This window comes from uncultured Aquimarina sp. (assembly GCF_947495315.1).
Taxonomy (GTDB): domain Bacteria; phylum Bacteroidota; class Bacteroidia; order Flavobacteriales; family Flavobacteriaceae; genus Aquimarina.
On the sequence record NZ_CANLYD010000018.1, the window covers coordinates 1 to 115,343 of the forward strand.

At 32.5% G+C, this 115,343-nt stretch carries 106 protein-coding genes (1 of these 106 running past the window's edge); 74 read left to right on the forward strand and 32 right to left on the reverse strand.

Annotation, left to right across the window (positions count from 1 at the left end; genetic code table 11):
- Nucleotides 1-210: 210 nt before the first annotated feature.
- The 17 genes from Q0910_RS23905 (at nt 211) to Q0910_RS23985 (ending at nt 24,802) form a co-directional block, all read left to right on the forward strand.
- A complete protein-coding gene (locus Q0910_RS23905) occupies nt 211-891 on the forward strand; it encodes a metal-dependent hydrolase (protein WP_299222367.1) in 681 nt (226 codons plus the stop codon).
- A complete protein-coding gene (locus Q0910_RS23910) occupies nt 891-1,931 on the forward strand; it encodes an o-succinylbenzoate synthase (protein WP_299222369.1) in 1,041 nt (346 codons plus the stop codon). Before Q0910_RS23905 ends, Q0910_RS23910 begins: the two co-directional genes overlap by 1 nt.
- A 14-nt stretch (nt 1,932-1,945) precedes the next feature.
- Nucleotides 1,946-2,857, forward strand: a complete 912-nt coding sequence (locus Q0910_RS23915) for a CPBP family intramembrane glutamic endopeptidase (protein WP_299222371.1) — start codon at nt 1,946-1,948, stop codon at nt 2,855-2,857.
- Between the two features lie 69 nt (nt 2,858-2,926).
- Nucleotides 2,927-4,036 (forward strand): AMP-binding protein, encoded by a 1,110-nt coding sequence (locus Q0910_RS23920; RefSeq protein ID WP_299222373.1) that lies wholly within the window; start codon nt 2,927-2,929, stop codon nt 4,034-4,036.
- A 677-nt stretch (nt 4,037-4,713) separates the two neighbouring features.
- Entirely contained in the window at nt 4,714-5,055 is a 342-nt protein-coding gene (locus Q0910_RS23925; RefSeq protein WP_299222374.1) for a hypothetical protein, read from the forward strand.
- Nucleotides 5,056-5,073: 18 nt separating this feature from the next.
- On the forward strand, nt 5,074-5,739 hold the full coding sequence (locus Q0910_RS23930; protein ID WP_299222376.1) for a hypothetical protein: 666 nt from the start codon (nt 5,074-5,076) through the stop codon (nt 5,737-5,739).
- 14 nt (nt 5,740-5,753) lie between these two features.
- A complete protein-coding gene (locus Q0910_RS23935) occupies nt 5,754-6,773 on the forward strand; it encodes a hypothetical protein (protein WP_299222378.1) in 1,020 nt (339 codons plus the stop codon).
- 65 nt (nt 6,774-6,838) lie between these two features.
- Nucleotides 6,839-7,144, forward strand: coding sequence for a hypothetical protein (locus Q0910_RS23940; RefSeq protein ID WP_299222380.1), 306 nt, complete (start codon nt 6,839-6,841; stop codon nt 7,142-7,144).
- 72 nt (nt 7,145-7,216) lie between these two features.
- On the forward strand, nt 7,217-8,056 hold the full coding sequence (locus Q0910_RS23945; RefSeq protein WP_299222382.1) for a phytanoyl-CoA dioxygenase family protein: 840 nt from the start codon (nt 7,217-7,219) through the stop codon (nt 8,054-8,056).
- 47 nt (nt 8,057-8,103) lie between these two features.
- Entirely contained in the window at nt 8,104-9,006 is a 903-nt protein-coding gene (locus tag Q0910_RS23950) for a phytanoyl-CoA dioxygenase family protein (RefSeq protein ID WP_299222384.1), read from the forward strand.
- Nucleotides 8,999-10,135, forward strand: coding sequence for a prenyltransferase/squalene oxidase repeat-containing protein (locus Q0910_RS23955; RefSeq protein WP_299222386.1), 1,137 nt, complete (start codon nt 8,999-9,001; stop codon nt 10,133-10,135). The genes Q0910_RS23950 and Q0910_RS23955 overlap by 8 nt, the downstream gene beginning before the upstream one ends.
- Nucleotides 10,136-10,158: 23 nt before the next feature.
- Nucleotides 10,159-18,414 (forward strand): RHS repeat-associated core domain-containing protein, encoded by an 8,256-nt coding sequence (locus Q0910_RS23960; RefSeq protein ID WP_299222388.1) that lies wholly within the window; start codon nt 10,159-10,161, stop codon nt 18,412-18,414.
- A gap of 68 nt (nt 18,415-18,482) precedes the next feature.
- The gene (locus Q0910_RS23965; RefSeq protein WP_299222389.1) at nt 18,483-19,070 is read left to right on the forward strand and encodes a 2OG-Fe(II) oxygenase; all 588 of its coding nucleotides are present in this window, start codon (nt 18,483-18,485) and stop codon (nt 19,068-19,070) included.
- Nucleotides 19,071-19,093: 23 nt separating this feature from the next.
- Nucleotides 19,094-20,818 (forward strand): cholesterol oxidase substrate-binding domain-containing protein, encoded by a 1,725-nt coding sequence (locus Q0910_RS23970; protein ID WP_299222391.1) that lies wholly within the window; start codon nt 19,094-19,096, stop codon nt 20,816-20,818.
- A 64-nt stretch (nt 20,819-20,882) separates the two neighbouring features.
- Nucleotides 20,883-21,983: a glycosyltransferase gene (locus Q0910_RS23975; protein ID WP_299222393.1), complete on the forward strand. Its 1,101-nt coding sequence runs from the start codon at nt 20,883-20,885 to the stop codon at nt 21,981-21,983.
- A gap of 169 nt (nt 21,984-22,152) precedes the next feature.
- Nucleotides 22,153-22,431, forward strand: a complete 279-nt coding sequence (locus Q0910_RS23980) for a hypothetical protein (RefSeq protein WP_299222394.1) — start codon at nt 22,153-22,155, stop codon at nt 22,429-22,431.
- 217 nt (nt 22,432-22,648) lie between these two features.
- Nucleotides 22,649-24,802, forward strand: a complete 2,154-nt coding sequence (locus Q0910_RS23985) for a von Willebrand factor type A domain-containing protein (protein WP_299222395.1) — start codon at nt 22,649-22,651, stop codon at nt 24,800-24,802.
- Between the two features lie 293 nt (nt 24,803-25,095).
- Here Q0910_RS23985 and Q0910_RS23990 read toward each other — a convergent pair whose 3' ends face one another.
- The 4 genes from Q0910_RS23990 to Q0910_RS24005 are packed head-to-tail and all read right to left on the reverse strand — an operon-like array spanning nt 25,096 to nt 28,185.
- Nucleotides 25,096-26,484, reverse strand: a complete 1,389-nt coding sequence (locus Q0910_RS23990; protein WP_299222396.1) for a hypothetical protein — start codon at nt 26,482-26,484, stop codon at nt 25,096-25,098.
- Nucleotides 26,485-26,500: 16 nt separating this feature from the next.
- Complete coding sequence (locus Q0910_RS23995) at nt 26,501-27,058, reverse strand: DUF6515 family protein (protein WP_299222398.1); 558 nt, start codon at nt 27,056-27,058, stop codon at nt 26,501-26,503.
- A gap of 17 nt (nt 27,059-27,075) precedes the next feature.
- Nucleotides 27,076-27,462, reverse strand: a complete 387-nt coding sequence (locus Q0910_RS24000) for a hypothetical protein (protein ID WP_299222400.1) — start codon at nt 27,460-27,462, stop codon at nt 27,076-27,078.
- 3 nt (nt 27,463-27,465) lie between these two features.
- On the reverse strand, nt 27,466-28,185 hold the full coding sequence (locus Q0910_RS24005; protein WP_299222402.1) for a hypothetical protein: 720 nt from the start codon (nt 28,183-28,185) through the stop codon (nt 27,466-27,468).
- 251 nt (nt 28,186-28,436) lie between these two features.
- On the opposite strand from Q0910_RS24005, the gene Q0910_RS24010 reads away from it, so the two are divergent.
- The 3 genes from Q0910_RS24010 (at nt 28,437) to Q0910_RS24020 (ending at nt 31,584) form a co-directional block, all read left to right on the forward strand.
- Nucleotides 28,437-29,447 (forward strand): sensor histidine kinase, encoded by a 1,011-nt coding sequence (locus Q0910_RS24010; RefSeq protein WP_299222404.1) that lies wholly within the window; start codon nt 28,437-28,439, stop codon nt 29,445-29,447.
- Nucleotides 29,448-30,176: a response regulator transcription factor gene (locus Q0910_RS24015; RefSeq protein ID WP_299222406.1), complete on the forward strand. Its 729-nt coding sequence runs from the start codon at nt 29,448-29,450 to the stop codon at nt 30,174-30,176.
- Between the two features lie 85 nt (nt 30,177-30,261).
- Entirely contained in the window at nt 30,262-31,584 is a 1,323-nt protein-coding gene (locus Q0910_RS24020; protein WP_299222408.1) for a M24 family metallopeptidase, read from the forward strand.
- A gap of 83 nt (nt 31,585-31,667) precedes the next feature.
- Here the strand turns inward: Q0910_RS24020 and Q0910_RS24025 are convergent, their stop codons facing one another.
- The 10 genes from Q0910_RS24025 to Q0910_RS24070 form a co-directional block, all read right to left on the reverse strand.
- Nucleotides 31,668-31,856, reverse strand: coding sequence for a hypothetical protein (locus Q0910_RS24025; RefSeq protein ID WP_299222410.1), 189 nt, complete (start codon nt 31,854-31,856; stop codon nt 31,668-31,670).
- A gap of 298 nt (nt 31,857-32,154) precedes the next feature.
- Complete coding sequence (locus Q0910_RS24030) at nt 32,155-32,955, reverse strand: hypothetical protein (RefSeq protein ID WP_299222412.1); 801 nt, start codon at nt 32,953-32,955, stop codon at nt 32,155-32,157.
- A 201-nt stretch (nt 32,956-33,156) separates the two neighbouring features.
- Nucleotides 33,157-34,623, reverse strand: a complete 1,467-nt coding sequence (locus Q0910_RS24035) for a zinc-dependent metalloprotease (RefSeq protein WP_299222414.1) — start codon at nt 34,621-34,623, stop codon at nt 33,157-33,159.
- 30 nt (nt 34,624-34,653) lie between these two features.
- A complete protein-coding gene (locus Q0910_RS24040; RefSeq protein ID WP_299222416.1) occupies nt 34,654-35,655 on the reverse strand; it encodes a hypothetical protein in 1,002 nt (333 codons plus the stop codon).
- Nucleotides 35,656-35,902: 247 nt separating this feature from the next.
- Nucleotides 35,903-36,700, reverse strand: coding sequence for a hypothetical protein (locus tag Q0910_RS24045; RefSeq protein ID WP_299222418.1), 798 nt, complete (start codon nt 36,698-36,700; stop codon nt 35,903-35,905).
- A gap of 391 nt (nt 36,701-37,091) precedes the next feature.
- Nucleotides 37,092-37,253 carry a hypothetical protein gene (locus tag Q0910_RS24050; protein WP_299222420.1) on the reverse strand — a complete coding sequence of 54 codons (162 nt, stop codon included), beginning with the start codon at nt 37,251-37,253 and terminating at the stop codon, nt 37,092-37,094.
- A gap of 87 nt (nt 37,254-37,340) precedes the next feature.
- Nucleotides 37,341-37,970, reverse strand: a complete 630-nt coding sequence (locus Q0910_RS24055) for a hypothetical protein (protein ID WP_299222422.1) — start codon at nt 37,968-37,970, stop codon at nt 37,341-37,343.
- Between the two features lie 220 nt (nt 37,971-38,190).
- Nucleotides 38,191-39,324, reverse strand: a complete 1,134-nt coding sequence (locus tag Q0910_RS24060) for a hypothetical protein (protein ID WP_299222424.1) — start codon at nt 39,322-39,324, stop codon at nt 38,191-38,193.
- 113 nt (nt 39,325-39,437) lie between these two features.
- Nucleotides 39,438-41,180 (reverse strand): AraC family transcriptional regulator, encoded by a 1,743-nt coding sequence (locus tag Q0910_RS24065; RefSeq protein ID WP_299222426.1) that lies wholly within the window; start codon nt 41,178-41,180, stop codon nt 39,438-39,440.
- 139 nt (nt 41,181-41,319) lie between these two features.
- The gene (locus Q0910_RS24070; protein WP_299222428.1) at nt 41,320-42,948 is read right to left on the reverse strand and encodes a carboxyl transferase domain-containing protein; all 1,629 of its coding nucleotides are present in this window, start codon (nt 42,946-42,948) and stop codon (nt 41,320-41,322) included.
- Nucleotides 42,949-43,192: 244 nt separating this feature from the next.
- On the opposite strand from Q0910_RS24070, the gene Q0910_RS24075 reads away from it, so the two are divergent.
- The 6 genes from Q0910_RS24075 (at nt 43,193) to Q0910_RS24100 (ending at nt 49,221) form a co-directional block, all read left to right on the forward strand.
- Entirely contained in the window at nt 43,193-44,611 is a 1,419-nt protein-coding gene (locus Q0910_RS24075) for a DNA/RNA non-specific endonuclease (protein ID WP_299222431.1), read from the forward strand.
- A gap of 208 nt (nt 44,612-44,819) precedes the next feature.
- Nucleotides 44,820-45,002 (forward strand): CAL67264 family membrane protein, encoded by a 183-nt coding sequence (locus Q0910_RS24080; RefSeq protein ID WP_211073417.1) that lies wholly within the window; start codon nt 44,820-44,822, stop codon nt 45,000-45,002.
- Between the two features lie 56 nt (nt 45,003-45,058).
- Nucleotides 45,059-46,750: an energy-dependent translational throttle protein EttA gene (ettA, locus tag Q0910_RS24085; RefSeq protein WP_299222433.1), complete on the forward strand. Its 1,692-nt coding sequence runs from the start codon at nt 45,059-45,061 to the stop codon at nt 46,748-46,750.
- Between the two features lie 92 nt (nt 46,751-46,842).
- Nucleotides 46,843-47,535, forward strand: a complete 693-nt coding sequence (locus tag Q0910_RS24090) for an HAD family hydrolase (protein ID WP_299222435.1) — start codon at nt 46,843-46,845, stop codon at nt 47,533-47,535.
- A complete protein-coding gene (locus Q0910_RS24095; RefSeq protein ID WP_299222437.1) occupies nt 47,535-48,173 on the forward strand; it encodes a chloramphenicol acetyltransferase in 639 nt (212 codons plus the stop codon). The genes Q0910_RS24090 and Q0910_RS24095 overlap by 1 nt, the downstream gene beginning before the upstream one ends.
- Before the next feature lie 142 nt (nt 48,174-48,315).
- A complete protein-coding gene (locus Q0910_RS24100) occupies nt 48,316-49,221 on the forward strand; it encodes a DUF6268 family outer membrane beta-barrel protein (protein WP_299222439.1) in 906 nt (301 codons plus the stop codon).
- A gap of 118 nt (nt 49,222-49,339) precedes the next feature.
- Here Q0910_RS24100 and Q0910_RS24105 read toward each other — a convergent pair whose 3' ends face one another.
- On the reverse strand, nt 49,340-49,930 hold the full coding sequence (locus Q0910_RS24105; protein ID WP_299222441.1) for a hypothetical protein: 591 nt from the start codon (nt 49,928-49,930) through the stop codon (nt 49,340-49,342).
- A 171-nt stretch (nt 49,931-50,101) separates the two neighbouring features.
- The gene (locus tag Q0910_RS24110) at nt 50,102-50,695 is read right to left on the reverse strand and encodes a pseudouridine synthase (protein ID WP_299222443.1); all 594 of its coding nucleotides are present in this window, start codon (nt 50,693-50,695) and stop codon (nt 50,102-50,104) included.
- 190 nt (nt 50,696-50,885) lie between these two features.
- Here Q0910_RS24110 and Q0910_RS24115 point away from each other — a divergent pair, with 190 nt between their 5' ends.
- Nucleotides 50,886-51,677 (forward strand): hypothetical protein, encoded by a 792-nt coding sequence (locus tag Q0910_RS24115; RefSeq protein ID WP_299222445.1) that lies wholly within the window; start codon nt 50,886-50,888, stop codon nt 51,675-51,677.
- 260 nt (nt 51,678-51,937) lie between these two features.
- Nucleotides 51,938-52,387 (forward strand): cold-shock protein, encoded by a 450-nt coding sequence (locus tag Q0910_RS24120; RefSeq protein WP_299222447.1) that lies wholly within the window; start codon nt 51,938-51,940, stop codon nt 52,385-52,387.
- A 64-nt stretch (nt 52,388-52,451) separates the two neighbouring features.
- Here Q0910_RS24120 and Q0910_RS24125 read toward each other — a convergent pair whose 3' ends face one another.
- Nucleotides 52,452-53,258: an MBL fold metallo-hydrolase gene (locus tag Q0910_RS24125; RefSeq protein ID WP_299222449.1), complete on the reverse strand. Its 807-nt coding sequence runs from the start codon at nt 53,256-53,258 to the stop codon at nt 52,452-52,454.
- Between the two features lie 69 nt (nt 53,259-53,327).
- The gene (locus Q0910_RS24130) at nt 53,328-54,083 is read right to left on the reverse strand and encodes a sulfite exporter TauE/SafE family protein (RefSeq protein ID WP_299222451.1); all 756 of its coding nucleotides are present in this window, start codon (nt 54,081-54,083) and stop codon (nt 53,328-53,330) included.
- A gap of 148 nt (nt 54,084-54,231) precedes the next feature.
- On the opposite strand from Q0910_RS24130, the gene sulP reads away from it, so the two are divergent.
- Nucleotides 54,232-55,947: a sulfate permease gene (gene sulP / locus Q0910_RS24135; RefSeq protein WP_299222595.1), complete on the forward strand. Its 1,716-nt coding sequence runs from the start codon at nt 54,232-54,234 to the stop codon at nt 55,945-55,947.
- A 412-nt stretch (nt 55,948-56,359) separates the two neighbouring features.
- On the opposite strand, the gene Q0910_RS24140 is transcribed toward sulP, so the two are convergent.
- Nucleotides 56,360-57,325: a hypothetical protein gene (locus tag Q0910_RS24140; protein WP_299222452.1), complete on the reverse strand. Its 966-nt coding sequence runs from the start codon at nt 57,323-57,325 to the stop codon at nt 56,360-56,362.
- 269 nt (nt 57,326-57,594) lie between these two features.
- Between Q0910_RS24140 and Q0910_RS24145 the strand changes: the two genes are divergently transcribed.
- Nucleotides 57,595-58,428 (forward strand): DMT family transporter, encoded by an 834-nt coding sequence (locus tag Q0910_RS24145; protein WP_299222454.1) that lies wholly within the window; start codon nt 57,595-57,597, stop codon nt 58,426-58,428.
- A gap of 39 nt (nt 58,429-58,467) precedes the next feature.
- Here Q0910_RS24145 and Q0910_RS24150 read toward each other — a convergent pair whose 3' ends face one another.
- Both Q0910_RS24150 and Q0910_RS24155 read right to left on the reverse strand, forming a co-directional pair.
- A complete protein-coding gene (locus Q0910_RS24150; protein ID WP_299222456.1) occupies nt 58,468-60,081 on the reverse strand; it encodes a hypothetical protein in 1,614 nt (537 codons plus the stop codon).
- Nucleotides 60,082-60,109: 28 nt separating this feature from the next.
- A complete protein-coding gene (locus Q0910_RS24155) occupies nt 60,110-60,364 on the reverse strand; it encodes a hypothetical protein (protein WP_299222458.1) in 255 nt (84 codons plus the stop codon).
- Nucleotides 60,365-60,758: 394 nt separating this feature from the next.
- Here Q0910_RS24155 and Q0910_RS24160 point away from each other — a divergent pair, with 394 nt between their 5' ends.
- Both Q0910_RS24160 and Q0910_RS24165 read left to right on the forward strand, forming a co-directional pair.
- Nucleotides 60,759-61,088 carry a helix-turn-helix transcriptional regulator gene (locus Q0910_RS24160; RefSeq protein WP_299222460.1) on the forward strand — a complete coding sequence of 110 codons (330 nt, stop codon included), beginning with the start codon at nt 60,759-60,761 and terminating at the stop codon, nt 61,086-61,088.
- Nucleotides 61,082-62,368, forward strand: a complete 1,287-nt coding sequence (locus Q0910_RS24165) for a type II toxin-antitoxin system HipA family toxin (protein ID WP_299222462.1) — start codon at nt 61,082-61,084, stop codon at nt 62,366-62,368. The genes Q0910_RS24160 and Q0910_RS24165 overlap by 7 nt, the downstream gene beginning before the upstream one ends.
- 339 nt (nt 62,369-62,707) lie before the next feature.
- Here Q0910_RS24165 and Q0910_RS24170 read toward each other — a convergent pair whose 3' ends face one another.
- A complete protein-coding gene (locus tag Q0910_RS24170; RefSeq protein ID WP_299222464.1) occupies nt 62,708-62,959 on the reverse strand; it encodes a hypothetical protein in 252 nt (83 codons plus the stop codon).
- 194 nt (nt 62,960-63,153) lie between these two features.
- Here Q0910_RS24170 and Q0910_RS24175 point away from each other — a divergent pair, with 194 nt between their 5' ends.
- The 3 genes from Q0910_RS24175 to Q0910_RS24185 are packed head-to-tail and all read left to right on the forward strand — an operon-like array spanning nt 63,154 to nt 64,432.
- A complete protein-coding gene (locus Q0910_RS24175) occupies nt 63,154-63,822 on the forward strand; it encodes a DUF2293 domain-containing protein (protein ID WP_299222465.1) in 669 nt (222 codons plus the stop codon).
- Nucleotides 63,823-63,867: 45 nt separating this feature from the next.
- The gene (locus Q0910_RS24180; RefSeq protein ID WP_299222598.1) at nt 63,868-64,053 is read left to right on the forward strand and encodes a hypothetical protein; all 186 of its coding nucleotides are present in this window, start codon (nt 63,868-63,870) and stop codon (nt 64,051-64,053) included.
- Nucleotides 64,046-64,432, forward strand: a complete 387-nt coding sequence (locus Q0910_RS24185; protein ID WP_299222467.1) for a YchJ family metal-binding protein — start codon at nt 64,046-64,048, stop codon at nt 64,430-64,432. The genes Q0910_RS24180 and Q0910_RS24185 overlap by 8 nt, the downstream gene beginning before the upstream one ends.
- 151 nt (nt 64,433-64,583) lie before the next feature.
- On the opposite strand, the gene Q0910_RS24190 is transcribed toward Q0910_RS24185, so the two are convergent.
- Nucleotides 64,584-65,147, reverse strand: a complete 564-nt coding sequence (locus tag Q0910_RS24190) for a hypothetical protein (protein ID WP_299222469.1) — start codon at nt 65,145-65,147, stop codon at nt 64,584-64,586.
- Between the two features lie 429 nt (nt 65,148-65,576).
- On the opposite strand from Q0910_RS24190, the gene Q0910_RS24195 reads away from it, so the two are divergent.
- From Q0910_RS24195 to Q0910_RS24205, 3 genes are all read left to right on the forward strand, one after another.
- Complete coding sequence (locus tag Q0910_RS24195) at nt 65,577-65,786, forward strand: hypothetical protein (protein WP_299222471.1); 210 nt, start codon at nt 65,577-65,579, stop codon at nt 65,784-65,786.
- A 191-nt stretch (nt 65,787-65,977) separates the two neighbouring features.
- Nucleotides 65,978-67,201 (forward strand): radical SAM protein, encoded by a 1,224-nt coding sequence (locus Q0910_RS24200; protein WP_299222473.1) that lies wholly within the window; start codon nt 65,978-65,980, stop codon nt 67,199-67,201.
- A gap of 147 nt (nt 67,202-67,348) precedes the next feature.
- Nucleotides 67,349-67,924, forward strand: a complete 576-nt coding sequence (locus Q0910_RS24205) for a hypothetical protein (protein ID WP_299222475.1) — start codon at nt 67,349-67,351, stop codon at nt 67,922-67,924.
- A gap of 499 nt (nt 67,925-68,423) precedes the next feature.
- Here the strand turns inward: Q0910_RS24205 and Q0910_RS24210 are convergent, their stop codons facing one another.
- Entirely contained in the window at nt 68,424-69,296 is an 873-nt protein-coding gene (locus tag Q0910_RS24210) for a pirin family protein (protein ID WP_299222476.1), read from the reverse strand.
- A gap of 161 nt (nt 69,297-69,457) precedes the next feature.
- On the opposite strand from Q0910_RS24210, the gene Q0910_RS24215 reads away from it, so the two are divergent.
- The 26 genes from Q0910_RS24215 to Q0910_RS24340 all read left to right on the forward strand — a co-directional run bounded on the left by Q0910_RS24215 (nt 69,458) and on the right by Q0910_RS24340 (nt 95,990).
- Nucleotides 69,458-70,774, forward strand: a complete 1,317-nt coding sequence (locus tag Q0910_RS24215) for a cation:proton antiporter (protein ID WP_299222478.1) — start codon at nt 69,458-69,460, stop codon at nt 70,772-70,774.
- Nucleotides 70,775-70,783: 9 nt separating this feature from the next.
- Entirely contained in the window at nt 70,784-71,467 is a 684-nt protein-coding gene (locus Q0910_RS24220) for a YafY family protein (protein ID WP_299222480.1), read from the forward strand.
- 134 nt (nt 71,468-71,601) lie between these two features.
- Complete coding sequence (locus tag Q0910_RS24225) at nt 71,602-71,916, forward strand: hypothetical protein (RefSeq protein WP_299222482.1); 315 nt, start codon at nt 71,602-71,604, stop codon at nt 71,914-71,916.
- Nucleotides 71,917-71,940: 24 nt separating this feature from the next.
- The gene (locus Q0910_RS24230; protein ID WP_299222484.1) at nt 71,941-72,783 is read left to right on the forward strand and encodes a DNA alkylation repair protein; all 843 of its coding nucleotides are present in this window, start codon (nt 71,941-71,943) and stop codon (nt 72,781-72,783) included.
- Nucleotides 72,784-72,993: 210 nt separating this feature from the next.
- Entirely contained in the window at nt 72,994-74,409 is a 1,416-nt protein-coding gene (locus tag Q0910_RS24235) for a glycogen synthase (RefSeq protein WP_299222486.1), read from the forward strand.
- A complete protein-coding gene (locus tag Q0910_RS24240) occupies nt 74,406-75,677 on the forward strand; it encodes a glucose-1-phosphate adenylyltransferase (protein WP_299222488.1) in 1,272 nt (423 codons plus the stop codon). Before Q0910_RS24235 ends, Q0910_RS24240 begins: the two co-directional genes overlap by 4 nt.
- 232 nt (nt 75,678-75,909) lie before the next feature.
- Complete coding sequence (locus Q0910_RS24245) at nt 75,910-77,850, forward strand: alpha-1,4-glucan--maltose-1-phosphate maltosyltransferase (protein ID WP_299222490.1); 1,941 nt, start codon at nt 75,910-75,912, stop codon at nt 77,848-77,850.
- Between the two features lie 9 nt (nt 77,851-77,859).
- Nucleotides 77,860-79,488 carry a phosphotransferase gene (locus Q0910_RS24250; RefSeq protein ID WP_299222492.1) on the forward strand — a complete coding sequence of 543 codons (1,629 nt, stop codon included), beginning with the start codon at nt 77,860-77,862 and terminating at the stop codon, nt 79,486-79,488.
- A gap of 8 nt (nt 79,489-79,496) precedes the next feature.
- Nucleotides 79,497-81,407: a 1,4-alpha-glucan branching protein GlgB gene (glgB, locus tag Q0910_RS24255; RefSeq protein ID WP_299222493.1), complete on the forward strand. Its 1,911-nt coding sequence runs from the start codon at nt 79,497-79,499 to the stop codon at nt 81,405-81,407.
- Nucleotides 81,408-81,606: 199 nt separating this feature from the next.
- Nucleotides 81,607-84,012, forward strand: coding sequence for a glycoside hydrolase family 31 protein (locus Q0910_RS24260; RefSeq protein ID WP_299222495.1), 2,406 nt, complete (start codon nt 81,607-81,609; stop codon nt 84,010-84,012).
- A 126-nt stretch (nt 84,013-84,138) separates the two neighbouring features.
- Nucleotides 84,139-84,960 carry a M48 family metallopeptidase gene (locus tag Q0910_RS24265; RefSeq protein ID WP_299222496.1) on the forward strand — a complete coding sequence of 274 codons (822 nt, stop codon included), beginning with the start codon at nt 84,139-84,141 and terminating at the stop codon, nt 84,958-84,960.
- Nucleotides 84,961-85,047: 87 nt separating this feature from the next.
- Nucleotides 85,048-86,370 (forward strand): MFS transporter, encoded by a 1,323-nt coding sequence (locus Q0910_RS24270; protein WP_299222498.1) that lies wholly within the window; start codon nt 85,048-85,050, stop codon nt 86,368-86,370.
- A 305-nt stretch (nt 86,371-86,675) separates the two neighbouring features.
- Nucleotides 86,676-87,152 (forward strand): lipocalin family protein, encoded by a 477-nt coding sequence (locus tag Q0910_RS24275; RefSeq protein ID WP_299222500.1) that lies wholly within the window; start codon nt 86,676-86,678, stop codon nt 87,150-87,152.
- 19 nt (nt 87,153-87,171) lie between these two features.
- Complete coding sequence (locus Q0910_RS24280; RefSeq protein ID WP_299222502.1) at nt 87,172-87,867, forward strand: OmpA family protein; 696 nt, start codon at nt 87,172-87,174, stop codon at nt 87,865-87,867.
- A gap of 188 nt (nt 87,868-88,055) precedes the next feature.
- Complete coding sequence (locus Q0910_RS24285; RefSeq protein WP_299222504.1) at nt 88,056-88,538, forward strand: lipocalin; 483 nt, start codon at nt 88,056-88,058, stop codon at nt 88,536-88,538.
- A 39-nt stretch (nt 88,539-88,577) separates the two neighbouring features.
- The gene (locus tag Q0910_RS24290; protein ID WP_299222506.1) at nt 88,578-89,270 is read left to right on the forward strand and encodes an OmpA family protein; all 693 of its coding nucleotides are present in this window, start codon (nt 88,578-88,580) and stop codon (nt 89,268-89,270) included.
- A 79-nt stretch (nt 89,271-89,349) separates the two neighbouring features.
- Nucleotides 89,350-90,477 carry an NAD(P)/FAD-dependent oxidoreductase gene (locus Q0910_RS24295; protein WP_299222508.1) on the forward strand — a complete coding sequence of 376 codons (1,128 nt, stop codon included), beginning with the start codon at nt 89,350-89,352 and terminating at the stop codon, nt 90,475-90,477.
- Nucleotides 90,471-91,181, forward strand: coding sequence for a methyltransferase domain-containing protein (locus Q0910_RS24300; protein ID WP_299222509.1), 711 nt, complete (start codon nt 90,471-90,473; stop codon nt 91,179-91,181). Before Q0910_RS24295 ends, Q0910_RS24300 begins: the two co-directional genes overlap by 7 nt.
- Nucleotides 91,182-91,199: 18 nt before the next feature.
- Nucleotides 91,200-92,252: a type III polyketide synthase gene (locus Q0910_RS24305; RefSeq protein ID WP_299222511.1), complete on the forward strand. Its 1,053-nt coding sequence runs from the start codon at nt 91,200-91,202 to the stop codon at nt 92,250-92,252.
- A 44-nt stretch (nt 92,253-92,296) separates the two neighbouring features.
- Nucleotides 92,297-92,779 (forward strand): hypothetical protein, encoded by a 483-nt coding sequence (locus tag Q0910_RS24310; RefSeq protein ID WP_299222513.1) that lies wholly within the window; start codon nt 92,297-92,299, stop codon nt 92,777-92,779.
- 14 nt (nt 92,780-92,793) lie between these two features.
- Nucleotides 92,794-93,225 (forward strand): 3-hydroxyacyl-ACP dehydratase FabZ family protein, encoded by a 432-nt coding sequence (locus Q0910_RS24315; protein ID WP_299222515.1) that lies wholly within the window; start codon nt 92,794-92,796, stop codon nt 93,223-93,225.
- 12 nt (nt 93,226-93,237) lie between these two features.
- Nucleotides 93,238-93,447 carry a hypothetical protein gene (locus Q0910_RS24320; RefSeq protein WP_299222517.1) on the forward strand — a complete coding sequence of 70 codons (210 nt, stop codon included), beginning with the start codon at nt 93,238-93,240 and terminating at the stop codon, nt 93,445-93,447.
- Complete coding sequence (locus Q0910_RS24325; protein ID WP_299222518.1) at nt 93,440-94,717, forward strand: beta-ketoacyl-[acyl-carrier-protein] synthase family protein; 1,278 nt, start codon at nt 93,440-93,442, stop codon at nt 94,715-94,717. Before Q0910_RS24320 ends, Q0910_RS24325 begins: the two co-directional genes overlap by 8 nt.
- A gap of 10 nt (nt 94,718-94,727) precedes the next feature.
- Nucleotides 94,728-94,982 (forward strand): phosphopantetheine-binding protein, encoded by a 255-nt coding sequence (locus tag Q0910_RS24330; protein ID WP_299222596.1) that lies wholly within the window; start codon nt 94,728-94,730, stop codon nt 94,980-94,982.
- Complete coding sequence (locus tag Q0910_RS24335) at nt 94,979-95,521, forward strand: 4'-phosphopantetheinyl transferase superfamily protein (RefSeq protein WP_299222520.1); 543 nt, start codon at nt 94,979-94,981, stop codon at nt 95,519-95,521. The genes Q0910_RS24330 and Q0910_RS24335 overlap by 4 nt, the downstream gene beginning before the upstream one ends.
- 325 nt (nt 95,522-95,846) lie before the next feature.
- Nucleotides 95,847-95,990, forward strand: a complete 144-nt coding sequence (locus Q0910_RS24340) for a hypothetical protein (RefSeq protein ID WP_299222522.1) — start codon at nt 95,847-95,849, stop codon at nt 95,988-95,990.
- A gap of 5 nt (nt 95,991-95,995) precedes the next feature.
- Here the strand turns inward: Q0910_RS24340 and Q0910_RS24345 are convergent, their stop codons facing one another.
- Entirely contained in the window at nt 95,996-96,601 is a 606-nt protein-coding gene (locus Q0910_RS24345) for a YceI family protein (RefSeq protein ID WP_299222524.1), read from the reverse strand.
- A 198-nt stretch (nt 96,602-96,799) separates the two neighbouring features.
- Between Q0910_RS24345 and Q0910_RS24350 the strand changes: the two genes are divergently transcribed.
- Nucleotides 96,800-96,982 carry a hypothetical protein gene (locus tag Q0910_RS24350; protein WP_299222526.1) on the forward strand — a complete coding sequence of 61 codons (183 nt, stop codon included), beginning with the start codon at nt 96,800-96,802 and terminating at the stop codon, nt 96,980-96,982.
- Between the two features lie 3 nt (nt 96,983-96,985).
- Here Q0910_RS24350 and Q0910_RS24355 read toward each other — a convergent pair whose 3' ends face one another.
- Nucleotides 96,986-98,209 carry a multidrug effflux MFS transporter gene (locus Q0910_RS24355; RefSeq protein ID WP_299222528.1) on the reverse strand — a complete coding sequence of 408 codons (1,224 nt, stop codon included), beginning with the start codon at nt 98,207-98,209 and terminating at the stop codon, nt 96,986-96,988.
- Nucleotides 98,210-98,446: 237 nt separating this feature from the next.
- On the opposite strand from Q0910_RS24355, the gene Q0910_RS24360 reads away from it, so the two are divergent.
- Entirely contained in the window at nt 98,447-99,016 is a 570-nt protein-coding gene (locus tag Q0910_RS24360; RefSeq protein ID WP_299222529.1) for a DUF4251 domain-containing protein, read from the forward strand.
- Between the two features lie 288 nt (nt 99,017-99,304).
- On the opposite strand, the gene Q0910_RS24365 is transcribed toward Q0910_RS24360, so the two are convergent.
- Genes Q0910_RS24365 through Q0910_RS24375 form a run of 3 tightly spaced genes read right to left on the reverse strand, consistent with a single transcriptional unit; the run spans nt 99,305 to nt 102,187 of the window.
- Nucleotides 99,305-100,150 (reverse strand): hypothetical protein, encoded by an 846-nt coding sequence (locus Q0910_RS24365; protein ID WP_299222531.1) that lies wholly within the window; start codon nt 100,148-100,150, stop codon nt 99,305-99,307.
- Nucleotides 100,122-101,249: a hypothetical protein gene (locus Q0910_RS24370; RefSeq protein WP_299222532.1), complete on the reverse strand. Its 1,128-nt coding sequence runs from the start codon at nt 101,247-101,249 to the stop codon at nt 100,122-100,124. Before Q0910_RS24370 ends, Q0910_RS24365 begins: the two co-directional genes overlap by 29 nt.
- 38 nt (nt 101,250-101,287) lie before the next feature.
- Entirely contained in the window at nt 101,288-102,187 is a 900-nt protein-coding gene (locus Q0910_RS24375) for an EamA family transporter (RefSeq protein ID WP_299222533.1), read from the reverse strand.
- A 169-nt stretch (nt 102,188-102,356) separates the two neighbouring features.
- Between Q0910_RS24375 and Q0910_RS24380 the strand changes: the two genes are divergently transcribed.
- From Q0910_RS24380 to Q0910_RS24390, 3 genes are all read left to right on the forward strand, one after another.
- On the forward strand, nt 102,357-103,412 hold the full coding sequence (locus Q0910_RS24380) for a helix-turn-helix domain-containing protein (protein ID WP_299222534.1): 1,056 nt from the start codon (nt 102,357-102,359) through the stop codon (nt 103,410-103,412).
- A gap of 97 nt (nt 103,413-103,509) precedes the next feature.
- Entirely contained in the window at nt 103,510-103,941 is a 432-nt protein-coding gene (locus tag Q0910_RS24385) for a nuclear transport factor 2 family protein (protein WP_299222535.1), read from the forward strand.
- Between the two features lies 1 nt (nt 103,942).
- Complete coding sequence (locus Q0910_RS24390) at nt 103,943-106,102, forward strand: DUF5916 domain-containing protein (protein WP_299222537.1); 2,160 nt, start codon at nt 103,943-103,945, stop codon at nt 106,100-106,102.
- A 63-nt stretch (nt 106,103-106,165) separates the two neighbouring features.
- Here Q0910_RS24390 and thiE read toward each other — a convergent pair whose 3' ends face one another.
- Entirely contained in the window at nt 106,166-106,810 is a 645-nt protein-coding gene (gene thiE, locus Q0910_RS24395; RefSeq protein ID WP_299222538.1) for a thiamine phosphate synthase, read from the reverse strand.
- Nucleotides 106,811-106,847: 37 nt separating this feature from the next.
- Nucleotides 106,848-107,423, reverse strand: coding sequence for a DEAD/DEAH box helicase (locus Q0910_RS24400; protein WP_299222540.1), 576 nt, complete (start codon nt 107,421-107,423; stop codon nt 106,848-106,850).
- Nucleotides 107,424-107,876: 453 nt separating this feature from the next.
- Between Q0910_RS24400 and Q0910_RS24405 the strand changes: the two genes are divergently transcribed.
- The 4 genes from Q0910_RS24405 (at nt 107,877) to Q0910_RS24420 (ending at nt 113,522) form a co-directional block, all read left to right on the forward strand.
- Nucleotides 107,877-110,069, forward strand: coding sequence for a T9SS type A sorting domain-containing protein (locus Q0910_RS24405; protein ID WP_299222542.1), 2,193 nt, complete (start codon nt 107,877-107,879; stop codon nt 110,067-110,069).
- Between the two features lie 151 nt (nt 110,070-110,220).
- Entirely contained in the window at nt 110,221-111,279 is a 1,059-nt protein-coding gene (locus Q0910_RS24410) for a helix-turn-helix transcriptional regulator (RefSeq protein WP_299222544.1), read from the forward strand.
- A 117-nt stretch (nt 111,280-111,396) separates the two neighbouring features.
- The gene (locus Q0910_RS24415; protein ID WP_299222546.1) at nt 111,397-111,810 is read left to right on the forward strand and encodes a nuclear transport factor 2 family protein; all 414 of its coding nucleotides are present in this window, start codon (nt 111,397-111,399) and stop codon (nt 111,808-111,810) included.
- A 218-nt stretch (nt 111,811-112,028) separates the two neighbouring features.
- Nucleotides 112,029-113,522, forward strand: a complete 1,494-nt coding sequence (locus Q0910_RS24420) for a serine hydrolase (RefSeq protein WP_299222548.1) — start codon at nt 112,029-112,031, stop codon at nt 113,520-113,522.
- Nucleotides 113,523-113,541: 19 nt separating this feature from the next.
- On the opposite strand, the gene Q0910_RS24425 is transcribed toward Q0910_RS24420, so the two are convergent.
- Nucleotides 113,542-114,300, reverse strand: a complete 759-nt coding sequence (locus tag Q0910_RS24425; RefSeq protein ID WP_299222551.1) for a helix-turn-helix transcriptional regulator — start codon at nt 114,298-114,300, stop codon at nt 113,542-113,544.
- A gap of 162 nt (nt 114,301-114,462) precedes the next feature.
- On the opposite strand from Q0910_RS24425, the gene Q0910_RS24430 reads away from it, so the two are divergent.
- Nucleotides 114,463-115,343, forward strand: partial view of a S41 family peptidase gene (locus Q0910_RS24430; RefSeq protein WP_299222553.1) — the 5' portion only. Its footprint extends 769 nt past the window's final position; 881 of the gene's 1,650 nt are visible here — the first part of the coding sequence; its start codon is at nt 114,463-114,465; its stop codon lies beyond the right edge, outside the window.

Sequence of the window (115,343 nt, forward strand, 5' to 3'; positions counted from 1 at the left end):
GCTGCAGAGCGGGATCTAATACAATTATAATTTATTGAAAGAGCTTACAAAGCGAACTTAAAACTATTAGTGGAACTCATCCCGCTGCAGAGCGGGATCTAATACAATTATAATTTATTGAAAGAGCTTGCAAAGCGAATTTAAAACTATTAGTGGAACTTATCCCGCTGCAGAGCGGGATCTATATATAACAAGTAAAAACCTCACATAATGAAAATTACATTTTTCGGGCATCATACATTATTGTTAGAAATTAAGGGAACCAAAGTTTTAATAGATCCTTTTATTTCTGGTAATCCATTAGTTAAAGGTAGTTTAAATATCAATGATTTTAAAGTAGACTATATATTATTGACTCATGCACATCAGGATCATACATTAGATGCTGAAGCTATTGCAAAAAAGAACAATGCAACTATCGTTTCTAATTATGAAATTGCAATGCATTATCAAGCAAAAGGGATAGAAGTACATCCTATGAATCACGGTGGTAATTGGGAGTTTGATTTTGGCAAAGTTAAATATGTAAATGCAATTCATACCAGTAGTTTTCCTGATGGAAGTTATGGAGGTCAACCAGGAGGTTTTGTAATCGAAGGCGAACATAAAAATATTTACATAGCTGGAGATACTGCTTTAACTATGGATATGAAATTAATTCCTTTGTCTACTAAATTAGATTTAGCAATACTTCCTATCGGTGATAATTTTACAATGGGAATTGATGATGCTATTATCGCAAGTGATTTTGTAGCATGTGATAAAGTATTGGGAGTCCATTATGATACTTTTGGATATATAGAGATTGATCATGATGAAGCTAAAAGAAAGTTTTTTGCTAAGGACAAGGATCTTATGTTGTTAGATATTGGTCAGAGCATAGAACTATAATGAACGCTATCTATTATAAGTATATTTTAGAATTCAAAAGACCAAGTGGTACTTCTCGTGGAGTACTGAAGACTAAAGAAACCTGGTTTATTGTTATTACTTCTGAAGAAAAAAAAGGTATTGGAGAATGCGGAATTCTAAGAACCTTAAGTGTTGATGACAGACCAGATTATGAAGAAAAATTACAATGGACTTGTAATAATATTCACTTAGGAGTTGATCAACTTTGGCAAGAATTAAAAGAATTTCCAAGTATTCAGTTTGGTGTAGAGATGGCTTTTAAGTCTTTAGAAAGTAAATCACCGTTTTTATTATTTCCTTCAAAATTTACAGATGGAGAAGAAGCTATTCCTATCAATGGACTGATATGGATGGGAGAGAAGGAGTTTATGAAAAATCAGATCATGGAGAAGCTAGATCAGGGATTTGATTGTATAAAAATGAAGATTGGAGCCATCGATTTTGAAGCAGAATTAGAACTTCTTTCCTATATACGTTCTCAGTTTTCTAAAGATGTCATCGAACTTAGAGTAGATGCTAACGGAGCTTTTTCTCCTGATGATGCTCTAGGTAAATTATTGAAGTTAAGTAGTTATCATCTTCATAGTATCGAACAACCTATTAAACAGGGCAAGTCTGAAGAGATGAAGACTTTATGTAAGGCAACTCCATTACCAATTGCATTAGATGAAGAATTAATTGGTGTTTTTGATGTAACGGATAAGAAAAAACTACTACTAACAATAAAACCTCAGTATATAATTTTGAAACCAAGTTTAATAGGAGGTTTTAAAGGTACTCGAGAATGGATTGATCTGGCAGAAGAACTTAGAATAGGATGGTGGGTTACCAGCGCGTTAGAAAGTAATATTGGATTAAATGCAATTGCCCAATATACCTACACCTTGGGTAATAAAATGCCACAAGGTTTAGGGACCGGAGGTTTGTATACCAACAATATAGAAGCCCCTTTGGTTGTGAATAACGGAACATTGAGATATCAAATAGAAAAGAACTGGAAAGTATCGTATTTAGATTAATGTAAAAATTATATATGTATATAGAACAAGGAAGAAAGGGAAAACTAGGAATGTGGAAATATTTATTTCCGATAATAGGTTTTTTAGGCTTTATGCTAATTAATGTATTATTCAGCATCTTTATGGTTGAGGATATAGATGTAGTAATACAAGATCAGATTGAAACAATGGGGAAACCATTTTTCTTTTTTGTTAATCTTATATTTTTTGTTCCATTTCTGGGAGGTTTATTCTTTTGGGTAAAGGTTGTACATCAACAAAGTATAAAATCACTAACTACATCAAGAAATAAAATTGATTGGAAAAGAGTGTTCTTTATGTTTAGTTTAGTGGCATTGTATATTTTAGTAACTACTGGTATATTATATTATTTTTACCCTGAGGAGTTTCAGCTTAATTTTGAACCAAAAGCATTTATAATATTAGCTATTATGGCTATTTTGTTGGTGCCAATACAAACAAGTTTTGAGGAATATATGTTTAGAGGATATATGCTTCAGGGCTTAGGTTTAGCTACAAAGCTTAGGTGGGTTGCATTAATTGTAACCTCAGTTATCTTCGGATTAATGCATTTTGGAAACCCTGAAGTGGCAAAAATCGGCCCTCATATTATGGTGTATTATATAGGTACAGGTTTGTTTCTAGGGATAATAACGTTAATGGATGAAGGTTTAGAATTAGCCTTAGGTTTCCATGCTGCAAATAATCTGGTTACTGCTTTATTAGTTACATCATCTTGGACGGCGTTTCAAACTGATTCGATATTATTATATACGGGAGAACCCGGAACCGGAATAGAAATATTGACTCCTGTTTTTGTGGTGTTCCCAATTTATTTATTAATTCTCTCGAAAAAATACAAGTGGTCTGGATGGAAGGATAAATTATTCGGAAAAATAGAACCAGAACCTCAGATAGAAGAATGATAACAAATTCATAATATACAATTTACCTAAGCATAACCTATGAATATGCTAGAAAATTGAAATTTGGATATGCAAACAGATGATACATTTTCTACTCCACAAGTACACCAAGATTTTAGCATTAATAGACAGTCTTTGGATAATGAAGACCTGCAACGAATTGCCTATAATTTCATTAAAGAAGGAGAGTTTTATGAGCAGGAAGTGGGCAACTTTCTGTTGGACTGGTTGAATGATAAAGATCACATTGTTGTAAAGACATCAGGTTCTACTGGAAAACCTAAAAAGATAAAAATCTACAAACAGCATATGGTTAATAGTGCCAAGGCTACAGGTTCATTTTTCAAAGTGAATGAAGGTACAACGGCCTTATTGTGTTTGCCAGCTACTTATATTGCTGGAAAAATGATGTTAGTACGTGCAATGGTATTAGGATGGAAAATAGATTTAGTTCCGCCTAAAACAAATCCATTAGATACTGTCTATAAGCAATATGATTTTTGTGCAATGGTACCGTTGCAACTTGACAACTCAATCAATCGACTTCACCTACTTAAGAAATTGATAGTAGGAGGAGGAACCGTATCAGAGAATCTAAAAGAACTCATACAAGGAATCAAAACTAAAATTTTTGAAACCTATGGAATGACCGAAACAGTGACTCATATTGCTGCAAGAAGAATTAACCCAAAGAAGAAGGATAAAAAGGATGGTAAATACTTCAGAGCATTACCAAATATTACATTAAGTACAGATGATAGGAATTGTTTGATAATTAAAGCTCCTCAGCTTAATGAAGAAACTATTATTACTAATGATGTAGTGGAGCTCAAAACATATAAAAAGTTTATCTGGAAAGGGCGTTACGACAATGTAATTAATAGTGGTGGTATCAAATTATTTCCTGAAGAGATTGAAACAAAACTACAACTACTTATTGGACATCGTTTTTTTATAACAAGTATTCCTGATGATACCTTAGGTGATAAGGTAATTTTAATCATTGAAAATGATTATAATGAATTAATGTATAAAACCTTGAAAGAAGCTATACATAGTATTAAAACACTTTCTAAATACGAAATACCAAAGAAAATTTATTTTATTCCTCAATTTATAGAAACAGATAATGGAAAAATTCAGCGTACTAAGACGTTAGAATTTGTAATAGGATCGTAAACTGTAAGAAGAGCATAGCTAAATAATTATTCTTTACTTATCAAAAATGAAATTATTTTATACTTCAGAGCGATAATAATCGTAGTTGCAAACTAATCCAGCTGCAAACTTATTTTTCACTTTTTATTTATCGCCATACTTTTGAAAATTTTCCTTTCAAATAACTTGTTGAATCCATTTAGTCAAATTAATTATCCGAAATACTGTTGAGTAGTATTTGCTAATTTCCCTCATGATTTCTTTGCGTATAATCGTATTATTCCCTGGTTTTAAAAGGGTTAGATATAATTGCTATAAACAATAGTTGAGCAACATTACTTTTAAATCTAATGAAATACATAGTCGAGTAGGTTTAGGGGTAAATTACCTGTAGAACAAGTATTTATACTGGTTAGTTTCATGTTGGTTACGTTGTAGCTTTGTAATATAGTACTATAGAAGCAAGTTTGGATACCTGATTCCAAACACAAAAACAGGGGCAATTCTTAAAGTTTTTTATGAACGAAAAACGACATCAATGATATCGTCATTTTTATAAGTTATGGTACAGTAAATTTTCCAATATAAGATAAGGATTCATAAAAAAAATATGCAAAAATTTAAATATAACTGATCACTATATTTTTCTATTAAGGGTGGCTTTATTTAGTATAAATTAATAATTAATAAACAAAATTATGAGCACAAATGGTATTTCAACAGCCGGTGGGAAATTGTTTTTTTCAAACCCTCCTCATCCAGATTCAAGTCATACGCCTGAATTTAAAAATCTTAATGATATAAAAGATTTCAAAATAGAAACTACAGCTAAAAGCAAAAGCCTAGCTAAATCAAGTTTACCAAAAGTGGCAGTTTATGCTGTAGCACCAGATGTTGTAGTAACTCCTGCTAATCCTTTAGTAATTTCCGGCAGTGGACCTGTTTCTGTAAGTTTTGGAAAGGTAACAATCGAACGAGGAGGACAAATAAAGGTATTAACTACTGCCGATATTAAAATCGAAAAATTGATAAAAAAATAATTTTAAAAAATATTCAAAATGAGCAATTTAACAGGTGATATAATCATATCGGGAGCCGATGGTTCGGCAGGTACAGATGGTCAAAGTCAATCAAAGCAAGCACCAAGTGGTAATAATGGTACAAATGCAAACTGTGATTGGGATTCAGTTTGTCGTCCGAAATCTAGCAAAGGTACTTCAGGAAGTAATGGAGCAGCGGGAGGAAGTGGATCCTCTGGTGGTGATGGAGCAGCTTGCCCTTCGGCAACGATAACAATAGGTGATCTAACAGGAACAATTACTGTTTCTGCTGCCGCAGGTGATGGTGGCGAAGGTGGAAATGGTGGAGCTGGACAAGCTGGTGGAAATGGCGGAGATGGTGGAAAACCTTCTGGATGCCCTGCTGGTTCTGACTGTTCTGGTAGTAATGGCGGAGATGCAGGAAACGGTGGAAATGGTGGAAACGGTGGAAACGGTGGAAATGGTGGAAACGGAAGTCAAATCATTGTACAGTATCATGGTGGAAATGTTTTAACATCGACTCCAACTCCAAAAGGAGGATCTGGAGGTGTTGATGGTTTAGGAGGTTCTGCAGGAAAAGCAGGTTCTCCTGGAGGAAAAGCTGCTAGCGGTGGTACTGCTGGAAATAGTGGTACAGCAGGAAGCAATGGTACTCCTAGTAACATTATTACTCAACCAGTATAGTAAAAAGCGTATTTATGAATGATACTAAAGAAAATATCATTAATAATGTAACGCAACTTTCATCTTATGCTACAACACTTAGCTTGGCTCCGGCTAAGCAGGTGTTGCAGCTTAGAGATGAATTACTTGCCTTACCAAATGAGACTAAGTGGACGCTTGGCGGTAGATCAGGATTAAATTCTGACGGAAGCCCACTTCAATATTGTATTAGTTCTTCTAATAGTGGGTTGCACGGACGGTTTATAAGTGATCCTTCTTGTATAATAGGTCCGCCCAAAGAACGATATCAATATAGTTATCTGGCTTTACAAAAGCTCTATAAAAGAACAGGATCCAGTGACATTAAGAAGGTATGCGAAGAGATGTTAGCATATCATTTACCTAAAGAACAAGAGGTGTTGAAGGAGTATCCAGATGGAGTGTTTTGGTTAGGAGCTTCACCTGATAGATCAGGAATGGCTGTTTACATAGATGGAAGAAGAGGAGGACATGATGCCTCGTGGAAGCGCTTAAGAGACTGGCTAACTGATTTAATGCCAAATAATACTGAAGTGGATTCTTTTATAAACTCTGTAAAGCCTTTTGCAGATATTATGAGCATAGGTTTGGAGGGAAGTAATTTAGAAAACCTTAGAGCAAAAATCTATTTCCGTTTATCAAAGCCTACTTCATTTAAGGATTTAGATATTCCTCTACTAAAAGAAGACAAGTTTACTACTTTTTTAAACGATGTTGTTGGTGATAAAGCGATAAGGCTTTCTGGACTTGTTTTTAACATAGGTTTTCATATTGCTTCCTCTAAAATGTTTGATGCAAAAATAGACGTATGTGGTTGTAATTCTTGTGTAAAACTGAACTCTAAAGAATGGATTGCTTTACTGAATAAAACAACATTAAAGAATGATGTAAAACCATTTCCGGTAGATGATAGTGTTCTTGATAATCAGTGTGCTGTTTCTTACTACGGAATGGGGGTTGATAGAAAAGGTAATGTTAGAATAAATTTATACTTAAAAAATAAATTATTGAACTGAAATAATTACTGATATCTCCTAAGACTTTCTAATCAAAACTTATAGAATACAATAAAAATTTATAGATGAAACAAGATGTAATTATTCCTAGAAATAGAATTTTAATTTACTATCAGGGGTATTGTGGGAAATGTAAAATTTTATCAAAGTTAGTAGTGTTGCTTTCTTTCAACTTTGTGAAAAGAATTCCTTTGGAAGTAGATGATAGTATTAAACTATTTTTTGAGGACTATCCAAAAGCTAAAGGGTATCCCATTCTTTTTTTAGGAGCCAGACCTATATATAATTATTGGGTGTTCCCTGCTGTTCCTTTTGCAATCATGTTATCCTGGGTGTATCGTATACAAATGATTTTTGGTAAAAAGCAATAATTCTTTGCGATCCAAACAATAACGATTGCTAATTAAAATAATGCCTTTAATACAATTTAATTTAAACATTATATGAGAACTATTTTTAAAGATCCAAATCTTCAATTAGAATTTGAAGATAAAGGTTATGTGGTTATAGATTTTTTAAACATAGAAGAAGTAACCCAGTTAAAAGAGATATATAAAGAGCTGAATGGTCAACCTATTCAAATGGGTTTTTCTACGTCTAATATGAGTATGGATGCCGATTATAGAAAAAAGGTGTCTAATACGATTACTTCGGTATTTGGTAATGCCGCTAACAAACATTTTGATCGCTTTAAAATGTTTTTTGGAATATTTACTTCGAAACAACCCAATCAGGAGAAAGGTCTTTGTTCGATGCATCAAGATCCAACATATGTAGATGAAAGTAAATACCAGGGAATTACCATATGGGTACCACTCATAGATACCAATGAAACTAATGGAGCATTAGAAGTAATAGACAGAAGTCATTTACTTAATGAATACCCTAGAAGTACATTGCCTAGATTTCCATACAGTGATTTAGTGCCTTTACTATTAGAAAAATACTTCAAAAGATTAGACATCAAAGCAGGACAAGCTTATATCGGTAACTCTAAAGTCTTTCATTGGTCTCCATCAAACATGAGTAATGAAGAAAGAGTTGCAGCCTTAGCCTGGATGGCAGAAGAAGAAAGTCAAATGAGATGCTATTATCAAGATTTTAAAAACCCAGGAAAGACCATGGAAGTTTTTGAATTGGAAGCGGATCATTATATAGAAAATCCACTTTTTAGTAGACCAGATGAAAGCAAATCAAAAAAAATCGGAGAGGTAGATAGTCAATTCGAACCGCTAAATGAGGCAAAAATAGATGCTATTATCAATGGTGTAACAACTGCCTAGTGTAGTACTTGTTTTGATTGTCTAAAGAGAATTTAAAAATAAAAATCATGAGCATTAAAGAAGAATTATTAACTAACATTTCTTTCGAAAAAAAGAAAAATACTAGAGTACTTTTTAAAGATGAGATTTTAAATGAATCTTTTCTTAAAGATGGTTTTGTAGTTGTTGATTTTTTAAATGCTTTAGAAATCCAAGAATTAATTAATTCCTATCGAACACTTCAGGGAGATTTGGGAGAAGCAGCATTTGCTTCTACAATAATGAGTAAGAATCCCAAATATCGATTTGCTGTGTCTTCAATTGTGAATACAATTTTTCAGAGAGCAATAGAGGAATTATTTATAGATGTTAAGTTCTTTTGGGGGAATTTTAATATAAAGTATCCAAATAAAAAAAATGGAGTAGTACCTCTTCATCAAGACCCTTCATTTTTAGATGAAAGAAATTTCAACCCTTTAGGAATATGGGTTCCACTTGTAGATACAAATCAAGAAAATGGTGCTTTGCAAGTCATTCCAGGTAGTCATACAATTTTAGACAACCCCAGATGTGGGGGACAATTGTTTCCGTATTCATCAATACAAGATTCTTTATTAGAAAACTTTGGGAAATCATTGTTTATGAAAGCTGGTCAAGCATATATAGGAAATCCTGCTTTATTTCATGCCTCACCATCTAATGAAAGTTTACATCCCAGAATTGTTGCTGCTTGTTTGGCAGGGCCTATAGAAAGTGAATTGAGATATCATCATTATAAAGTTACAGAAGAAAAAGAAGTAGCAGAAATGTTCGAAGTAGATAATTCGTACTATTTATCTGCTCCATTGTTTAGTAAACCTAATGTGACCGAATATGAATTATTAGAATCGATTAATATTCAAAAACCACCGAGCAGAGAAGTGTTGTTTCAACTACTAAATCAGTTCAATAAAAGAGAAGAAAATGTTTAAAATAGATAAGGAAGAAAATAAGGTCGAAAATCTAATCATTCAACAGATAAATTCTTCTATTGAGCAGAATACTTGGAAGAATATGTTCTTAAATGGAGTTAATCATTTGATTAAAGAGTATTATGAAGGATATGTAAACACAAAACACGTGATGCCTTTTTCTCCAGAAGTTTTTCAGGTAACAGAGGAGTTTCAGGAAGGCGATATTTTTCAGAGAGCTTTAATTTTAGATACTTTCATTGATGCAAATGCCATATTAGATAATCAATTAGAAAATATTATTACTTCTGAAGCTACGTATCTTATTGAGTCCAGGCGAAAAGAAGGAGTAGGAGGTTGGGCCTATTTTCCGAAATTGAGAGAATTACCGCCCGATGTAGATGATTTAGCACAGGTTATGCAGGTACTGTGTAGAAGCGGATATAAAAAGGAAACAGTACCCTTATTTGATGAACCATTAAAAGTACTATTCAGAGACCAAGCTAATATAGATAATGGATGGGAATCCTGGATTATTCCTAAAGAAAATCAATCATTAGAGGAGCAGTTACAGACCATTTGGGTAAATAAAGCATGGGGTAAAGGATCGGATATTGATGTTGTTGCAAATGTGTTATATGCATTAAATATTTATGATGAGAATAGATTTTCTAAAGAAATAAAACAAGGGCTTTCCTTCCTATACAATAGTCACGAGCAATATTCATGGAAAAGTACCTGGTATTACGGAAAAAATTATGGTACATATATGAGTATAAGAGCTATTTGTGCTAATAATGGGGACAAAAAAATTATCAGAAACGCAGTAGACTTTTTAATTAATTCTAGAAAAGCAGATGGAGGTTGGGCATTAGAAAATGAAATGTCAAGCTCTTTACAAACGGCTCTAGCTTTACTAGGAATACAAATAGCTAATAAATATCTGGGAATTAATATTGATCCGAATTGGTTAGAAAAGAGTCGTGTTTTTTTACAAGAAAAATATAATGACACATCTGGGTGGGAGTCAAGCCCATTTATTCGAATGCCAATGGGAAGGCCTAGTGGTTATATTCATACAATTCTTACTTATGAGAGCGCAACAATTACAAATAATTTTGTTACCAAAGCCTGTCAAAAATTCATATAAGAACTAATAAAAAATAAGCAAACATGAGTTTTAATTCACACAAAAATAGTAATGAACAAGGTTTGCCGCAGGTAACCACTTTTCAGTTTAATAATGACGCAGTAGGGCAGATAAAAGATAGTGTTAATCTTTTTACTGGAACAGCGAATATTCCTATTAACATAGCTTCTTTTCCTGGTCGAAAAGATTTAGATGTAAACATTGGTATCATGTACAATAGTAATGTGCAGAATAATGTTAAAAACTGGAATTTACTTAATCCTACCGGAATTTTAGGATTAGGATGGGATATGTCTTTTGATAAAATCTCAGTAAATAAAAATGGAAGTGGATCTACATCTTCTAATGAATATTATTTGTTAGATAATGGTTCTGGTAATCAGTTGATTCAGGATGGAATTCTTCCTAATAGACCATCAGATATATTGCTATTTCAGTTAAGGAATTTTGAATTTTGGGATATTACTTATGATGAAACTAATGAAAAATGGACTATAATAAAAGAAGACGGTACTGTTCATATTTATGGAGATAAAAATAGCGGACGTAATACACTACAATATGGCGTAGAATGGGGGAATTGGCAGGGAGCAACATCAGTATTAAGCGGTCAGGAACAATATGTAAGTTCTTGGAATTTATCGGAAATCAGGAACTCTTGGGGAGAAACCATTTTATACTCGTATGATAATGTCGAAGTTAGTGTTGGAGATAAAAACGGATTGAAATATACACAAGCATCTTATATTAAAACGATTCACGATAGTTTTAATAGAACTATTTCTTTTTACTATGGAGAAAAATTTGGAGCCAATAATGTAGGGAGCCAAAATATTATTGAATATAAAGCTTCGCATACGCAAAAAAATACACCAAATGCTTATCAAGATCAATTCGAAACAAGATTTCTAGATTACATAGAGGTTTATAATAATATAGATATCCTTCAGTTTTCAATTTTATTTGAATATGATTTTATAAACTTAGGAAATAACAGTCAAAACACAATATATCCACTGATGTGGAAACGAGTTCTAAAAAGTTTTTGGCAAGTACAACCTACAGGAAGTTCACTTCCTGGGATTGAATTTGATTATTATGATAAAGTTCAGGACACGTATCCTGGAGCATTAAAAAGTATACTGTATCCACAAGGATCTAAAGCCGTTTATACGTATAAAGATCAAGCATTAAATACAGCTCGCAATGTTAAATTAGACAGTCCTATCGCAGGAGCAACGCCAAGAGTATGGTTCGGATCGGATTACACGGTAGTAACTTGGCATCATAAGGCAACAAAAAAGTTAATTGCAAAAGTGCATACTTGGTCAGGCAACTGGATAGATTTCGAATTAAATAGCGATGATCCTTCCAACCATTATTTTGATAATATTGACTTTGATATTGATACGTTAGGCGTTATTACTAAAAAAGATTTTATTGGTATATATTTTACTGAGAAAACAAAAAAACAACTTCAACTATTTTTATATCGACGAAATCCAGAAAATTTTGGCGTATTTAATTTAACAAATGGGCCGGAATATTTTCCACTTAAAACAGATACATCAAAAGTTAGTGTTGAATCCGGAAAAGATTTTATAATAGTATCTAGTAAAGACATTACGACCAACCCAATAACGGCTTTTCAGTGGGATTGGAAACAAAGAATTTGGAGTGTTTCTCCGTCTAGTCAACAAGGAGGGATTTCGATTCTTTTGCCATCACCAGCAGATGTTGCAAAAGCGACTAATATTAAAATTAATGCAAGAGATAATTATTATATAGCTACATTTTATAATAGTAACACTAAGCTATTACAGTTTCAATTATTTCATCATAATGGAAATAATGTATGGAGTAAAAGCGCTTTATACAATACTCCAAACGTTACTATTTATCAAAATCCATCAGAAGGCTTGGATTTTGCATTTAATATAACTTTAAATAGCTCTTTTGGAGTTGCTACATATATTACCAATCAAACAAGTACAGAAGTAGATTACACACTTAGAATTTTGCAATGGGATAAGAACTTTAATTTGTTAAGTCCAGGTAACCCATTACTTAATAATTATAAGTCGCCAATTGTTAATGGAAAATCACAGTTTCAATTATTTAATACATTATTAACTGATGCTCTTGTAGCGAATAATCCTTATTTAAATAGATATACGGGTGGTTTAGGAAATAGTAATAATCCAGTAAATTGGAAACAGACTTCGTTTCTTACCAAGAATGATGATGTCGTAAGTTTTGCAGTTGGACAAGATATTTCTACAATGTCTAAAGAACAAGGGACAATAAATACAAATCAGTATTTCCAATTCAATCCTAATAATGGCACTTGGGGTGTTGCACAAAGCTTACCATCAACAGGAAAAGATGTTACAATAAGTGGTAATTACATGACCGCTGGTAAAGATGTTTTTTATCAAAATACAGATGGACAATGGATTAAACAAGGACAACAGCTTACTAATTTGGGAGCCACAGAAACAGTACAGAATCGAGGATCAATGTATATTGCTTATCAGGATAGTACAGATAATAATACTCAAACATATTTTACGACTCCTTTAAATAGTGTACCTGGTACTCCTATAAAATTACCAATAACCGCGGGAGGTAGTGGTCAAAAAATAATGGTAGATCAAGAAACGGTAAGACCTGGAACTTTATTAGCCGGAATTGATTCTTTTGTTACATTTCCTGCTGATCAAGATTTCGATACAGCCACTTCCATTGCGCTATATAAAGTAGTAGATAGAAAAGCAATAGATATTGTCCAGGTACAACCAGTATCTCATATTGAAATCTCTAATGGTTCAGATTTAGAGGAAAAATACTATCAATCATATGATTATGCTCGATCAGCACAGTCCATAATTACATATGATAGTCGTTCTGGTTTAGCACAATTCCCAAAAGTTACTGTTTTTACAGGAACTAAAATTCCTGATGCATCATTAACTACAAATGGAATTACAATCAGCTATTTCTCTAATGGAGTAGCAACGCAAAACGAAATACCATACAGTAATTGGATTTATAATTATAACCAATTATTAAATGGTGCTCTACTTCAAAAAGTACAATATGATAAAGATGGTAATCTGGTAACCAAAGAAACTAACTATTGGAAAATATTCAGCAGTGATGTAGTTCAAAAAAGGTATTTATATAGTGCTTTTTTCAGATTAAGTAAATCGGTTACGTTTAGAGATGGTGTTAGTCAAACTTCTAGTATAACATATTATCAGGATCTAGGATTACCTATGAACAGCGTAACTACTTATTTTGATTCTAGTGGTGTAGAAAAAACCATTACAAGTGAGAAAAAATATGCTATTCAGGTTTCTGAATATGAAACAGTCATGAGGCAAAAACACTTTCTTAATGCTATAGTACAGGAATCAGTTGCTGTAATAGGAAAAGATAGCGTTAAAAAATATATAAACTCTAAGGTAGTTACTTGGAAAAATTGGTCAACTAATAATGAATGGAAATGGTCAGCTTATCAAAATTATGATTGGTTGAATAATGCACAAAACAATCCTGTTTTTGATTTTTCTATTAAACAAAACAATCCCGATTGGTTAAAGAAACAAGAAATTATTACAAGAGGCAAATTTGATACTGTGGATGAAATGATAAATGTAGACGGTGTTAGTTCATCATATATTTATGATAAAAGCGGGCAATTTCAAGTTGCAGAATTTATAACAGCCAGTAAAAAAGGAGAAGAAACCTCTTTTTATAGTTTCGAAACATATGAAGAATCAGACGGATGGAAAATTAATTCAAATGCATCTATAATTCCAAATACTACTGACAAAACTATTGATGCCAGAATGGGTGTCTCATCATTAAAAATAACTAAAGGGACAGGAATTCAGCGACAATTTAATCCTACTAACCAAGAGCAGGATTATGTGTTTTCTAGTTACATAAAATTACCAGATACTTTTGATAAAAATAAAGGAGAAGCTAATTGGATCATAACCTTTAGTAATAATGGTACTCCTGTAGGGAAAAATATAATCTTACCCTTTGGAGAAACAGTAGGATCCTGGCAATATGTTTATTGCGTATTAAATTTAAAGGACTATAATCCGGCTAGAGCTTCTAAATTAACAACAATAACGCTAAAAGCACAAAATGATAATTCAGATGCTTCAGTACTAATAGATTGTTTACGATTTTCGCCATTACAAAGTCTTTTTTCTGCTATTTCGGTAGACACAAAAGTTAACCTTATAAATGAAAGTCTAGGTTCTAACGGAGAGGTAAGGAGTAAGTTTTTTGATAACTATCAGAGAGTCATGGCTACAACAAGTTTTTCTGATGAAACAACTTCGATGGCGACAAATTATTTTTCTAGAACAGGTAATGATAATAAATATGTAACTGCAGACCCAAATAATAAGCTTAAAGTGTTATCCGCTGGAAGAGGTCCAGCACTTTCATTTACAAAAGGAAACCAATGGAAAGAATTTTGGACACCAAATAACGAATCTAATTGGCAAGTAGAAAATGGAATACTGAAATTTACGCATTCATCATCAGAAGGGACATTAACATATAAAGATGAAATGACCAACAATTATGGAGTAATGTTAAACCTTTCTCCACTAGAGGCTATTAATGAATCTCTGGGGATAAAAATTGGGAATCAGTATACGATACAGTGGGATCCATCGGTTGGTCAGTGGCAATTATTAGATGGAAATAGTCAAGTTTTACAACAAAAAAGTAGTAATACAATTGAGGTAGATGCTGCTGCTGCTTCAAAAAAAACAGATAATACTTCTATCTTAAATTCGAAGCTATTAAGATCAGGTTTACATATAAACCCTGAAATGAATGCGACTAAAGGAAAAAGTAATGGTGTATATGATGAAAAATATAATAGATATTATACTATAGATACATCATCTGCAGGTATGAGTATTAATAATTTAGAAAGTCAATGGTTTTTGTTGGTTAATAAAAATAGCATTTTGTTTTTTGCTGATGGTGCTCTTATATTTAATTACGTAAGCGATTCTGTAATTTCAGGTAAAGCATCATTATTTGCAAATAATAGAATTGGAATACATTGTTTATTAACCTCATTTGATAATTTATCTACACTAACTTTTGTTAATGCAACTGGAAACGATATTCAATCTCAGTTATTAGATAATACTACAATGACAATTGTAGAGAATATCTATAATAGTCAGGGATTGATAATAGCTAATACAAAACCTGCATTCGTAAAAGCCAATCAAAAGAATCCAATATTCGAATATTCCAATGACTTCGTAACGTACAATTCGCAAACTGGAATTATGGGTGGATTGGTTTCTGATTTTTATCCTGATGATAATGGATATCCATATTTTGGATACAGTTATGAACGTTCTCCATTAAATAGAGTTATAGAAAAATCGATGCCAGGAATAGCATATAAGTTGGGTACAAATACTCAAAAATTCCTGTATGGAGCTAATACAGGAGAATTAGGATTACCTGTTGGAGAGTATTTCAAAACTACTATTATTGATCAAAATGGAAATAAATCTTATTCGATAGCAGATAAACGACAGCAAGAAGTTCGTAAGATGAGTCAAAAAAATGCAAATGAAGAGATTATTTCTGCTGTGTTTTATGATGATTCAGGTAATCCAATAGCCTTGCATACACCAAATGCGATAACCGAACAAAAGAATAGCGAAAACTGGATAAATTATAGTGTTTATAATTTTGTAGGTCAATTAATTACTACAAAATCTAATACAAGTGGCACAACCGAATTGGTCTATGATCAAGCGAATAGGTTACGATTTAGACAAGATGCAGAAGCTAAAACAGAAGGGAATTATCAATATTATAAATATGATAACTCTGGTAGAATTATAGAAACAGGTTACATAACAGGGACATGGAATCGCGATGATTTACAAGAGAAAGCTAATAATAACCCAGACTACCCTACTAATTTGAATACCTGGAGATTGAAGACTTCGTACGATTATAATGGTACCGATAGTCTTTTTCAAATTGGTCAGGTAGTTCAAACATTAAACAATCATTCAGACAATGGAGTGGCGGATGTTGAAGAGAATTTTTTATATGATGTATATGGAAATGTGATCTCCAGAAGTCAAAAAGTACTGGGATTTGAAGACGAGTATTTTACTACAAATTTTAAATACAACAACCTAGGAGGAATACTTCGAATTGATTATCCAGTACAGAAAAATAAAACGGCGTATAGTGTTTACTATACCTATAATAGCATAGGACAAATAGAAGGGATAAGTAATTCTCCAACATCTAAAAATACGATTGCTTCATATACATATAATCCTGCTGGGAAACCGGAACAAGAGATTTTGTACCCTAATGGTAGTAATCCTGTGACAAGAAATTATGGATATAATTCTCCGGTTTGGTTAGATGAAATGCAGGATATCGGAAATAACACAGATCAAATTTTTAAAGAAACCTTAAAAACTGATGCTAGTAGTAATAATGGACCAAAATATTTCAATGGACAACCTGCAGAAATAGCTTTCCAGTACCCAAAAAATATAAAGGCAGGATCTACATATACTAATTGGTACAATAGCCTTAATGCTTTAGAAAAAGTAGATGAAATAGGCAATCATATATCCCCTAAAACAAGAATGTATGATTTTGATAACAATGGTAATTTTGATACAATATCTATAGATGCGAACACGTATAAATTCATATCGGAGCCTGATAAGGGAGATCGTCTTCAGAAAGTAGATAACAGTATTACAAATGAATCTTTATTCAATCTCTCCTATAATCAGAATGGATCTGTACATCTTTACACGGCATCGGGAGCCGACGGATATGCACCACAAAATCTTTCCTTTAAGTATGATGCTGGCAACAGGATGACTTCTAAGATTGAAAATTTAGCTAGTTCAGTAGATTACAATTTTTATTATAATAGTTCTAATGATAGAATATTGAAACAAGAAATATCCGGGACAACCATTGAAAAAACCACATTATATGTTAAAAGTCTGTCAGGTAATCCTTTAGTGCAAATAAGAAGACAGCAAAATATAGAGGATAGCATGTACATTGTGTACGGTCCAATTGGGATTATATCTTTTGTTAAAAATGATAATCAATTTACTACTTTAAAGGATCATTTAGGTTCTGTAAGAGTTATTCTAGATGATAAAGCAACTGTAGTTGCTGCTTATGATTATGATATATATGGAAACGTAGAAGTATTAACAGAACCGGAGCAAGGTTTTTTCCCTTATTTGTATACAAGTCAGGAATATGATTTAGAATTAGGGATATACAATTATAAAGCACGTTTCTATTTTAGTAGAATAGGTCGTTTTGGGGTTGTAGATAATTATAATCAATTTTTTAGCCCATATATCTATGCTGGTAATAGTCCTGTAGTCTATATAGATCCATCAGGAAATTTTTCTATCGGTAATTTCTTTTCTGCCATTGGAGGCGCTATCATAGGAGCTTTCGAAATTTTGATAGGTGTAGCCATTGATGCTGTTGCAGGTATACTCGAAGTAGTTACTGGCGGTTTATCAACTCCAGTAAGTATTGGTCTTGCCGCATTAGCTGGTGGTTTTATTGGATCAGGAGTTAGCGCAGTATCTTATTCTGCGGTTAGTTTGATAACCAATGAGTTTAGTTGGAAAGAATATGGTATAAACACAGCGATTGGATTTGTAGCGGGAGCAATAACTGGAGGTTTTGGGGCAGCAGGAGCCATTGCTGCAGAAGCTGCCACAGGTGTTAAAGCCGCTGCAGAAGCAGGACAAGCCGTGAGTACATTAGCTAAAGTTGCCAATGCAGGAATAAAAGCTGGATTTGCAATTACCGGAGCCGAAATTGCAGGTGTTTCCTCTACTTTAATTAACAATGGAGCCCACGGTAATAGCCTAACCACTGGCCTTGATGAAGTATTAGTTAAAGGCGTATTAAGTTCTACTTTATCCTGGGCTATTCCAGGAATAGATTATAAAGCAGGGTGGGGAAATCTTTTTAAAAGAATTTCAGCAAACGTTGCTAAATCTGAAGGAATTGGAGTCTCTATTCAATTAGGATCTAATGCGGTACATGGTGATAGTTTAGATACTGGATTAATGAATACCGTGATCAAAGGATTTGTAAGTGGAAGTATAGGAGCCTTAGGAACGAAGTCATATGCTAAAGAGAAAACAAAAAGCGAAATTGATTTATTGGGTCAAGAACTTAGTAATATCAAGTTCTAGAAGACGGTATTATCAGACTATATCATTTCGTTTCATTACATACAGTAATGTAAACAAAAAAGACAACAATGAGCATCATACTAGAAGATTTTAGAGAAAGTGAACTGGACAATTGGTATTGGTTTCAAGAGGCTTTAACTAATGATGAATTAGTAGAAATTGAGACGATTCAAGAAAGCATACCTTTTACCAAGGCAAAAGTTTCTCAGAAACTAGTTGATTTAGAATGTTATAGAAAAAGCGAAGTCAAATGGTTTCCTAAGGAAACAATAGAACACAGATGGCTTTATGAAAAATTTATAAACATGATTACCGAATCGAATCGTGCTTTATGGAATTTCGAACTAACTAGTATTTTCGATGATTTACAATATACCGTCTATAATGGAGAAGGAGGCCATTTTGACTGGCATATGGATATAGGAAAAGGAAAGTATTCTAGAAGAAAGGTAAGTATTACATTACAATTATCAGATCCAGATGAATATGAAGGTGGTGATTTTGAATTTTTAATAGGAAACGAAATTACAAAACTACCTCGGAAAAAGGGTTGTGCTATTGTATTTCCATCTTATTTTTTACATAGAGTGACACCAGTCACAAAGGGAGTTCGTAAATCTTTGGTTTTATGGGTTTCTGGTCAACCATTTAGATAAATATAACTCTTAAAAACACACAAATGAAAATAGAAAATAAACCTGGAGAAAGTTTGATAGGCTTCCCTGTTAATATTCCTGTTAAACAAGAAACCTTTTCCAATTGGGCAAAAGCAATTGTGGTACCTAATATTTGGACGTGTGTACCCACAAATGAAAATGACGTAGTCGATGTTTGTAACTGGGCAGCCCAAAATGGATGGACAGTACGTGCTAGAGGAATCATGCATAATTGGTCACCATTAGCCGTAACACCGGATTTACCAAATTATGATAAGTTATTGTTAGTTGATACAACAACACATATAAATAAAATGACTTTTATACTACCATCTATAGATACAATAGGACCTGCTGTACATGTTGATACTGGAGCAACTATGGGAGATTTGCTGAAATTTTTAGAAGAAATTCCTGATGGAAAAGGGTCGGCATCGGGGTATAGTTTTGCTAATGTTCCAGCACCAGGTAATTTAACCGTAGGAGGCGTAATCGCAATTAATGGACATGGGACATCGGTTTCGACACCTCCTAATGATGATTTTAAGACCACTTATGGATCGATGAGCAATAGAATTCTATCGTTGACCGCGGTGGTTACAGATCCTAAAAGTAATGATCCCACTACGTATCAATTAAAAACGTTTCAAAGGGGTGATAAGGATTTAACGGTCTTAATGACTCAATTAGGCCGTGCAATGATTACTAGTGTTACGCTTCAGGTTATAGAGAACTATAATTTACGTTGTGTTTCTATAACCGATATTAATAAAGAAACACTTTTTAAAGCACAAACAGGCGATGTTCCTCCAGCGAATAGTTGTGGTGATTTTTTAAACAAAAGCGGTAGAATAGAGGTTATTTGGTTTCCATTCACATCATATCCATGGCTAAAAGTTTGGACAGTTGAAGCTACAAAACCAACAACATCCAGAAAAGTAGATGGACCCAATAATTATCCGTTTTCTGATAATTTACCCGATTTTGTAGTTAAAATGATTGATATTATTATGTCTACCGCTCCAGGATTGACGGAAGATTTTGGGCAGTTAATGTTAAAAATGACCAATGAAGGTTTAGATGGAAAAATTTTAGGTTTTCCAATTTATGATCAATCAAGGGATATTTGGGGACCTTCAAAAAACACAATGCTGTATGTTAAGGATACGACCTTAAGAGTAACAGCAAATGGATATGCCATATTAATGAATAAAAACAATGTACAACAAGCTATTTCTGATTTTGCCAGTCAATTTGAAACAATGTTATTGAAATATAAAAATGAGAACAAATTTCCAATTAATTCCCCATTAGAAATAAGGGTTACAGGATTGGATAGTGGTGATGACATGCCTTCTTTTACCAATGAACCGGCAGGAAGACCTGTAATTTCTAGTTTAGCAACAGATACCGAAACTATTGAAAATAATTGGGATGTAGCACTTTGGTTGGATGTATTGACAATTCCAGGAACAAAATATTCAGATGAGTTTTATGAGGAACTAGAAGAATGGTTTTTGAATCATTTTACTACTCCAAAAGCAAAAGTAATACCAGAATGGTCAAAAGGATGGGCATATACTTCATCAGGAGCTTGGACAAGTGATACTTTTATTGACACAATTAAAAAAGGTTTTACTGACCATAGAGATGCTAATGATAATTGGGCTTGGGAATCTTCAATACTAACTAAATATGATTCTCATAATATTTATCAAAGTAAATTAACAAAGAAACTATTTAAGTAATCTTGTTTTGGCAGAAAACTATACAAATGTTTTTTATGAATTAGAGTATTAAATTGAAAGGAAAATGATAAGTACAACGATAGATACACGAGATCATATAGAATTTACATTTAAAGAACCTATTTATACTAAAGATGTAAACCATAGAACAAAGGATTTTCATTTAAAAATCACTACTACTAGAGAAGTACAGAAGTTAGAAATACGTACATTTACAAAAAATCCTGAGCATGGTTTTTGTCTGGCAGGATGTTATATTCAAGATATTCCTGATCATAATCCAGATATACATTATGTACAGACCGATGAACCTTTAGTTTCGTGTATTATTCTATTGACTTTCAATGATAAATTTGTATATAATTTTTTAATCCCATCTATCCTCGTTAACACGACTATTCCTTATGAAATCATTATCGTGTATAATGGTAGTAATGTCAATTTAGAATTATTTAAAGACTTTACTATTATCCAGTCAGAAACGGGATGTGTATCAAAAGCATACAATATCGGCGTTGCAAAGGCGAAAGGGAAATATATAGCCTTATTTCATGATGATTGTTTAGTGACTCATTATCAGTGGCATGATATGATGTTAGGGAAACTCCAAAAAGATACTTATGCTGTAAGCACAGAAGTTGTCTATAATGAGATGTTTGATTTTGATTTTTTAAAAGGAACTCCATTAGTAATGACTGCAGAGGATTATAAAACTATAGGAGGGCATGATGAATTTTACTTTGCTGGTATTGAAGATGTTGATTTTTCGTATCAAATGATAAAAAAAGGATGGAAAATTGAGAAGATTACAATGCCGTATAAGCATTTTAATGGTATGAGTACGGTCATATTATTGAACGATCAACCTGAATTAATAAAAAGATTGTTTGGATATTGCTTAATTCCAGAAAATATTATTGAACGATGGAAAACGAAGGTAATGAGTTTTTCAGAAATAATACTTTTAATTCAAGAAGTTAACGGAGAGAACTTAAAGTACTTTAATAAAAAAAATAGATTTGTTTCAGATGAGGAAAAAAAACAATATACGGCTTCATTGACAGCTACAGATTTCCCTGCTTTATTCTCAATACGTACAGTGTATAAAGAATGGCTTGAAAAACAATTCAGATCTACTCAATACAAGGTAAGTAACCAATATTGAAATTCAGTATTTATAGTATAGAAACAAGGGTTTATACGCATTCATAAGATGAATATTCGACTTAAATTGTAGTGTAAACTATTGCTAATTTCGGTTCTTGTTTTTAAGAATAGGTAAAGGTAATAGCAGCAATTTTTATCAATAAATAATTAACTAAAACATATCAATTATGTCTGATTCAAAAACTTTTAATGGAGTAAGTACTTCAACCTGGGAATGTGTAAAAGAAACTAGTTTAAAAGAACATGGAACAATTTATGCTCCTCCAGGAGCTAATAAAGGAACAGCAAAAACGAGTACAATTGTAGGTGATGTTGTTCTTGACTTTGATTTCGACCCAACCAAGGAGAGTGTTGCTTATACGATTGTAAAAAAACCTGTACTAGCACCAAAAAGCCAGATATGGAGTGGAATTCAAGATACTATAAACGGATGTTCCGGGAATTAGATCCAGGGCTATAAAACCTTAACAAAATAAACAACAAATCAAATTATCAACTCGATGGTTTGATTTGTTGATGATATTAAGGAGTAATAAACCCGAACTTCAAAATAATATCTTAACACCTACTTTCCCTAAATCAAATACCCACTTCCCTCAATAGTGATTGTAATTAGACATTCCTAGAAGTAGTTTTATTTCATAATTAAAAAAACTATCAATTATGAAATCTATACACTACTTTATAATGGTATTTCTGATCACAGGAATATCGTATGCACAAGAACTTACAATTACCGGTACCGTAACAGATAGCAATACTAACGATCCTATTCCTGGAGTAAATATATTAGTCAAAGGTAAAAATATTGGTACGCAAACCGATTTGGATGGAAACTATAAGATTAAGGTTAGTATAGGAGATGTTTTATCTTTTTCTTTTATAGGATATGAATTAGAAGAAATAGAGGTTAAAAAAGATAGTTCTATAATAAACGTAACAATGGCAATAGAAGCCGCTGCATTAGAGGAAGTCGTAGTGGTTGCTCAAGGTATTAGGAGAGAACGCAAATTATTAGGATATTCAGTCTCAACAGTTAGCAGTGAATCCATAAACACGTCCAGAGCAGAAAGAAGGAAAGCTAGAAGAGCAAGAAAAAAATCAAATACTTCATTAACCAATGCTCCAAGTGGTCGAGTAGCTGGATTAACTATTACTAATAGTAATGGCCATACCAATTCAAATAGTTCTGTAATAATTAGAGGTGCCAATAGTGTTTCTGCTTCACAACAACCATTATATATTATAGATGGTGTGCCCGTTGATAATAAAGATGTGAAAAGGATTCAACATATAAATCCATCAAAAATTGCAGATGTACAGGTTTTAAAAGATACAAAAGCTACTTCTATATATGGATCTAGAGCAGTTCACGGATGTATAATAATAACTACGCATAAGGGGAATTATAAAATAGAAAATAATGAATCCTATGAGGAGATTGTAGAAAACAACTATGAAAAAGTGCAGACCTCTCCATTATCTACATTTTCTATAGATGTGGATAAAGCATCTTATAGTAATGTGCGTAGAATGATTAACAATGGACAACAAATACCTGCAGATGCTGTAAAGATAGAAGAAATGATAAACTATTTTGAGTATGATTATAAACAACCAGAAGGAGATCATCCTTTTGCGATCCATACCGAATATGGTAAAACTCCTTGGAATAAAGAAACTCAATTAGTCAAAATAGGTTTAAAAGGAAAGGAAATTCCACAAGATGCAATTCCCGCATCCAATCTTGTATTTCTATTGGATGTATCTGGTTCTATGAATCAAGCCAATAAATTACCATTATTAAAGAGAGCTTTCAAATTATTGGTAAATCAATTAAGAGAAAAAGATAAGGTTTCTATTGTAGTGTATGCAGGAGCTGCCGGAATGGTTTTAAAACCTACATCTGGAGCCTATAAAAATGAAATTAATCAAGCTTTGGATAACATTAGCGCTGGAGGATCTACCGCAGGAGGAGCAGGAATCCAACTTGCTTATAAGATTGCTCAGGAAAATTTCATGAAAAACGGAAATAATCGTGTAATTCTCGCTACCGATGGTGACTTTAACGTTGGAATGAGTAGTGATACCGATATGAAAACCTTAATAGAAGAAAAGCGTAAATCTGGAGTGTTTCTTACTTGTTTAGGTTTCGGTATGAATAATTATAAAGATAGTAAATTGGAAATCTTGGCAGATAAAGGTAATGGTAATCATGCGTATATCGATACGATGCAGGAAGCACAAAGAGTATTAGGTAAAGAGTTTGGAGGAACGCTATATACGATAGCAAAAGATGTCAAGATTCAGGTAGAATTTAATCCGGCAAAAGTACAGGCATATCGTCTTATAGGATATGAAAACAGAATGTTGGCTGATGAGGATTTTGTGGATGATACTAAAGACGCTGGAGAATTAGGTAGTGGACATACAGTTACTGCTTTATATGAAGTAATTCCCGTAGGTGTTAGAAGTGAGTATCTTAACGATATTCCAGATCTAAAATATACGGACTCTCAAATCAATAAAACTTTTGGAGATGAATTGCTAACGGTAAAATTTAGATATAAAAGACCACAAGAAAGTAAAAGTATTGAAATGATACACGTACTAAAAACTGGTAAAAACAAAGTTTCTAAAGATTTTAGTTTTGCAGCTTCCGTGGCTTGGTTTGGAATGAAAATTAGAAAATCAAAATACATAAATAATGATCAAATAAAAGATATCGTCATTTTGGCAGAAGAAAATAGAGCAAAAGATAATCAGGGATATAGAGCTGAATTTATCAGATTAATGAATAGTTATCAGACATTATAATATAGTTTGTTGAGTTTGATTAGTAAAGAGACATTAGCAAAGCATTGCAGGTGTCTCTTTTTTGTGATACTTTTATTCGAATCTATAGATCGTACGGATTTAGATATGTGGATATTGATTTCCTGAGAATACACTGAAGATCATGTTCTTAGAATACCTTCATAAAAAAGATAAAGAAAAGTAATTTATCTAAGTTTTCTTAAGTAAAAACATCAATAAGCTTGGCAGAATCGAATAAAAAATGATGGGATATGATAAATTATTATGTGATATCGTTAAAAAAAATATTCTATTCATCTTGGTCTAAGTCTAACTAATCCTTTCTTAGAATTGAATATAATACTTCTATCTGGACCAATAATGTTAGCGTTACCTGGGTCATCATATTTCTTATTATCACCCAAATTAAATTTTTTAACCGTTTTACCTGTTTCCCAGTCTAAGGCATAATAGTAATAATTACAATCCGCTTCTCTACCTGAGCCATATATCATATTGGATGCTATACTATATGTTATAACATTGTTCAGGTTAATATCATAACGATGCCAAACTATTTTCATAGTATTATTTTTTTCATACCATTTAAGTTTATAAACACCCTTTTTGTTTTTACAGGATTGGCCTAAAAATCCATTATATTGTGCACAAACGATTTCATATCCATATGCGGTTGGAGAATTTTCAACAGCTGTATTAATTTTATTAGGAACCATTGCTCCTGGAAGATCTGTAATTGCAGCTACACGCTTATTTTCTCCTTTGATTCCTTTCCAGTCAATCGGTATGTTGTCACGCCAAAAAGTAAGCATTCTTGCAGGTTTTTTACTATCCACTACACAAACTAATTTATCATGTGTTCCACTACCTAATAATGTAGGTGTTGTACCGATACCTTGAAAACGATTTCCTCCGAAATCCATTGAAACCTCCCATTTTGGAGTAATCGTTGTACCATTCCATTGCACACAAAGCATCTTTTTTGTAGTAGAAATAAAAATATTTCCGTTTTCATCAGCTGCATAATCATTATGATAGGCCTTTTCTTTTCTCTCCAAAGGTATTTGATATGTAGTTTTTATACTAAAATCATTACTGTCCAAGATTCCTATTAAACCTTTAGATGACGCAAATGCAATAGTGCCATCATACAATCTACACAGCTTTGATACACTAGAAATATTTTTCGGCAGTTCAATTGTTTTTATTAAAATGATTTCGGACCTAGGATCTGTATTATCTTTCTCTCCAAAGACATAAAGTTTGTTGTCATCATATGTTAATACTTGATGATTTTCTAGTAACAGCAAAGACCAACTTAAATCATTGATCATTGGATTATAATCAATACGATACTTACTAATTACTCTAAATTCGGTTTCCGTAGAAATAGCCTTGAATATATGAGTACTTGTACTTCCCCAGATAGTATGACTCCCATCTGGATAGCTTTCGGAGTATAACAACCAAGGAGAAACTTTATTTCTTGGCGTTGAAGCAAAGGAAACAGTTATCTCATCATTACTATTGAGTCCGGGTAAAGAACTGTTTCCTTGTCTATAACTACCATTATGAACAGCCGAAAAAGGTGAATCTATAAGAAAAGGGTTTTTTGGAGGTAATTGTGCGTAAGTAACACTAATACTTAAAAGCATAAATAAAGTTAACTGAATACTTTTCATTTTCTAATATTATAAATTAGTCTAATTGAGCTACTACTTGGAATTCTTTACCAACAGTTTTGTAAATTGTATTATTAAATGTATAATAATTTATTCCTTCAATCTGTACTTCTATAGATTCCTCTGGTAGTTTTTTTATGACTGCACCTGCAGGAGGAACAACAATCTCAAATTCATTATTTATTGATTTATAAAAAAAACCATTAGCATATGTATAGGATATATCAGCAACTACTATTCTGGTAACTGCTCCTGGGATACTTCTTGTTCTAAATCCAACAGGAGGGAAGACGCGATGATATGTACCGCTTTTTCGTACGTAATAAAATCCATTTATAGGATAATAATGAACCTTTTTAAATATGATTGTTTTAGTTCCTGCAGGCAAGTTGCGTAATGTTCGTCTACTTAGTCTGCGATGTCTTCTGACTCTTTTCCTGGTTATATTATTTGTTTTTACCACCACCACTTTTTTTCCTCTGTAACTCCTAACTACTTGCGCTTGGCTCATATCAGGAAACAGAAAAAAAGAGAATAATAAAATGATTAAATATATATACTTTTTTGATTTCATTATTATGTCATTAAAAATTACAATAATTTTAGAAGATATTCCAGTAATGGTTTTAGTCTGGCTTTCTTTTCTTCCATTAATTCTATTTGACGTTTACTAAGAATACTTTTACTTTCTTCAATCCGGATAATGTTGATTTTTTGAGCTTTCCGCCATTTATCCAATATCAAATCTTCAGAAAACAAAATGGGTTGCATTATTTTAGCATACTTAAGATTAATAATTTTCATTGTTTCCACCTGATCTTCATTTAATTCTAGCTGATTCATCATCCATTCTGTTACTTTTTTAGAGCGTTTTTCGGGATTTTTTTCCAACCATAAAAATGTGTTTTGCGAATGGATATGAATTGAATATAGTATTAATATCGCAAAACATATTCCGGTTTTTAGGATGTTATTCATGTTTTATAAGCTAACATTATAAATAGTATTCCCAATTTCTATAGTTGCCCTTCCGTTTCCTAGAAAAATGATAGAACCATTATATGAAAAAGCATCTCCATTTGTTAAATTCCCAGTTAATGAAAAAATAGCACTACCTCCAAGAATTATACGAGTCGTTTTATCTATAAGTATTTGACTACTTGCGATTGACAAAGTACTATTGAATTCTTTTCGATTACCATTTATTTTAAGAATTTGATCTCCTTCTCTTGTAAAAGAACTATTATAAATATACGGACCGTCTGCAGGTAATAAATTAGATAAATTGGCACCATAGGTAATGATATCCTCTGATTCTAATCTTGGAGAAATATACTGACCATTACCTCTGAAATCAATATCATATGCCTGAGGCATATTTCCTTCGCAAATAAGTTCAAAACTATAGTCAATGCTATGAGTAAAATATATGATAGCTCCGGAAATACTATTTCTTGTTGTCGAAACCTCATTGAGGACACCACAAATATTATTTTTAGATTTCATAGAAGATTCTGTATTTACAGCGTCCTCAGCTTGGATATCCATTCCATACGAATCTGATACTATCGCTTGTTCTATAATTTCTACTGCATCTGCTTCTGAAATTTCCCCAAAAGAATTTATTTCATCTCTTTGACAGGAGATGGCTGAAGCAGTTAATATGCTAATAACTATAAGATTGAAGATTAATTTTTTCATGATTATTTGTTTTTAAAGTTTTAGATTGATACAAATTTGATAGGATTATTCCTGGTTTAGAAAAGTATTCAACCATTGGTATTGATATAGACTTGATCAACTATTTTTATTCAATAATCTGTAAATAATTGGTAAATTGATGAATCAATACAGATTATTGAATAAAAACAGCAGATTGTTGATTACAGTTCATATTTCTATTAAATTTATCTACTTTGCTCTCATACTATTTTCAATATTAGTTGTTAAAAATGCACAGAACAATTACTCATAGTCTAGTTTGGACAATCTACTTTATCCTGATTGTTTATTATAAGTCAAACAATCTGAATTTTTGGTATGCATTAAGACATACTTTGATAGCGGGTGTACTTAATATATCATTATTTTATAGTTTTGGATATCTTGCAATTAATAAGTGTCTTGAATATAAAAAATATCTCAGATTCGTAGTTTGGGGAATAGGATTGTTACTTTTTTTTTATGTTTTGAAAATTTACTTGGAAGTTCCTTATTTTAAGGAGTTTTATGAGTTAAACCCAAACAATACACCTGTAAAAGAAAGAAGGGTTGTAATTACAACCTTATTTATTGTTATAATATTGAGTACTATTTTGACTACCCTTGAAAATCGTATCAAAAAAGAAAGGATTGCGCAGGCTATCATTGCCAAACAAAATGAAGCAGAACTGTTATACCTAAAGGCCCAGATTAATCCACATTTTTTATTTAATGCACTAAATAATATATATTCTCTCGCGGTAGTAAAATCCGATCAAACACCTGCAATGGTTTTAGGATTAGCAGATCTTTTGCGATATAGTATTTATGAAAGTCTTAAGGAAAAAGTATTTCTGAAAGATGAAACAGCACATATCCGTAAATACCTTGATCTATTTAGTATGACAAAAGAAGAACAACCTAATCTTCAATTTGTTATTTTTGGCGAAATAGGGATGCATAAAATTGAACCCATGATCTTGATCCCTTTGGTAGAGAATTGTGTAAAACACGGAGATTTCGATACCAATCCTGATGCATTCTTAAAACTAAAACTAACCATTGAAGAACATAAGATTATTTTTGAGACTACGAATACAAAAATTGATAGTAATCAACAGAAAGATAAAGTTGGAGGAGTCGGTATAAAAAATATAAAAAAACGATTGGCACTCAAATATCCAGAATCGTATGAGTTACATTGTGAAGAAAATGGTAACTTATTCAACGTTTTATTAATCATAAATGAACTTGAATCTTAGATGAAGACAGTCAAAGTCTTATTAGTAGATGACGAATATTTGGCATTGCAGCTCCTTGAGAATTTTGTGAAAGAAATTCCTGATCTTGAAATTGTAGGTAAAGTAAAATCACCAATAGCAGCTATTGATATTCTTAACAAAGAACCTATAGATCTTTTGTTTTTGGATATCCAGATGCCAACATTAAATGGCGTTAACTTATTAAAAACACTTATTCATAAACCTGTTACAATTTTTACAACTGCCTATGCTGAATATGCTCTCGATGCCTTTGGTCTGGATGCTGTAGACTATTTATTAAAACCATTCTCATTCGAAAGATTTTTACAAGCTGTAAATAAAGCTAAACAATTATTAGATACTAAATCCAGCGATGATACCATTGTAAATCCTATACTAAAATCAAAAACTATAGAATCGATCACTATTAAATCGGATGCTAAAATCATAAAAATAATGGTTGATGAAATAGTATTCATTGAAGGACTCAAAGAATATGTAAAGATTGTTTGCAAAAATGAGAAGCACATTACTTTAATGAGTCTAAAACAACTAATATTGGACTTACCATATGATCAGTTTATTCGTGTTCATAAGTCTTATATAGTAAATTCTGTAATGGTTGATGCCATTGAAGGAAATATGTTACATGTTGGAGATGAGAAAATTCCAGTAAGTAGAGATAAGAAATCGGATATTGTGAAAAGAATATTTGGTGAGATAAAATAGATAAGTTCATATGAATAAGGTATCTCATAATTATATTCTTAAACATTTTTGTGATACTTTTATTCGAACTTAATGAATCACACAAATGAAAAAATTACTAGTTCTTACCTTACTTATTATTACGAACATATCCAATGCGCAAATCCTTCCGGAACGGGATCGCGCTGATATCATTGATCAAATCCTTTCTGATAGGTTTAATAACCTGTTACCTCAGCTTATGGATCGAACGGATTTTGATATGTGGATATTGATTTCCAGAGAATACAATGAAGATCCTGTTCTTAGAACAATGCTGCCCGCTAAATGGCTTAATGCCAGAAGGAGAACCATACTTGTTTTTTATAGGGATAAAGAAAAAAACACTATCGAGCATTTAGCCGTAGCAAGGTATAATGTAGGCAAAAATATTGATTCTGCTTGGGATAAAGAGAAGCAACCGGATCAGTGGAAAGCACTTATGGATATAATTACAAAAAGAGATCCTAAAAAAATTGCTGTTAATTATTCTAAGCATTTTGGTATTGTAGATGGTATTGTAAAAACTGATTATGAAGAGTTCATGAAAGAACTTCCAGAGAATTACCAGTCTAGAGTCACTTCTGCAGAGAAATTGGCAATTGGTTGGATAGAAACCAGAACCGAACAGGAAATGGAATTATATAAAGAATTGGTTAAAACAACTCATGATATTATAGCAGAGGCATTTAGTACAAAGGTTATTAAGCCAGGAACAACTACTACTGATGATGTAGTTTGGTGGTTACGTCAGAAAGTTACTGATATGGGATTAAAAACGTGGTTTCACCCAACAGTAGATATCCAAAGGGCAGGAGAGAAATTAGAAAGTCATATTACTTCCTTTTCCAATAGACCTGATAAAAAGATTATTCGCAAAGGAGATTTAATTCATTGTGATTTCGGAATTACATATTTACGACTAAATACAGATTGTCAGCAGCACGCATATATCCTTAATAATGAAGAAATGGTTCCTCCAGAATTTCTGACTAAGGCTTTTTCTGACGGAAATCGTGTTCAGGATATTTTTACCGCAAATTTTGAAACCGGAAAAACTGGAAATCAGATTTTATTAAAATCATTAGAAGAGGGTAGAGCAGAAGGATTAAAACCATCGATATATACGCATCCTTTAGGGTTATATGGACATTCTTCCGGTACCACAATCGGAATGTGGGATTCTCAAGGAGGTGTTCCAGTAAATGGCGACTATCCATTATACGAAAACACTGTGTATGCTATAGAACTAAATACTACTGTTACAATACCAGAATGGAATAAAGACATCAGAATTATGCTAGAAGAGGCTGGTTTTTGGGGTTCTAAAGGTTTTAGGTATGTAAATGAAAGACAAACCGAGTTAATCACTATTCCAAAAAGAAAATAGATCTGAAAATTATTGTTTTACTAAGGAATCTTACTAGCTAAACCTTAAAAGATTCCTTAGTAAAACAAGTATTCACTTTCTTATTAGAAGGCACATAAATCATCAATAACAAAACCATTAATTACCACTCCACAGGGACCGCAAGGACAGTCATTATCGGAAAAACATTCTTGAAAAATAGGACATATTGGAGAGAATCCTCCATTAATTCCCTGTTGTTCTCTTTTGTTAATGATCGAAACTCCTTCTAAATTTAAAATGCTTTTTTTCATTTGTATATATATTTAAGGTTAATAATTACATGACAAAAAATATTGCATTTCAATCAATAAGTTATTAGTAACTTGTTGTCCTTTTAATTTTAAAGTATATTAAAAAGGATACTATTTTTTCCATTTACACATTGACATTATATTAAAATAATTATGTCAATAATCTCTAAATTAAATAAAATAAATTCCCCACATCTGTTTTCTGTGTTTTTATCATTTTTTTAATAAAATTGTAGGTAAAAAAACATCCGTAAAATATGCTTTTACGGATGCTTTATTAAGATTTCCAGATTTATGTCTATAGATCTATCTCTTCCGTAGTTCCATCAGGATAGGTTACTGTTGCCTTATTATCACAAGTACCATCTCCATAATTGATAGAAGCACTTAAGGCATTCTTAGTCATTACTAAAGTTCCAGTAGTAATATATCCACAGCTTAGAGTACCTTCTAGAGCTGGAACAGTTGATAATGAATACGTATCTGCATTTAGAGTTACGGTCCAGTTTCCATTCAGGGTATATGCTGCATCAGAAGCGCCAAGACCAGTAATTGTATAGGTTTTAGTTCCTTGTTCTGAAGCATTAGTTCCATCTGCTAAAGTAATTGATAAATCAGAAGTAACTGTGTACATGAAATTTCCTCCATCAGTTGTATCTAGAGAATACGATGTACTCTTACTACCATTAATGGAATTACCTGCGTAAGTTAAATTATCAAAAGTAATAGACGTAGAAACAGTGTTATTTTCTATAAGTATAGCTACATTCATAGAACCACTGATCGTTTCACCGTCTTCAGTGGTGCAATCTGTAAAAGTGAGTGTATATCCTGTATCAGTAACACTAAAATCTGCACAACCTGGTCTGTTAAATTTTGAAGAAATTTCAGCACTTGATCTGTTCATTGAGATGTTATCTAATGTCAGATCATCAATAAAATTAGAAATTTCTTCTACTTCTAAACTTTTCATTACATCTTCCTGAGTAATCTCAGAAGATACATTGTTATTACTATCATCGTCGCTACAACTCACTATAAATAGTGAGGCCATTATAGCAATGCTTAATACTTTAATTTTAAAAAATGGTTTGTTCATTGTTTTTGCTTTTAAGTTATATTTAAAAACTAGATTTATTACTTTTTATTTTATTGATGATTATTATTTTTTCATAGTTGAATATCCCAAAACTGTCTAAATTTATAAATACATCTAGTCTATTTCATGGCAAAAGCCATCTAATAAATTATTAGATGGCTTTTTAAGATTATTGGTAATAATTGATTTTGCAGTTATCCTTTATTTTGATATTATAATTTCTTTTGTTATTACTGATTGTTTATCAAATAGTTTTATGAAATATATACCATTTGGTAAAATCTCTAAATCCACAATGTTATTGGATTTACTGACGCTCTTTTCTAACATTTTGCTACCTAAATAATTATAGAGTTCTATTTGATATGAGTCAAGATTACTAAATGGATATTCTATTGTTATATTCCCTCTAGAAGGGTTTGGATATACAATTAAATTATTACCATCTTTAATAAAACTATAGTTGACTCTTTTATTATTAATGGCAATAGGTAGATTTCTTTGTGCATTGGAACATTCCTTAATAGAAGCTTCAAAATCTGATCCCAAGTTAGCGTCAAAATTTGGTTTAAACGTAATATCTAGACCTGCGCTATATGATGCGGTTGCATTGCTGAAGATTTTATTTTTAGCAACTATTGTATTGGATGCTTCTTGAATATCAATTTGTCCCGAAGTTACATTCTGTGTAATTATTATATCATCAAGACAATTATTTTCGCAAGTAGCTGATAAATGGCCATAATCATTTTTAATAGATGCTTGCATTCGATTGATTTGTCCATTTGTAAACCTAGTTCTACATTCTAGGTCAGAATCCCTGAAGCCAGTATGCATTATATTATTTACTTGTGGACTTACCCCAAATTTTATTGAATTATAAGGTTCTCCTAAAGGATCAGTTTCTGTACCAATATACTGACATTTATCGTTTACATTTGATAAAGGAGCATTCGGACTAAGAGTAGGTGATGCATTGGTATCACATAATAAATCACCAAAACGATTACAATTAGCATTGCTCCCTTCTCTTACCACTCTTTCTATATTATTCCTTTGATTCGTATGAAGAAGATTAAAAAAATGTCCAATTTCGTGAGATAACGTAAGATCTTGCGTGGCGAAGCTATTATTCATGACCACCCATTCATTTTCACTAGATGGGAAATATGCCCAATTCACAGGGAAGGTTCCTGAGCAATTTGGATTCCCACAGTTTGGAAAAAAATTTAAACAGCCTACAGCATTAGGAGCGTAGAAGACATTAATGGCTGTTGGATCCCTGTATTGATTTCCCATTGTGCATTCTTCGTTACTAAAAGCAATAAGTTCATCAAATATTTCATTATCATCGATAAAGTTTGCTTCGCAAAACTCAAATGTAATGCCAATTGGTATATAAATGCTGGCAAGCTGAGTTAATGAAGCCAACAATTCAGATTGACTCAATCCTCCGGTTCCATTAGATCTTCTTATGATATGTGGCTTTAGTTTTATACTATATGTATTGTTATTTTGATTTATAAAATTTCTCTTTTTTGATTGTTCAATTGATAGTTTATATTGATCAAGATTTATATTTGATATACAAGTTTCTTGTTGTATCTGAGCAAATAAACCAAAGGAGGAAAACAATAGAGAAACGATCATTATGCATGTATTTTTCATAATAATAAATTTTAATCGTTGTTTATTGTTTTATTTTGATGAAGGATCAAACTTGATTTTCAACTCTTTTTTAACTTCTTTAAGTTCTTGATTTAATTTGATAATGTATAACGTAAGTTCTTCTACTTTTTCAAGCAGTTTAGCGTTCATTTCTCCCACATTGAAACCTTCTTCTGTAACTTTTTTAGCAGAAGGAATATTTGGTAAATGACCATTTTCTTTAATATAAGTATCTATTTCTGTTAATGACTTTAATTCATAATTAGTTTCGAAAACATAATCCGGCCAGTTAGCATAGGTTCTGATTTTAAGTTCTTCTGCTAGTATGTTACCTCTTACAGCTAGTCTATATCCACTTGTATCCGTTGTACCTATACCTACTTGGCCATCTACATTTAGTTTTGAGCCGGCAATGCGAACTCCTTCTTCAAAATCACCTACAAAATTAACCATCAAGGTAGATTTGTTTGTGTTGGCATTATAAATCGGAACCATTGCTCTTTTCCATGTGATATCACCAGCTCCAAATCTTCTCATTCTTAAATCACCCGAATTATTTTTAAAGTCAAAGCTATCATTCTTAATGGAACCTTTTACATCTAACTTTGCTTGTGGATCAATTACTCCAATACCAACTTTTCCATTATTTTTAATACGAATTCTTTCAGTTCCATTGGTTGAGTTAGAAGAAGCAAGAGTTCCAATTAAAATATCTCTTCCTGCACCACCTCTAATATTAAAATCTCCTGTAATAGAACCAGAATGATAACCATTAGAATTAGTAGATAAACCTATTGCTGCTAAAGCTAAATTATTAGTTGGAAATGCTATTTTAGAAAACAATACACCTGGCGCCGTTCCTGATAACAATGTAAAAGCGGGTGGGTTTATAGAATGTATATGTAGTTTTTGTTGTGGATTGGTAATTCCTATTCCTACATTACCAGTTGATGGAAATGTATTTTGAGCAGACATATTTATTCCTGAGAAAATTAGTAGTACCGCGATTATAGATTTTGATATATTTTTCATGTTTTGATTATTAAATTATGAACCTTACTCTATTTTTTTAGAATTTTCAGGCACCTCTATTATCTTTATATCAATTCTGATATAGAGATAAGTTTTGTATGATTGCTTTACGAATATTTTAGATTAGATAATGTATCGATATGGATTTGTCAAACCTTTTGTATTCCTATTATCTCTAGGTTTCTTATTATAGTTAAGTACTATTTTGCCTTTATAAAATTCAGAAATCACTTAATAATAATATTACTTAAAACCATCCATAGTTGATTGTTCTTAAATTAAGTTGGTAATGATTATTTGGGAAACCATAGTTTTTAAGCCCTAAAATAAATATTCCCGTACTGGATATTAATTCATCCATATTTGGGTTTACATATTTTCTGACTCTGTCAATGATAATATTGTTATTCCGATCAAGTATCCTAAACCATACCCAACCGTTATGATTAGCATGTAAGATGAAGCTATATTCCTGTGCGTCGAATAATCTTGAATGGTTGGCCGGACTAAAATCATCATCCATGAAATCTAAATGGTTTCCGCCATTCCAGTAAGATTCATAATATGCAGTTGGATAATCAGTCCCTCTAGATTCACTTCCTAAAATGGCTCCAACTCCAGAGATGTAATTGCTAGCATGTCCTAGTACACCAATGGCAACATGGGTCCCAGCAAAGTTTGGAAAAATAGGATGACCTCCAAAAAAGTTTTGTCCTGTAAACTTAAAAGTCATCCATTGTGTTTTAGCATTTGCAGGTTTTTGTGTTATATTGATTATCAGATTCCCACTAACATTTTGAGTGTTAGGGTCGTATTTTATTTGAATTTGAGGAATACTACCTGAAAGAGCTTTACCTGAAGGGTAAGTATTATTTCTAGAATTTTCAGTGAAGATTTCCATTTGTTTTTTCATTTCTAAAAAATTATCAGCGTCTGATAAGGAAATAGACTGTTCATCTTCTTTTAGAAAGTTACTTTCTGATTCACAAGAAATCATCATAGTGATTAAGAATGTGAAAAAAATATAGTTCAATGATTTTTTCATTTGATTTAAGAGTTTAGTGTATTTTATGTGATACTGTGATAGCTCAATAAATTCTATTAATTTATATAATCGACATGAGGTATTAGGAGTATTTACAACTAGTTTATTACTGACATAAAACATCATTAATGTAATTTAAACCAGAGTCTTTATGAAACGTTTTGTAAATTTAAAATTCTCATTAACTGTAAAACAATTAAGAGTGTCAAATTCCAATGCTATAGATGGCATATTTGTTCTGTTTTTTTAAGAATATATGGTAAAACTAGTTTTGTTCCTGCTGATTGTTTAATAGTAAACAGAGTGAGATATTCTAATTGACTAAGGTTCTACAATCAGTTGCTTCTTTCGAAAATTCCGAAAGAAGCCCTGATTTTCAATTATGAATTGATTATTCTTCCATCCAGAAACATCTTCCAAAGTCATTACAACTTCCACCACATAACCTCATACAAGTTATAAGATCACCAAAATCTGTTCCTCCATTAATTGTTTTTTTTGCTTCTTTATTAAGCTTTTCTACTCCTTGTAATTTTAAAATATTATTTAACATACTTATAATTTTTTATACCTACTCTCTCAATGGCTTTTCGGTTTCCGCACATTTGTATGAATTATATTCTTTGAATTATTTAATAGTTTATGGACATATAGGATTACAAGGAGGGTCGATTGGACCTCCGTTGCCTCCACCAGGTCTTCTTACTGTTCTACCATCTGCCCATTTTCTTGGATCAGGATTTACAACCCAAATTCGTAAACCACTACTGGCAAATTGACTACGTTCATAAGCAGATCCTAATCGTAATGTAATTACCTGTTGTCCTTGAGCATTTGTTGTTAAGGTTCGGTTAGAACCTCGATAAGTTCCTATGATACTGGAACCAGTTGTAGTTCGGATATCTACATAAGAGTTGTTATCAAAATTAGAGCCTTTGATCCAAATACAATAGTTGTCATCACAACCCGCTCCTGCAGCACTTAATCTTGGAGTTCCATTTCGTTTTACGATAGCGGCATTATAGGTTCCTAAAAATAGATTAGAATTTGGGCACTGACTATTGTATATATATTCTTGAACTATATATCCGCTAGGAATACCATCTATAGAGCAAACGATAAGATATTCTGGGTTACTTTTTTCACTTACTTCGCTAATTTCATTTTCTATTAAGAGATTCTCTTCGATAATACTGTCATCCTCCTTTTGACAACTAATTACCACTAATAAGAATAGCGTGAATATGGTTTTTTTCAAAATGTTTTTCATGATATTAATTATAGTTTTAAAATGATTTATGATATAATAGCCGGCCGGCATATATCTGTAAAACTATAGGTAAATCACTGATTATAAAAAAGAAGAAAAGTCAGTTTTATAAATTTGACATTGTTTATAAACAGAGTATTCTTATAATTCCTGTATCCATTAAAAAAGCGATTTCTTTGTCTCAAGAAACCGCCTAGGTATTTATATTTTGTAAATACTATTATTTTTTAATTATACTACCATAATATTGAATATTTTCAATCAAAAGGTTATAAATATACTTTCCAGCAGGGAGTGAACTATCCGAGTAAGATATCATTTTTTTTGCATCTCCTGGAGTTATTCTGTATCTTTTTTTACCTCGAACATTAAGATTGTAATCATAAATAGTAAGGGAAGCGTAAAAACTTGATTCGTTATTCATAAAAAACGTAAAATTTACAGTTTTCTCGAAAGGATTAGGATGTGTTTTTATATTATCCTTACCTAATTCTATTTCAGGGACATAATATTCTAAGATGTTGTTATTGTTACTTAATTCAAATATATCATCATCTGCATCTGCTACGATATATATATAATCATTAACTATGTTCTGATAGATACTACCTTTAATAGATAAGATAATAGATTTTCGTTCTCCTGTATCTAATGACTCCAGCAGAGTTGAACCTAATAATTGAAGTTCATTATTTATTTTGTAATAGAATTTCACTTTTGATTTTTTTGTAATATCTTCTCTTCCTGCATTCATGATGTAAGTTTTAATAATTACTCCATCTATAATGCCACTGATGTCGTTTTTTAATATTTCGGCATTTGTAACTATTAAATCAGCCAAATCTTGTGGGTCAAAAATATCAATAGTGATTTCTTGTTGATCGGTCACAATTCTATTGAACTCTTCTGATATATTTAGTTTAAATATATGTTCTCCTCTTGTAACAATATAATTCGGATTTGTAAGACCTAAATTAAAACGACCTAGCAAAACCTTCTCTTCATCTATTCTTATTGATTGTGACCTAGCGGTGGGTGGTGGAGTAGGAGGAATTATAATAGGTGCTAAAGTTGTATATATAAAGTTAGGAGATACTGATAAAGTAACCCTTTTCTCTGTTGGCAGTTCTGATCGAAAGGAATCATATGTACCATATATAAATATATCTACCGATCCATATATTGAAACTTTAAGATTCTGTATGTCTAATGGGTTGATTTCTAACTTCCCAGAGTTTATATCTACATTGACATTTATACTTACATTAGAATAATTTACATGATTTTGTCCATAAAAATGTGTAAAGTAAATGACCAAAAAAAATATAGTGCATATTGTGTTTTTATAATTCATTATAACATTTTTAGTTAGTTCCTAGTAAAAATAAAACTTGTGCAGTTAGAATCATGAATATAAAGGTGTTAGAAACATCAATTTTATAAAATTGATGTTATTCTTAACTTAATTTAGGAAGTTTTTTGGGTATTTTGATTAGAATTATGGATCTCATTATTTACTTTTTTTATATAGTAGGAATGACTTAATCCAGTTTGTTTCTTAAATGCCGAAGCAAAAGTATTTACACTTCCATACCCTAATTCGCCAGCAATTGCTTTAATTGTATAGGAACGAAACTTTGCATCAGAATTTAATTTATTTCTAAAATATTTAATTCTTAATTCATTTATATAATCATTAAAAGATTGTTTACGATATTCATTGATGATTTTAGATAAATAAGTTGTATTTGTTTCGATATTTTTTGCTGTGTTATAGAGGTTACAATCAATACTCAAATAAAACATTGTTTTTTCTAAAGAGGATAATTTTTGTAATAGACCCTCCGCTTTTTTATCAGTAATATATTCCTTTTTTGAAACAGCTAAAGTCTCTGGCTCAGATACAATTTCATGTATCCTTTCTTTCTTTAATTCTTCATATAAAAGTTTGTTTTTTTGTTTGGTTTTGATATTGTAAATTAAACCGATAATGGCCAAAATAAGAGTAAGTAGAAAGCTAATAATGTAAATGGTGTTTTTAGAAATCAAATCTTGATTTTGCTCTTCAAGGTTTTCTATATCATGATCATACAGTTTTTCTTGTGCGCTCATTTCATTTTGATATAATGAATCAACAATTTTAGTATATGCTGTAATATATTTAAACTGTAAATCAGTATCATTTAGTTTTTCTCCACATTTTTTTGCTAGATTAGAAGCCTCTCTTATTTTCTCAACTTCTACATTCTCTTTTATATGTTCAAAATTGTCTAGTAATAACTCTCTAGCTTCTTTATATTTTTCTTGCGCATAAAAACAAGTTGCTATGTGCAGGTTAGCTGTAAAAAGATCAGGATCATTTTTTTTATTTTCTTTTAAAACGTCAGATTTAGCAATAGTTAAATAAGAAAGCGCCTTATCATATTTTTTCTTTCCAATATATGCTTCTCCTATATTAAGGTTAAAATCAATAATATATTCTTTTAGATTATGTTCCTCGGCATATTGCAATCCTTTATAATCATAGTTTAATGCCTCATCATAGTTATTCATCTTATAATAACAAACTCCAATGCCTTGGATGGTAGATAAGTATTTAGCACTATAATTATTCTGAGATTTATATGCTGGTTTTTGAAGTAACTCCAGTCCTTTTTTTAAAGAAACTAAAGCTTTTTCATTTTGATCCAATCGTATTCGAATTTGACCAATACTTACTAAATTATCAATTTCATATTGCTTAAGATTATATTTTTTAATAACCTCTTTCATATGTAAGTACTGATTCAACGCATTTTTGCGATCTCTTTTTTCCTGATATGAAGCTCCAAGAATTGACAAGCCACTTATGATATAACCTCCATATTTTAATTTCTCTCCAGAACGTACAGAATTGTTACCATATTGAATAGCTAAATCATATTTCTTTTTCGAATACGCGATGTTTCCTAAATAGAAGTTAGCCCAGAATTGAATAGTATCATTATCTTCTTTAATACCTCTATTTAAATAGACTTTATAACCTAATTCAGCCTGCTCTATATTTTTATTTATTTTTTGAGCCAGAAACGATTGTACAGTATCAGTGTTTTTTTCGTGGGAAATAAACTCTATATCGGCTTTAGAGATATTTTTTTCTTGAAAAGCTAACCCTTTATAGAAAGATAGCAAGAGTATTATTGATAAAAAGGGTATAGTAATAACTCTCATAAGTAAAAAATGATGTATCTAAAAAAGGTTAAGATGTATTTGTTTATTGATTTTATGGTAATTGGATATTTTGTACAATTACCATAAAATCGATAAAGTATAACGAATGCTTTAGTTGAATATTAACATTCGCTATTTTTTATACCTGAATTACTCCAAGATTAAAAGGCTTTTCGATAGGAGCGTGGTCAGCAGCTTCGATACCCATAGAAACCCACTTTCTAGTGTCTAATGGATCGATAATACCATCTGTCCAGATTCTAGCTGCCGCGTAATATGGAGAAATCTGTTTGTCATATCGAGCCTTGATCTTATCAAATAGTGCTTTTTCATCTTCTTCAGAAAGTTTTTCTCCTTTCTTTTTTAATGATGCTGTTTCAATTTGTAATAATACCTTAGCGGCTTGAGCGCCTCCCATTACTGCAAGTTCTGCACTTGGCCAAGCACAAATCAATCTTGGATCATAGGCTTTACCACACATTGCATAATTACCGGCTCCATAAGAATTACCAATAACAATAGTAAATTTTGGTACTACACTATTGCTAACAGCATTCACCATTTTTGCACCATCTTTTATAATGCCTCCATGTTCACTTTTGCTGCCTACCATAAATCCAGTAACATCTTGTAAAAAGACTAGAGGTATTTTCTTTTGATTACAATTAGCTATAAACCGAGTAGCCTTATCAGCAGAATCAGAATAGATCACACCACCAAATTGCATTTCACCCTTTTTCGTTTTTACAAGCTTACGTTGATTAGCCACAATACCAACAGCCCAGCCATCGATTCGAGCATATCCTGTAATGATTGTCTGACCATAACCAGATTTATATTCCTCAAAATCAGAATCATCAACCAATCGATGGATGATTTCCATCATATCATATTGTTCATTTCTTGCTTTTGGCAAAATTCCGTAGATGTCTTTTGGATCTTTTTTAGGTTTAGAAGATTTGATTCTGTTATATCCTGCTTTGTCAAAATCCCCAATTTTAGACACTATATTTTTTATAGTATCTAAAGCATCTTTATCATCTTTAGACTTATAATCGGTAACACCAGAAATTTCACAATGAGTAGTTGCTCCACCTAAGGTTTCATTATCAATACTTTCACCAATAGCAGCTTTCACTAGATAGCTGCCAGCTAGAAAGATACTTCCTGTTTTATCTACAATTAATGCCTCATCACTCATAATGGGTAAGTATGCTCCTCCCGCTACACAGCTTCCCATAACTGCAGAGATCTGAGTAATTCCCATACTGCTCATAACCGCATTATTTCTAAATATTCTTCCGAAATGTTCTTTATCTGGAAAAATCTCATCCTGCATAGGAAGATATACCCCTGCACTATCTACTAAATAAATAATAGGTAATTTGTTTTCTATAGCAATTTCCTGAGCTCTAAGATTCTTTTTTCCTGTAATAGGAAACCATGCACCAGCTTTTACAGTAGCATCGTTAGCTACTACGATACATTGTTTACCACTAATATGTCCAATTTTTATAACGACTCCACCACTAGGACATCCTCCATGTTCAGCATACATATCATCACCAGCAAATGCAGCAATTTCTATTGCTTTAGTGTCATCATCTAATAAATATGCTATTCTCTCTCGAGCAGTCAGTTTACCTTTAGCGTGTAGTTTTTCTATACGCTTTTCTCCACCACCAAGTTTTACTTTTCCTAGTTTCTGGCGTAATGAAGAGACCAAAAGTTTATTGTGATCTTCATTCTTATTGAAGTTTATATCCATTTGTGTGTATTGTTTGCACGAAAATACAAAAATCAAGGAATTTTTAAATCATTAAAATCAAAAGCAACTGCATAAGGTTATTTTCAAAATTTAGGTTTCCTAAATGTTTACAGACTATTCTTCTATAAGTGGTTTTATAACAGTTTGCTAACATTTGATTATCAGATAATTAACAATTGTCAGGTAGTTTTATATCTAACTTAAAACCAACTAGTTAAATATTAATCTAAAATCAAACTCAACTATGAAATTATTAAAATTGAACACGCTGTTTTTCTTAATTTTTAGCACACTCTCAATTGTGAGTTGTAGCGTGGAAGACGAATCTTTTTATCAAGATATCGAATCCGTTCCACTTAAAATAGATGGAGAAATCAAAGTAGAAACAAGTTATTATGATAATGAAGGCCCTCACGATCATAATTTTTCAGAAAAAAGAGCGGATGGTTTTACAGAAACCTATGAATCCGGATCAAAAGGTAGCTACGCTGCTGGCAGTGTCAATCTATCTTCTTCCGGTAGCTGGTATCTAAGCGATGCTTTAATCGGAACGTTGTCTAATGATCGTAAGTTTGGGGCTAAGTCCATTAGAATTAGAAATACAGGATATGCAATTATGTCATTTAATATGGATAATGGTGTACAAACTATTAGAATCCGTCACGCGAAATACGGAAGTGATAATAATTCTACTTGGCGATTGATTGCTTCTTTTGATAATGGTTCTTCTTGGTCCTATGTGGGATCTACGGTTACAACCAGTTCTACAGTATTAAATACCGTTACATTTAACCTAAATGAAACCAGAAGTGTCCGATATGGAGTATACAAGACTTCCGGAGGCTCTAATCGAATTAATATAGATAATGTAGAAATAATAACAGGAACTACAGGAGGAGGTGGAGGTTCTGCTTCTAGGGATAGTAATATTACTTTTGGTAATCCGTCTAATGCAGGATCTAGTTCAAGTAATTATTATTTATCAAAACCAGATTTTATTCTTTCGTATAATAATAGTAGAGGAACAGCCAATTGGGTAAGCTGGCATTTAAGTGATGCTTGGACTGGTAGTACACCAAGATGTAATTGTTTCAAAAGAGATACATCCTTACCAAGTAATTTTTTTCGGGCTACATCTAGTGATTATACGAATTCAGGTTTTGATAGAGGTCATTTATGTCCATCAGCAGATAGAAACGGCTCTGCAGATTCTAATGAGAATACCTATTATATGAGTAATATTGCCCCGCAAGCTCCAGATAATAATCAAAGGAGTTGGGCAAATTTTGAAAACTACCTTAGATCATTAACCTTAGAAGGGAATGAAGTTCATATTGTAGCAGGAGTAGCAGGAAGCGGAGGAACCGGAAGAAATGGTTTCGCTTCTACAATAGATGGAGGAAATATTACCGTACCGGATTCATTCTGGAAGGTTGCACTCATATTACCAAATGGTACTAATGATATTAATCGGGTAACCACATCTACTCGAGTAATTAGTATTAATGTACCGAATGATCAAGGTATCAGTTCTGATTGGACCCAGTTTAGAACTTCTGTAAATGATATTGAGAGTCTAACCGGATATGATCTTTTGGAAAATATCACGAACTCTGTCGAATCTGTTTTAGAATCTAGAATAGATAACGGACCTTCTAATTAAAATATGATTTAACTATGCTAAAACGGGGACTTAATATCTAAGTTCCTGTTTTTTTATGAAATCTATTGTATAACCACTTGTTTAACAATAGATAAGGTGGTAAAGTAGTTGAAGATCTCTCTAAAAAGCTGTTTTTTGACGATAAAATACCGATATTTGTACGCTGTTTTTGATTTAATATTAAAAACATTTAACTAAATAACTTGCTATGGGAATGAATAAAAATACGGTATTAGCGTGGGCTACATTTATAATGATTCTAGCTGGACTAGGGTTGATAGCTCTAGGAGCATTTAGATATAGGGATGTTTCCGGATGGGGATTTGCAGCAGTTGGTGTAGGATTTCTGGCAAATGCCTGGGTGTTTAATGCTTTAAAAGGTAGAGTATAACTAATTATATATTATTCAAATTATAAATAATATTATTTAAAACAATTTAAGGGCTTATGTCAGACGATAAAAAAATCATCTTTTCTATGTCTGGAGTAACAAAGACGTATAAAAGCGCAAATACTCCAGTTCTAAAAAACATATATTTAAGTTTTTTCTACGGTGCAAAAATTGGAATTCTGGGTCTTAATGGATCTGGTAAATCTACATTACTTAAGATAATTGCAGGTATTGATAAGAATTATCAAGGAGATGTTGTATTCTCTTCTGATTATTCTGTTGGATATTTAGAACAAGAACCACAATTAGATCCTGATAAAACAGTTCTGGAAGTTGTAAAAGAAGGTGCTGCAGAGATTGTAGCTGTTCTAGATGAATATAACAAGATTAATGATATGTTCGGTTTAGAAGAGGTATATAGTGATGCTGATAAAATGCAGAAGCTTATGGATCGACAAGCAACTTTACAGGATCAGATTGATGCTGGTAATGGTTGGGAACTAGATACCAAGCTGGAAATTGCAATGGATGCATTAAGAACTCCAGACTCTGATAAAAAGATAGGAGTTTTATCTGGTGGAGAGAAAAGAAGGGTAGCACTGTGTCGTTTATTACTTCAGGAACCTGATGTATTGTTATTAGATGAGCCAACAAACCACTTGGACGCTGAATCTGTACATTGGTTAGAACATCATTTGGCACAATATAAAGGAACTGTTATTGCAGTAACGCACGATAGATACTTCTTAGATAATGTTGCTGGATGGATTTTGGAATTGGATAGAGGAGAAGGAATTCCTTGGAAAGGAAATTATTCTTCCTGGTTAGATCAAAAATCAAAACGTTTAGCACAAGAAAGTAAATCAGCTTCAAAACGTCAGAAAACATTAGAACGAGAGCTGGAATGGGTCCGCCAAGGTGCAAAAGGAAGACAAACCAAACAAAAAGCACGTTTAAAGAATTACGATAAACTAATGAGTCAAGATCAAAAACAACTTGACGAAAAATTAGAAATATATATTCCTAACGGGCCACGTTTAGGAACTAATGTGTTAGAAGCTTCAGGAATTAGTAAAGCCTATGGAGATAAATTGCTGTATGAAGATCTTAACTTCAAACTTCCTCAAGCAGGTATTGTAGGGATTATAGGTCCGAATGGAGCAGGAAAAACCACTATTTTTAAAATGATTATGGGTGAGGAAACTCCTGATAAAGGAAGTTTTTCTGTGGGTGAAACTGCAAAGATTGCATATGTAGATCAAGCTCATTCTAATATTGATCCTGATAAATCTATTTGGCAAAACTTTAGCGATGAACAGGATTTAGTAATGATGGGAGGTAAAGAAGTAAATTCTCGTGCATATCTGAGTCGTTTTAATTTTGGCGGAAGTGAACAAAATAAGAAAGTATCTACGCTTTCTGGTGGAGAACGTAATAGATTACATCTGGCGATGACACTAAAAGAAGAAGGTAATGTATTACTTTTAGATGAGCCAACTAACGATCTTGATGTTAATACATTAAGAGCGTTAGAGGAAGGGCTGGAGAACTTTGCAGGTTGTGCAGTAGTGATCTCTCACGACCGTTGGTTCCTAGATCGTATTTGTACTCATATTTTAGCTTTCGAAGGAGACTCTCAAGTATATTTCTTTGAAGGTAGTTTCTCAGATTACGAAGAAAATAAGAAGAAACGTTTAGGAGGAGATTTAATGCCTAAGCGTATTAAGTATAAGAAACTAGTAAGGTGAAAAGTGCGTATGCGAGTACCAGGGTACATTAGCTGTCCCACACAAAGTGTAATACCTTCATCTCTAAATACACTCTAAATACTAAAAATAATATGCCACTAAAGAATATTAAGGCTATAGCTTTTGATGCAGATGATACGCTTTGGGTAAATGAGACTTTTTTTAGGAAAGCTGAAGAGGAATTTTGTGAACTTGTGTCGGAGCATCTTCCGAAGGAACAAGCAAACAAACTCCTTTTCGAAGTCGAAATGCAAAATCTTGATTTATATGGTTATGGTATTAAACCTTTTACACTTTCTTTAATAGAGGCAGCTATTAAGATTACTAATGGGAATATGAACATCCAATTAGTAGAGATTCTTATCGAAAAAGGTAAGCAGATGCTTCAAGAACCAGTAGAATTATTGGATGGTATCGAAGAAACACTTCAATATTTATCTAAAAAATACCGTTTGGTAATGGCAACTAAAGGTGATTTATTAGATCAGGAGCGTAAGTTGATTAAATCTGGATTATCAACCTATTTTCATCATATAGAAATTGTTTCTGATAAAACCGAGAAGCAATATCAAAAATTAGTACATCATTTGGATATCAGTGAAACCGAATTTTTAATGGTCGGTAATTCTTTAAAATCTGATGTTTTACCAGTTTTAAATATTGGCGCACATGCCTGTCATATCCCTTTTCATACCACTTGGGCACACGAAGTACATAACGGAACTATTGATCATCCTAATTTTAGGAGTTTAACCAATTCAAAAGAGCTATTGCAATACCTATAATGAACAAGACGGCCTTGGATCTATCTACTTGGAACAGAAGAGAACATTATGAGTTCTTTAGTGGTTTTGATGAGCCGTTTTTTGGTATCGTATCAACAGTAGATTTTACTATTGGATATCAAAAGATTAAAGACAATGGGTATCCATATTTTCTTTATTATCTGCATAAAGCAGTAAAAGCAGCTAATCGGATAGCACCTTTTCGATATAGGATCGAAGAAGACAAAGTTTATATCTATGATCAGGTCCATGCTTCTGCTACTATAGGACGAGAGGATCATACTTTTGGTTTTTCATTTATAGAGTTTGATGAAGATTTTAAAGTCTTTCGGGTACAGGCTCAAAAAGAAATAGAAGCAGTTAGAAATTCTACAGGATTGCGTCATAATGATAATGCAAAACGAATGGACAGTTTACATATTTCTTCTATTCCCTGGTACAATTTTACTGGAATCTCTCATGCAAGACATTTTCAATATCGAGATAGTGTACCAAAAATTTCTTTCGGAAAATACACAAAGGAGGGGAGCAAAATTAATCTTCCTATATCTATTCATGTACATCACGCACTAATGGATGGTTACCATGTTGGCTTGTATTTAGAAGAGTTTCAACGATTATTAAACGAGGATTCTTAATTAAGTTAGAATTGTACTTCACGTAATATAGCTTAATGATAGAAGTATCATAAAATCTTCTAAAAATAGGGTATAATATTCTGGTTGTATGATTTGAGAAGCTTTTTTTGAGTAATTTTCAATTCACTTAACAATGTTTTTTATGAAAAAATCAATACTTTCTGTTCTTTTAGTTTTATTTTCTTTTCTAGCGAATGCTCAGGATTATACTGATATCGTAAGATTGAATATATCAAGAGTAAATCTGGAGGATGTAGAACAAACTTTTGATACTGATATTACGAATGTCAATTTTGAATTATTATATCCCAAAGTATTAAATGATAAGTTAGTTTTACTAGCAGGTATAACGGCGGAAAACACAAATTTAAATCTTTCTCAGTTTGCTCCTGATGAGAATTTAACTATGGCGCGTATAAATGCCGGAGTTAAAGTGAAGCATTCAGAAAAATGGTCTGGAACTTATGTGGTTTTACCTAAATTGGCTTCTAATTTTGAGGATGTAGGATCTAGGGATTTTCAATTTGGTGCAATTGCTCTTTTAGATTTTCAGTATAATGAAAAAGTGAGAGCGAAATTTGGATTGTATTCTTCTTCAGAAAATTTTGGTACAATCATAACCCCGCTTTTAGGAGCTTTTTACAAATCACCCAATAAGAAATTTCATTTTGATGCTGTTTTTCCAATACGTATGGAAGCAAATTATGTACTTGCAAATCATTTTAGTCTAGGTATTGATTTAAGAACTTCTGTAAAATCATATAATTTGGTTAATGAGGATATTGATTTTTATGTTCAAGAAGAATCTATTCGTGCAGCCTTTTATGGATCCTATGGATTGCTTGATGATTCTTTATTAATAAGAGCAAAACTTGGTTTCGATACTACTGATTATGGAGTGTATGCCGCAGATGATAAAGTAGGGGTCCAAGTTCTTACATTTGCACTTGATGGGGATGATAGAACGCGAATAAATAATGAGTTTGATAGTAGTTTATTCTTTGGATTAGATTTTATATATAGGTTTGATATTTCAGAAAAACAATAAGACCTATTGTGTTTTTAATCGATTTAAATTATTAAATACAGTTTTAGGTTGGCTATTATAGAAAGCTTCAAAGTTTCAGCTGAAACTTTGAAGCTTTTATCATAAAAAAAGGTGATGATTAGTGATATACATATCCTACTACACCTTCATAGGCATACCCAGCATTTACACCTTCATTGTAATTAGTTGTGTATAAATGATCTGTATTAGAAGATCCATAAAATCTATAAAGTTTTACTCTTCCGCTTCCGCCACTGTTATGAATATAAGCGGCCTTTTTAATATTCCCGTATAAGGTTCTAACACTATAGTCTCTAAATCCTCTTCTTAATAAATTAGATTTTTCTGCACCACTAGTAGTCATGACGAAATCTCTATTTCCTGGTGCGAGGAGAAAGAATATTTGTTTAGTGCCTGATGGCGGTGCTGAGATAAAGTCATAAGTCCCCAACTTAAAAGGTCTGCCTTCATAGGTTCCTATGCCTACTCCCAGATTCAATACTCTGTATGTGTGAACAGTATTTGATCCACCAGAATAATAACGACTTACCGCTGATATAGCACTTGCTTTTGCGTTAATATCTGTAGTTGTACTTACGTCCTCAGATACAGTACTTTCAGAATTGATTTCATCTTTTTCACAAGATGTTAATGTCAATACAGCAAGTATTGCTGTGTACATAATTGATGATTTTAATGTAGTTTTCATAATTTAAGAATGATTATATGTTATAAGTCAAAGGTGTTGCTTATCTCATTTTCTTAAACCATTTTGTGGTGTTTTTGAGGGAAATTGTGGACTACTGTCGCTATTTAGGTGATGCGTGTTTTAAACTGTTTTTTTTAATGCAAAATTCAATGAAGTATTACCATAATTGTTTTACAGCAATACTGTTTGTAGCTCCTTTACTTCTCCAACTTGCATGTCATTTAGTTGTATGTTTCCCACTCTAACTCGTACTAATCGCAGTGTAGGAAAGCCTACTGCAGAAGTCATTTTCCGGACTTGTCTGAATTTACCTTCTTTTAAGGTTACTGAAATCCAACTTGTTGGACCATGTCTTTCATCTCGTATTTTCTTTGATCTTTTTGGGAATTCAGGAATACGATTTATTTTAAACGCCTTACAAGGATTGGTTGTGTATTTTTTTCCATCAAAACCAATTTCCACTCCATTTGTTAGTTTGGATATGGCCTCATTGGTAATATCACCATCTACTTGAGCGTAGTATTCTTTTTCAATACCACTACTACATATATAATTACTGGTTTTTCCGTTGGTAGTGAGTAATAATAGGCCTTCAGATTTTTCATCTAATCGACCTATAGCCATAGTTCCATCAGGGAAATCAAATAGTTCGCCGAGTAATTTTTTGGAGTTTTGTTTTTGTCCATTATTCACAAACTGACTTAAATACCCATAAGGTTTATAGATCATAAAATGCCTGTCATCTTTCTTCTTGTCTTCTAGCATTATTAAATAAACATTGTAAGTATCGTGATTAAATGTGGCCAAATGTAATAATTGTCAAACAGTATAAGAAAACTTTTACCTTCTTTAAGTTAACCTTTATGCTTTATTTTCAACTAATTGATAGTCAAACTTGTGTTTTTATACTTTGATAGGGATTATACTTTTTTAAGCTAACTAAATAATTTTCACTATGTCAATTCATATGATAGGACAGCCATACAACCAAGATATTATTATTGGAGGATATGGCTCGGGAAGAAGAAGAAACAGGGAACCCAATTATTTTGCTCCCAATTTTTTAGATCCTTGGGAACGAGATCGAATAAGAGGTTTTTATCAGGTAGTGGAGAACGAGGATTTAATAGACATACATTATTACAGATCAAACGAGAATGTTTCGATTAATATATATGCTGTAAAACAATCCGAGGTATTGTTTGTGGAAAGAACATTGGATTTATTGCCTTCTGGACATTTAAGATGGCTTAAGGAACGTAAACCGGAAGGAATAATTTTTGCTAATTCTGCTGGAAGAGGAAGATCAGAGCGATTTACTGGCGGTTTAAATCCTGGATATGATGATAGAAGTACTCCGCTTTTTGACGAACGTGAAGGTATTATAATTACATATGGAGCATTATGGAGATATCAAAACTTGGGTATCTCGCCAACATTAATTCACGAAATTGGTCATGTAATGACCCACGGCGGTAAGATTAGTTATCGATATTTTTCTGAAACAGACAGAGAAACCTTGTCTAATACCAGAGTCTCCAGAAACCCAGGAAGTCTAGAAGCTTTATGTAATGCTTATATGTATTTTATTTGTTACAGTAGTTCAACTCCGGCAATACGGCTCTTCGGGAGTAGACCACTAATACTAGAGCGAAGCCCTCAGACCAGGGCTGCACTTAGAAGGTGTCCAGGGTTTTCGTCACGCATGCTTTCTTCATCAGAAATATCAAGTTTTAGGGAGCGATAATCAATTATTATTTTTTAATTATAAGTTACTTCTATCAGGATATAGATTAAATTACCTATATCATTACCTAAATTAAAATGGATCATCTATCTTTGTGCAAATAAGTACATATTAAATTGTTTTAAGTTATATGTGCTTGGTCGTTGCAACAACTGGGTCAATTATTCGGTAAATCAATCTCTTAGAATTGTCATTTTCCAATCATTCGTTTAGTATTTCGATGACAATTATGTTTAACAAAAAAAATAGAAGTTTACCGAATGGCAAAATCACAACAGACATTTAGCAAGATTGAAAAAGAAAAAAAGAAGATAAAAAAGCGCGAGGAGAAGCAGAAAAAGAAAGAAGAACGTAGAGCAAATTCTAAAAAGGGTAGCGGTTTCGATAATATGATTGCTTATGTTGATGAAAATGGCCACCTTACTGATACTCCACCAGATCCATCAAAAAAGAAAAAGGTAAAAGCCGAAAACATAGAGATTGGTATACCTAAAAGAGAACACGTAGAAGAGGATCCGATTAAAAAAGGTAAAGTTGCTTTTTTCAATGATTCTAAAGGATATGGATTCATCACAGAGCAGGAATCTCAGGAAAAATATTTTGTTCACGTAAATGGCTTAATGCAAGAAGTAAGAGAAGGTGACAAAGTGCAGTTTGAGTTAGAAATGGGAATGAAAGGATTAAATGCTGTACGAGTAAAAAAGATCTAATAGCGTTTATAATATTATTAAAAAAAGCATTTGCAGATAATATACTGCAAATGCTTTTTTCATTCTATTTTGTATTAGGATACCAATCTAATTGTATTACGTGAATTGCATCGTCTCCTTTATTTACAATTTCTTTAAATTTTGTAACATCACTTAATCCTTCAGTACCTCTGTAGTGATATGGGTAAATTTGTTTTGGTTTAAACTCCAAAACAGCATCTGCTGCACTTTCTACTGTCATTGTATAAGGAAGGTTCATACAAACAAATGCTTTGTCAATATTTTTAAGAGCTCTCATTTCAGGAATATCTTCTGTATCTCCAGAGAAATATAAGCGTTCATCTCCTAGGGTAATTACATATCCATTACCACGTCCTTTGTCGTGGAACTTCAGCGCTTCTTCTCTTAGGTTATACATAGGTATCGCTTCGATTGATATTCCATCTACATCCTTTACTTCACCGTTATTAATAATAACCAGTTTTTCGGTATAATTTGCAGGGAGTTTTTCTGCGACAGCTTGTGGAACGATTAATTTTGATTTTGAGAGGTCAAGACTATCCAAAGTTTCGATATTCATATGATCTCCATGAATATCGGTTATAAGTACTATATCAGGAAGGTTTTGACTTTTAAAAGCTGTTGCACCACCAGTTGGATCTATATAAATAGTTTTTCCTTTATATTCTAATACAGCTGTAGCGTGCGTAATAGGAATAATTTTTAAATCAGAAATCGGTTTTTCTTTAGATTCATCCACAGTAACAGCTTCTTGAGTGTCTGTATCGGCTGTTGTTTCTTCTTTTTTAGTATCCTTGCAGCTTATTATAAAAAGTGAAATAGTCAAAAGGAATAGGGTATGTGATTTCATTATGTTTGGTTTTAGTTACGTTAACAAGGTATAAAATGACTATAAAACCAGAAACATTTTAATGTAAGATTAACTATCTATCCATAACTTAATAGCCATAGCAATAACCATAATAAGTAAGAAGACTTTTACGATACCATCTCCTTTTTTTACGGACCATCTGCTAGCTATCCAACCACCTGAAGCATTGCCAAAAGCCAGAACAAATCCATATAGATAGTTTATCTGATTATCGAAAGCAAAAATCGCCAATGCACCTATCGTATAAATAAAAACTACTACTGCTTTTACAGCATTCGATTTCACTAAGCTCATTCTATTAATAGAAGTAAGTGCTAAGAGAATAAATATTCCTACACCAGCTTGTATAAAACCGCCATAAATACCAATCACAAAGAATGCTAGAATGGCTAGTAGGCGATACTTGCCTTGTATACGTTCAGCAAAGTCCTCAATATTCACTTTGGGCTTAAAAACCATAAACAATACTATAATTAGCATTACTACGGCTAATATTCTATTAAAAGTTTCACCTTTTATATCAATTGCTATTCTTGCTCCAATTAAGGATCCTACCAACGCAGATAAGCCGAGATAAACACTAAAAAGAGTCGGTTGTATGCCTTTACTTTTAAAACCTGCTACAGAAGTAATACTCTGAATAAAAATCCCAATTCTATTTGTGCCATTAGCAACTGATGGGGGTAATCCCATAAAAATTAGCATTGGCAGTGTTAATAAAGATCCGCCTCCGGCAATAGTATTAATAACTCCGGCAATAAAACCAACTAATGCCAGAAGAATAAGAAGTAGTGATTCGTTCATTTGGTTGTGTTACCGCCCAAAAATAAGTAAATCTAAAAAATACTGATGCTTTTTGTAATTCATTTAGTATAAAATCTTAAACTATCGTAGATTTACCATACAATTCAAAAATTAAATAACAGTCAAAGCGCTACACAAAATACTCCCTATTTTAGCTTCCTTTAAAGGCTATGATAAAACTACTTTTGGTTCGGATGCTATAGCAGGTATTACGGTTGGAGTGATTCTCATTCCTCAAGCTATTGCGTATGCTTTGTTAATGGGAACTCCACCAATATATGGATTATACGCCTGTTTAATTCCATTGATTTTGTACGCCTTTTTTGGTACATCTAGGCAATTGAGTATTGGTCCAGTAGCGGTTACTGCTATTTTAGTAATGAGTGGGGTTAGTCAGATTGCCACTCCATTTACGCAGGAATTCACCAATTTGGTTATTTTTTCTGGGTTGTTGATTGGGATATTACAAATAGCATTAAGCTTATTAAGAATGGGCTTCTTAGTCAATCTTATTTCTCAACCAGTAATTTCCGGATTTATTTCAGCGGCAGCTATCATTATTATTATTTCTCAGCTTAGTGAATCATTAGGAATGGACATTCCAAATTTTGATTATACCCACGAATCATTATGGTATGTAGTGCAGAATATTTCTTCAATACATCTCATAACATTTGGCATGTGTTTAGGATCTATAATAATCATGCTAATTCTTAAGAGATGGAAAAAGTCATTTCCAGGAGCACTTTTTGTATTGATCATAAGCACAGTTATTACCATTGTTTTTGACCTAAAAAGCTTAGGTCTTTCTGTAATTGAAGATGTGCCAAAAGGACTACCATCATTTACTATTCCCAAAATGAATTACGATTCAATGGTCGCATTGATACCCTCAGTTTTTACAGTGACTTTTATAGGGTATGTAGGTAGTATTGGTATAGCTAAATCTTTAGAAATGAAGAATAGAGATCATGTGGTTCGACCTAATCAGGAATTATTAGCTTTGGGAATTGCTAAATTGATAGGGGCTTTTTTTCAGGCTATTCCATCTTCCGGGAGCTATAGTAGATCTGCTATTAATGATGAAGCAGGAGGTAAGACTACAGTTTCATCAATCATTACTGTGATCATGGTTATTATTTCATTATTGTTTCTAACTTCTTTCTTTTATTATATACCCAAAGCAGTCTTAGCAGCTATTATACTGGTTTCTGTTTTTGGCTTGATTAATTTTAGTGAAGCGAAATATCTTCTAAAGCTGAGAAGAAGAGAGTTTATTGTAATGATTATTACGTTTGTAGGAACATTAGTTTTTGGAGTAGAGAAAGGTATTTTTATTGGTGTAATACTGTCTTACATTTTCTTGCAGTATTATAGTTCCAGACCTCATGTGGCGGAATTAGTAAATATTCCAGGAACTAATTATTATCGTAATGTCGATAGATTTCCAGAAGCAAGACAATCTTCTAGATATTTGATTATTAGGTTTGACGATCAATTATATTTTGCTAACACCGGTTATTTCAAGGATGAAATTCTAAATCACATAAAAAAAAGAGATGTATTACCTGAGTTTTTAATTTTGGATAGTACAAATATTAACGATATAGATAGTACAGGATTACATATTCTAGAGGATGTACATCAATATTTAGAGGAATTAGGTGTTCAATTGTTAATCTCAGGCACCATCGGACCCGTAAGAGACTTTCTTAAAAGATCAGGTTTTACAGATACTTTAGGTAGTCATCATAATTTTCTTAATATTGAAGATGCGGTACAATACACAGAGAATAAAACAGTCCAGGAAAACTTGCTAGAAGTTGCTGTTCAGTACAATAAGAAAAGATCATTTCTGGATTAAAGTTGTTTTTTAATAGAAGGTTTGTGAGATAGCTTACTATTTAATCAATTAGGTCTCGACTCCGCTCGATCTGACAGATCAATCATAAATAAGATTCGATTAACCCGTTGTGCATTTAGGTATTTTTGGGATAAGATTGGTCAGTTCGAGTGCTTCGACTTTAGGAGAAGTGTATCGAGAATAGAATTTTAATCCAAAAAAAGCTGTTCTCGATACATTTTGTCTTCATTTCATTTAGACAAAACACTCGAATTGATGCTTTTTTTTAACATAATCATTTCTAAATGCACAACAGGTTCTATTAATAAATTTGTAAGGCTGAAATACGTTCAAACTAAAAATCGTATTTTTCTAACCATCTAACCATCTAACCATCTAACCATCTAACCATCTAACCATCTAACCATCTAACCTACTTCTCATATACGTGGGTTTTTATACCCATTCCATAATTCATAAATCCTTTTTGGATTAGAGTGTTGTTCTCGCTGTATTTTTTGTCGAAACATTGCCATGTTCTATTTTTAAAGAATATTCTTCTCGTGAAGGTAATATTATCTTCAATTTTATCGGTAAAAGGGAGTAAGGGCCTAAACGTAGTAGAAATTTTCACGATTCCTTTACGGGTTTCCACTTCGTGATATTTTTTAGTATGCTGAAGTTTTCCTTCTTTATCTGTATATCCTAATACTTGGATAGAGATAAAAACACCATTCTTAGGAATAAACACCTTGTATTCAGAAATATCAAGCTCAAAATTGGTTTTATCCTTATTTGTGATTCTAAAGATAATATCATCACCTGATAATCTTTTACCAGGAGAACCATTATCATTTTCATAGAATTGCATTTTAAACAAGGTAGAAAAAGATTGCTTTCTACCAGAAGAAGATCCGCTAGAAGTTTCCATCATTACGGGCAAAAACACTGAAGCTATTTTAGTAGACTTTAAAGGATCTCTTGGAAAAAATACAGCAATTTCAGACTCTACTGTAGGTAACCAACATCTAAAGTAATCATCATGCACTTTAGAATTCTTTTTCTTTGTTTTGTATTTGCCTAAATTTTCGGCTTTTACTACTACTTCTTGGAGTTCAGCTATATCTGGTGTTAATAAAATGGTTTTAGGTAAATTTCTTGTGCTTAGACCTTTTTCTTTATATCCAAGTGCTGATATAAATAATGAATCTATATCCTTATATCTTTTTTGTGAAAATTTAAAAACTCCATCAGCATCAGCAAATAACCCATTACCATTTCCAAATGAAATAGTTGCATATGATATGGGGAATTTTTGTTCTGCATCTTGTATTGTGTATACCTGGGCATAAATGCCTTCAAACATTAGTAATACAAGTATAAGGGATACTATTTTCATAGGAGGTTAGGGGCTTTAAATATTGGGTCAAATTAATGAAAATAATTTAAAACTATAATTGATCTAACTAATCTCATAACGTCTTATTGTTTTCATCATTACATTTCTTATTTTTTTATTATCAAAAAGAAAGCCAAAAAAATGAAAATCGGTAGTGAACCAGATCTATTTTTTAGAATAATGTATTTTGATTTGGCAAATAGATAGCGTAACAAGTTTTATCTTTGATCCTGTAGATTATATCTATTAGATGTTAAAAAAATAAGTATTTGAAAAAAGCCATCTATTTCATGATTCTGAGTACCGTATCCTTTACGGTTATGAATTTACTTGTTAAATATCTAGTTGGTTTTAGTGCGTATCAGCTTGTGTTTTTCAGATCTATAGGTACATTGTTTTTTACGATGCCGTTTTTGTTCTATAACAAGATTTCTATTCTTGGTAATCAAAAGAGATTACTCATATTTCGTGGTTTAGCAGGAGTGACTTCTATGGGGTTGTTTTTCATGTCTGTAGAATATCTTAAAATAGGTTCTGCAGTTTCTCTTAGATATCTTTCTCCCATTTTCGCAACCATATTAGCAGTTATATTTCTCAGAGAGAAGGTGAAAAATATACAATGGTTATTTTTCTTACTTGCCTTTTTTGGTGTTTTGATCATCAAAGGTTTTGATGCAGATATTAATTCTTTTGGATTGTTGCTAATTGTTTTATCAGCTTTGTTTAGTGGTGTGGTGTACGTCTTAATTAATAAGATAGGTTTGCGAGATCATCCCGTAGTTATTGTAAATTATTTTATGTGGATTGCAACAATCTTAGGGGGAATTCTTTCTGTTTTTAATTGGAAGAAAACGCCAGAAGGGATCGAGTGGGGATTATTATTAAGCTTAGGTGTTTTTGGTTATTTCGGACAATTATTTATGACAAAAGCTTTTCAATCACAGGTTACCAATAAGGTAGTTTCTCTAAAATATATGGAAGTTATTTTCACTATGATAGCAGGGATTTTCTTGTTTGGCGACAAGTATCCTTTGTTAAGTATCTTAGGTACTGCTATGGTAATTACCGGATTGGTTCTTAATATGTTTTATCGACCGAAATAGAAGTTAATTATTTGACTTATAGATACTTATAATCTTTAGTTAAACTATTACTCCAGGTTTTTTATTTAATCCACATTGTTCTACAAACTTGTTCGTAAATACTTCTCTTGTGTCTTCATTTAATAGTTCATTCCGAGAGTCTATCCAATGTTGTACGGTAGCAGCACCATACATTTTTTGTATCCTATTAAAATTGAGATTGAAATTTATTTTACCCCAATGTAATGTGTAAGGAATGTTTTTGGCTTCGAGTCTGTTCCATATTTTTTCATAGAAATTTCTGGTAACTCCTGAATCTACTCCATCCAATTCTAAGACACATGTTTTTGGAAATTTTGTAAAACCTAATAACGCATTAGTACCTTTTACATATCGCAAAGAAATTCCACCGGGAAAAGGATCACCTCCATCAATGATATTTAGTATTTCTTGTACAACTTTTGCGCTGTCTTTAATATCTATCCCTAATGCTGCACTTGCTACTTTTCCTCTAAACTTGGTATTGTTATAAGTTTCACCTATAGTACCTTCTAACGCAGCTGTTTCTTTGTACGCAAGAGGAAACAATAGATTTACTAGACTTGGCACTAGTTTTACGGATAAAGCTCCCAGACTATCCATCATAGTCTGTATCAATCCTAGCAAGTCGTCACCGTACGTTAATCCATTGCTGTCTCTAGTTCTGCGAGTATAATCATCACGATATTTTCGCTTATATGCGACTTTTATGAACACTCCCTTATCGGTATCGTTAGGCTTAAAGTCATAGGGATTGATAAGTACTTCGAAATGATATAATTCTCGATCAGGAGAAAACTGTGGAAAAGGAAGTAGGTTCTCAATAGCAGAAAAATCTTGCGTGTTCATCGTATGTTTTAACGCTTCGTTATAAGCAATTTTATCAATACGATGTTCTTCTAATAAAAATTTAGGCTCAGTTTCTATCATTACTCCGTGAATGAAACCAAAGCTACCAAAACTTACTATAGCTGAATTGAACATAGTATCATCTTGAATTCTTTCGGCTCCTAACCAATCAACAAATTTATCAGACATTACCGGATTAGAATGACGTTCTAACCAAATATGTCTGTCCTTGCCAACGATTAGGTGTAATCCTACCACGAAATCTTGTAGTGCTCCCACATTAAATGCTGCTCCGTGTGTTCCTGTGGACAAGGCTCCGGCAATGGTTTGTCCATTGCTAGCTCCTGAAGCTTTAATAGATCTATTGGGTCTTTTTTCCTTTTCAAGTTTTGAGTTTAATTGCAGAATTGACATTCCACATTGTGTAAAAAAGAGGTTTTCTGGTGTCCCGCCTTTGTCTAAATAAGTATCATCGACATACGATTTGGAAACAGAGAAGGAGAGACGTAAAGATTTAGTGTCGATGATTCCTCCTTCGGAGACTGCTACTTTAGAAAATGACCAACCACTGCCCATTGCTCTGAGGCGTATTTTGTTTTTAATTGCATGTCCGATCAACCATTGAATATTTTTAGTGGTCGCTTTATATTTTTCAGAGCTTTTAGATAAAGAATGATCATTTCTAATTTTAAAAGAAGCATCCTTAGTTAATTTCTGTGTAAAATTCTGATGTCTGTTTTCCCAAGATGTGATCGGTAATATCTCTATGCCTTTTGGTAATGCCATTTTAACTGTTTTTTAATTCTTGTGTGTATTACAAATCCTCTATAGGTGTGTCTACTGGAGCACATTCCCATGCTACCGTCTGCGGTACTACGATGCCAATTGTTATTGCAGATATAAGGATATAGCCTAAATTAGTGGAGCTAGTAACTGAGTTCATTCGTTTAGATTCGCAGCCGGGATCAATATCCTTTGGTGTTACCAATCCCCAAACATAACTCCAGGAAGTTTTAGTGTGTTTTACTACAGAATCATTGTCATACTCACTGACAACGCGTGTTGACATACAGCTTTGACAACATAGAATAAGTATAAGCAATAAACTTATACTTCGTAATCGAACATAATTTTGCATACCTCATAATTTTTAGAGGCAATTAGACGGGTGTTGGGTGTGAATACGTTATGAGTTAAAAATAAGCATATAAAATATGTTTAAAAAGGGGGTTTTAACTGTTTTTTTTAAGATTTTATTTCTTGGTGATTAATATCTTTATAAAGAATAGTAACTACTTTTAAAGTATAATTTTTTATACATTAAATAATTATATTGATTTTAAGGTATACTAATATGTACTTTAGTATATTTGTAATAACTAATGCTTATTAAGTATAGTATTTTATACTTAATTTATTTATACGATTATAAAGTATATTTTGATATACATTAAATTAAAGATATGGATTTAAATAGACTTTCTGATGATGATGTCTTATCAGAGCTTACACAACGTGTAAAAAAAAGAAGACTCAATCTCAATATAACACAAGAAGAGCTTTCTAAAAGAGCAGGAGTTCATGTACAGACGATCAAAAACTTTGAATCTGGTAAAGCAACAACCTTACTCACTTTTATTCAGATTTTAAGGGCATTTGGAGAACTTGATGCATTGAGTTTATTTTTGCCGGATCCGGGAATTAGTCCTATTGAATTATTGAAATTAAAAGGTAAAGAAAGAGAAAGGGCTTCAGGAAGTTCTAAAAATAAACCAAACAAATCATCATGGTAGATGTTATCAAAATAACACTTTGGGGTCAAGAACTAGGTGCTTTAAGCTGGGATGCAGATAAGAAGTATGCTTCTTTTGAGTTTTTTTCTGATTTCTTGAAGAACAATTGGGATGTTTCACCCATACATATGCCCATTCTTAATTCTGAGAAACGAATATATAGTTTTCCTCGTCTTAATGAAGATACCTATAAAGGATTACCCGGAATGTTATCGGATGTATTACCGGATGATTTTGGGAATCGCTTGATTGATCAATGGTTATTGCTTAATGATATTCCCAAAGCTCAATTTACACCTTTAGATCGATTATGCTATATCGGAACACGTGGAATGGGAGCCTTGGAGTTTCAACCCGCGAGAAATATTGGCAAGAAAATATCGAGTACCGTAGAAATAGATAAACTCGTAACACTTGCTCAAAAAGTACTGAATTCACGTGAGAAAATAGAACTAAATATCTCTGAAACCGAACACCTAAATGAATTAATCAAAGTAGGTACTTCTGCCGGAGGACAAAGAGCTAAGGCGATTATTGCATTTAATGCTACAACGAATGAAATTAGATCCGGACAAACCAATGTCCCGAAAGGATTCGAGCATTACCTTTTTAAATTTGATGGAGTGAGTGATGTATCTCTTGGTGATCCACAAGGATATGGTAGGATCGAATATGCATATTATTTGATGGCGCTGGATTTTGGAATTGATATGGAACATTCTCGGTTGTTCGAAGAGCATGGTCGTGCACATTTTATGACCAAAAGATTTGATCGACTACCTAATAATGAGAAACTGCATATGCAAACATTATGTTCACTAGCTCATTTCGATTATAAATCACCTGGAGCATACTCTTATGAAAATGCTTTCGAAATTATGAGACAACTTAGGTTACCTCATCAGGATGCTATTCAATTGTATAAAAGAATGTTATTAAACGTTATCGCCAGAAATCAAGATGACCATACCAAAAATATTTCATTCCTAATGGATAAACAAGGTGTCTGGAAACTAGCTCCGGCATATGATATTACGTATTCATATAACCCTACGGGGATATGGACTAGTCTGCATCAGATGTCTATAAACGGGAAAAGAGATGGTTTTAGGTTAAGTGACTTACTTGAAGTAGGAGATAAAATAAGTTATAAAAATAGTAAGGCTGAAATACAGCAAATTTTAGAAGTAGTAAATAACTGGAATCATTATGCTAATAAAGCGGGAATTCCTCCCGAACAGGCTGCTAAATTGCAAAAAGCATTTAGAACTGAGCTATAATACAAAGCATTATATAATTTTATTAAGTAATCGGGTTTCGAGCGCCTCAATCCTCATTTGATATTCTTTTGAACCCTGAGGTTCTCGAAGGGTTAACTGCTATAATGATCAAGTGACACTAAGAATGTATAAGTGCTTACTATGGAAAATGTGATATAACTCAAAAAGAAAAATGAAGTCACTTTATAATAATTAATGAGCATACGAGTACCGAGAAATTTGGTGAATTATTTAGGGCAAATTACTCAAATTTGGTTACAATAAGTGGGGCAAAATGTTTTAATAAAGAAACTAAATTAAGTCTCATTGTACTCATACGCTCAAAAATATTATGAATGTCTAATTAAAATCTTCTCTTAAATAGTACATTAACTTAGCTTTATCAGTGAAACTTTTTATAGCAATGATTTCTCCATTTAATTTATTATATATTATTTCAGCAAAAAGAAAGTCTATATAAAAGACACTGTAGTAAAAATCACGGTTACCATCATTAATAGAAAAGAGGTGAATTCCCTTATTCCAGATATGATGATATTTTTCTGATAAGTCTTGCGAATTGAAACGTTTTTCAAGGGTAGTTTTTTGCATAAGCAGGGTTTTAAAAATTTAAGGCAAGTACAATCTACGGAAAAACCGTAAGAAAACAAACATAAAAACTTAAAAAAACCAATAATTCCCCATTTGTTACTTGTAAATTTACTCAAAATCAATAAAAGTAGTTTTGATAATTAATAGAGAGAATAGAATAATATCTTATTTTCGCAGCCGAAAAATATATAGTATTGGCTACTGTTTCTCAGAATATCTTTCTTACTAAAAAAGAAAAACTACGTTGTATTTCTTGTGGTAAAAAAATTCCATTAGGGAAATCTTTTGTTGCAGAAAGTGAAAATCATAAAGGCACTTGTTTTAGTTGTTCTCCCTTTGTGGGTTATGTGCTATTACCTCCTGGAAATGTAGCAATGACCAGAAGGTCTAAGAAATATTCTACGCTTTGTGGAGTTGTTCTAGCTTGGAATCAGCGTAGAAAACGATATGAACGAAGAGGACAGCTGGTAGAGGAGGTTGCCATAGAAAAAGCACGCATAGCTTGCGAGAAAGATCAAGCATCAAGAGATCTTAAAAATAAAAAAGCGTCAATTGTACGAGCGGAGAAGGATCGCGAATTTATATTTAATTTTGCATTAGCGATTAGGGCTCAATATCCTAATTGTCCTGAAAAAAGGGAATTTGCGATTGCCACACATGCTTGTGAAAAATATAGCGGAAGAGTTGGAAGAACAGCGGATGCAAAAGATTTTGACCCCAAAATGATTGACCTGGCGGTAGAAGCACATATTCGACATGTGGAAACGAATTATGACGAACAATTTGGTAAAGGAAAACGTAAAAAAGAAATCAGATCTGAGATACGATCCGATATTGATACTGTTTTGAAAAAATGGAAATAGTAGGTTTAAGAAGGTTTTATTCTCTATTTTTAAGGATAAAACTACATGGTATCGAGTAAAATGGCTAAAAAAGGAAGAGAAAAAAATACTCAGAATAAGGCAAAGCATACGAAGCTTATGAATCGTAAAAAGAATAAACTCCGAAAAGAAAAAGAGCTTAGAGCAGAACGACTAAAAGCAATTGTACAAAAAGTTAATGAGTCTAAGCAAAATGCACCTGGGAATGAGTAAATGCTATTGTGGAAGATCGCAAGCCTATGATACTTGTTGTGGTAGTATCCATAAAGATATGGCACAGGCACTAATTGCAGAAGACTTAATGAGATCTCGTTATACTGCTTTTGTCCTGGCAAACAGTGATTATTTGATGAAAAGCCATCATAGTTCGACACGCCCGTTAAAAGAAAAGAAATCTATTTTAAAGTGGGCAAAATCTGTAAAATGGATCAAATTAGAAGTTTTACATACTACTAAAGGATTAGAATCGGATGAAGAAGGTACCGTGGAGTTCAAGGCTTTTTACTTTGAAAATGGCGCATTAGAAGTTATTCATGAAAATTCTGCATTCGTTAAAGAGAATGGTCATTGGGTGTATCTTGGAGAAAACTAATACGCTCTAAAGTCAACACTTCTAAATACTTTATATAGAAATCACACCTATTCATTTTAAGTTTCTAAACGTAGAAACCCTACGCTAGAATCTCGCAGGGTTTGTTTGTGTATTGTATACGGTAGGTATAAAATAAAAGAAGGCTAAAGTGTTAATTTCCTAAAAATACGGTATATACAACATTGTCTACGTTCCAACCTCTTTCATTAAAACATCTATTAGAAGCATCAGCATTTACAAAAGAAATTTTCTTTGGTCTGATTTGTCTCTGGATATCAGCAATGTGAGCTTCGAACTGAAATTGATATCTATCCATATTAATATCAGAGTCACCATCTATATAATAAGAATAGTTATAAGTAAATTGTTGAGCCTCTATCGGAAATATGATAATTCCTACAGGATAACTAATACATCCCGAAGCATTAATGTATTCTTCTATTTCCAAAGCAGCATCACTACCACAACCAATATCACTATCTAATGTGCAACCTACTCTTTTCATGGAGGATGTTTCATCCTTTTGTTTTTGTTGTAATTCTTCTAACAATTGTAACGTTTCTTGTTCATTAGAAACATCTTTAACGGTAACAAACTGCTGTACGTTAGAAGAAGATTTTTGAATCTCAGGTGTTTCGTTTTCTTCTTTTTGACAACTTGTAATGAATACAAAAGAACAAGCGATAAGACTAAATTTTAATGCGATTTTTTTCATTTTTATGAACTTTTTGATTAAATAAAATTGGTTAGTGATGCTATCAAAATTATTCAAAAATATGGGGATTTTTCAGCACGAAAGGATTGTTTACCTAAAGATAAAATCTAGAATAAAAAAGTAATTATAAATTAATCAAAATGTCTTGTTTTTGAGGTTGTTACTAGTTTTTTAACAATGCTAATATTATTGAAAAACATTGCTAAGTATATTGTTTACAGTGTTTTATTGATAGTTAAGATAGTGTGTTTTGTAAAGCTGTTGATAACCGTAGTTTTTCTCAATTTTTTAAATTTTAAATATAAAAAGGTAACAAATTAAGTATCTGTGTATATAAAGGTGTAGTATCAAAAAGCGCGCTTGATAAATACAACTTTTTTGAGGTCGCCGAAAATCATAAAGAGTAGGCAAAATCTAAACATACAAATAATGAAAAAGGTATTCTTATTACCCAGAGGCTTAGAAAAATTTTCAGCACAAGAGCTTAAAAATATGGAAGCTATTTTAGGAGGTGCAGTTCCTGTAGAAATATATTATCCAACTAGCGGTGGTAGAAGATGTGTAGATGGCCAGGTTTGGTCAGAAACATTACAGAAATGTGTTCCGATTGTTATCGGAGTTCCTATTGAACGGAGGTAGACGATTTGGGAGAGGTTATTAAATTTTTTTAGATATATAACTATTTCCCAACCCGTATATAGAAAAGGATTGATGAATCAATCCATAAAATACTAGGCGAAGCCAGAGCAACTTACTTGTACAACCATATTATCTCTGAACTTCGCTTAGTATGCTAAATAAACGACTTTAACTTCTAAAAATCACAATTCATGCAATTCGATGCCTTAATACTCAAAGTTGCCAGTAGATGCAATCTTAATTGTTCTTATTGTTTTATGTATAATCTGGGAGATACTACCTATAAAGGACAACCTAAATTCATGTCATATGATATGATCGATTCGATTTTGGAAAAAACCAAAAAATACATTCTAAAATATAACAAAAAAGAGTTTTCATTTATCTTTCATGGAGGAGAACCTTTATTAATAGAAAAGGATTTTTATAGAACTTTTATTACCAAAGCGAATACTGTTAAAGAGGAGCTACAAGATGTCGTTTTTAAATACGATATTCAGACTAATGGGATTTTGATTGATGAAGATTGGTGCGCATTATTTAGAGAGTTGCAGATTTATCCAAGTACCAGCGTAGATGGTACCAAAAAAGCTCACGATATGTTCCGAGTAGATCATAAAGGTAATGGAAGTTATGATAAAGTTTTTAATGCAGTAACATTACTTAAAAATCAAATAGGGTATGCCGACACGGTTTGTGTAATTAATATAGAAGAAGAACCGAAAGCTATTTATGAAAGTTTTAAAAAGATGCAGGTAAATTCTGTAAACTTTTTAATTCCTGATTTTACACATGATAATTTTCCGTTTGATACGGAAAAAAGTGAAATGGCGGATTGGTTGATCGCATTATTTGATATTTGGATACAAGATCCGGATAGATATAAAATACCAATGTTTATGGGGTTAATGAATAGGTTATTGGGTGTCACTGAGAATATTAATAATGAATCAGCAGTTTTAGTAATCGAAACTAATGGCGAAATTGAAGCAATCGATTCATTGAAAGCCTGTGGTCACGGATTTACTAAATCCGGAATGAATGTATTAAGTCATGATTTTTCTGATATTAGAAACTCACCATTAGGGAAACTATATTTCGAAGATAGTAGTACGAAACTATGTGTTAAATGTTTAGAATGTCCTATTCGAGATGTTTGTCAAGGAGGAAGATTAGTACATCGGTTTAAAAAAGAAAATGGATTTAATAACCCATCTGTGTATTGTAAAGATCTTATTAAATTCATTGCTCATATCCAGAATACCCTGATCGATCTTTTTCCAGAACTATATTCTAAAGAGCATATAGATAGTATGAAAACCGATGAAATAATGAGATATGTTAATGATACACATAAAAAGAATCATATAAATATCAGTTATACTAATGAACTAGAGTTTTTCGGACAAAATTAAAGTAGTATTAGATATTAATGCTTTTGGAGGTTGTAATTTTTTAATTAATTCAAAATCAGCTTAAAATATATTTCCCAACAATAAACTGTTAAAAACTTGTTTTCTTTTTCTCCTAAAAAAACAAGTTCTTTGTTGCCGGAAAAAAAGATGTCATTGGAAGAACAAGTTGTTACAATAAAGAAATTTACTAGAAATAATTTCTTTAAGAATACCTATTGTGTATTCAAAGGAGTGCGATTAAGAGAAATCTCCAGAAGAAAACCACATTATCGTAGTGAATCGGGTAGTACGTATTATTATACAACAAACGGAGTATATCGATTATCCAATCATTGGGGAAGAGCTGCCAAATGTAATTGGAGACTGGTTTCAGAAATCCCTGTAGAGATTGATGATCTTCGTCTTGGTTATGCAGATTGGACAGATTTTAGAGAGAATTTAAGTGAAGACGTAGATGCGTATTATATCGCTGTAGATTTCGAAACGAAAGCCGTAAGTTATAAACATAAAGATAACCCTGCCTACGACCACATAGCAATTATTAGACCTGTAGATGCTACTCGTAAACTGATTAAGCAAATTAAAAATCTTTTAGAAGATCATAAATGGGCAAAATATTACGACTATGATGATTTAGACGAATTCAGAAAAGAAGTGATTCTGGAGCTAGTCAATACCAATAAATCATTGCAGGAGATACGACAGGAATTGGCAGCTTATTAAAACCTAGCTTTTTTTCAAAGCCGCAGAAAACTCTGCCGATTTTTTTTTCGGCTAAAATCTTAACCTCAAGATTCTAATAATAACTCAAACAATTGTTCGTAAATATATACTCAAGGAGTAATCTCTTTATTATATAAAAACTCAGTATTTTCTTACAGAAACACTCAAAACCCACTACCATAAGTGGGAAGGGGGTACTTATATAAGTAGGTGCTTACAGTAATACCAACAGTTTGGGGTACTTATGGTAGTAGCTGTGTTACTATGAGAACATAGTTAGGGGTACTTCTAACAAAGGATTGGGGTATTCTAAACAGAAGTGTGACTAGGTGTAAAGAGAGGTGACACTTGTGTTTTACATAGGACCAACCTCTGTTTTAATATAAGTATGGGTAGTGCAGCGGTAGGAGCGGGGTACTTCATAAGTACCCTCTGTAAGCTATTTAATCGGATTTATAAATTTAATTTTTGAAGTTTATGTAACCATTTATTAAAAATATTATTCTGGCATCACTACATAACTATCATCATTCGGAACCTTAGGGAATTGTTTATTTTTCCATTGATTTTTTGCTTCTTCCAATTTTTCCTTACTGGATGATACAAAATTCCAGTAGATATGTCTTTCTTCAGGAAACGGTTGACCACCAAATAATAATAAATGTGTATTAGGTTCTAAAATGATAGAACAACTATCTTCTATTTTTGAAACTAACATATTTCCTTTAGTAATATTGGTTTCACAAGCGTGTATTTCTCCTTCCACAATACAAATACCAATTTCTCCCTGTAGTTCGCCTTTGATCTGTAATTCATAACGTTCTTTGTTTTTTACTTCTACCATAAAAAGCTCTGAATGTACTGGTAATGGAGATTCTTTGCCATATCCTTTTCCTGCGATGAGTCTATACGCTGTAGTGCCGTCTGTCCAATACGGTAGATCGGTCTTGTCTAGATGGTGAAACTCTGGTGTGATATCTTCTAAATGTTTTGGTAGTGCTACCCAAATCTGATAACCGTGAGTTAAAAATTCAGAACCATCTCGCATATCCTTCGGAGTTCGTTCTGTATGTGTCACTCCTTTGCCGGCAACCATCCAGTTTACAGAACCTGGAGAAATACGCTGATTGGTTCCGATACTATCCTGATGCATCATCTCTCCATCTAATAAATAAGTCAAAGTTGATAGACCGATATGAGGATGTTGATCCACATCCATATACTTTCCTTTTTTAATCATTGTGGGACCCATGTGATCTATGAAAATGAATGGTCCAACCATTCTTTTTTTTCTAAATGGAATGAGTCTTCCTACCAGAAAATCACCAATATCGCGACTACGTTCTTCAATTATTAATCCTTGGTTAGACATTAAAATAGTTTTTTTGCGTTTAGAATTTCTAAAGTACACTTTTTATGAAAAGTATTTCGTTAAATAAATATTAAGGATTGATAGTATCAAGATGAGAAGTTTCTACTTTAAATTATTTTACTATCTTTTCCAAGCCAATCTTAAACAACCTAAACTGACCAATGGAAATATTCTCCTCGTATAACCTCATTATAGAAGTTTCATTAGTACTTATTTTATCTTTCATTTTTAACGGAATTGCAAAGAAAACTAACGTTCCTGCAGTGTTAATGCTGATTATATTGGGAATTATTATTCAGTATGCTATCAAAGCTTTTGGAGAAGGTTCCTTCAATTTCTTTCCAATGTTAGAAGTACTTGGGATCGTTGGTTTAATCATGATTGTACTAGAAGCAGCATTAGAATTAAAACTCAAAAGAGAGAAACTCATACCAATTCTGAAATCCTTAGCAATTGCTTTAATTGGACTTGTTGCCTCAGCATATGTTGCTGCAGTAGTATTAAAAGCACTTGTTGATGGAATGACTTGGCAGTCTGCATTATTATATGCTACACCTTTATCTATTTTATCTAGTGCGATTATCATACCAAGTGTAGCAGGATTATCTGATACCAAAAAAGAATTCCATGTATACGAGAGTACATTCTCTGATATTTTGGGGATTATGATGTTCTATTTTCTTACGGGTAAATTAAATCCTGCAGAAGATGCTGGTGTTACAGGTTTTGTTTTTAATTTAATTATTACCGTTATCATTTCATTAATAGCTAGTTATGGAATCATCTTGATTTTTCAGAAGATTAAAAGTCAGGTTAAGCTATTCCTTTTAATCGCAGTGCTATTATTATTATATGGTGTTGGTAAAAAGATGCACTTATCTTCATTAATTATCATACTGATTTTTGGTCTTGTAATTGCAAACATGAAATTATTCTTTCAATGGAAATTGGAAAAGCTTTTAGATTTTGAAAAAGCTAAAGCCATCTATCACGAATTGCACGTGATTACAGCCGAAACTGCTTTTGTGGTTAGAACATTGTTCTTTGTGATTTTTGGAATTACCATAACACTTTCTTCATTATTAAATCTAAAAGTTACATTAATAAGCATATTGATTATCATTTCTATCTATGTCATTCGATATGGATTATTGCGATTATTTGTTGGAAAAGATATTTCTCCGCAATTATTTATTGCACCCAGAGGATTAATTACAGTATTGTTATTTTATGCAATTCCGGCAGAAGCAATGGTTCCTGGATTCGAACCGGGAATTTTATTATTTGTAATTATCGGAACCAGCTTAATTATGACTGGTGGAATGATACGTGATAAAAAAATAAAAGGAGCGATACTTACTCCGGAGGAAGTCGAAGCAGCTGCCGAGGCTGAAGTCGAATTTATAATGAACATGACTACGGATCTCAGTGAAATAGAAGACACTGATACTGATGATAACGAAGAAATCCTTGAATAAGTAACTGCAATGAAACGATTACATCGGTTAACGGCGATCTTGGTAAAATTACAATCTAAAAAAGTGGTTCAAGCTTCGGATTTGGCTGATAAATTTGATGTTAGTGTACGAACTATCTATCGGGATATGCTTGCATTATCCGATGCTGGAGTTCCGATAGGAGCAGAAGCTGGTACTGGTTATTTTTTGGTTGATGGATATTCGCTACCTCCAATTATGTTTAGCGAGAAGGAAGCCAATGCTCTGATAACCGCTTCTAAAATTATACAAACTAATAATGATGAGTCGCTAATTTCTGACTTTAATGAAGCTATAGAAAAGGTGAAAGCAATTCTAAATACAACACAAAAAGAAAAATTAGAACTTTTAGAAAAACGAATCGTTAGTCCTCCTTACAAGAAATCTCCTTCCAGCACCTATTTATCCGTAATTCAAAAGGCGATTACTGATTTAAGAGTTCTGAAAATCCAATATACAGCAGCATCTAATGAGTATACCGAACGCACAATAGAACCCCTTGGAGTATACTTTACTCATACCATTTGGGTAATGATTGCATACTGTAGATTGCGTAAAGATTATCGTGAATTTAGAACCGATAGAATCATTAATGTAATAGAAACTTCAGACTTATTTCCTCCTAAATTCTTTACGTTAGAAGATTATTTTAAGAAATATCGAGAAAATTATTAATTACTACTGACATAAGGTTGTCATAGGCCTTTGGTAATTTTGACTAAAATCAAATAATGTATCACCTAATTCACACAATTATGCTTAGTATGTTTTTATGCTGTGCAACTACATTTAGTCAAAATCAAAAACTTATGAAGAACAAACCGTACACAATCGAAGTTGTATTATTCGAAGCAAACCCTAATTATTCTAAAGAAGAAGTAAAAACAGCCTTAATTTCTTTGAACAATATCATAAAATTATATGATGGTTTTATAGATAGAACTACCGCACTCAATGAGCAAGGTAACTACATAGATTTATTATATTGGACAGACATAGAAGCTGCTAAAAAAGCGGGAAACGATATCATGAAAAACCCAGAGGCTGTTGCAATTTTTGAAGTTATTAAGCCTGAGACGATGCAAATGTATCATCTGGATGTTTTTAATCAGTTCGAAGAATAGTTATATATTTAAAAACTCATTAGTATGTTATTAGACTTAAAACCAATCACACAACATCAAGATAAAATGATTCCAGATCATATTTTAAACCGAAAAGGAGCAAGAAGTTTTAAAGATCTTAATCCTGAAGTTATCGATTATTTGAATAATGGTCTTATCGAAACTGCCAATTTAATGGAGTGGCTAGCAGTAGATCAATTAAAACTGTTAAAAATAATATTGGATGAATTGGATAAATCCGATTGGTATGATAATTTTTATGAAGCTGTTTCTAATCAAAAAAAACCTAGTGCCAATAGTAATACAAAAGTAATAGGGATGACTTTTGCTCAACTTACCTATGATACTGCTATTATTGATTATTTGGCTAATCATACTTCTGATGTTCCCAGATGTTGGGCTGCGCAATATTATGCGGCTATAGATATGTCTATTACAGAAAGACTGCATACGATTAAACCGTATGCAGCTGATTCTCATTTTGGGGTTAGAGAAGTTGCTATTTTTTCTGCCAAAGAATATATTATTCAGGATCTGGATCAAGCCGTTATGATATTATCTAACTGGACAAGAGATACTAATGAAAATATTAGGCGATATGCAGTAGAAGCGACAAGACCTGTAGGTGTTTGGACTAAAAAGATAGATGTGCTGAAAGAATCTCCAGAAAGGGCAATGGATATTTTAGAACCTTTGAAATCTGATACTTCTAAATATGTAAAAGATTCCGTTGGTAATTGGTTAAATGATGCCAGTAAAACCAGACCTGACTGGGTTATAAAGGTTTGTAATCGATGGCAAAGTGATTCTGCAACAAAAGATACAGCCTATATCATTAAGAAGGCATTGCGTACGATTAAAAAATAGTTTAAATTATTGTTATTGATTTCTCAGTATATCGTAGGATTATCAAATCAAAAATCATTTAGTACAATAATTATTAAATAATCATTAAATCTTATTCTTTTTTGAAATTTATTTAAGGAATATTTTGAAGTTTTTTATAGCTTTAAACTCCTTTTTAAATGTTATTAACAAGAGGTTAATTTCATAAAATTTTGGCCTTAAGAATAAGTTATGAAAGTACTTCATGCAAGTTTGGAATGTTATCCTTTAGCAAAAGTTGGCGGACTAGGAGATGTTGTGGGTTCTTTGCCTAAATATTTAACTGATTTAGATTGCATTACTGAGGTTGTTATACCTTTTTTTGATACTGAAAAAATCAATGATCTTTCATACGAAGAAGTTTATAATGGTTCTTTGGATTTAGGCAAGAATACATTCGATTTTAGTATTAAAAAAGTGTTATCCAAAGACTTTGGATTTCAGATATATCTGGTATATCAAGAAGAGTTACTATATAGACCTAATGTGTATAGCTACGAAGATGACACAGAACGTTTTTTAGCTTTTCAATTAGCGGTATTGAATTGGTTATTAAGTGTTGAAACAAAACCTGATATTATACATTGCCATGATCACCACACGGGATTAATACCTTTTTTGGTTTCACAAGTTGACAAGTATAACAGTTTAATTAATATACCTACAGTACTTACGATTCATAATGCTCAATATCAGGGTCAGTTTTCATACGATAAATTAGATTATATACCACAATTTGACTTAAACAATATAGGTTTATTGGATTGGGGTCATTCTATCAATCCATTGGCTACAGGTATTAAATGCGCTTGGAGAGTAACGACGGTCTCACCAAGTTACATGGATGAGTTACATCATCAGGCTAATGGTTTAGAAGGACTTTTATCGCATGAAAAGGCTAAATGTATTGGTATTTTAAACGGAATAGATCACGATATCTGGAATCCTGAAACAGATCCTATGGTGATAAAAAACTATGGAGCAAAAAATATAATTTCAGGAAGAAAAGCTAATAAAAAATGGTTGTGTCAAGAGTTTAATTTTGATATAGACAAACCGCTATTTGCATTTATTGGGCGATTAGTGTACGAAAAAGGAGCAGACCTATTGCCTGATATGGTTTCTGAAGCTTTACACCATCTGGATGTGAATATCTTAATTTTAGGATCTGGCGATCCTATTGTGGAATCACGTTTACAGGAATTAAAAGAGCATTTTCCTGGATCATACAATACATATATAGGGTATGATGAAAAATTATCCCACATCATATATGCAGGAGCTGATTTTTTATTAATGCCTTCGCGAGTAGAGCCTTGTGGTTTAAATCAAATGTATGCATTGCGCTACGGTCTGATACCGATCGTTAGACGTATAGGAGGATTAAAGGATACAGTTATAGATATTGATGATAACGGTTTTGGAATCTGTCATGATCAAGTAAATATTCAAGATGTATATAATTCAATAAAAAGGGGAGTTGAATTATATAACGATCAAAAACAATATAGGGGAATACAAAAAGAAATAGTGAAAATCGATCATTCTTGGAACAATTCAGCTAAGCAATACATTGAATTATATGAATCTTTAAAACTACCACAATGATTAACAAAAAGGTCCTCGCAATTATCCTTGGAGGAGGACAAGGAACTAGATTAGCCCCATTAACTGAGAGTAGGTCAAAACCAGCTGTATCCATTGCAGGGAAATACAGATTGGTCGATATACCAATTACTAATTGTATACATTCTGATATCAAAAGAATGTTTGTACTAACTCAATTTAACTCTGCTTCTTTAAACAGCCACATTAAGAACACCTATATTTTTAGTTCTTTTAGTCAGGCTTTTGTAGATGTACTTGCTGCAGAGCAAACTCCAGACAATAAAACCTGGTTTCAGGGAACTGCAGATGCCGTAAGACAATCGATGCATCATTTTTTGAATCACGATTTTGAGTATGCACTAATTTTGTCAGGTGACCAATTATATCAGATGGATCTTAACCATATGATCGAGGCACATATAGAAAAAGGCGCGGATATTTCTATAGCTACTTTACCAGTAAACCCGAAGGATGCAACTGATTTTGGTATTCTAAAGACGGATGAGAATGATTTTATTTCTTCTTTTATAGAAAAACCAAGTTCTGATAAGCTTCCTGGTTGGGAATCAGAAGTAAGTGATGAAATGAAAAGCGAGAATAGAGAATATCTTGCATCTATGGGGATTTATATATTTAATCGGCAATTATTGGTAGATCTTCTTTCTGATCCGAGTAGGATAGATTTTGGAAAAGAAATCATCCCACAGTCTATAGAAACTCATAAAGTACTAGCGTATCAATATGAAGGATATTGGACAGATATAGGTACCATATCTTCATTTTTTGAGGCTAATATAGAGTTGGCTAATGATATTCCTAAGTTCGATTTATTTGACAACGATCGCAGTATTCTAACGAGACCCAGAATATTACCTCCATCAAAAATATCTGGTTCCTTTTTGAATAAAACTATGATTGCCGAAGGGTGTTTGATTCAAGCAAAAGAAATTGAACAATCCGTTATCGGTATTCGATCTAGAATAGGTAAAGATACTGTTATAAAAAACACCTATATGATTGGTAGTGATAGGTATCAAGATCTAGATGAATTAGAAATTGATGTTAAAGAAAGCAGGCCGTATATAGGAGTAGGGGAACGATGTGTTATTAATAATGCTATTATCGATAAAGATTGCAGAATCGGTAATGATGTTATTATTAATGGAGGCCCACACTTAGAAGATGCCAAGGATGATCGATATGTAATCAAAGATGGGATCGTAGTGATTAGAAAAGGTGCGGTAATTCCTAATGAATATAAAATCTGACCCTAAGAGTTTTCATTTTATTTCTTAATTTTTTGCATTAGATGCATTTTTTTCAAAATGCACACTGGTGCTATATCGTTGTAGTATTCTGCGAAAACGTTATTGTTTATAAATTCTCACAAAACTCTGTGAAATCTTACAAAATCGTAGATAGATTTTAAATAATAAATAATAAATTGCTTCTCTTGTTATTAAAATACTAAAATCAAATCACTTTAATTTAAAAGTTTTCATGTTAAATCAAGAGCGTGTTGTCATCGAAAATGTATCTCCGGAAATTAATAATGGAGCATTTTTTATTAAAAGAGTAGTCAATGAAAAAGTACATATAACTGCTGATATTATTGGTGATGGTCATGATATCGTTCAGGCCAGTATACGATATAAGCATAAAAGCGAACGTAATTGGTCTGAAAATAGAATGCAGCCTTTAGAAAATGACTCTTGGAAAGGTGAATTTGAAGTAAAAAAACAAGGATATTACACATATCAGATTTTGGGATGGATTGATTATGCATTAAATTGGCAACATGGAACTATTCGTAAAATAGATGATGGTCAATATGTGAAATCTGAGTTATTAGAAGGTAGAGATCATTTACAAGATTTACTTAAGAAATCAACAACAGAAGAGAAAAAGTATATCAAAGAATTACTTGATATATTTCAGGATGAGAAACAATATGACACAGCAATAATCAAAGCTAAAAGTGATAAATTACATGATCTCTTTTATAAATATCCATCAAAGGGATTAATGGGAGCTTATCAGGACTTACAGGTATATGTAGATAGGGAGAAAGCCAGGTTTAGTACTTGGTATGAATTTTTTCCGAGAAGTTCCTCAGAAGAAGAAGGGAAACATGGTACTTTTAAAGATTGTGAGCGGTTATTGCCCAGAATAGCTGAAATGGGATTTGATGTGTTATATTTCCCTCCAATCCATCCCATTGGTGAAGTAAATCGAAAAGGTAAAAACAATACTACAGAAGCGTATGATGGAGATGTAGGATCACCTTGGGGTATAGGTTCTGTAGATGGCGGACATACTAGCATACACAAAGAATTGGGTACGTTACAAGATTTCAAAAACCTGGTTAAAAAAGCAAAAGACTTGGGTTTAGAAATAGCTTTGGATTATGCATTACAGGCTGCTCCTGATCATCCTTGGGTAAAAGAGTTTCCAGAGTTTTTTAAATGGAGACCGGATGGTACTGTCCAATATGCAGAAAATCCACCTAAAAAGTACCAGGATATACAGCCCATTTATTTTGATACCAAGGAATGGAAGAAAATGTGGAAAGAATTACTCGATGCGGCACTTTTTTGGATAGAAGAATGTGGAGTTAATATATACAGAGTAGATAATCCACACACCAAGCCGTTCCATTTTTGGGGTTGGTTAATAGAAGAAATTAAGAAGAAACATCCGGACGTATTGTTCTTGTCTGAAGCATTTACAAAACCCAAAGTAATGCAACAATTGGCAAAACAAGGATTTACGCAATCATATACATATTTTACATGGCGTACTAATAAGCATGAATTAACAGAGTATGTTGTCGAATTAACTACAACCGATCAAAAGGAATATTTTAGACCTAATTTCTGGCCTAATACTCCGGACATTAACCCGTATCATTTGCAAGGCGCTAATGAAACGACGCATTTAATTAGATACGCTTTGGCTGGTACATTAAGCTCTAGTATCGGTGTTTATGGACCCGTGTTTGAACAAATGATTTCAGATGCTATTCCCGGAAAAGAAGAATATTTAGACAGTGAGAAATATCAAATTCGTGATTGGGATTGGAATAAAAAAAATAAGGTTACCACTATTATGGGTAGCTTAAATCATATCAGAAAAGAAAATCCAGCCTTACAACAAACTAACAACATAAAATTTTGTCATATAGAAAATGATCAAATTATCGCTTTCTATAAACATGATGAAGATAAAACGAATGAGTTGTTAATTGTAATAAGCCTGGATCCATATTATTCACAAAATGGTCACGTGCAATTACCACTAAGTGAATTAGGGATACATGGAGGTCATCCTGTTCAAGTTCACGACTTGATTACTAAAAGTAGTTATCATTGGCACGATGAATGGAATTTTGTAGAATTACATCCAGCATTGCCTTTTCACATATTTAAAATCACTAAATGATGTAAGCATATGTCCGATACTAACCAAAAGAAAGACTTGAACGATATATACATATATAAATCAGAATGGTCTGAATTATTAGAAAACCCCCAGTTTGTTACAGAATTTAGTGAAGATATTTTAGAACCTTATATTATCACCAAACGATGGTATGGTGGTAAGGCAAGTGCTTTAAAATATATTGAATTAGTTGATCATTTTAGGATTGAGGACGGAGATGATTTATTTTATGGTTTAGTACTAGAAGTTAATTTTAGGGAAGCATTTGTCCAGAATTATTTTATTCCACTCGCACTAGTAACTGATGATAATTACACTCAGGAAGAAATAATAGCTAAAATCGAACTGAATGATAAGCAAGGGTTTTTGATTGATGCTACGCTTTTAGAATCTTTTAGAAAACAAATCTTTGAGAAAATACTGGAAGGGGCTAAAAGCAAATATAAGGGCTTAGAATTTAGAAGAGGGAGAGGCTGTGACGATAACGAGTATATATCTTCTAAAGCGATGGGAGTAGAGCAAAGCAATACTTCGATTATTTTTAATGATAAATACATTTTAAAGATTTTTAGAAGGATTTTTGTAGATCAAAATCCTGATTATGAGGTTAATAAATATTTAACAGATAAAGGGGTATTCAAAAACACTCCTAAATATAGTGGTAGTATTACATTACGATTTTCTGATAAAAATGTAATCACTTTAGCATTGATGCAACAATTGGTGCCAAATCAAGGAGATGCCTGGGAATATTTTCTGGATCAACTTAAGGATATTTATGAAACATTGAATAGAGTGCATCCGGATGTAATGAAGTTGCAACATATTGATATGTTTGATAAGATCGATATAAATGCCATTCCCGAAGAAATAAGGAAACATGTTCCCATATCGTTTTTTGAGGATATTGCCCAACTCGGATTAAGAACTGCGCAGATGCACGTTGCATTGGGGTTAGAAAGAGTGAATATGCAATTTACTCCTCAGACCTATAGCAGTGATTACTCTGTCTGGTTAAAAAACAGATTGATTTATCAATTCGAAAACCGAGTAAATCTAGTAGAAAACAACCTTCACAAATTAGATGGGTTACGTCTTGATTTGGCACAAGAGTTTTTGGATAACAAGAAGATCATCAGAAAAAAACTATTGGATTTTGATGAGTCTAAACTAAAAGGTGAGCGTATTCGGATTCACGGAGATTATCATTTAGGACAGGTTCTGGTGGATAATGGAGATTTTTATATAATTGATTTCGAAGGGGAACCAGAAAGTACCATACGCGATCGAAAGGTAAAACAATCTCCGCTTAAAGATGTGGCGGGAGTTTTTAGGTCATTTAATTATGCGGTGTATTCAACAATATTTAATAATCTCGAAAACTTTAATTATTCTAAAGAAGAGTTATTTCATTTTGCAGATGTTTTATACAGCTATATGACGGCTATTTTTCTAAGAAAGTATGTGAAATATGTCCAATCACATAACCTAAGCATTGGATATGTGAAAGAGATAAAGTTTATGCTAGAATATTGCTTGTTAGAAAAGGCTGTTTACGAATTAGGATATGAATTAAATAGCAGACCCAGATGGGCAGTAATTCCATTAAAAGGAATCTCAAAAATTATTAATAGCTAAGCAAGAATATGAGTAAAGTAATAGCACATAGTTTATTTTCTGAATTTGACATCAATCTTTTTAAAGGCGGAAAGCATTACAGACTGTATGAAAAATTCGGATCACACATTACTTCAGTAGATGGTGTAAAGGGAACATATTTTGCAGTTTGGGCACCATCTGCCAAATCAGTTTCTGTTATTGGAGATTTTAATTTTTGGATAGAAGGAGAACATCAATTAAATGTTCGTTGGGATGAATCAGGTATATGGGAAGGCTTTATTCCAGAAGTAGGAAAAGGGAGTACCTATAAATATAAGATTCAATCTCATAATAATGATATTAAGACGGAAAAAGCAGATCCTTACGCTCGTAGATGTGAACATCCACCAAAAACAGCTTCTGTAGTTTGGGAAGATTCTTATGACTGGAAAGATGCTAAATGGATGAAAAAAAGAAAGAAGAACAATGCTATTAACGCTCCTTTTTCTGTATACGAAGTTCATCTTGGGTCCTGGAAAAGAAAAATAGAAGAGAATAGATCGCTCTCTTATGTCGAATTAGCAGATGAATTAGTGTCTTACGTAAAAGAGATGAACTTTACACATGTAGAATTGATGCCTATAATGGAGTATCCATATGATCCTTCATGGGGATATCAGCTTACTGGTTATTTTGCGCCTACTTCGCGTTTTGGTTATCCCGAAGAGTTTAAAATACTAGTTGATAAATTACATCAAAATGATATAGGAATCCTATTGGATTGGGTGCCCTCTCATTTTCCAGAAGATGCTCACGGATTAGGCTTTTTTGATGGATCTTGTTTATATGAGCATCCAGATAAGAGAAAAGGATATCATCCAGACTGGAAAAGTCTGATATTTAATTACGGCCGTAATGAAGTAAAAAGCTTTTTGATCAGTAATGCGATTTTTTGGTTAGATCAGTATCATGCTGATGGTTTACGAGTTGATGCAGTTGCTTCTATGTTATTTCTGGACTATTCCAGAGAAGAAGGAGAATGGGAGCCAAATATATATGGAGGAAGAGAAAACCTGGATGCCATTGATTTTATGAAGGAACTCAATGAAGAAGTCTATAAAAGTTTTCCTGATGTACAGAATATAGCGGAAGAATCTACTTCATTCCCCATGGTTTCTAAGCCAACTTTTCTCGGTGGTCTTGGCTTTGGTATGAAATGGATGATGGGTTGGATGCATGACACATTAGAGTATTTTGCAAAAGAACCTATCTACAGAAAGCATCATCAGAATGACCTAACCTTTAGTATGACGTATGCTTTTACAGAAAACTTTATGCTTCCCTTATCACACGATGAAGTAGTGTATGGTAAAAAAAGCATTATTGGTAGAATGCCAGGAGATGAGTGGCAACAGTTTGCTAATCTAAGATTGTTATACAGTTATATGTTTACACATCCGGGGACCAATCTATTGTTCATGGGAGCAGAATTTGGACAACGAGAAGAATGGAATTTCCAGAGTAGTTTAGACTGGCACTTATTACAATATGATTATCACTCCGGAATCAAAAATCTAATTACGGACCTTAACACATTATATAAAAACTATCCTGCATTATACGAGAAACAGTTTAATGCAGATGGTTTTGAGTGGATTAGTTATGATGATCACGAGAATTCTGTAGTAGCATATATTCGAAAAGGAAATAAAGAGGAAGATTCTTTGGTTGTTGCTTGTAATTTTACACCAGTGCCCAGAATCAATTATCGGATTGGATTACCATCTAAAGGGAAATTAGTGCAACTATTTAATAGTGACGACAAAAAGTATGGGGGAACTGGAGATTTCATAGATAGTCAAGGTACTATAGAAAAAATGGATTGGCATTATAGAAAGTATGCTACAGAAATCAATATACCTCCATTAGGAGCCGTTGTTTTTAAAATTGATAAGTAATAATCTAAAGATAAAAATCAATATGTGTTTGAATAATATTTTGAAACTTTTATCGTAACAGATTAAACAATTGTTAATAGAATTTAGTTTCAAACGTTTTCGTTAATTTTTATTAATAAATACTGATTAAAAGAGTTTATTTATTGAGATAGATATTGTTTTTTTACATTACTAAAGAAGTAAAAGAAACCAACCAGCTATGATTACTAATACTGAGTTAGAAGTAAAAGGGAATTTGTTTCCCGGAAAAATCATCTCCTTTTCACAGAATGTAGATAAGATCAATTTCACCACAGAAAACGGAGTTATTCTTCAAGTCACTATTATAAGAGGAAGTGTTGTTCGTTTTAGATATGCCACCGATAATAATTTTGAGAAAGATTTTTCTTATGCCATTAGTGAAAAAGGAGTAAGAGGTTATAGTGAATTAGAGGTTAAGGAGCTGGAAGATGCGTATGAAATTACTACCAAAAGAATAAAAATCTTTATTGCCAAGGCAAATATCCAAATTACTATAAAAGATAAAGAAGGAAACATTATCTGTAAAGATGATTGGGGTTTTCATTGGGAACAAAGCTATGAGTACGGTGGTAACATTGTAAAAATGAGCAAATCTGCTCCTCAGGGAGAGTGTTATTACGGCTTAGGAGATAAACCAATGCACCTTAATCTGAAAGGAAAGCGAATTGAGAATTGGGCTACGGATCAATATGCATTCGGTAAAGATCAGGATCCGTTATATAAGAGCGTTCCTTTTTATATAGGGATGTATGAAGAAAGAGCCTATGGTATCTTCTTCGATAATTCCTTTAAAACATACTTCGATTTTTGTAATGAGCGTCGTAATGTTACAAGTTTCTGGGCACATGGAGGAGAAATGAATTACTATTTCTTTTATGGCCCAAATATGCAAGAAGTAATAACTCGATATACCGACCTTACAGGTAAACCAGAACTACCACCTTTATGGGCATTAGGTTACCATCAATGTAAATGGAGTTACTATCCCGAAAGTAAAGTAAAAGAAGTTACGACAAAGTTTAGAGATTTAAAAATACCATGTGATGCTATATATCTGGATATTGACTATATGGAAGGATTCAGATGTTTTACCTGGAATAAAGAATATTTTCCCGATCCTAAACGTATGGTTCAGGAGTTAGCAGAAGATGGTTATAAAACTATAGTAATTATAGATCCGGGAATTAAAATTGATGATGATTATTGGGTCTATCAGGAGGCTATGGAAAATGATTATTTCTGTAAGCGAGCAGATGGACCATATATGAGAGGAAAAGTGTGGCCAGGAGAATGTTTCTTTCCTGATTTTACAAATCCCGAAGTTAGAGAGTGGTGGGCCGGATTATTTAAAGAACTTATTGATGAAATAGGAGTCAAAGGAGTTTGGAACGATATGAATGAACCTGCAGTAATGGAAGTTCCAGGAAAAACATTCCCTGATGATGTCCGTCATAATTATGATGGTAATCCTTGTAGTCACCGAAAAGCACATAATATCTATGGTACTCAGATGGCGAGAGCTACCTATGAAGGAATCAAAAGATTTGGATATCCTAAAAGACCATTTGTAATTACTAGATCAGCATATTCTGGAGCACAGCGATATACTTCCTCTTGGACAGGAGATAACGTGGCGACTTGGGAGCATCTTTGGATTGCTAATATCCAGGCGCAGCGAATGAGTATGAGTGGAATGTCATTTACGGGTAGTGATATCGGTGGATTTGCAGAGCATCCTACCGGAGAATTATACGCTAGATGGATACAGTTAGGGGTGTTTCATCCTTTCTGTCGTACACATTCGTCTGGAGATCATGGCAATCAGGAACCTTGGACATTTGGTGAGGAAGTTATAGATGTAACCAGAAAATATGTAGAATTACGATATCAGTTACTTCCATATTTATATACTATGTTTTGGGAGTATGCAGAAGAAGGGATACCAATGTTAAAGTCATTGGTGTTATATGATCAATTAGATCCTCAAACACATTATAGAACAGATGAGTTTGTGTTTGGTAACCAAATATTAGTATGTCCTGTACAGGAACCTAATGCCAAAGGTAGAAGATTGTATATTCCTCGAGGGAATTGGTATAATTACTGGACCCGTGAATATGTAAAAGGAGGTATGGAGCAATGGGTAGATGCAGAGTTAGATACAATTCCGCTATTCGTGAAAGAAGGGGCAATTATACCTAAATACCCAATCCAGCAATATGTAGGCGAGAAAAAGATTGAAGAGCTTAAATTAGAAGTATACTATAAATTAGGAAATAAAGAAGTATCCAAAGTATATGAAGACGCTCAAGATGGTTATGATTATACCAAAGGTAGATTTAGTCTAAGAAGTTTTGCTTTTACTGGAAAAGAGAACGAAATTATCATTCAGCAGCATAAGAACGGTACCTATATCACTGAGTACGAAACTATGAAGATTGAATTTATCGGATTACCTTTTGATATTGATGAAATTGAAATCGATAATGTGGTTGTACCTTTAAAAGATTTAAAATTTAATAAAAAGGAGAATACTGTAATCGTTCCGAAAAACTTTGCTGAATTGCATATTGTAGCTAAATAAAAACAACTTATCGATAATTATTGCCTTATATAGATCTTACTGTATAAATTGATGATCTTTTATTTAAAAGGATGTATTGAATTTTGTAATTTTAACATACGAAATTCACATCTATCCATAAATATCATGAAAAAGAAAAAAATAATAGTTACTTTAGGATCGATTTTACTTTTCTTATCCTGCGCAACCAACCCTTTTACGGGTAAACAAACATTGGCTTTAGTACCGAATTCTCAAATTTTACCAGCGGCTTTTGCTCAATATGATCAAGTACTAAAAGAGAGCAAAGTGCTTAAAGGTACATCGGATGCCGAAATGGTTAAACGTGTTGGTCAAAAGATTGCAAAAGCAGCAGAAAGATGGTTGAATGCAAATGGTCATCAAGGTTATTTAAATGATTATAAATGGGAGTATAATCTAATAGATGATAAAGCAGTAAATGCTTGGGCGATGCCTGGAGGGAAAATAGCTTTTTACACAGGTATCTTACCAATTGCCAAAACTGAAACAGGAGTTGCTGCTATTATGGGGCATGAAGTAGTGCATGCAATTGCTAATCATGGACAGCAACGTATGAGTGCTGGGCAAATCCAGCAAGTTGCAGGTGTTGCTACGGCAGTTGCTGTTAGTGGTCAAAATGAACAAACACAGCAAATAGTCGGACAAGCTTTTGGTTTAGGAAGCCAATTTGGAGTTATGTTACCATTTAGCAGAAGTCATGAAACTGAAGCCGATAAAATTGGATTGACGTTAATGGCTATCGCCGGATACAATCCAGACGAGGCAGCAGAGCTTTGGAAACGTATGAAAGCTAACAGTGGAGGACAAGCACCACCAGAGTTTATGAGTACGCATCCATCAAACGATACACGTATCGCCAATCTTAAGGCTTGGGCGCCCGCTGCTAAAGCAGAAGCAAGGAAATTTGGAGTGACTAGCTTTAAATAATTGTAAATTTTCAAAACTTAAAAAGATTATACCTATTTTAGAAGCTGTTCTGGAACAATCCAGAACAGCTTTTTTTAATTCTAGAATATGCGAGAAACATTACCTAAAGGGAATAGAAAATTGTTAAATGCCTGGGCTTTTTATGATTGGGCAAATTCTGTATATAGTTTAACCATTGCATCCGCAATATTCCCTATTTTTTGGGGTGCTTTAACGATTGTAAGAGATACTGATGATAAAATTATTAGTGATACCGTTAATTTTCTCGGTATTAATTTTAATAATGATTCTCTAATAAGCTATGTAACAGCATTGGCTTTTTTAGTCGTATCCATTCTTAGTCCCTTGTTATCAGGAATCGCAGATTATATAGGTAATAAAAAGAGTTTCTTAAAATTTTTCTGTTATCTCGGAGCATTGTCTTGTATTGGTTTATACTGGTTTAATATGGAACATCTTTGGTTTGGACTATTATGCTATTTTTTAGCATTAATTGGTTTCTGGGCAAGTTTGGTGTTTTATAATTCTTATCTGCCGGATATCGCGTTTCCAGAACAACAAGATGCTATTAGTGCAAAGGGGTATTCTCTAGGATATGTTGGTAGTGTTATTCTTTTGATAGTAAATCTAGTAATGATATTCTTTTATGACACCTTTGGTTTTGAGAATGAAGGAGTTCCAACTAGATTATCTTTTGTAATGGTAGGAGTATGGTGGATAGGATTTAGTCAATACACATACTACTATTTACCAAAAGGAAATAAAAAGGATAAGCTTACCAAAGATGTTGTTTTTAATGGTTTTAAGGAGCTAAAAAGTATATGGAATGCTATGCAGCATGACCTTAGACTTCGTAGATATCTTTCAGCATTTTTTGTGTATAGTATGGCAGTACAGACTATTATGCTAATTGCCACGTATTTCGGAATTGAAGAATTAGATTGGGGAGATCAGGATGCGACTACGGGATTAATTATTAGTATTTTATTGATTCAGTTGGTAGCTGTTTTGGGAGCCTTTCTTACTTCAATAGCTTCTGCAAAATTTGGAAACATAAAGGTTTTGATTTTTATTAACTTTATTTGGATAGGAATATGTGTATTTGCATATACAATAACGGTTCCGGGCCAATTTTATATAACTGCTGCAATTGTAGGTTTAGTAATGGGTGGAATTCAATCCTTGTCCAGATCAACGTATTCGAAGTTTTTACCAGAAAATGCAGTAGATACTGCTTCCTATTTTAGTTTTTATGATGTTGCTGAGAAAATAGGAATTGTTATTGGTATGTTTTCATATGGTTTAGTTGCTCAGCTTACGGGAAGTATTAGATATTCCATACTTTTCTTAATCTTATTTTTTGTGATTGGACTTCTATTACTTTTCAGAGTGCCAAAAGAACAAGAATAACTTCTATAAAATTTCATGATGATACTAACTTCATACTGTTAAATTCTGTTAACAGTATGAAGTTAATATATGATAATATCCTTTATTTCGTTATTGAAGTTGTATATCTTACATATATAACCATTAAACCCAAAATCTAACAATGATAGTATACAATCTCCGGATGATATTTATCTAAAATCTTTGCATTTTATCTAATTTATCGAAATATTTTCAATGTATTTTTAACACAGAATGTTCAACTATGATGATATTTGAATATTGATTTTTCAACCAATTTTACACATATAAATATAAAATCAACCATGAAAAAACTGATCTTATTACTTGCAGTTATTCTGCTAGCTTCGTGTTCTGCCAGTCAGAAAACTATTATCGCCGCAAAAAAAACACTAAAAGGAGAGTGGTCGCTGGATAAGATATCCTATGACCGTTCAGGAATTTTTGAAGTTACTTTGTATAATGATGCTTCTGCAGAATGTCTTACCGGGGGTGTATGGAAATTTATTCCTAATAATAATACTGGTAAGTATACTGTAAATGATAGTCAATGTACTTCTACAGGAGCTAGAAATTTTAGATTCACGATTCCTGAACCATCAGAGAATGGGGATTATAGCTTTCTTTTTAAACCCACAGACGAGAAGAAAAGAAGTACCAATAACAACAAAGGGTATCGAATGACTCTAAAACATCTGGATGATACAACAATGACCTGGACCCAAACCGTAAGTCTAGAAGGAAAACCGTTTGTAATCACAATGAATTTTAATAAACTATAATAACTCAAATCTTTACACGATGATCAAATCAAATTTTAATAAAATAGCTATAGTACTTACAGCATTAGTCGTTCTAAGCAGCTGTGATGCAGTGCAGAATGCAAATAACACGCAAAAGGGAGCTGTGATCGGCACAACAGCTGGAGCCGTTCTTGGTGGCGTGCTTGGAAATAATATCGGAAACAAGGAAAATTCAGTATTAGGAGCTGTCATTGGTGGTGTCGTAGGTGGTGTTGCTGGTGGTGTTATCGGTAAGCAAATGGATAAACAAGCTCAGAAGATAGAAGAAGAGATTCCTGGCGCAGAAGTAACAAGGATAGGAGAAGGGATTGACATTGTATTTGATGAAAGTAGCGGAGTCTATTTTGATACTAATAAATCTAATATCAATACTAAATCTAGAGAGAATCTAAATAAATTAGTTGGTATTTTTAAGGAGTACCCTGATACTAATATTATTGTAGAAGGACATACTGATAGTTCTGGTGATGATGCTTATAATATGGAGTTATCTAAGAAACGAGCAAATTCTGTAACCAGTTTTCTGATTTCTCAAGGTATTGATAAAAATAGATTAACAACCTATTTCCACGGAGAAACTTTACCTAAATATGATAATTCTACTGCAGAAGGTAGAGCAAAAAATAGAAGAGTAGAGTTTGGAGTATTAGCAAATGATAAAATGATAGATGATGCTAAGAAAAAAGTAGACTAAATTATAACACAAAAAATAGCTGCAAAATCCCCAACAGATCACTATTCTGTTGGGGATTTTTTGTTTTCCTATCAAACCATTACCCTGAAAACAGGGATGTTGTTTTCACTATTTATGATGTAGTTTAAGGAGTGTAATATGAAGATATTTGTAATGTAAAATTATAATAATCTCTTTAAACCAAAGCCTTGAGAACAATTTGTATAACATTAATATGCACTCTTTTATTGAGTTGTGGTGCATCAAATAAACTAACCAGAGCAGCAAAAAACTCGATTAATGGAGTTTGGGTCTTAAAAGAGGTGGACTATGATACGGATAGCAAAGGAACCTACGCCATTACTGTTCTAAACAATATTTCATTACAGTGTATAGAAAATACTAATTGGGAGTTTATTGCGAATAATAACACCGGCAGCTATGCCTTATCTGGTACATCTTGTTCAAATACTAGTGTTCAAAATTTTATCTGGTCAATTCCAAAAGAAATGTATGGGTTTAATCATAGTATTATGTTAAAGCCTGTGAATAATAAAATGAAAAGTAGCAATAACAATAAAGGCTATCGAATGCAATTGTATCAACTAGAAGAAACTATGATGATCTGGAGTTATGATATGATAGTAGATGGAGAAAAATTTACAATAAAACTAAACTTTGATAAACAATAAAACTCATTAATATTTTTAACCAATAAACATATAATACACATGAAATCACACAATATTAAAAACTCAAAGAAACTGTTATATTTAGGAGTACTATTGATAACTATGGTTAGCTGTAAGTCTATGAAGAATGCCGAGTTAGGTGGTTTCATAGGCGCTGCAGGTGGCGCTATTATAGGCGGAGTTATAGGAAACAATGTAGGAGGAGAAACTGAACTGGGAGCAGTTATAGGTGGAGTTGTTGGAGCAACTGTAGGCAGTGTTATTGGTAATCGAATGGATCAACAAGCTAAAAAAATTGAAGAAGAGATGCCGAGTGTTGCGGTGCAAAGAATTGAAGAAGACATTAATATTGTTTTTGATGAAGAAAGTGGTGTGTATTTTAATACCAATAAACATGATTTAAACGAGTCATCTAAAGAAACAATTGAAAAATTGGCAGCTATTCTTGAAGAATATCCTAATTCTAATATACTAATTGAAGGACATACTGACAATATGGGTAAGGAAGAATCAAATTTTCTGTTATCAAAATATAGAGCACAATCTGTAAGAGATTACCTTGTTCTTCAAGGAGTTGATGAAGAGAGATTTACTGTTAAGTATTATGGAGAATCACAACCTAGATATGATAATACTACTACAGAAGGTAAAACCAAAAATAGAAGGGTAGAAGTAACAATATCACCAAATGAAGAATTAAGACGACAAGCAGTTGCGCAAATAAAAGAGTAAGATATTGTAATTGAGAATGATAAATCCCGACCTAACATTCGGGATTTTTTTATGCTCAAAATTTATGTATCTTCAATAAATGAATAGTCACACACACATACTAATCATCGGTGGAGGTTTAGCCGGTCTAACCAGTGCTATTCATCTGGCTAAGGCTCAAATTTCTGTCACTCTTATCGAGAAAGATGTATATCCGAAGCATAAAGTTTGTGGAGAATATATTTCTAATGAAGTGCTATCATATCTCGATTTTTTGGGAGTGAACGTGAATGAATTGAAGCCTGTAAAAATTTCAGAATTGAATATTAGTACTCAAAAGGGAAAAATGATCAAAAGTAAACTTCCATTAGGTGGTTTTGGAATAAGTAGGTATGCATTAGATCATTATTTATGGAATAAGGCCAAAAGCTTAGGAGTACAAATGATAAATGATCAGGTTTTGGATGTAAAGTATGATCAAAAGACATTTCAGGTGCTAACTACTAACAATAATGTGTTAACCAGTGATTATGTAATTGGAGCTTATGGTAAACGTTCTGGCCTGGACAAAAACTTGAAACGAGATTTTAGTTACAAAAAATCTCCATGGTTAGCTGTAAAAGCGCATTATAAAGCTAGTTTTGATACTAAAACAGTGGCATTACACAATTTTGATGGAGGTTATTGTGGATTGTCTTTGGTTGAGAATAACACTGTAAATGCATGTTATCTGGTTAATTATAAAAGTTTTAAGAAGTATAAAAATATTAAGGAATTTGAAAATAAAGTACTTTATGAAAACCCTCATCTAAAAGACTTTTTTGAAAACTCTGAGCCAGTATTCGAGAAACCTATTACCATAAGTCAGATTAATTTTGACAAGAAAAAACCTGTAGAGAATCATATTTTTATGTTAGGAGATGCAGCAGGATTGATTCATCCCCTCTGCGGTAATGGAATGGCAATGGCAATCCAAAGTTCGCAAATTTTATGTGAGCTATTGGTTGAGAATTATTGCTCGAAAATGTATTCTTCTGATGAGATTGAAAAACTATATACTAAACAATGGAATAGCACTTTTTCTAAAAGATTAAGAGCAGGAAGAATACTGCAGAAAGTATTATTAAGCAATAGATTTCAGCAGGTAGCGCAAAAAATTGCAAATACCATTCCTTCAATTGTTCCGAAAATTATAAAACAAACACATGGAAAACCTATAGTATGCTAGTAAATCTTGAATATCGAAGCAATGAAGCAGAACTTATGGATGATCCCGAGGTTAATGAGAAAGATCTAGGAATAGCATTAGAAGATATCTCTAGAGTTAATCGATTACTTGGTGGAAATAATATTACAATAAATGCAGTTTTAGATGAAATAAAAAAAAGACAGAGTACAAAGAAATTGGTGATTATGGACTTAGGTTGTGGTGATGGTGAAATGCTTAGAAAATTAGCCGATAGTTTTAATAAAAAAGAAATAAAAGCAAGGTTAATTGGAATCGATAATAACGAAAAATGCCTGTTACAAGCAAGAGAATTAAGTGCTTCACATAACGAGATAGAATTCCATAATAAGAATATTTTAACATTAGAAAAAGAAGATTTTCATTGTGATATCATCATTTGTACACTAACATTACATCATTTTAAGGATGAAGAAATAAAAAGAGTGCTTAGGAAGAGTTTGGAGCTGGTTTCTGAAGCGGTAATTATTAATGATATCCATAGAAACAAGTGGTCCTATTATTTATTCAAAATATTTAGCTACTTTTTTATCAAAGGATATATAGCTAAAAATGATGGATTAGTATCTGTAAAAAGAGGTTTCAAAAGAAAAGAATTAATACGTTTTGCAAAAGAATTAAAATTGAATGTGTATCAATTGGATTGGAAATGGGCGTTTAGATATCGTTGGGTAATTAGAAATTAAAAAATAAAGGGAAACAAATTGAGTGTAAAAATAATAACGGTTGCTAAACAGTTGCCAAAATATGTTAGAGATACAAAGGAAATACTTCCTTTTGTATCTCAATGGCTTACAGGTCAGGAAGACCGTTTTAGACGAAAGGTTCTTAAGATTTTTGAAAATGCCGCTGTAGATAGGCGATATGGGATCATGAGTATCGAAGAAGTTTTTACTGCAACTTCTTTTGAGGAAAAGAATGACATCCATATTCGCGAAGTAAAAAAATTAGGAAACTCTGTAGTCAAGAAAGCTTTGAATCAGGCAGATTGGGATCCAAAATCACTAGATTATATTATCACAGTAAGCTGTACCGGAATTATGATTCCGTCTTTGGATGCATATATTATTAATGAATTAGGTCTTAGACAAGATATTGTAAGATTGCCTGTTACCGAAATGGGATGTGCCGCGGGAGTATCAGGGATGATCTATGCTAAAAACTTTCTACAAGCGAATCCAGGTAAAAGAGCTGCAGTAATTGCAATTGAATCACCAACTGCAACGTTTCAGCATACTGATTTTAGTATGGTAAATATTGTAAGTGCTGCTATTTTTGGAGATGGGGCCGCTTGTGTGTTGCTTTCTTCAGAAGAAGAGGCTAGTGGCCCTACAATCATTGCCGACGAAATGTACCATTTTTATGATGCAACGACAATGATGGGATTTAAATTGACAAATGGCGGATTACAAATGGTGTTGGATAAAGAGGTTCCTGAAAAGATAGCAAGACATTTTCCAGATATAATACATTCTTTTTTACAAAAACATGGAAAAACAATAGAAGAAATTGATCATCTAATTTTTCATCCTGGTGGTAAAAAGATTGTGCAGACTGTAGAAGGGCTTTTTGGAGATCTTGGTAAGAATATTGATGATACCAAGGCTGTATTGCAAGAATATGGGAATATGAGTAGCGCTACTGTTCTATACGTATTAGAGCGTTTTATGAATAAAAAGCCGACTAAAGGAGAAACAGGTCTTATGCTTAGTTTTGGTCCCGGATTCTCTGCACAAAGAATATTATTAGAGTGGTAAAATATAAAGTAGATTTAATTAGTATTAACTAAAACTATACAAAAATGAAGAATGTATTGATTTGTATTATTTTATTTACAATCTCAGCTTCTGCTTGTTCAAAAAACGATGATTCGCCTATAGAAACTGATATTTCAATACCATCTGCTAATGCTGATGTTACGAACGTTTCTGTGACTGGAGAAGAGAATAATTATACGTTTAGTGTAGAAATAAAGAGCCCAGATTTAGGATGTAACCAATATGCAGATTGGTGGGAAATCGTTTCTGAAGATGGAACGCTACTCTATCGGAGAATATTAGGGCATAGCCACGTAAACGAACAACCTTTTATAAGATCCGGCGGTCCTGTGAATATTGCTAAGGATAAGATAGTATATATCAGAGCACATATGAATAATCAAGGATATGGAAATGTAGTATTTAAAGGAAGTGTGTCTGTGGGATTTAGTCAGGAAACGTTAGAAACTACCTTTGCAAGTGAATTAGAAACGACAGCACCATTACCAAATGGATGTGCTTTTTAAAAAAAATAAAGACTTTGACAAAAGAACAAATCATAGAAAAATTACCGTATGAAACTCCCTTTTTGTTTGTAGATGAAATTATAGAGGTAGATGAGGATGGTATAAAAGGGAGCTATACATTAAAGCCTGATGAATATTTTTATCAAGGTCATTTTAAAGATCATCCTATTACGCCAGGTGTTATTTTAACAGAGATTATGGCTCAGATTGGCTTAGTGTGTTTAGGAATATTCACTCTAAAAGAACAAATAGATAAAAACACAATTGGAGTTGCTATGAGCAGTACGACAATCAATTTTTATAAATCTGTTCTACCAGGAGAAAAGGTATTAGTGAAATCAGAAAAGGAATATTTTAGGTTCAATAAACTGAAATGTAAAGTTGAAATGTTTAATGAGGAACAAAAATTAATTGCAAAAGGAGAAATTGCTGGAATGATTGTTTAAAATAGTTGGTTTATGAGTTTTAGATATTCAATAGTTAAATTAGTACTTAAGCTGAAAGGTATAAAAAAATCTTGGTCAGAAGATCCTATTTATATCAAAAAGAGAAAAGAAAATATTCATGTTGCTAATAAAGTTTCGGGAAGCATTGTACAGCTAATTGAGCATGAAAATAAGTTTAGAAAAATAATTAATATCATTAATTCTTCTAAATCTTATGGATAAAAAACGAGTCGTCATAACAGGCTTAGGTGTGGTTGCACCGAATGGAATGAACGTTTCAGATTTTAGCAATGCGATCAAAACAGGCACATCTGGCATACAATATATAGATGAATTAAATCAACTTAAGTTTTCTTGTCAAATTGCTGGAAAACCATCGTATACAAATGATTATTTAAATAATTACTTTAATACTGTCCAGCTAAAAGGATTGAATGCTTCAGGCATAGAATATGGTGTAATCGCTGGATTAGATGCGTGGAAAGATGCTGGATTAACAATCCCGGATAAAACAGAAAATCCACTTTGGGATGCAGGAATTATATTCGGAACTGGAGTATTGGGAGTTGATAAGTTTAGAGAAGCAATTTATAAAGTCGACGCTGGAAACGTAAGAAGGTTAGGCAGTACTTCGGTTATACAAACAATGGCAAGTGGTATTAGTGCCTTTTTAGGCGGAATGCTAGGCTGCGGAAATATTACTACAACTAATTCATCTGCTTGCAGTACGGGTACGGAAGCTATCTTAATGGCATATGATCGTGTTGTATCCGGTAAAGCAGAAATAATATTAGCAGGCAGTACCAGTGATAGTGGCCCATATGTTTGGGGAGGTTTTGATGCGATGAGAATTCTTCCTCATAAATACAATGATAATCCTACAGCAGCTTCAAGACCAATGAGTGCAACAGCCAGTGGTTTTGTGCCAGGAAGTGGAGCAGGAGCGCTCGTTGTAGAAAGTTTGGAAAATGCTCAGAAACGTGGAGCTACCATGTATGCGGAAATATTAGGAGGACATGTAAACAGTGGTGGTCAGCGAAATGGTGGTAGTATGACCGCTCCCAATAGTATAGCCGTAAAAGAATGCATCAGACAAGCAGTTATAAATTCTGGAATTGAAACAAATGATATCGATACGATCAATGGTCATTTAACTGCTACCACTAAAGATGCTACGGAAATTGAGAATTGGTGTGATGCATTGGGTAGAAAAGGAAAAGATTTTCCGTACATAAATTCATTAAAAAGCCTTGTGGGTCATTGCCTTGCAGCATCCGGTAGTATAGAAAGTGTTGCTACAGTACTTCAATTAAAAGAAGACTTTGTTTTTGGAAATATTAACTGCGAAGATTTACATCCGGAAATTGCAGCTATGGTAGACAGAGAACGGATTCCTAGTAAAACTATAACTAAACCTCTTCAAATTGCAGCAAAAGCTAGTTTTGGATTTGGAGATGTAAATGCTTGTATTATATTTAAAAAATATTCATAATCAAAATTTCATGACAAAAGAAGAATTACTATCTAAATTAAAAACTATTATAGAACCTTATGTGCAGAACCAGGAAGGATTGCAAAATATGTCTGAAGACACCAACTTCATAGAGGATTTAGAGATTAACTCTGCTAACTTGGTGGATGTGATTCTAGATGTTGAAGATGAATTTGGTATCGAGATAGATAATGATGGCATGGATAAGATGCTTACAGTAAAGGCATCCATAGAGGTAATTCAAGATAAATTAGCGGCTAAATGATTGGTAACGATATAGTAGACCTTAGACTTGCTTCTGTACAAAGTAATTGGAGGAGAAAAGGTTGGTTGCAAAAAATCTTTGCTGAATCAGAACAAAATAGGATTTGGGATGCAGAAGATTCCAATCATATGGTATGGAAGTTATGGAGCATGAAAGAAGCTGCATACAAGGCGCATCAACGGCTTTTTTCGCTGTCACCTAAATACAATCCATATGATTTTATTTGTACAGATTCTAACGTGACAGTGCATAATTATAGCTATCAAACTGTCTCAAAACAAACAGAAAACTACGTTTATACGATTGCATATAGGGATCAAACGAATTTTGTTTCAAAAGTATTTACTGATAAATCATTACAGTACAAAAATAAACTTGTGTACTATATTGCCAATATAATGGATGTGAATTTATCTGCTGTAACTTTACAAAAGGATAGAAATGGTATTCCTTGCGTCAAAATTCATAATAAAATAACGGATATAGCTATTTCTTTGTCTAGTCATGGATCGTTTTCGGCTTTTACAGTTGATTTATAATTCTGAAAGTATTTTCTAATTTCTTTCCTTTCTTATTTAAACACGGATTATACGTTATGACTTCCTCGTGAGGCTTTGGCATACAATAAATAATGTGGTTTTCTTAATTTCAGCGTAAGTATCGCTACAGTTAAATTAAAAAATCTAACGAAGTGTCAGGATTTGTAGTAGCTCAAAGATATTACAGATTTTCTAACACATAATTTGGGTTAAAAAGAATAAGGGGTATTGCCCTAATAAAATACCGTATTTATACCCTTACATAGTTTATGAATAGCGTGTATATTTGTTTAAGGGAAAATGAATACACAAAAAACAACTCAAAATGATTACGCAATTAATAACTAAAGGGGAAGAAAAACGTAATGACAAAATTAAAATTACACGTTTAAGAGAAATCAATATTGTAAATACTGGACTTATAACAACTTCAGAAAGATTAGCAAAAGCATATAGTATGAATTTATAATAATTCTACTTCAAAATGGGAAAATCAAACACAATATTTAGTTTGTTTTTCTCCCTCTCATCGTGGATATTAACACCAAAATCACTGGTGTGAATAGTAGTTTTACCCAAGAAGTTTTTGGTAATATCTAGAGTGAAATTAATAATAATTTCTTTAGTAACGCCTTTGATAGTAAGGTCTCCTATTACTTTATAATTATTATCGCCGAAATGAACTACTTCTTTGCTTTCAAAAGCTATTTTGGGGTGCTTCTTTTTATAAAAAAACTTTTCCCACATCAGATGACCATCTCTTAAGAAGTTATCTGTGTCTAACGTGTTTACAAGAGCAGTTCCCTTAAAATAAGCATTATCAGGATCTTCTGGATTAAAAGATATCTTGAAATCCAAACCGCTGATTGTTCCATTAGTCTCTTCAGAAACAAAATCAAAAGAAATTTTGGCATTTTTCTTATCAAACTCTAATTTAATAACATCGTTGATTAAAGCATCTTCGTGGCCAACATAACCATCAGATACATTAGTGATATCAGAAGGTGAAGCCGGAAATTGTCCATATCCAAAAGGAATCAATAAGAGTAAAAAAAGAATTAAATTAACGTAGGTTTTCATAATATATATTGTTTTATAGATATACCGAGAATCAAGAATCGTTCCAACTGCTTTAGCAAATCGACGATCGTAAAATAGATGAAAATCGAGTAAATAATTATAATTTGATGTTAACGTTTCTACGAAATTCTAAAAAAAAATCTAACTTAGAAAGGAAATTGATTGTCAATCAGGTAACTAAGCCATAAAATTTTAAATATGGAAAATCAAAAAAAACAGAAATCCTGGTCAAAAAGAAAGTTTGCGGATTTCCAAAACAAGTATCGTCGATCTTCTAATTTCGGGTATGGATCCAAGAGAGATAAATTTGCTATCGCAGGTAATGGTGAACTATCCGTTTCCGGAAACAAGAATACAGGTGATAAGGATGCTACCAGCTAAAAGCTATTGTTTCACTTTTCTCATGGAAGCTTTTAGATATAGTAGAATCCCAATAGAAATTGCTGCACAAATCGAGAAACCTAAAAATAACGGTAGCGCAGTATTTTCAACATATCTTCCTATGTAAGTACTGATAGGAACGGCCATTATTGTGCTTATAAATCCCGTTAATGCGGCTGCTATTCCTGCAATATGGCCTACTGGTTCCATAGCCAAAGCTCTTAAGTTTCCGAATAAAAATCCTATCGAAAAAAATTGCAATCCAAAGAAAATCAACAGTATAACTACACTAGGGTTTGTATCTCCATAAAACAAGACAATATATAATAATGAAATACCAAAGAATGCGTATAATGAAATAGAAACTAGTTTTTCCATTCCATATTTTAGGACCAATGTGCCATTCAAAAAAGTAGCAGTACCAATAGAGATTGCCAATAATGCAAAAATATAGGGGAACTCATCTTTGAGCTGATATTGCTGTTCAAAAATTTGTTGAGAGCTACTAAGGTACACCAAAAAAGAACCTACTATAAAACCAGAAATAAGGGTGTAACCGATGGTGTTTTTATACTTTGCTAATTCTTTAACTCCATCTATAAAAATATGAGAAGAAAACTTAATTCGTTTAGAAATTTCTAAGGTTTCGGTTTGTCGTTTCCAAAACCAAAAGGATACTAATCCACTAAATACTAACTGAATATAAAATATTGCTTGCCAATTATAATGATCTAATACGGATTTTCCTAAAGCTGGAGCAATGATAGGAACTAAAATAAAAACCACAGTGATAAATGACATGATACGCGCCATATAATCACCACTATAAATATCTCGAATCATAGCAATAGCAATCGTTCTGGGAGCAGAAAGTCCAATACCTTGTAGAACTCTTCCAGCTATCATTACGCTAAGACTAGTAGCGTTAATACACATAAAACTAGCAATAATAAAGAGTGTAAAACCCATATAAACTACAGGTTTTCTGCCAATACTATCCGAAATAGGACCGAAAATAAGCGGACCTATACCAAGACCTAAAAAAATCATAGTAATCAATAATTGATTGTCCGCTAATTCGGTTGTACCAATATTAATTCCTATAATATCTAATGCAGGTAATAGTGCATCAATCGCCAAAGCCACAATAGACATCAACGACGCCATTAGTACAATAAATTCTAACTGTGCGTATTTCTTTTTGAGCATCCGGCAAAAGTAGCTCATTTAGCAATACAGTCTAATATTCATCATTGCTATTTAACCTTTATTTAGTAGCTGAGTTTAGGTCGATACTTCTTTAGAATTCGTAAGTGGTTTTTTAGAATACGCTGGAAATAGAGCCTCCTACAATTCCAAAACTTACAAAAATAGAGATGACCAATGCAATATTGAAGAATAAAATTCGTAAATTACGGTATAGAAATTGATAGTTAAACTATTGTAAAACAAAAAGATAGATAGATGAGGATTTTAGTTTTTATGTTAATCATATGCGGTATGTTGATTGGATGTAATAGTGTAAAAAAAACAATAGAACCAACTGCAAAAAGTGAAGCTTTAGAAGCAATGATTACCAAGAAGGCATTTACTATAGAATCAGATTGGTTGTATCCGCAGCCGACAGCCAGTATGAACGCTATTGCTAACAGTGGATTACTTCCTCTAGGAAGTACAACGAATAGTATTAATCTTATAGGAAATCCGAATTATGTAAAAATTTACGGAGATAGTATTGCAATGGATTTACCGTTTTATGGGGAACGACAATTAGCTGGACAATATGGTGGCAATGATGGGGGTATCGTTTTTAAAGGAATACCGGATCGGTATCAAGTAACAAAAGATGAAAAAAGACAACGACATATGATCAAGTTTTCGGTAAGGAATCATAGTGAATCTTATCGAGTGATTATTACATTATACCCTAATTGGGATAGCAGTATTACTATCAATAGCTCTCATCTAACATCAATTCGATACAGAGGAACTGTATCTGTACCAGAAACTGATGGTGCTGTCGTGATAAATTAATTGTTAGTTATTAGATTTTTTGAATCAAGTATTGGATAAGTAAACTGCTTATTTGTTAGTAAAACTCTGTTTTGAAAAGTTGCATAGCAATACATTCAAAATAGATAGTTGAACTAATCCCGCTTTTTCAGCGGGATCTCAGGTTTAATACCTCGAAACTTGCTTCGGAATTTTAAAACTATTTTCCATTGAATACCTTGTATGCTTGCATCGAGGTAGTTATTTGTTCATATTTAAAAAAGAAGGGAAGTAGTAGGTAAGTATTTCCTAATGCAATTTACTAGAAACTTAGAAGCTGTTCTGTAGATCCTCAATGTCTTCAATGTAAGTTTGATAAAATTCTTCTACATAAGGTCTTCTACTATTATATCCTTGCGATAAAAGTTCTTTTGATGTTTTTAGCAGAGTCAAAATTTCTGAAGGTTTTTTATTAAGAGCCCTCATCGTTTTTGCCTTCCAATAAAAAAGATCAGCATTTTTGTTATTCTTTATTCCTAAATCAAATTTTTCCAGTGCTTTTTCTAAATCACCAGTTTCAAAATAAGTAATGCCATAGTACATAAAAGCTCTACTTTCTATATAATTTAAGTCTCCGGATTTTGACTCGTGTTCAAAAAACTTTTCGAAATACTCCCGAGCTTTAGGGTATTCTTTTTTCATCATATAGGCTATACCTCTCATAAAGTCAATATTCTCGGACTGTGGATAATCTACAAAATTTGGAGTAAGCGCATCTAATTCATCAAAATCTTTAATAGCATTATCATAATCTCTATAAAAATATAAATATAAATATCCTCGATATCCTTGCCAAGACTCTGGATCAAGTGATACGGCTTTGGCATATTTCTTCATCGCCTCAGTATTGATGCCTCTTTTTACTCTAGAAGCACCCATTTCTCTATACGAATCAGAAAAAGTAGCATCCATATTTGTAGCTTCTTCAATTAAAAAATGTTCTTCGGGAGAACCTTGATAGTAGGAGCCATGCAATCCTTCTATAAACTGTTTAGCATATTTTTTTGACTCCGCTTCATCAAACTCTTTTTTATATAATTCTGGTTGTTTAGCACAAGAACTCATCAACCACAAACTACAAAGAACACTACGGTAAAATATCTTGAATCTCTCCATTTTTTAAAATAAAAGTTACATAGAAATATGAATCTCTCTTTTTGTTTCTGATGATGACTGGTTTCCATTGTTTCACACCAGAAAGAATGTCATACAAATGCGCTATTGTTTCCTTAGAGAACTGTTTCTTATTATAATCAAAATCGGCCGATTCATCAGTTACGAATTTACCGGCAATACCTTTACAGTTAATAACAAATCTAAAGGTTAAGTATCCTGATTCATTATTTAATTTGTTAGTGTCCAGTTTACTGTATATCAGCTTTTTTAGATTACCTTTTCCACCAATAAATCCTGCACGATCATTTCCGCCATTATAGTAATCAGCAATTAATTTATGAGGCAAGCAAAGAGCTAATTCTTTATCTTTATCAATAGTCTTATCAAAGTTGATGTAGCCAACACGTTGTATACCGTGTTTGGACCGTTTATCAAATTCTGAAGGTAATAGTTGTTCTACCAAAATTCTTTCTACGACATCCTTATCTGTAATAAGAGTAGATGAATACAATCCCAAATCTTGAACATAAATGCTACGAGAACGTAATTGTAGAGTATCTCTAAAGATTTTTCCAAAAGCAGTAATGTTGGCGGTATTTTGCTCTACTATTTTAGCGGGTTTGTTTTGTATGATAGTGTCTTTAATCATCGTAGTAGACTGATGAATATCTCTAGACAAAGAATCTTTATTTTTCAGATTTGCTTTATAATGAACTGTATCTTTTCCAAAGGTTGCATAAGTCATTGTTCTATCATCAGGATAGTAAGCTATTAATGTATCAGCTAAAAAATATCGTTCATAATTAATTTCTATAATATCTTTACCTTCAATTCTAAACTGTTTGGATGATTGTAATTGATAGGAAGGGCTATATCTTTCTTTACGATAGATAGAATCATTAATTTTTTCAATCAAAGAATAATCAAGAATAGTTTTTTTACTCTGTTGATTTTTTGGATAGATGTTTACGTAGTATTTGTTGATAATACCATTATTACCGCCACCTTGAGGGATAAAAAAGCGCTCAATACTGTCTGAGGTCTCATTACAGGAATAACAGATAACACATAAAAAGAATAGAAGTAATTTGTGATTCATTTAGTTCGTAATGGTTCTGCAATAAAGGTAACTTAATTTTATGAATACAAAATCAAAAACACACCGATCATAATACCGAAGAGAGGAATCAATTTTTTTCTCTTATTCTTTTCTTTAAAGACCAACCCGCCAATAACCACAGCAATTAGTATTTGACTACGTTTTATCGCAGATAATAACATAATTAGTGCCTCAGGATCTTGAAGCGCTTTAAAATAAAAATAGTCTGCGGCCTGCAGTAAAACACCAACTGCGACAATAGTCCAACGCCAGGTAAACTTTTTTCGCTTTTCTGAATTGTTAAACCACGTTAATGATAAAATCACTAACAGTATTAAAACAGTATACCAACAAAACCAAAATTGTAAGGTTTGCGGATTTAGCGTTAAACTCTGAATTAAGAATTTATCATATAAACCACTTGATGCTCCTAAAAATGTAGCGCCAATAATGGCAAATATCCATTTATTTCTTTTAAAATTGATTCCTTCTTTTTTACCTATTTTAGAGTATAGTACTACTGAAAATATGATAAGAAAAAAACCGATCCACTGCAGCAGGTTAGGTTTTTCTTGGTAAATCAAAATTGCACCGATAAAAGTAAAAAAAGGTCCCGCAGAACGTATGGGTGTTACAATGGTTATTGGTAAATGTTTTAAGGCTTGATATGCCAAAACCCATGATGAAGTCATGATCATTGATTTTATAAAGATAAAACCATGAGTTTTCCAGGAGATACTAGTAATATGAAACCCTATTTCCTTAGTATATTCTGGAAAATATAGCGAACCAATAAAAAACGGAAGAAGTAATAAAAACCCTGAACCTATGGTTCCTAAAAGTACAGGAAAGACTTCATTTCCTTGTACAGCATGTTTTTTACACAGGTTATGTAATCCTAAAAAAAGTGCGGCTAATAAACCTAAATACATCCACATGCCGCGAATATAGTTTTTTAAGCTATTTTGTAATTATAATATCGAAATTATCTTTTAAAATTACCTTGAATTCCTTCTTTGTATTTTTGATTACAACCTACGTTTTATGACTATAGAATCTATTGAATTTTTAGTAAGATAGTTATATATTTGAGCCTAAAATACATGTATGTCTTTCAATAATCCATTACTGTTTTTTATTTGTGCGATAGGTGTTTTTAATGGATTTTTGGTAAGTTTTTATTTTCTTTTTTTGAGTAAACAAAAACGAGTTCAGAACCTGTTTTTCGGATTATTAGTGTTGATGCTAAGCCTTCGTATTGGTAAATCTGTATACATTATTTTTACTCCTGTTGAAGAAAAAGATTTATTAATTCCTCAGTTAGGTTTATCAGCTTGTTTCTTGATTGGAGTCTCATTGTTTTACTATTTAAAATCTTCAGTAATCAATTCGAAACAAGTTTTAAATTCCTGGAAAATACACTTTTCGATATTATTTTTAATTGTACTTGTTGTAGGTGTTCTCAAGCCTTATGAATCGAATGTATATTTTTGGCATACGTATTTTATACATTTTATTTATCTCGTTTGGGGAGTGTACCTTTTTCTTTCGGGTTATGTTTTACGATATATTTTTAAGAAAATAGCAAGTAATACTCAAAAATGCACTACTGCAGAACTTTGGTTAGTAGCTGTATTTATTGGTAATATACTTATTTTTATTGCCTATATGATTGGTTATTTCTATTTATACCTGATAGGAACGATTACTTTTTCCGTAGTATTTTATGCATTGTTATTCTTTTTTCTGTTTAAAAAAAATAGAGAAACTATTTTCCAAGATATCCCTGAAAAATATAGTGCTAAAAAGATCCATGCAAAAGAGGCACAGTTTTTAATTGAACAATTGAATACGCTCATGCAGGAAAAAGAACTATATAAAGAAAGTGATATTAAGTTACACTATGTAGCTAAGAATATACATATTTCTACCCATAAATTATCCCAATTATTAAATGATAACTTAGGAAAAAGTTTTGCATCGTTTATTAATGACCATAGAATAGAAGAAGCAAAACGATTATTAATAAGTAATAACCAGTTTACATTAGAAACTATCGGTTTTGAAGCAGGATTCTCTTCCAAATCAAACTTTTACGCTACTTTCAAGAAAGTGGTTGGTAAGACTCCTTCAGAATTTCAAAAGCAATTTTCTCAAGAATAATATTCCAATTTTATAATTCTGGACACCTAAATTATAACCTATCATTTTAAATTAATGTCATTTTAAGAGGTTTGAATAAACTTTTAAATCTTTTATTATGAAATCATATGTATTTGCATTCATACTTGTATGTATTGTTCAAATTTCTAACGCACAATCTGAAACTTCACTTATTGAAAAAACACTTCAGAACTATATTGATGGGAGTTCTTATAACAAGATCCCTCAATTAGAAAGTGCATTTACCGAAGACGCTACACTTTATCTAACCACCAAGGATGGTTTGTTTAAACGATTCACTCCTACAGAATATTCTGGTTTTTTCAAGAATAAAGCCCTTGGAACTTTTAATGGACGTTACGGAAAAATTCTGGCAATAGAAATTGTAAAAGATATAGCGACGGCGAAGGTTGAGATTTCTTTTCCAGAAAGAGGGATGTTATATATAGATCTTTTCTTACTGAAAAAGAAAAATGAAGCCTGGAAAATTATTAGCAAAACTGCCACTAGAGTTGATGAAAATAAATAAGATGAAGCATTACATTCTACTCCTAATAACAGTAGTATCAACATCTTTATTTGCTCAAGATTCAGTCATTAGGTTCATAGATACTACCATCGAGATTGATGGAGAAATAGATGAAAATGTTTGGCAGCAAGTGCCTGGATACACTAATTTTTATAATTATTTACCTACTGATGAGGGTATTGCAGAAAATCAAACTTCTGTAAAGCTATTTCATAATGGTGTCTATTTATTCGTAAGTGCTATTTATAATGATACTACAGAAAAGACGCAAGTAAGTACTTTGAAAAGGGATGTGCCAATTGGTTTGAGTGATGGTTTTGTGCTAGTTTTAGATACCCAAAACCAAGAACAGAATGCTTCTTTTTTTGCTTTAAATTCTTTAGGTAATCAAACTGATGGTTTGATAGGCAGGAACAGTGAAGGATACGCAATGAACTTTAACTGGAATACTGTATGGAAATCTCAGGCATTGCTAAACGGTACAAAAAAACAATACGAAATGGCCATACCCCTAAAATCACTAAACTACAATACTAATAACGCTGTTTTTGGGGTTCAGTTTTATGTTCGTGATATCAAGAATAATTCTTGGACTATTTTTAAAAATGTAAAAAGGAATTATTCGAATTTTGATTTGCGATTTACTGAAAAATTTATCGTGGAGAATCTACCGAATAAAGCACCTTCAAAATTTACCGTAACTCCTTCAATTACCACGAACTATCAAAAAGACATTCTAGAGGATGAAGAAATAAAGACATTCACACCAAGCTTAGATGTACAATATAATGTAACATCATCTTTAAAATTGGACCTAACGATAAATCCAGATTTTTCTCAAATTGACGTGGATCAACAAGTAACCAATTTATCTCGTTTCTCCATTTTTTTTCCTGAACAAAGAAACTTCTTTTTAGAGAATAGTGATTTGTTTTCAAGTTTAGGAGTTTTTGGAGTTAATCCTTTTTATTCGAGAAGAATAGGAGCAGGTAGTGGTATTCAATTTGGGGTAAAACTCTCTGGGAATGTAGCTCCAAAAACCAGAATAGGTCTATTGAATGTACAAACGAGTAAAGAGGAAGAAATAGCCTCACAAAATTATGGAGTACTAGTTACAGAACAACAAGTAACAAAAAACATTACAACAACCGGATACTTTATTAATAGACAGGAAACGGATAAACTAGAATTTATTGATGACTACAATAGGGTAGCAGGCTTAAATTTACGATATACTTCCGAGAATAATAAATGGATAGGTGAAGCGAATTATAGTACAAGTTTTAGCGATGGAATTTCTAAAAACACTAGTTTTTATAATACAGGTATATCTTATAATAAGCGAGGGTTAAATTGGAATACTTCTATAAAAAAGGTAGAAGAAAACTATACGACGGATGTTGGGTTTACTCCAAGATTATTTAATTATGACGCTATTAATGATGTTCAAATACGAGAAGGTTATATTCAAACATCCTCCGGTATAGAATATGAAGCTTTTTATAAAACATCGAACCTCATAAATTCCATTCGTTTTGCAAATTATGGTCTTAATAATTATTTTGATGAAAGTGGTAGATTGACACAGTCGCAAAACTTCTTCAATTCGGCTATTTTCTTTAAAAATTTGTCTGCGGTATATTTTGTACTTAACTATGATTATATAGATCTAAAATATGGTTTTGATCCTTTAGGAAACGGCAATTCATTAATACCAGATATTTATCGCTTTGGGATTTTAAAAATAGGATATAATTCAGCCAATAACCAAGCATTTCGATATCGTGTTAACCTACAAAGAGGAACTTATTATAATGGACAACGAACCGCTGGTGGCGCTTATCTTAATTACCAATTATTACCTTTTGCTAATGTAGAACTATCCTATGATGTAAACTCCATTGATTTACCGGAGCTTGGTAAAGAAACGTTTCATTTAGCACGTTTTACTGGACAAGTGTTTTTTAGTAATAGGATAAATTGGACTACCTATGTACAATATAATACTCAAGGAGATAACTTCAATATTAACAGTAGGTTACAATGGGAGTACAAACCTTTATCATACGTATATCTAGTAGTTACTAATAACTATAATAAACGTATAGAGTCTGAAAATTGGGGAGTAGCTTTTAAAATTAATTATAGATTAGATTTTTGATAAATAATAGAGGAGAAGACAACATAATCCATATAAAGGTCATTTCACATTATCACCCATATTTTATTTAAATGTATGCCGTTGTTCTTTTGTCGAAGATGCATTTAGTAATTCATTAAATGTCCTAATGGTATTAAAATCACGCGTAATTTCTCCAGAAACAGCTATTCCAGAAACACCTGTTTTTAATATGTATGTAACGTCTTCTGTAGTGATGCCTCCAATACCAATAATCGGTGTTTTGGTCTTTAAGGCTTCTATAATTGAAGTATAACCACTTATGCCTAAAACCGGACTTAAATTATCTTTGGTGGTTGTAAATCTAAAAGGACCTAAACCAATATAATCTACTTCTTTGTTAATTAATGTTTCGCAATCTTGTAAGGTATTTGCTGTTCCTCCAATAATTTGCCAAGTATATAAGTATGGTCTGACTATAGTAGGGCAGGAATCAGTTTTTCCTAAATGTACCCCATCCGCTTTAACTTCTTTTGCTATTTTATAATGATCATTAATGATTAATCTCGTCTGAAAATGAGCTGTGATTTCTCTAGCTTCTTTAGCAAATTTTAAAAGTTTTTTTTCTGAAATACCTTTTAATCGTAACTGTACTAATTCTGCACCAGATGTACACGCTTTTTGGATGTTCTCTACATGCTCTTTTGGAGAATTTCCCTGCGATATATAATGTAATTTAGGTATAATCATATGTTAGTTGTATTATCATAAACAGTCGAAAAAACATCTATGTAGCAATTGTTTTAGCGTATTCCATAAAACTAGATTCAAAACGTTTTAGTTTTGGAGGTATTTTTTCTGAGTATAATATATACTGACATTTTTTAATACCTCGGGTTATGGAAAGTATAGAAGTATATGCTGAGTTTTGAACTAAAAACTCGGCATCGTCTACACTAAAAATCTTCAATTGAGAAGTACTTACGCCATTTGATAACAATAACTTATTCATTGATTTAGGCGTAGAAATAAGAATATCTACACCTTCAAATATTTCTGATTTTTGTAGATCAATATGAAGCTTTTCGTGCCCTACATAAACTCGTAGTGAATTGTGCTTGGTATACGCTAAAAAAGCATCATATAACTCCAAAGCTCTTTCTGTATTTTCTACAAGAACTATAGCCCTTGGAGCATTTCCTACAGCCTCACATTTTAACTTTTGCAAAGTAGTAAGTATAAGGGTAGTCGTTTTCCCACTATCTTTTGAAGCTGCACAAAAGACATTAGCACCACTTTTTATTACTGGAATGCTTTTGCTTTGAAAAGAAGTAGGTGTTGTAATTTCTAGATGCGCTAGCATCTCTTTTATGTGGGAATGTAATTTTTTAAAAGGCATAGGAATTAAAGAAATGATTGTTTAGCGTAAGATTCTTAATTGTTATTCTGGTATGAAACAAAGATACTACCTAGAAACGGAATAAACCGATATTTACTTTTTCTAATCTAAAGTATTAGAGTAGTAAACTTAAGAAATGTAATAATTGAGTGTTAAAAAATTAAAAAAAAGAGCAGGATAAACGCTTAGTAAAAATCGATTAAACTCAGATAAATCCTTTGGAATCGTCGTAGATATCCCAAAAATTTACGCTTATCTTATTTTTTATATAACAAAATTGTAAATATTGTATTTTTTTAATAATAAAATTAACATTTACATAATTAATTAAATATATTTGCGCCTCAACTAATTTATTATTCACGCATAATACTTTTTAAACTATTTAACACAAATCATTTAATCTAAAACCTAAAAATGAAAACTCAACTAAGCTTTACGAAAAGAACTTTATGGCTATTGGCCATAACAATGATGACTACTGTCGCCATGCAAGCACAGCAGGTTATTAATGCTACTTTACAAAATGATGGTAGAACAAGGCAATATCGTCTTTATATTCCCGCAAGTTACGATGCCAGTACACCAACTCCTTTAATTTTAAATTTTCACGGATTCACCAACAACATTGATACTCAGTATAATCAGAGTGATTTTAGACAACTAGCCGAAGACAATCAATTTATATTTGTAACACCACAAGGCCTTGGCTTTCTTGCAGGATGGGCAATAAACAATAATTTTGGTGGTAATGAAGATGATCTAGGATTTTCTGACGCTTTGATAGACAAAATTCAGCAGGATTATAATATCAATGAAAAACGAATTTATGCAACGGGATTCTCTAACGGAGGTTTTTTTAGTTATCGATTGGCTTGTGAATTAAGCCCTAGAATTGCAGCAGTAGCTTCTGTTGCAGGTAGTATGACTAGATCATGGATTAATAATAATCAATGTCAACCGCAACATCCAACGGCTGTATTGCAAATAACAGGTACTAATGATAATGTAATTTCCATAAACGGTAATGGAAGTAATGAACCCATACAGGATGTAATGGAATACTGGTCTGCTGTTAATAATGGAGACCCTACACCAGATGTAATTCAATTAGGAGGTGGGTCTACGCGTTCTATTTGGGATAATGGTGATAATGGTGTGACAGCAGAATTTATTAGAGTTCAAGGAAAAGGACATAGCTGGAATGGTGGAAATGTAAATACTTCTCAAGAGGTTTGGAATTTCTTTTCTCGATTTGATATAGATGGAGCCATAGATGGTACTCCGCCACCGCCACCTACAGCCTGTAGTACTACAATAGCATCCTTTCCTTTTAGTGAAAGTTTCGAAAGTAGTTTAGGACAATGGTCGCAATCCACTAGTGATGATATAAACTGGACTAGAGATTCTGGAGGTACACCTTCTAACAGTACAGGCCCGTCTAATGGAGCAGATGGCAATTTTTACCTTTATGTAGAGGCATCTGGTAATGGCACCGGTTTCCCTAATAAAAGGGCCATACTTAATTCACCTTGTTTAGATTTTAGTGGAGTTGATACTCCAACGCTTAACTTTCAGTATCATATGTTTGGTAGTGCTATTAATAGTTTAACAGTAGAAGCAAGAACGAATAACACAGGAAACTGGTTATCTGTATTTAGCAGATCTGGAGATCAAGGGAATGTATGGAATGGTACAAGTATAAATCTATCGGATTATGCTGGTAACCCAAGTGTTCAGCTACGATTTAATGTAGTAACTGGTTCTGGAGGTAGTGGATGGCAAAGTGATATTGCAATCGATGCGGTATCCATCCAGAACGGTACCGTAGATCCAGGACCAACATGTGAAAGTATTGATTTTAATGATTTTGCAATTACTTCGTTTTCTAACCAAGATAGCGCAGGTAATTTCTCTATAGGAAGTGGAGGAGATGCGTTATCATTAACTAACAATACGTGGAAATTTATTGGTCTTAATTACAACGTTACGGCAAATACCGTTATCGAATTTGATTTTAGTAGTACATCCCAGGGAGAGATTCATGCAGTAGGTTTTGAGAATGACAATTCGTTAACATCATCACGTTATTTTAAAGTACACGGTACTCAGAACTATGGTGTTACTAACTTTGATAACTATTCATCTGGTACTACTACCTATGTAATTCCTGTCGGAAATTTCTATACAGGATCTATGGATAGATTAGTATTTATAAACGATAATGATGGTGGTTCAGGAAATAATTCTATTTTTTCGAATGTAAAAATATATGAAGGATCTTGTAATGGTGTATCTGTAGAACGAGTGATTGCTGGATTGGACATTAAACAACCAATATTAGGTAATGAGAATGAAGGTATAGGTGCTATTAAAATGACTCCGAATCCTACAAACGATCTATTTTCTTTAAACCTGAACTCAGAAAGTACTGTAGAAACTATGGTAAGTATTTATACCATATTAGGACAGAAAAAATATGAGGCTAGATTACAATCAGGTGTAAACAATTTCTCTGCGAATAGCTTAGGACTTAGTTCTGGGATTTATGTTGTGAAAATTAAATCTGAAGGAGAGGAAGGAATCACTAAAAAATTAATTGTTAGATAATAAATAATAATTCATCATATATAAAAGATGCTTCAGAATTCTCACTGAGGCATCTTTTCTTTTTACCAGCTATCTAAAAGTTTCAGACTATAAAGAATACTGAAAATCAGAAATAACATTTCTTATATTTGTGAAGCTAACTTATGATCATTTGGAATTCAGTAAAAACTTGTTATTCTTTTTTAGTGCCTTAGGAGCTTTTAATGGACTTTTTTTGAGTCTATATTTTGGATTTTTAATTAAGAATAGAAGTAGAGCCACTCATTTTCTAGCAGCGCTGTTATTTGTAATCAGTGTACGTGTTACCAAGTCTGTTTTCCTAACGTTTTATCCAGGCACATCTTCTGTATTCGTAAGTGTAGGATTAGCAGCCTGTTTTTTAATCGGTCCATTTTTATATTTGTATACCAAAATTGCCATAAATCCTCATAAAGTCCATAAATGGAATTGGTTATTTCATATTATTCCGGTATTGATATTTATGACTGTTATTAGTATCGAATATCCTTATAGAGAATATAGGCATTTGTGGTGGCGTAGTCCTCCAAGAATCTTTGGGATGCTGTTATTTACTCAATGGACACTATATACAATAGCTGCCATCTATCAGGCCAGAAATACATTTAAGATACTTTGGAGTAGAACAAAAAAGATTACTACACTAGATTTCTGGATCATTAATATTGTTACAGGTGGTTTTATTATTTGGTTGGCATATAATACTACAACCTACACCTCATATATTGTAGGAGCTTTATCATTTTCTTTTACGTTTTATATCACATTGGTTATCTGGATTATAAAACGAAGAAAAAGTACACTTACATTTCTTACACCTACTGTAAAATATGCCAATAGAAAGATTGATCAAGAAAAAGCTTCTTCGATTGCAGATAAGTTAGATACCTTGTTTAAAGAGGAAGAAATACATCGTAATCCTAACTTAAAGTTATCAGATGTTGCAGATCAACTTCATATAAAACCTCACGAACTCTCCCAGTATTTAAATGACAATTTGGGATTAAGTTTTTCAAATTATATCAACACACATCGTATAAAAACGGCTACAAAATTGATTCAAACCAATACATTACTTACCCTAGAAGCTATCGGAAATGAATGTGGTTTTAAATCAAATTCTACTTTTTATGCTGCTTTTAAAAAACAAGAAGGAATGACACCATCTCAGTTTAAAAAATCCTTGGAGTAACCACAGTTTTTTCTTCGGAATTATAAATCCGAAGAACATAAACCTTTTTTTATATGTCGATTTTCAAGGTTTCAAATAGATTAGCATTCGAAATCAATCTTATAAAAAAAGCGAACAATGAAAAACCTATTTGTAGTATTCTTATGCCTAATCAGTTTTGAAATAGTACTTGCACAATCAGACAAAGATCAAATCACCGAAACCCTTTTAGATTATATAGAAGGAACAGCTAACGGGGCACCAGAACGAATAAAAAATGCTTTTCATAAAGATTTAAATTTATATTCCATTGCTAACGATACCCTGAGCATTACTTCTGGCAAAAAATATATTGGTTATTTTAAAGAAGGGCAAAAGCGGGATAGAGTAGGGAAGATCGTTTCTATAGATGTGGTTAACAATGCTGCTATGGCCAAAGTAGAAATTGATGTCCCAACCAGAAAGCGACTTTATACGGATTATATGATGTTACTAAAGGTAGAAGGAAAATGGAAAATTATCCATAAATCATATACCCATGTTAGTTATTGAATTAGTGAACTTATCTTGAGTAATGCTTTGACCTACAAAATTTACATTTTGCACTCTAATTTTGTTGGTAGCTATGGCTATGCTGAAAAAAACCTACTTCATTATAGCACAAAAGCCAAACTTTTCGGTTGAAAACCATTGCTCAAGATGAGTTCAATATCTATTAGCTAATAGAAAATGTAATAGTAGATATTTTAACTATATATGGCGGCTACTTTATGAAGCAACTAATCTCATCATTTTTGTTTTTGTTTTGCTCTCAGATCCAAGCTCAGGATATTGATGTACGTTTTATCGGATTAGAAGAAGATATCGATAGTTTAATGTATACGTATCAAACTATTGGTATGTCTATATCAATCGTGGAAAATGGAAAAATCATTTATTCAAAAGGGTTTGGGTATAGGAATTTAGAAAAAAAACTACCGGTAACACCAAATACAATATTTCCGATTGGTTCGGTTTCTAAGCCGATAACGGCATCTCTAATAGGAGTGTATTTAGGAAAAGACAAACTTTCTGTAACGGATAGACCAAGTAAATTCATACCATATTTACGATTCTCAACTGATGAGATGAATAACCTGATTACAATCGAGGATTTGTTATCCCATAACTCGGGAATTGGAGTTGTAGATGCTACTCATGTATTCTTTCCAACGGATGATATAGAAAAACATCTAAAACGGTTAACTCGGTTAGCACCTAATAGTTCGGTAAGAGAACGTTTTGATTATAGTAATATGGGATATGCGATACTAGGAGAAGTTTCATCACAAATTTCAGGAAAAACGTGGGCAGAAAACGTTCAAGATGAGATTTTTAATCCATTGCAAATGAAGCATTCCAATTGCTCTTTGGATGCCTTGCAATCCAGTGACAACTATTCGTTAGGATATAGTATAACAAATGGAAATCCAATAGAAGTAGTCTATGAAGATCAGCACGAATCATATGCCTCTGGAGCCATAAATAGTAGTTCATTAGACTTATCTAAATGGGTAGTAATGTTATTAAATGGCGGATTATATAATGATAAACAATTGATACCAAAGCAATACCTAGAAAATTCTTTTAGCGAACATAATATCATTAGAGGAAGTTTTAGTTTTGATAAAAAATATAACCTACTAACAGATACATATGGTTATGGTTGGTTTGTACATCAATATAATGATCTATATAGAGTGAATCACGCAGGTAACGTGTCTGGTTTTACGGCAAGTGTGGACTTATATCCGCATAAAAAAATTGGCATCATTATTTTAACCAATCAAGGTTCTTCTAATCTATTAACAAAACCAATAAGTGATATGGTATTAAATAGACTCTTGGATTTGGACAAAAAATCGTGGAAAGATTATGAGATAAAAATCGGAGAAGCTATTGTTCCAAATGTAAGTTTCAAACCTATTAATACTGAGAAAAAAACAAGTCATGAATTGAAAGATTTTTGTGGTAAATACTTTTCTGAAGCTTATGGAATAGTGAGTGTTTTTCTAGAAGGAGAAAATTTGATGATTAAGTTTCCGGCTTTTAAGATGTATTTGGAACATGTAGGATATAATACATTTATAAATAGAGTGACAGAAATACATCATCAAAACACGCCTTCATTTTATATTAACTTTTACTCGGATAATAACGGTGAAGTATCTGAATTATCAATTAAGTTTTCTGATGCACCAGAACATTTTATTAAAATGGAATAAATAATAGAAAGAATATAGGTTATAATAATTTGTTAATAGTTGCATAAGAAATAGCTTCATAAATATTAGCAACACCTAGCTTTTCAAAAAGTTTTTTTCTGTGAAACTTTACAGTATCAGGAGAAATATAAATTTTTTCTGAAATTTCATTTATTGCATAGCCTCTAATAGAATATTGCAGTATTTCTTTTTCTCTCATAGAGAGTTCAATCTTTTTTACAGATTTCCAACAATCGGTAGTTAGATCATAAGTCATTTTTTGTGCACCATCTTTTTTGGTAATGGTAATATTACCAGAATTCTGTTGTGTAGATAGTGAAACGAAACAAATTGCTTTCCATATTTTTCCGCTTTCTGTTAAAAATAAAGGTGTCAGCTTTTGATTGATTAAAATGGTTTTGCCCTCTTCATTTTTTAAATGAAAATCATATGATATACTATAATCCTTTCGCTCTTGAAGAGGTATTTTTTCATAAAAGTCAAAACCGATTGTATTTATTTTTAAAAGTAGTTCCAAATCTTTTTCTGGCACATATTTAAAATAAAAATCATATCCCATTTCTTTGACTTCTGAAGCAGAATTTCCACATAAAAATAACGGGTTGTCCGACACATATTCAAATCCTTTTATTTCATAATCAATCACATAAATGCTCTGGTATGTAGTTCTTGTAAAGGCTTCTATGACTTCGAGATAATTTGCTGTTTGATTGATATCGTTATCTGTTAGATTTCCGATTGTATTTTTTAAAGAGAAAAAAGAATTGATGTCAGCCATAGTAACAAATATAAGTTTTTTTAAAAACTACTCGAGAGTGTAGTGCTAATTGTCTAAATAAGCCTTATGCAAATAATACATTTTTTAGAAACTACTCTTGGGTGTAGCTTAAGAACATTCGGATACACTTAGTTTTGGTAGTAGAAAACAAAATTTAATAACATGAAAAAAATACTTTTTACACTACATGTATTCCTATTTCTTCAATTGTCGGCACAAGAAACCTTAAGTGCTACTCAATGGCAGGAAGACCTTCGATTTTTACAAAGTACGATACATAAAGACTACTCGTTTCTTTTTGTAAAAACAACAAAAGAAGATTTTGATACCGAAGTGGAAACACTATACAATGACATTGCGAATTTACAAGAACACGAAATTATTGTTGGGATTTCTCGACTCGTGTCTTTATTCAAATACGGGCATACTTATGTTAGTTTCCATCAAAAGCCTTTTGAATTTTCACAATTTCCTTTCAATTTATATGAATTTAATGATGGAATTTATATTCAGGGAACGCACAAGAATTACCCAGAAGCAGTTGGAGCAAAAGTCATAGCAGTAGAAGGGAAGCCTATTTCAGAAGTTCTAAAAGCAATTGAACCGACAGTAGAAGTAGAAAACTTACAATATTTTAAAGCCTACGGAATTAATAATATACGATACCCTGAAGTCTTACACGCTCAAAAACTAACAAAAACCCTTCAAAATAAAGTTACTCTTACTTTAGAAAAAAATGGCAACCAATTTATACAATCCTTTACTGTGTTGGCTAAAGGAGAACGTGTGCCTACACATCGTGGTTATGTACATCAAAATGAAAATTGGTTAGATGCCAGAGATCAATCAACAACACCTCTATATTTACAGAAACTAGATAAGGTTTACTTCTCAGAATACTTAGCTAAAGAAAAGGCGATGTATGTTCGACATAGCAGAATTAGAGATGAAGCCGGAGAAAGTACCAAGGATTTTTACACCCGTGTTTTTGATGAAATAGAAACTAATGATACCGAGAAATTAATTATTGATTTGCGTTTAAA

Coding starts and splice junctions, on each gene's coding strand:
- Q0910_RS24265 (WP_299222496.1), top strand. CDS start 84,139: ATGAAAAAGAAAAAAATAATAGTTACTTTAGGATCGATTTTACTTTTC.
- Q0910_RS24235 (WP_299222486.1), top strand. CDS start 72,994: ATGAAAGTACTTCATGCAAGTTTGGAATGTTATCCTTTAGCAAAAGTT.
- Q0910_RS24170 (WP_299222464.1), bottom strand. CDS start 62,959: ATGCAAAAAACTACCCTTGAAAAACGTTTCAATTCGCAAGACTTATCA.
- Q0910_RS24000 (WP_299222400.1), bottom strand. CDS start 27,462: ATGAATAACATCCTAAAAACCGGAATATGTTTTGCGATATTAATACTA.
- Q0910_RS23985 (WP_299222395.1), top strand. CDS start 22,649: ATGAAATCTATACACTACTTTATAATGGTATTTCTGATCACAGGAATA.
- Q0910_RS24040 (WP_299222416.1), bottom strand. CDS start 35,655: ATGAAAAATATATCAAAATCTATAATCGCGGTACTACTAATTTTCTCA.
- Q0910_RS24390 (WP_299222537.1), top strand. CDS start 103,943: ATGAAGCATTACATTCTACTCCTAATAACAGTAGTATCAACATCTTTA.
- thiE (WP_299222538.1), bottom strand. CDS start 106,810: ATGATTATACCTAAATTACATTATATATCGCAGGGAAATTCTCCAAAA.
- Q0910_RS24245 (WP_299222490.1), top strand. CDS start 75,910: ATGTTAAATCAAGAGCGTGTTGTCATCGAAAATGTATCTCCGGAAATT.
- Q0910_RS24155 (WP_299222458.1), bottom strand. CDS start 60,364: ATGTCAACACGCGTTGTCAGTGAGTATGACAATGATTCTGTAGTAAAA.
- Q0910_RS24105 (WP_299222441.1), bottom strand. CDS start 49,930: ATGAAAACTACATTAAAATCATCAATTATGTACACAGCAATACTTGCT.
- Q0910_RS23945 (WP_299222382.1), top strand. CDS start 7,217: ATGAGAACTATTTTTAAAGATCCAAATCTTCAATTAGAATTTGAAGAT.
- Q0910_RS24300 (WP_299222509.1), top strand. CDS start 90,471: ATGCTAGTAAATCTTGAATATCGAAGCAATGAAGCAGAACTTATGGAT.
- Q0910_RS23950 (WP_299222384.1), top strand. CDS start 8,104: ATGAGCATTAAAGAAGAATTATTAACTAACATTTCTTTCGAAAAAAAG.
- Q0910_RS24205 (WP_299222475.1), top strand. CDS start 67,349: ATGTCATTGGAAGAACAAGTTGTTACAATAAAGAAATTTACTAGAAAT.
- Q0910_RS24220 (WP_299222480.1), top strand. CDS start 70,784: ATGAAACGATTACATCGGTTAACGGCGATCTTGGTAAAATTACAATCT.
- Q0910_RS24230 (WP_299222484.1), top strand. CDS start 71,941: ATGTTATTAGACTTAAAACCAATCACACAACATCAAGATAAAATGATT.
- Q0910_RS23930 (WP_299222376.1), top strand. CDS start 5,074: ATGAGCAATTTAACAGGTGATATAATCATATCGGGAGCCGATGGTTCG.
- Q0910_RS24375 (WP_299222533.1), bottom strand. CDS start 102,187: ATGTGGATGTATTTAGGTTTATTAGCCGCACTTTTTTTAGGATTACAT.
- Q0910_RS23970 (WP_299222391.1), top strand. CDS start 19,094: ATGAAAATAGAAAATAAACCTGGAGAAAGTTTGATAGGCTTCCCTGTT.
- Q0910_RS24260 (WP_299222495.1), top strand. CDS start 81,607: ATGATTACTAATACTGAGTTAGAAGTAAAAGGGAATTTGTTTCCCGGA.
- Q0910_RS24345 (WP_299222524.1), bottom strand. CDS start 96,601: ATGAAAACCTACGTTAATTTAATTCTTTTTTTACTCTTATTGATTCCT.
- Q0910_RS23915 (WP_299222371.1), top strand. CDS start 1,946: ATGTATATAGAACAAGGAAGAAAGGGAAAACTAGGAATGTGGAAATAT.
- Q0910_RS24180 (WP_299222598.1), top strand. CDS start 63,868: ATGGTATCGAGTAAAATGGCTAAAAAAGGAAGAGAAAAAAATACTCAG.
- glgB (WP_299222493.1), top strand. CDS start 79,497: ATGAGTAAAGTAATAGCACATAGTTTATTTTCTGAATTTGACATCAAT.
- Q0910_RS23960 (WP_299222388.1), top strand. CDS start 10,159: ATGAGTTTTAATTCACACAAAAATAGTAATGAACAAGGTTTGCCGCAG.
- Q0910_RS24340 (WP_299222522.1), top strand. CDS start 95,847: ATGATTACGCAATTAATAACTAAAGGGGAAGAAAAACGTAATGACAAA.
- Q0910_RS24130 (WP_299222451.1), bottom strand. CDS start 54,083: ATGAACGAATCACTACTTCTTATTCTTCTGGCATTAGTTGGTTTTATT.
- Q0910_RS24320 (WP_299222517.1), top strand. CDS start 93,238: ATGAGTTTTAGATATTCAATAGTTAAATTAGTACTTAAGCTGAAAGGT.
- Q0910_RS24150 (WP_299222456.1), bottom strand. CDS start 60,081: ATGGCATTACCAAAAGGCATAGAGATATTACCGATCACATCTTGGGAA.
- Q0910_RS24005 (WP_299222402.1), bottom strand. CDS start 28,185: ATGAAAAAATTAATCTTCAATCTTATAGTTATTAGCATATTAACTGCT.
- Q0910_RS24075 (WP_299222431.1), top strand. CDS start 43,193: ATGAAATTATTAAAATTGAACACGCTGTTTTTCTTAATTTTTAGCACA.
- Q0910_RS23980 (WP_299222394.1), top strand. CDS start 22,153: ATGTCTGATTCAAAAACTTTTAATGGAGTAAGTACTTCAACCTGGGAA.
- Q0910_RS24195 (WP_299222471.1), top strand. CDS start 65,577: ATGAAAAAGGTATTCTTATTACCCAGAGGCTTAGAAAAATTTTCAGCA.
- Q0910_RS24420 (WP_299222548.1), top strand. CDS start 112,029: ATGAAGCAACTAATCTCATCATTTTTGTTTTTGTTTTGCTCTCAGATC.
- Q0910_RS24400 (WP_299222540.1), bottom strand. CDS start 107,423: ATGCTAGCGCATCTAGAAATTACAACACCTACTTCTTTTCAAAGCAAA.
- Q0910_RS24330 (WP_299222596.1), top strand. CDS start 94,728: ATGACAAAAGAAGAATTACTATCTAAATTAAAAACTATTATAGAACCT.
- Q0910_RS24080 (WP_211073417.1), top strand. CDS start 44,820: ATGGGAATGAATAAAAATACGGTATTAGCGTGGGCTACATTTATAATG.
- Q0910_RS24165 (WP_299222462.1), top strand. CDS start 61,082: ATGGTAGATGTTATCAAAATAACACTTTGGGGTCAAGAACTAGGTGCT.
- Q0910_RS24295 (WP_299222508.1), top strand. CDS start 89,350: ATGAATAGTCACACACACATACTAATCATCGGTGGAGGTTTAGCCGGT.
- Q0910_RS23925 (WP_299222374.1), top strand. CDS start 4,714: ATGAGCACAAATGGTATTTCAACAGCCGGTGGGAAATTGTTTTTTTCA.
- Q0910_RS24120 (WP_299222447.1), top strand. CDS start 51,938: ATGGCAAAATCACAACAGACATTTAGCAAGATTGAAAAAGAAAAAAAG.
- Q0910_RS23975 (WP_299222393.1), top strand. CDS start 20,883: ATGATAAGTACAACGATAGATACACGAGATCATATAGAATTTACATTT.
- Q0910_RS24425 (WP_299222551.1), bottom strand. CDS start 114,300: ATGGCTGACATCAATTCTTTTTTCTCTTTAAAAAATACAATCGGAAAT.
- Q0910_RS24125 (WP_299222449.1), bottom strand. CDS start 53,258: ATGAAATCACATACCCTATTCCTTTTGACTATTTCACTTTTTATAATA.
- Q0910_RS24140 (WP_299222452.1), bottom strand. CDS start 57,325: ATGAAAATAGTATCCCTTATACTTGTATTACTAATGTTTGAAGGCATT.
- Q0910_RS24225 (WP_299222482.1), top strand. CDS start 71,602: ATGAAGAACAAACCGTACACAATCGAAGTTGTATTATTCGAAGCAAAC.
- Q0910_RS24350 (WP_299222526.1), top strand. CDS start 96,800: ATGGAAAATCAAAAAAAACAGAAATCCTGGTCAAAAAGAAAGTTTGCG.
- Q0910_RS24115 (WP_299222445.1), top strand. CDS start 50,886: ATGTCAATTCATATGATAGGACAGCCATACAACCAAGATATTATTATT.
- Q0910_RS23935 (WP_299222378.1), top strand. CDS start 5,754: ATGAATGATACTAAAGAAAATATCATTAATAATGTAACGCAACTTTCA.
- Q0910_RS23920 (WP_299222373.1), top strand. CDS start 2,927: ATGCAAACAGATGATACATTTTCTACTCCACAAGTACACCAAGATTTT.
- Q0910_RS24380 (WP_299222534.1), top strand. CDS start 102,357: ATGTCTTTCAATAATCCATTACTGTTTTTTATTTGTGCGATAGGTGTT.
- Q0910_RS24100 (WP_299222439.1), top strand. CDS start 48,316: ATGAAAAAATCAATACTTTCTGTTCTTTTAGTTTTATTTTCTTTTCTA.
- Q0910_RS24210 (WP_299222476.1), bottom strand. CDS start 69,296: ATGTCTAACCAAGGATTAATAATTGAAGAACGTAGTCGCGATATTGGT.
- Q0910_RS24020 (WP_299222408.1), top strand. CDS start 30,262: ATGAAAAAATTACTAGTTCTTACCTTACTTATTATTACGAACATATCC.
- Q0910_RS24185 (WP_299222467.1), top strand. CDS start 64,046: ATGAGTAAATGCTATTGTGGAAGATCGCAAGCCTATGATACTTGTTGT.
- Q0910_RS24110 (WP_299222443.1), bottom strand. CDS start 50,695: ATGCTAGAAGACAAGAAGAAAGATGACAGGCATTTTATGATCTATAAA.
- Q0910_RS24325 (WP_299222518.1), top strand. CDS start 93,440: ATGGATAAAAAACGAGTCGTCATAACAGGCTTAGGTGTGGTTGCACCG.
- Q0910_RS24335 (WP_299222520.1), top strand. CDS start 94,979: ATGATTGGTAACGATATAGTAGACCTTAGACTTGCTTCTGTACAAAGT.
- Q0910_RS24065 (WP_299222426.1), bottom strand. CDS start 41,180: ATGAGAGTTATTACTATACCCTTTTTATCAATAATACTCTTGCTATCT.
- Q0910_RS24365 (WP_299222531.1), bottom strand. CDS start 100,150: ATGGAGAGATTCAAGATATTTTACCGTAGTGTTCTTTGTAGTTTGTGG.
- Q0910_RS24360 (WP_299222529.1), top strand. CDS start 98,447: ATGAGGATTTTAGTTTTTATGTTAATCATATGCGGTATGTTGATTGGA.
- Q0910_RS24090 (WP_299222435.1), top strand. CDS start 46,843: ATGCCACTAAAGAATATTAAGGCTATAGCTTTTGATGCAGATGATACG.
- Q0910_RS23940 (WP_299222380.1), top strand. CDS start 6,839: ATGAAACAAGATGTAATTATTCCTAGAAATAGAATTTTAATTTACTAT.
- Q0910_RS23910 (WP_299222369.1), top strand. CDS start 891: ATGAACGCTATCTATTATAAGTATATTTTAGAATTCAAAAGACCAAGT.
- Q0910_RS24355 (WP_299222528.1), bottom strand. CDS start 98,209: ATGAGCTACTTTTGCCGGATGCTCAAAAAGAAATACGCACAGTTAGAA.
- Q0910_RS24280 (WP_299222502.1), top strand. CDS start 87,172: ATGATCAAATCAAATTTTAATAAAATAGCTATAGTACTTACAGCATTA.
- Q0910_RS24190 (WP_299222469.1), bottom strand. CDS start 65,147: ATGAAAAAAATCGCATTAAAATTTAGTCTTATCGCTTGTTCTTTTGTA.
- Q0910_RS24030 (WP_299222412.1), bottom strand. CDS start 32,955: ATGAACAAACCATTTTTTAAAATTAAAGTATTAAGCATTGCTATAATG.
- Q0910_RS24275 (WP_299222500.1), top strand. CDS start 86,676: ATGAAAAAACTGATCTTATTACTTGCAGTTATTCTGCTAGCTTCGTGT.
- Q0910_RS24405 (WP_299222542.1), top strand. CDS start 107,877: ATGAAAACTCAACTAAGCTTTACGAAAAGAACTTTATGGCTATTGGCC.
- Q0910_RS24015 (WP_299222406.1), top strand. CDS start 29,448: ATGAAGACAGTCAAAGTCTTATTAGTAGATGACGAATATTTGGCATTG.
- Q0910_RS24060 (WP_299222424.1), bottom strand. CDS start 39,324: ATGAATTATAAAAACACAATATGCACTATATTTTTTTTGGTCATTTAC.
- Q0910_RS23905 (WP_299222367.1), top strand. CDS start 211: ATGAAAATTACATTTTTCGGGCATCATACATTATTGTTAGAAATTAAG.
- Q0910_RS24035 (WP_299222414.1), bottom strand. CDS start 34,623: ATGAAAAATACATGCATAATGATCGTTTCTCTATTGTTTTCCTCCTTT.
- Q0910_RS24385 (WP_299222535.1), top strand. CDS start 103,510: ATGAAATCATATGTATTTGCATTCATACTTGTATGTATTGTTCAAATT.
- Q0910_RS24010 (WP_299222404.1), top strand. CDS start 28,437: ATGCACAGAACAATTACTCATAGTCTAGTTTGGACAATCTACTTTATC.
- Q0910_RS24240 (WP_299222488.1), top strand. CDS start 74,406: ATGATTAACAAAAAGGTCCTCGCAATTATCCTTGGAGGAGGACAAGGA.
- Q0910_RS23990 (WP_299222396.1), bottom strand. CDS start 26,484: ATGAAAAGTATTCAGTTAACTTTATTTATGCTTTTAAGTATTAGTGTT.
- Q0910_RS23955 (WP_299222386.1), top strand. CDS start 8,999: ATGTTTAAAATAGATAAGGAAGAAAATAAGGTCGAAAATCTAATCATT.
- Q0910_RS24095 (WP_299222437.1), top strand. CDS start 47,535: ATGAACAAGACGGCCTTGGATCTATCTACTTGGAACAGAAGAGAACAT.
- Q0910_RS24160 (WP_299222460.1), top strand. CDS start 60,759: ATGGATTTAAATAGACTTTCTGATGATGATGTCTTATCAGAGCTTACA.
- Q0910_RS24025 (WP_299222410.1), bottom strand. CDS start 31,856: ATGAAAAAAAGCATTTTAAATTTAGAAGGAGTTTCGATCATTAACAAA.
- Q0910_RS24200 (WP_299222473.1), top strand. CDS start 65,978: ATGCAATTCGATGCCTTAATACTCAAAGTTGCCAGTAGATGCAATCTT.
- Q0910_RS24415 (WP_299222546.1), top strand. CDS start 111,397: ATGAAAAACCTATTTGTAGTATTCTTATGCCTAATCAGTTTTGAAATA.
- Q0910_RS24310 (WP_299222513.1), top strand. CDS start 92,297: ATGAAGAATGTATTGATTTGTATTATTTTATTTACAATCTCAGCTTCT.
- Q0910_RS24055 (WP_299222422.1), bottom strand. CDS start 37,970: ATGAAAAACATTTTGAAAAAAACCATATTCACGCTATTCTTATTAGTG.
- ettA (WP_299222433.1), top strand. CDS start 45,059: ATGTCAGACGATAAAAAAATCATCTTTTCTATGTCTGGAGTAACAAAG.
- Q0910_RS24045 (WP_299222418.1), bottom strand. CDS start 36,700: ATGAAAAAATCATTGAACTATATTTTTTTCACATTCTTAATCACTATG.
- Q0910_RS24370 (WP_299222532.1), bottom strand. CDS start 101,249: ATGAATCACAAATTACTTCTATTCTTTTTATGTGTTATCTGTTATTCC.
- Q0910_RS24270 (WP_299222498.1), top strand. CDS start 85,048: ATGCGAGAAACATTACCTAAAGGGAATAGAAAATTGTTAAATGCCTGG.
- Q0910_RS24050 (WP_299222420.1), bottom strand. CDS start 37,253: ATGTTAAATAATATTTTAAAATTACAAGGAGTAGAAAAGCTTAATAAA.
- Q0910_RS24215 (WP_299222478.1), top strand. CDS start 69,458: ATGGAAATATTCTCCTCGTATAACCTCATTATAGAAGTTTCATTAGTA.
- Q0910_RS23965 (WP_299222389.1), top strand. CDS start 18,483: ATGAGCATCATACTAGAAGATTTTAGAGAAAGTGAACTGGACAATTGG.
- Q0910_RS24070 (WP_299222428.1), bottom strand. CDS start 42,948: ATGGATATAAACTTCAATAAGAATGAAGATCACAATAAACTTTTGGTC.
- Q0910_RS23995 (WP_299222398.1), bottom strand. CDS start 27,058: ATGAAATCAAAAAAGTATATATATTTAATCATTTTATTATTCTCTTTT.
- Q0910_RS24290 (WP_299222506.1), top strand. CDS start 88,578: ATGAAATCACACAATATTAAAAACTCAAAGAAACTGTTATATTTAGGA.
- Q0910_RS24250 (WP_299222492.1), top strand. CDS start 77,860: ATGTCCGATACTAACCAAAAGAAAGACTTGAACGATATATACATATAT.